Raw genomic sequence first — 91,319 nt, forward strand, 5'->3', positions numbered from 1 at the left:
CGGCGTAGGGGAAGAAGAAGTCCGGGTGCTGCGCGCAGGCGTCGAAGACCGGCTCGTTGCCCTGCCCGCCCCACCACCTGTTGGGTACCCGGGCGTCCGGCCGCGCCGACGTTCCCGAACCCTCATGGATCACCGCCAGCGTGCGGCACCTGCGGACACTTGTTACCGTCGTTGCCCACCACCGGGTGGCCTAAGGAGGCGGGCGTGTTGAACGGGTCGACGGCGTGGCTCGTGGCGGGACTCGGCTGCCTGCTCGGCGTCGCCGGCGTCGTCGTCGCCCTGTGGGCCGTGCAGTCCGCCAAACGGAAGGCCGCCCCACCGCCCGGTCCGGTCCGCGGCACCGACCCGTTCCGGTCCCACGACGACGACGCCGACGCGCTACGCGGCGACCCGCGCCGCCTCAGGCCCGGCGACATCGTCGAGATCCGCGGCACGTCGTACGGGGTCCGGGGCTCGCTGCGCTTCGACGAGGGCGGCTGGAGCTGGACCGAGCACCTGATCGACGACGCCAGCGGGGCCAAGCTGTGGCTCTCCGTCGAGGAGGATCCGGACCTCGAACTCGTGCTGTGGACCGTGGTGCCGTCCGCGACCGTCACCCCCGGCCTGCCGACCATCGACTTCGACGGCCGGCGCTACGTCTCCGACGAGTCCGGCCTGGCCCGCTACACCGCCACCGGCACGACCGGGCTCCAGCCGACCGGCGGCGTCCGCTACCACGACTACACCTCCCCCGACGGGGCCCTGCTGTCGTTCGAGTCGTACGGCGACAGCATGAAGTGGGAGGTTTCCCGGGGCGAGAAGCTGCACCGCGCCGAGGTGCTGGTCTATCCACAGGCCGGGCCACCCGCGAAGGCCGGGTGAGCCGTGCTGGTCACCCTCGCCACCCCGTACGCCGACACCATCGCAACCGACCTGAGCTTCGCCCTCGGCCTGCCCGAGCAGCCCGCCCTGCACGTGCTCGACCTCGCCCGTCTCGGCCTGCGGCTGCGCCTGCTCGGCGCCTCGCACCAGGTGGTCCTCGACACCCCGGCCGGCCCGCTGACCGAGACGGTGGCCTGCCTGCCCGGCCGCGCTCCGGCGCTGCCCGCGGCGGTGGCCGACGAGGCGGCCGGCTATTCGTTCACCTCCCGCGTGCACCGGCTCGACCGGGCCGGGATGTCGGAGCGGATCGGGCTGCTGCGCGGGCGGCTCGCCGACGACCCGTACGCGCTGGTCGGGGTGTTTCCGGGCGGGGCCGACGCGGTCACCGCCCTGCACGCCTTCTCCGCCGGGCCGACGGTCGGCTGGCACACGTGGCACGCGTACCCGCAGAGCGGTGAGCTGGTGGAGACCGAGACGGTGGTGACGGTGCGGTGAACAGGCGTGGCTGGCTCGTGGTCGGGGTGTCGATGGCGCTGGTCGGCGCGCTGGTGGCCGGGGCCGCGATCGTCTTCGGCACGTTCTCCGCCCGCGCCTGGGTCGAGGACCGCTACTCCCGCTCGGTGGCCGACGACATCGGCCGGGACGCGACCGCCTACCGGTCCGACCAGAGCCCCGCCCGGGTCGCCGACGAGATCACCGGCTCCTGGAACCCCGACGACCGCTACGTCGACGACAGCGGCGTCTACCTGCGCTACGACGACGACTCGGTGGTGATCCTGCCGCTGGCCGCCGGGTCGCTGATCCTGCTGGAACGGATGTCGACCGCCCATCCGCGTTACCACAGCACGGTCGGCACCGCGTGGGTCTGGGGACGCGACACGAACGTCCGGGGTGGCGGCCCCGGCGCCGGCAAGTAACCCCCTCCGTCCACCGCCTGCCCCCGGGAGCCGCAGAGATGTTGGAAGACCTGTTCACCGACCTGCTGGTCGTACTCGCCTACGGCGGGGTCGGCGTCGTGCTGATGGCGATCGGCTACGTCCTGGTCGACGTCGCCACGCCGGGCCGGCTGCGGGACCTCATCTGGACCGAGCGCAACCGCAACGCCGCCCTGCTGCTGGCGTCCAACCTGGCCGCCGTCGGCATCATCGTCATCGCCGCGATCACGGCCAGCGCCGACGACCCCGTCGACGGCCTGATCAGCGCCGGGGCGTACGGCCTGCTCGGTCTGGTCATCATGGCGGTGTCGTTCCTGCTGCTGGACGCGGTCACCCCGGGCAAGCTCGGCGAGCTGCTGGTCGACGCGCAGCCGCACCCGGCCGTCTGGGTCAACGCGGTCGTGCACCTGGTCACCGGCGGCGTGATCGCGGCGGCGATCCTGTGACACCGGCGGCGTCGCCGCCCGTCGCGCGGTGAGCGCGTCGGCGGACCCCGCCGCCACGACCGGCGCGGACCAGGCCGGTACGGACACCGACACCGGCACGGACCGGACGGACCAGGCCGGTAGGGACGGTGGTGCCGTCGGCGTGGCCGGGCACCGGTGGCGGCTCGCCCGCGCCGCCGTGCTGGCGGCCGTCTTCGTCTGCGCCGCCTGCGGCCTGGTCTACGAGCTGGCGCTGGTGGCGCTCGGCAGCTACCTGATCGGTGACACGGTCGGGCAGGCGTCCATCGTCCTGGGCGTCATGGTCTTCGCGATGGGGGTCGGCGCACTCGCCGCCAAACCGCTGCAGTCCCGCGCCGCCGCCGCCTTCGCCGCCGTCGAACTGCTGCTCGCCCTGCTCGGCGGGTTGTCGGTGCTGCTGCTCTACGCCGCCTTCGCCTGGCTGGACCTCTACGGACCCGCGCTCGTCGCGACCGCGTTCGTACTCGGCCTGCTGATCGGTGCCGAGATCCCGCTGCTGATGGTTCTCCTGCAACGCATCCGGGAGCAGTCGGCCGGCAGCGCGGTCGCCGACCTGTTCGCCGCCGACTACGTCGGCGCGCTGCTCGGCGGGCTGGCCTTCCCGTTCCTGCTGATCCCGGTTTTCGGCCAGTTGCGCGGTGCGCTGGTCGTCGGGGCGGTCAACGCGGTCGCCGGTCTCGCCCTGGTCTTCACCGTCTTCCGGCGCGACCTGGGGCCCCGGGCCAAGGCTGGGCTGACCGCCGGGGCCGTCGCGGTCACCCTCTGTCTCGGGTACGCCTATCTGGTCGCCGAGGACTTCGAGGTGACCGCCCGCCAGCAGCTCTACCGGGATCCGGTGGTGCACGCCGAGCGCAGCCGCTACCAGGAGATCGTGCTGACCCGGTCGGTGGCCCGTGGCGGCCAGCCCGACCTGCGCCTGTTTCTCAACGGCGACCTGCAGTTCAGCTCGCTCGACGAATACCGCTACCACGAGGCGCTGGTGCATCCGGCGCTCGCCGGCGCGCGCGGTTCGGTGCTGGTGCTGGGGGCCGGTGACGGGCTCGCCGTACGCGAGGTGCTGCGCTATCCCGACGTGTCGGCGGTGACCGTGGTCGAGCTGGACCCGGCGGTGGTGGCGCTGGCCCGTGCCGAGCCCGCGTTGCGGGCGCTGAACGGCGACGCGTTCGCCGACCCCCGGGTACGCCTGCTGCACACCGACGCCTTCGGCTGGCTGCGTACGGCGGCGGAACGGTTCGACGCGGTGATCGTCGACCTGCCCGACCCGGACGAGACGGCGACCGCGAAGCTGTACTCCGTCGAGTTCTACGCGCTGGTGCGGCAGGTGCTCGCCCCCGGGGCCCGCATCGTCGTGCAGGCCGGGTCGCCGTACTTCGCGCCGCGGTCGTACTGGTGCATCGAGGCGTCGATCCGGGCGGCCGGCTTCGCCGTGACGCCGTACCACGTGGACGTGCCGTCGTTCGGCGACTGGGGTTTCCTGCTCGCCGGGCCCGGCCCGGGGGCGCCGCCACTGGAGTTGCCGGCGGGGGCACCGCCGCTGCGGTTCCTCGACGCCAACACGCTGGCGCTGGCCGCGAACTTCCCGCCGGACCGGGCCCGGCTCGACGTACCGGCCTCGACGCTGCTGCAACCGAGGGTGCTGGAGTACGCCCGGGCGGAGTGGCGCGGCTACTGAACGCTTTCCGGAGCTGGGCGGCTGGTTGTTTTACGACTTTTGTCGACCAGGCGATTCTTCCGTCGCACGACGCGCGCGGGTTTGGTGAAACAACGGTGCAGGGTACCGCTACGGTGGTTTCTGGATCTAGGAAGGGAGAAACGTGTCGATTCCGACGAATCCCGGCCGGCCGGGCCCAGCCGCGCGCCCGAGCACGGTCACCATCTCCGGATATCTGCTCTACGCGGTGGCCGCCATTCTGGCGATCACCGGGCTTCTGTCGCTGGTCACGATCGGTCCGATCAGCGACGTATACAGCGAGTCGTACGCCGGTACGGAACTCGAGGGCACGGAGAGCTTCGTCGTGGTCGGCGTCATCGCCACCCTCGTCGTCAACATCCTGCTCGCCATCGGGCTCGCCGTCCTCGCCGTCCTCAACCTCAAAGGCAAGAACGTCGCCCGGATCATCACCTGGGTGGTCGGTGGCCTCGGTGTCTGCTGCCTCGGCTTCGGCCTGATCGGCTCGTCCGCCACCAGCAGTTTCGGGGCGCCGACGACCGGTGACCTGCCGGATCCCGCCGAGATCCAGGAACGGACGATGGAGGCCCTGCCGGGCTGGTACAACCCGCTGTCCATGACGCTGAGCGTCATCGCCCTGCTGGCCCTGCTCGCGGCCCTGATCCTGCTGGCCCTTCCGGCCTCCAACGAGTACTTCCGCCGGGCCGGCCACGGCGGCGGCGAACCGCCGCTGCCCGGAGGGTCCTACCCCGGCTACCCGCAGTCGCCGGGCGCCGAGCCGGGCTATCCGCAGGCGCCCGGGTCGGATCCCGGCTACCCGCCCGCGCCCGGGAGCAACCCGCCGCCCCGCTGACCCGACGACCACCCGCGATCCCCGTTCGGCTCAGCCGTTCGGGGATCGCGCGTTTGCAACCCCGGCCGGCCCGAACCCGACCCGAGCCCAGTGAGGACAGGAACGATGGCAGCACCCAAGGAGCACCGTCGCACCGCACTGATCACCGGCGCCACCGCCGGGATCGGAGCGGCCTTCGCCGAACGCCTCGCCGCCGACGGCTACGACCTCGTGCTGGTCGCCCGGGACGGGCAGCGTCTGGCGGTGTCCGCCGCCGACCTGTCCGAACGGCACCGGATACGCGCCACCGCGCTGCCGGCCGACCTGTCCACCGACGACGGCTGCGCGCTCGTGGAGGACCGGCTGCGGGCCGCCGACGAGCCGGTCGACCTGCTCGTCAACAACGCCGGGATCAGCCTGCACAAGCCGTTCCTGCGGTCCAGCGTCGCCGAGGAGACCCGCCTGTTGCGGCTGAACGTGCACGCGGTCATGCGGCTGACCCTCGCCGCCGTGGCCGGCATGACCGAACGGCGGCACGGGGCAGTGATAAATGTCTCTTCGGTCGCTGGGTTCGGTCCGGTCATGCCGGGATCGACGTACTCGGCCAGCAAGGCGTGGGTGACCAATTTCAGCGAGTCGATAGCCATGTCGGTGCGCCGGTTCAACGTACGGGTGATGGCGCTGTGCCCCGGATACACCCGAACCGAGTTCCACGACCGGGCCGGCATAGACATGTCGGGGCTGCCCGGTTGGCTCTGGTTGCGGGCCGAGAACGTGGTCGACGCCGCGCTGCGGGATCTCGGCCGGGGGCGTCTGGTGAGCGTGCCGGACTGGCGCTACAAGAGCGCTACGTTCGCGCTGCGTCACGCCCCGCGTGGACTGATCAACTCAGTGACGCGCGACACTCGCGGTCGGATTGGCCGCGCGGAGCGATGATCGCAACCGTCCAGAGTCACCAGCCAGCCGACTGGCCCACCTGCAGACTCATCTAACGAGTCAATCTTTGCCCCGGTGCCCGGGCCGACAGTTTGCTTCACAGAGTTGAGCAGTACCCTTGTGCGCCATGGGGGACCACGACGACCTGCGTAAATTCATCACTGAACTTGCCGTGGTGCACGGACGGGTGGTGCTGTCATCGGGGCGTGAAGCGGATTGGTACGTCGATCTGCGACGAGTCACGTTGCACCACGCGGCGGCCCCCCTGGTGGGTAGTGTGCTGCTAGACCTCACTGCGGACTGGCAGTTCGATGCGGTTGGCGGTCTGACGTTGGGTGCGGACCCGGTGGCTCTTTCGATGCTGCACGCCGCTTCGGCGAGGCAGCGGCGACTCGACGCCTTCGTGGTGCGCAAGACCGGCAAGGCACACGGATTGCAACGGCGGGTCGAAGGACCCGACGTGAAAGGCCGTCGGGTGCTGGCGGTTGAAGACACCTCGACCACGGGTAGCAGTGTGCTGACCGCGGTCGAGGCTCTGCAAGAGGCCGGGGCAGAGGTGGTCGGCGTGGCAGTGATCGTCGATCGCGGTGCGGGCGAAGCGGTGCGGGCCGCTGGTCTGCCGTACCGAGCGGCCTATTCGTTGGCTGACCTTGGCCTTGTGGCCTAAAAGTTTGCCGATTCGGACCGGCCGATATGCAGGCAGGTCAATGCTCTTGGTGGAAGGATGGATTACGTGGGAACTGCGTTGGCTGAAATGACAATGCCTCAGATCTCGCCGCTGGCCGGCGAGCCGATCGAACGTGCCGACGCCGAGCGACTCGCGGGAGTCCTCAAGGCGCTCGCCGATCCTGCCCGACTGCGGCTGCTCAGCCTCATTCAGTCGGCGCCGGAGGGCGAAGCCTGCGTCTGCGACCTGACCGCACCGCTCGGCCTCTCGCAGCCGACCGTGAGCCACCACTTGCGCATCCTCACCGAAGCCGGCTTGCTGGAGCGGGAGAAGCGCGGTGTGTGGGCTTACTACCGGCTGGTGCCGACCGCGATCGCTACGATCGCGGACCTGCTGACTCCGCCGCGTAAGCGGGCCACCAAGAAGGCTCGCTGAATCAGACAGTGGTCCTCGTCTGGCGTCCCTCCGCAGTGAGGTGACGCCAGACGGTTCCGCCGGCCGGTGACTTCCCGCAAGTCACCGGTTTTGCCCGGCTGCGCACAGACCCCGCCACCCTGGCGGACGCCGTGCGAGGCCGGGCTGACGTGTCCCTGGCCCCGGTCGCCGCTGGTTCGGCACCGGTGGGCCAAACACGGCTGCGGGCGAGGAATCCCCCCGCCCGCAGCCGTTTTGTGTCGGTAGCCGTGTTCAGCCGCGCTCGTATCGCTCGCGGGCCGTCTCCTGGGCGGCGTGGGCGATCGCGTCCCGCTCCGCCTCGGCCAGCGCCGCCTGGTCCGCCGGCTTCGGTTGCCGGCGTCCCGCCAGCCAGGCGCGGCCGAACTCGATGATGATCGGCAGCACCGACAGGAAGACGATCAGGATCAGGATGAACTCGATGTTGGCCTTCACGAACGGGATCTGGCCGAGGAAGTAGCCGAGCACCGTCACGCCGGTGCCCCACAGGATGCCGCCGACGATGTTGTAGATGACGAACGTGCGGTAGTTCATCTTGCTGACGCCGGCCACGATCGGCGTGAACGTCCGGACGATCGGCACGAAGCGGGCCAGCACGATCGAGCGGGGACCGTACTTCTCGAAGAACTCGTGCGCCTTCAGCAGGTTCTCCTGCTTGAACAGCCGCGAGTTCGGACGCCGGAACAGCGCCGGCCCCACCTTGCGGCCGAACATGTAGCCGACCTGGTCACCGGCGATCGCCGAGAGCGTGATTAGCAGACACACCAGCCACAGCGGGTACGGCAGGTACTGACCGTCCGCCACCAGCAGACCGGTGGTGAACAGCAGCGAGTCTCCCGGCAGGAAGAAGCCGATCAGCAGGCCGGACTCGGCGAAGACGATGACCAGGATGCCGATCAGCCCGAACGTCTGGATCAACCACTCCGGGTCGAGCCATTCCGGGCCGAGGGCGAGTGGCGTGGTTGGCGGCACGAGAGAGTCCTCCGAGTCTTGCCATCCGATTGGCCCGGCCCTTCCCGGGCGGGCGGCGACGACAGCAGTCTAGGCGTCCTGCCTGAGAGTCGGGTGGCTACCGTCACAGCCGGGGGTCCACCGGCTCCGACTCGCAGGCCAGGATCGCGAACACCAATTCGTGCCGGCGCCACAGCGGCGCCCCCTCGGTCAGGCGGTCCAGAGCCGCCAGCCCCAGCCCGTGCTCGCGTAGCGCCAGCCCGCGCTTGCGGCCCAGCGACCGCTGCCGCAACGCGGCCAACCGCTCCGGTGCCGTGTACTCCGGGCCGTAGATGATCCGCAGATAGTCGCGCCCCCGGCACTTCAGCCCCGGCTGCAACAGCCGTCCCCTGCCGTCCAGTGCGGCCGGCCCGGCGTACGGCTTGACGACCATGCCCTCGCCACCGGCGGCGGTCAGCTCCGACCACCAGTCGGTCGCCGCCGCGACCTGCGCCTCGTCGGCCAGGTCGACGACCGTACGCCGGGTCGGCGTGAACGTCTGCGGATCGGCGGCACACAGCCGGTCGGCCAGCGCCAGATGCCAGCCGTGGTCCCGGTCGGTGTACGCCGTACCCGCCCCGGCCAGCACCGCGAACGGCGCCAGCGTCACCCCGGTCAGCCCGTCCGTCGGCCGGACGTACGCCCGGTAGGCGTCGGTGTAGTGGGCCAGGTCGGCGGCCCGGCCGATGGTCCGCTCCCGCAACTCGTCGACGGCGAGCCCGCGCGCCGCCGCCCCGGCGAGCACGTCCAGTACGGCCGGCAGCGCCGCCCGTCCGGCCGCACCGACGCTGGCGTACTGCTCGCGGATCAGGCCGGTCGCCTTCGCCGACCACGGCAGCAACTCGCAGTCCAGCAGCAGCCAACCGGTGGCCAGTTCGTCCCACAGTCCGGCCGACGTCACCGCCGCCCGGACCCGGGCCAGCAGCGCCTCGTTCAACGCCGGGTCGGCGAAGAACGGCCGGCCCGTACGGGTGTAGACGACTCCGCCGCCCTCGCCGAAGCCGGCGGTCACCCCGCCCCCGTCTTCTCGGACGACGAGTACGACGCACCGCGACCCCATGTGCTTCTCCTCGCACACCACCCGGTCGACACCGGCCGCCCGGTAGTCGCCGAACGCCTGCGCCGGATGCTCCAGAAAGCCGTCGACCGTCGACGTCGACGACGGTGCCATCGTCGGCGGCAGCCACGGCAGCCAGCGCGGGTCGACCGCGAACCGGCTCATCACCTCCAGCGCGGCGGCGGCGTTCTCCGCCGCGATCGTCGTGGTGCCGTATCCGTAGTCGTGGTGCCGTCGCCCGGCCACGTCGGCGAGGTCGAGCACGCCCGGGTCGCGTACCGGCTCGACCGGAACCAGCGGGCGGACCGGCGGGTAGTGTTCCCGCTCCGCCGGCACCGAGACCAGGTCCCGCTCCGGATAGCGCAGCGCCGTCAACTGCCCGCCGAAGACACAACCGGTGTCGACACAGATCGTGTTGTTGACCCACTCGGGTGTCGGGGTCGGGGTGTGGCCGTACACGACCGTCGCCGACCCCCGGTAGTCACGCGCCCACGGATAGCGCACCGGTGCGCCGTACTCGTCGGTCTCGCCGGTCGTCTCGCCCCACAGCGCGAACGCCCGCACCCGGCCGGAAGCCCGCCCGTGGTATTCCTCCTTGAGCCCGGCGTGCGCGACCACCAGCCTGCCGCCGTCGAGCACGTAGTGGCTGACCAGGCCCTCGATGAACTCCTTCGCCTCGGCGACGAACGCGGGATCCTCGGCGTCGAGCTGCTCCAGCGTCTCGGCCAGCCCGTGCGTCACCCGTACCTGCTGGCCGCGCAGCTTGCGACGCAGCTTCTCCTCGTGGTTGCCCGGTACGCAGATCGCGTTGCCGGCCGCCACCATGCCCATCACCAGGCGCAGCACCCCGGGCGAGTCCGGGCCGCGGTCGACCAGGTCGCCGACGAAGACCGCGGTACGCCCCGCCGGATGCGTCGCGTCGACCGGCCGGCCCAGCCCGTCGCGGCGCAGCACCCAGCCCAGCTTCTCCAGCAGCGCCTCCAGTTCGGCCCGGCAGCCGTGCACGTCACCGACGATGTCGAACGGACCGGTCACCTCGCGACGGTCGTTGTACAGCCGCTCGTACCGGACCCGCGCCGCCTCGACCTCGTCGACGCCGCGCAGCACGTGCACCTTGCGGAACCCCTCCCGGCCCAGCTGGCCGAGCGAGCGCTTCAGGTCCCGCTGCATCCGGGCGAGCACGTGCCGGCCGAAGTCACGTTCCGGCCGGTCACGCGTACGCTCCCAGCACACCTGCTCCGGCACGTCGAGCACGATCGCCACCGGCAGCACGTCGTGTTCGCGGGCCACCTTCACCAGTCCGGCCCGGGCATGCGGCTGGAGGTTCGTCGCGTCGACCACGGTGAGCCGGCCGGCCCGCAGCCGCTTGCCGGCCACGTAGTGCAGCACGTCGAACGCGTCCGACGAGGCGGACTGGTCGTTCTCGTCGTCGGCGACCATCGCCCGGAACGTGTCCGACGACAGCACCTGGGTCGCCGCGAAGTGCCGCCGGGCGAACGTCGACTTGCCGGACCCGGACAACCCGACGAGCGCCACCAGCGCCAGCTCGGGGATCTCCAGCTCGCTCACGTCGTCACCTCGCTTCGCTCGGCGCCACCGTGTTCTCGGCTGAGCCCGATGGTTCGCTCGCTGCGCTCGCTCACTGGGCCTGTCCTTCCGTCGGTCGGGTGGTCTCGGCCCGGTTGAACAGGGCGAGCTGGGTCGGGGGGCCGACCTGCGGATCGTCGTCGCCGACGCCGGAGAACGCGACCGTGTAGTCGTACCGGTCGGCGACCTCGGTCGCCCACCGGGTGAACTCGGCCCGGGTCCACTCGAACCGGTGGTCGGGATGCCGCGTCGCGCCCGGCGCCAGCCCCTCGTAGCGCACGTTGTATTCGACGTTCGGAGTCGTCACCACCACCGTCCCCGGCCGGGCGTGGCCGAAGACCGCGTCCGCCAGCGCCGGCAGCCGCGGCGGGTCGACGTGCTCGATGACCTCCATCAGTACGGCCGCGTCGAACCCCCGCAACCGGTCGTCCCGGTACGTCAACGCCGACTGCCACAGCTTGATCCGGCCACGCTGCCGATCCGGCAGCCGGTCGAGCCGCAGCCGCCGCTCGACCATCTCCAGCAGCCGGGCCGATACGTCGACGCCGACGATCTCGGTGAACCGGCGGTCCCGGGCCAGGTCGCCGAGCAGCGCGCCGCCGCCGCAACCGAGGTCGAGCACCCGGGTGGCGCCGACCTCGGCGAGCGCTGCCAGCACCGCGGCCCGGCGCCGCACCGCCAGCGGCCGGCGGACCGTCTCGTCGGCGGCCGGGCCGGCGGCGTCCGGTTCCACCGTGTCCGGGTCCGGCGCGTCCTCGACCAGCCGCTGCTCGGCCAGCCGGGCCAGCGCCTGCCCGGCCAGCGCGCGGCGGTGTGCCAGGTAGCGCCGGGTGATCAACCCGTGCTCCGGGTGGTCGGCGAGCCAGCCGGTGCCGGCCCGCAACAGCTTGTCGATCTCGTCGGGAGCCACCCAGTAGTGCTTGGCGTCGTCGAGCACCGGCAGCAGCACGTACAGGTGGTTGAGGGCGTCGGACAGCTGTACGGTGCCGGCCAGGGTCAGGTCGACGTAGCGGCTGTCGCCCCACTGCGGATACCGCTCGTCGAGCGGGATCGCGGTCGCGGTGACCGTCCAGCCCAACGGGGCGAACAGCCGGCCGGCCAGTTCCGCACCGCCCCGGCAACGCAGCACCGGCACCCGCACCTCCAGCGGGATCGCGGTCGCCGCCAACTCCGGGCGGTCCTTCGAACTGCCCCGCAGCGCCGACCGGAACACCTTGGCCAGGGCGGCGGCGAGCAGGCTCGACGCGGCGTAGGACCGGTCGTTGACGTACCGGCCGAGGGTGAAGTCGTCCGGCATCGCCCCCGGCTGACCCTTGCCGCCCCTGCCCTTCGCACCCGACAGCCGCAGCGGATCGACGTCGAGCAGCAGCGCGGCCGTGCAGCGCTGCGGCGTCGCCTCCGGAAACAGCACGTGCGCGGTGCCGGTCGGCATCTCGAACGAATGTGCCCGGTCGGGATGCTTGACCAGCAGATAGCCCAGATCCGTCGCCGGTTGGTGGGTGGTGGACACGGTGATCAGCACACCGGCGATGATGGCAGCCGGAGGCCCTGCCCGGCGCCCCGGTTTTTCGGTGCCGGGTCTACTGCGGGTACGGCGTCTCCCCGCGCGCCAGCATCCCGACCAGGTTGGCGATCCGGCGTTGCCTGGTCGCGTCGGTCGCGGCGGTGGTGACCCGGTGCAGGACCGCGTACCGGTTCTGGCCGTTCAGCGTCGCGAACTTCGCCGCGGCGGCCGGGCTGTCGTCCAGCGCCCTCGCCAGATCCGGCGGCATCTCGATACCGGCCGGCCCCTGGTAGGCCCGCTCCCACCGGCCGTCAGCCTTGGCCCGCTCGACCTCGGCGACCCCGCGCGGGCGCATCCGCCGCTCGGCGGTCAGCCGGGCCACGTTCTGCACGTTGCGGGCCGACCACAGGCTGCGTTGGCGACGGGGCGTGAAGCGTTGCCGGTAGGTGCGCTCGTCGACCCGCTTGGCCTGCCCGTCGATCCAGCCGCTGCACAGGGCCTCGTCGAGTGCCTGCGCGTAGCTCAGCGACGTGGGATCGGTGACACCTTTGCGGGCCAGCAGCAGCCAGACACCGTCGGAACTGTCCTCGTTGGCGTCGAGCCAGGCCCGCCACGCCGCGCCGTCGGGGACGACCAGGACATCAGGATCGGTCATCCCGCCACTATCGTCCGCCGGGCGGTCCGGGTCTTGTACTTTCCCGACGTGTCCGCGGCCGTCTCCTGCCGGCGCTCCGGGCGTGGATCACCGAGCGGTACGACCTCACGGGCCTGCCGTACGCCGCGCAGCCCGTCGTGCCGCGTCACCTCGGTGGCGAGGGCGGACGGGGTGCTGGCCTGCGCCCGTAACGCGGCGTCGACCACGGCGAGTGCGTCGATCCGGGAACAGGTCCGGGCCAGGTCGACGACCACTCGTTCGGGTGCCGCGCAGGGCAGTCCGGCCATCTCGACCGGGATCAGGGGCAGCACGGCCTGGTGGCCGACGACGCCGTTGATCTGGGGGACGGGACGACCGGTCGGGCTGACGACGTGGATTCGGTCGGTCGGCACGACGTCGAAGCCGTACAACCGGGCGGCGGTGTGGAACCCGAAGACGGTGTCGGGTGGCAGCACCTGCCGAACCGCGTGCAGGCGGTTGGTGAAGGACGGCGGGCCGCCGGACACGTATGTTCCCCGCGAGATCCGGTGCAGGGCGCCGGCGCGTACCCGGTCCTGGATCTGGTTCGGGCTGAGGCCGCGCGCGAGCAGATCGGCGTACCGCCAGGTCGTCATGCCCGAGAGCGTGGCCATCGCCGGACCCGGCCCGCCACCCCGTACCCGGAACCTGTGGACAACCGGGTGCCCTGTGGATAACCGGCGGTCCGCCGCCGCCGTGCACGCCCACCCCGCCCTACGCGTTGATCGAGGAGTAATCGTGGGTCTTTCGTCCGTTCCTGCCCACGACTAGTCCTTGATCAACGGGAAACCCCGCCGGGCCGCGGGCTAGCGGTAGTCCTCGTCGAGGTTGACTATGCGGGACTGTTCGGCCGCGTCCCATTCGGTGACTTCCAGGCCGCGGTGCATCTCGGGTTCGTCCTCGGCCGGATCGGCGACGGTCGCCTGCTCGACGGCGTCGGCCTGCGGCGTTTCCGGGTCGCGCTCGTCGGGAGCAAGGTGGTCGCCGGGTGCGAAGTCCTCGTCTGGCCTGGTCATCGCCGCCTCCTCGCGGTTCGCGGTGCTGAACTCACCGTACGGGTTGACATCCGTGCCCGCCGGGCGCCGTCGTTAAACGAGTCATCCATTTCCGTGTCACGACTGGTCCTGCGGTGACACGATGGGACCGTGGGGATTCTGATCCGATTGGTGGTCAACGCCGTCGCGCTGTGGGTGACCACACTCGTGGTGCCGGGGATCGACGTGACCGGCGGGTCGGCCGGCCGTAACGTGCTGACACTGCTGGCGGTCGCCTTGATCTTCGGCATCGTCAACGCGGTGATCAAGCCGATCGTCAAGGTGGTCGGCTGCATCTTCTACATCCTGACCCTCGGTCTGATCGCCCTTGTCGTCAACGCCCTGTTGTTCCTGCTGACCGACTGGCTCGCCAGCGCGCTCAACCTTCCGTTCCACGTGGACGGCTTCTGGCCGGCGTTCTGGGGCGCGATCGTGATGGCCGTCGTCGGCTGGGCGATCAGCCTCGCGGTGCCCGACCGGTGGGAGGGCACCAGGGCCTGAGGCGGCCGGGGCCGATTCTCGGCCCGCGAAGCAACTACGGGATACTGCCGGGCGGAGGACAGCGCGGTCCGGCGCACACACCCAGGACACTGCGGCCCGTGGCCGTGAGCGGTCAGTAAGGAGCATTTGTCATGCCCATCGCTTCCCCCGAGGTCTACGCCGAGATGCTCGACCGCGCCAAGGCCGGCGCGTTCGCCTACCCCGCGATCAACGTGACGTCCTCGCAGACCCTCAACGCGGCCCTGCGCGGCTTCGCCGACGCGGGCAGCGACGGCATCATCCAGGTGTCGACCGGTGGCGCCGAATACCTGTCCGGCCCGACCGTGAAGGACATGGTCACCGGCTCGGTGGCGTTCGCGGCGTACGCGCACGAGGTGGCGAAGAACTACTCGGTGAACATCGCGCTGCACACCGACCACTGCCCGAAGAACAAGCTCGACGGGTTCGTCCGCCCGCTGCTCGCCATCTCGAAGGAGCGGGTCGCCAAGGGCGGCGAGCCGCTGTTCCAGTCGCACATGTGGGACGGCTCGGCGGTGCTGCTGGAGGAGAACCTCCAGATCGCCGAGGAACTGCTCGCCGAGGCCGCCGCCGCCAAGATCGTGCTGGAGATCGAGGTCGGCGTCGTCGGGGGCGAGGAGGACGGCGTCGTCGGCGCCATCGACAACAAGCTCTACACCACGGTCAGTGACGGCATGGCGATGGTCGACCGGCTCGGGCTGGGCGAGAAGGGCCGCTACATGGCGGCGCTGACGTTCGGCAACGTGCACGGCGTCTACAAGCCCGGCAACGTCAAGCTCCGCCCGGAGATCCTCAAGGAGATCCAGGACGCGGTCGGTGCCAAGTACGGCAAGGAGAAGCCGCTCAGCCTGGTCTTCCACGGCGGATCCGGCTCGCTGCTGTCGGAGATCCGTGAGGCGCTCGACTACGGCGTGGTCAAGATGAACATCGACACCGACACCCAGTACGCCTTCACCCGCCCGGTCGCGGACCACATGTACCGCAACTACGACGGCGTGCTCAAGGTGGACGGCGAGGTCGGCAACAAGAAGATGTACGACCCCCGGGTCTGGGGCAAGGAGGCCGAGGCCGGCCTGGCGCAGCGGGTCGTCGAGGCGTGCGAGCACCTGCGTTCGACGGGCACCTCGCTGAGCAAGTGATCTTTCAGCGTCACCGGACGGGCGTCACGATTTCGTGGCGCCCGTCGCCGTGTCCGCCGTCACCCCCGGTCACCGCCTAGAATTGTCCGATTCGGAGGTTGGCGTACGCCCCACGCCGGCCTGCCCCCGGACGGTGGAGGTCGGTCGTGCTCGGCATCGAGGGCTACGAGCCGCAGTGGACCCACAGTGCCCGTACCCTCGCCGCCGCCCACCGGGCCCGGTTCAGCCGGCTCGTCGGACGGCCGCTCGTCGGGGCCTGGCTGATGTGGGACGTCGACCAGCGGACCTGGTTCGCCGGCGGACCGGTGATCCTCGGCTTCGGCGACGTCAACGTCGAGGTGACCCACCGCAAGTTCGACGAGTGCGCGATCACCTGGAACCAGATCGACATGTCGATGCCGCTCGACTGGCCCGGCGTCACCCTGGACTGGCGGGCCGACGGACACGAGGCGCTGCGCGGTGCCCGGGGCCGCCGGCTGCTGGCGGTGAACGTGATCGAACGGATCATGCCGTCGCCCTGGCGGCCCCGGGTGCTGCACGCCGTCGAGTTCCTCTTCGACGGCGCCCGGCTGGCCGTCCACAACGCACTCGACGAGAACGGACTGACCGACTCGCCCGAGGTGGCCCTGCCGATCGGCTTCTGGCGCCGGGTCTCGGTCGCCTGAAGCGGACCGCGGGCACCCGGGCGACCCGCCGGTCAGGCTGTCAGCAGCCGTACGACGTCGTCGACATCGTCGGCCAGGTGGACGGTCTTGGACAGGTCGCCGTCGGGTGACAGCGCCAGCAGCGGTCGCAGCAGCGCCTCGACCGGCAGGGTCTCGGTCCAGAACGCCCGGTCGAGGAAGACGTACGGCCCGCTGTCGCCGTCGGTGCGGTAGAAGGTCTTCGTCGCCGCCTGGAAGACCTCCTGTACGGTGCCGGCCCGCCCGGCGGCGAAGACGATCCCGCCCCGGGCCAGCCGCAGGATGGTGTCCTCGCGGATGGCGTTGGAGAAGTACTTCGCGATCTGGCCGGCGAACAGGTTGGCCGGCTCGTGGCCGTAGAGCCAGGTCGGGATGGCGAGCCCGCCGCACCGGGCCCAGTCGTCCGGATCGGCCGGCCCGAACCGTTCACGTACGTCGAGTGCCGCGGCCGTGTACGGGTCGTGGTCGTGGAAGTCCGGTGCGCCGGCCAGCAGGTCGATCGCGGCCGCCAGTTCGTCGGCCGTCCGGCTGGCGAGGTAGGCGCCCAGGTTCGCCGCCTCCATCACCCCCGGGCCGCCACCGGTGACGACCAGCCGGTCGGCGCGGGCCAGCCGCCAGCCGATCGCGGCGGCGAGCCGGTACGTCGCCGTACCCCGGGGCACCGCGTGCCCACCCATCACCCCGACCACCGAGGCCGGGCCGTGGGTCGCCAGCCAGGCGTCGGTCACGTGGGCGAGGGCGTTGTCGATGGCGTGGTCGTGCAGCCGCTGCGCCAGCGCCTCACGGATCTCCGGCAGCGCCCCGCCGTGCGCCCGGAAGTGCTCGTAGACGGCGGTGTCGTACATGCCGGCGAACCCGGCGGCGCCGAAGCCGGCGGCCAGGTCCGGCGGGGTGTAGAGCCGGGACGGGTGGATCGCGTACGGCAGCGCCCGGAACGGCGGGACCACGTGGGCGCCGCGCAGCACCACCTCCGCCTCGACGGCGCGGGACGCGAAGCGGCACCCGATGAACAGGGTGTCGGTCAGGTCGACCGTGGCCAGGTCGGGAACCGGCTCCTCGTCGAGCCGCAGCCCTTGGACGGTCAGGCCGGCGAGGCTGCCGGCCCGCAGGTGCAGGTCGAGTTCGGCCCGCGACTCGATCTCGTCGGGCGAGTTGTCGTGGGGGAGCAGGACGTCGATCGGCGGTGGGGTGGACACGCCGCCATCCTGCCCGGTGCCGGCAACCGGGACGGACGCGTACCCCGCCCCTGGATCGGCCCGGTCCGGTGCGGCGGGTTGAATGGGTTCATGCAGAACCTGTTGCCCGAGCCGCCGCCGACCCTGCTGCCCGCCGACGACGACGCCGAGGCGGCGCTCGCCGCCGCCGAGAAGGAGGAGACCGACGAGGCGTACGCCTCGGTCGCCGCACGTTTCCCGACCCACAGCGGGGCCTGGGCCGCGCTCGGCGCCCGGGCGTTCGACGCCGACCAGGTCGTCGCGGCGTACGCCTACGCCCGTACCGGCTACCACCGGGGCCTCGACCAGCTGCGCCGCAGCGGGTGGAAGGGCCACGGCCCCGTGCCGTGGTCGCACTCGCCCAACCGCGGCTTCCTGCGCAGCCTGCACGTGCTGTCGAAGGCCGCCGGTCAGATCGGCGAATCCGACGAGGCGGCCCGGTGCGCCCAGTTCCTGCGCGACTGCGACCCGGCGGCCGGCGACGCGCTCGCGAGTTCCTGAGCCGCCGCCAGCCCGTCACAACCCGACGGCCACCGCCGCGGCGATCTTCAACCAGGCGTCGCGGGTGGCCGTCGACAACTGCCCGTAACGGACCGGCTCGCCACTGTCGATGAGCCGCTCGTACGGCGCCAACAGCACCGCCCGGGTACGCGCCGAGAAGTGGCGCTCGATCGCCGGCAGGTCGATCTCCTTGCGGGACGGTGGCATCGACACGACGGTGATCGCCTGGCGGACCAGCCGCTGCCGGCCGGTCTGCTCCAGATGGTCGAGCATCCGGGCGGCCGGTTCGGCCGAGTCGTTGCGGGCCGACATGGTCACCACGAGTTGGTCGGTGGCGTCGATGGCGGCCTGCCAGTTCTCCGCCCGTACGTTGTTGCCGGTGTCCACGAAGATCAACTTGTAGAACCGGCTGACCACCTCGCGGATGTCGCCGAACGCCATCCGGGTCAGCATCTCGCCCGCGGTCGCCGACTCGTCCGAGGCGAGCACGTCGAACATGCCCTCGCCCTGCGCGCGGACGTACTGCGACAGGTCGCCGACCCGGCCGTGCGTGCCCCGGAACTGGTCGAGGTCGCGCAGCAGGTCACGGACCGTACGCGAGTGGAAGTCCTGCTGCGCCCGCATGCCGAGGGTGCCCTGCGTCTCGTTGTTGTCCCAGGCCAGCACGTATCCGCCGCGCTTCTGGCCGAACGTCATCGCGAGCAGCAGGATCGCCACCGTCTTGCCGGCACCGCCCTTGGGGTTGACCACGGTCACCTGGCGCAGCCCGCCGAAGTTGCGGCGGACCATCTCGATGTCGTGCTTGATCTCCTGCTCGTAGCGGCCGGGACGCATCTTGACCAGCCCGAGCGTGGTCTTGTTGACCGCCGCCCGGACCCCCATCGTGGCGACCGGGTCGGGTGGCCGGACCGCCCGCCGCCGGGCGAACTCCTCGGCGGTCGGGATGACCGTTGGCGGCCGGCCGGGACTCGGGGGCCCGCCATACGGCCCGCCGGGCGCACCGGGCGCGGGCTGACCGGGCGCCGGGTGACCAGGTGCGGGGTGACCGGGTGCGGGGTGACCGGGGGCCGGGTGACCGGGCGGTGGCAGCGCGGGGCCGGGCTGGCCCGGCGGCATGCCAGGGGTGTAGACGGAACCCGGATGGCCGTACGGCGGGGCAGCGGGTCCGGCGGGCGATGGGGCGGCCGGCCCGGTGGGTGCGCCCCGTCCGGGCTGGCCGCCGTGTTCCACCGCCGGCGGTGCCGAACGGGGGACCCCGGTGGGAACCCCGGAATGGCCCACGACACCGGGATGGCCCCCGGTATCGGGATGGCCCGCGTTGCCGGAATGGTGCCCGGCACCGGGAGGGACGCTGGTCGGGGCGGGGTAGGTGCCGTCCGGCGGCGGGCCGGCGGGACGAGGCTCGGGACGGCCGGGCTCGTCGGGGTCGACCGCCGGGGGCACGTCGCGAAGCGGCATCTGGTGGATTCCGGTCGCCTTGTGCGGTTGGGGCGCCGCCACCCCGGGCGCCGCCGGGCCGGAAGGCGTCGGGCCGGAGGGCTCGGGACCGGAGGGCGTCACACCGGAAGGCATCGGGCCGGAAGGCATCGCGCTGGGTGCTGCCGGACCCGACGCTGGGCCGGGCCGTTCCTGCCAGGTCGGCGTGCCGGGTTGGGCCGTCGGCCCGTACGACCAGGGCGAGACCGGGCGTGGCCCCGGCGGCGGCCCGGGCTGCGCCGGCACCGGGGGCTGCGGTGGCACCGGGGACTGATGCTGATCCGGTGGCGGCGGCGCACCCCACGCCGGGGCGGCGGCCCAGGCCGGCCGCGCCACGGGCTCGGGGCGGGCCGGTGGCTCGGGCCGGACCGCCGGATCGGGCTGCTCCGTCGGGGCGGGGCCCGGTTCGGGCTGTGTGGTGGGCGCCGGACCCGGTGGCTGCGTCAGGCCGGCATCCGGTCCGGGCGGACCGTCGAGCGGGACCGGCTGGTCGAGGGAGGACGCCCCCGGGCCTTCGGGCGGCTCGGGGCTTCCGGCCGGCCGGGGCGCCTGATCGCGCCGGTCGCCGAGGATCGGGACCAGCTGGGTCCGCGACGCGACCGCGTGCGGGCGGCCGTGCACCGGCCCGCTCTCCGGTACCTCTCCGTCGGGCTCCTCCGGCGGCCAGTACGGCTCCTCGGACCAGGTCGGGCCGGTTCCGGCGGGCCCCGGCGGGGGCTCCGGACCGGTCCACCTCGGCTCGCTCGCGCCCGGCACGTACAGCCGGTCTGCATGATCGTTCGCCACGGCGGCCTCCCCTCGTCCCTACGAGGATAGGTAAGCCGGCCAGATCGCACCCGTTGCCGACATCAACCGGGGTAGACCGCCCAGGCACCCGGCTCGGTCCACCAGGACCGCTTCCGGCCCAGTTCGCCGGCCACCCCGTCGTCGAGGTACGGCACCTCACCGTCGCGCGGAACGACCGCGGTCGCCCGCCCCCGGGCGCGGCGTACCTCGAGGCGTACCCGTGATCTGCGCCACCGTGACCGGACGGTCACCGGGACCGCCACCGCGACCTCGACCAGGCCGTCGGCCGGGTCGGCGTGGGCCAGCAGGGTCACGTCGGACAGCGCGGCGTAGCCGCCGGCGTTGCCGATCGCGCAGGCGAGCAACGGTTCGTCGCCGTTGCTGAGCACCGTGTCGTCGACCTCGACCCGGCCCCGCCAGGCCAGCGGCCGGCCGGCCTCGTCGGCCCCACCGAGCAGGGCACCGTCGAGAGTGACCGAACCGCCGTCGTTGCGGAGCAGGTCGAGGCGGCGGACCCGGTCGCCGAGCACGGCCGCGGCGACCGCCGCCGGGTCGCGGGGCAGGCCGAGTTGGGCCGCCAGGTCGTGCTGGTCGGCGCCCCGGGCCGGGTCGAGCGGCAGGATGCCGATCGCCGGCAGGTCCGGCAGGGTGCGGTTGGCGGCGAGATCGGCGGGCCGGCGGCTGGGCGGCGGGGCGTACCGCCGGACCATGCGGCGCATCACGGCGCGTAACTGCCCGTCGCTGGCCGTAGCCACCACCAGCCGGGTCTTCGCGTCCTCGTCGGGCCAGTCGAGGCCGTCCGGCCGGGCCGGGCCGTCGAGCCGGGCCAGCACCGAGTCGATCTCGGCGTCGGAGTGCGCGGTCACCGTCGTCACCCGGGCGCCGGCCGCGGTGAGCGCGTCCGCGCAGTTCAGCACCGGTACGCGGGGTGTCTCGGCGCACTCGTCGCCGGCCGGTCCGGACGCGCCGCCGCAACAGCCGCCGCCGGTGCCGCAACCCGCCCCGCCGTCGTCGGCGGAGCCGAGCGTGAGCAACACCACGTCGTACACGCCGATGGCCTCCTGCCTCGAGATACAGCCCTTTGCCGGCCGTACCGTAACTTCTTGTTAGCCTGACACCTCGGGCTCGCCACGCGGTCGCCACCTGGCACCCGAGCCCTTCGGAGGCGGGATTTAGATGCCAGCGATCGTGCTCATCGGCGCTCAGTGGGGCGACGAGGGCAAGGGCAAGGTTACCGACCTGCTGGGCGAGCGGGTCGACTACGTGGTGCGCTACTCGGGCGGCAACAACGCCGGCCACACGGTGATCACCCCCGACGGCCAGAAGTACGCCCTGCACCTGATGCCCTCCGGGGCACTGTCACCCAACGCGATGATCGTCATCGGCAACGGTGTCGTGGTCGACCCGAAGGTGCTGCTCGCCGAGATCGACGGCCTCGCCGAGCGCGGTGTCGACGTGTCCCGGCTGCGGATCTCCGGTGACGCGCACCTGATCATGCCGCACCACCGGGCGATGGACCGGGTGGTCGAGCGCTACCTCGGCTCGTCGCGGATCGGCACCACCGGCCGGGGCATCGGCCCGGCCTACGGCGACAAGGTCGCCCGGATGGGCATCCGGCTTCAGGACCTGCTCGACCCGGGCATCCTGCGCAAGAAGCTGGAGCTGGTGCTGCGGGAGAAGAACCAGATCCTCTTCAAGGTCTACAACCGCAAGGGCCTGGAGGCCGACGCGGTCGCCGAGGAATACCTGGAGTACGCGGAGCGGCTGCGGCCGTACATCGCGGAGACCCGCACCATGCTCTGGGACGCCCTCGACCGGGGCGAGACCGTGCTGATGGAGGGTGCCCAGGCGACCATGCTCGACATGGACCACGGCACCTACCCCTTCGTGACGTCGTCCAACCCGACCGCCGGCGGGGCGTGCGTCGGCGCCGGAATCCCACCGACCGCCATCTCCAAGGTCATCGGCGTGACGAAGGCGTACACCACCCGCGTGGGGTCGGGGCCGTTCCCGACCGAGCTGTTCGACGACAACGGCATGCACCTGCGCAAGATCGGCGCCGAGTACGGCACCACCACCGGCCGGGAGCGCCGCTGCGGCTGGTTCGACGCGGTGGTGGCCCGCTACGCCACCCGCCTCAACGGCATCACCGACCTCGTGGTGACCAAGCTCGACGTACTGACCGGCCTGGAGAAGGTGCCGATCTGCGTCGGCTACGAGATCAACGGCGAGCGGTTCGACGACATGCCGATGACGCAGACCGACTTCCACCACGCCGTGCCCGTCTACGAGGAGCACGACGGCTGGTGGGAGGACATCTCCAAGGCCCGCACCGAGGCGGACCTGCCGGAGAACGCCCGCCGCTACATCGCCCGGATCGAGGAACTCTGCGGCACGAAGGTGTCCGTGGTCGGGGTCGGCCCCGGCCGTGAAGAGAACGTCGTCCGCCACCCGCTGCTGCCGTAGGACCTCCGTTCCCACTCTTCCCCCCAAGGAAATCCCACTCTTCCCCAAGGAAAACAGTGCGCGTACTTCTCATCGGTGGTGGCGGGCGGGAGCACGCCCTCGCGCTCGGGCTCGCCGCCGACCCGTCCGTCGACCACCTGATCGCCGCACCAGGCAACCCGGGTATCGCCGAGGTCGCCGAGCTGCGGACAGTCACCCCGACCGATCCCGACGCGGTCGCGGCGCTCGCCGTCGAGACCAACGCCGACCTGGTGGTGATCGGCCCGGAGGCGCCGCTGGTGGCCGGGGTCGCCGACGCCGTACGCGCCAAGGGGGTCGCCGTGTTCGGCCCGTCCGCCGCCGCCGCGCGGCTGGAGGGCTCGAAGACGTACGCGAAGGAGATCATGGCGGCGGCCGGGGTGCCGACCGCCCGCGCCCACACCTGCACCGACCCGGACGCGGCGGCTCGGGCGCTCGACGACTTCGGTGCCCCGTACGTGGTGAAGGACGACGGCCTCGCCGCCGGCAAGGGGGTCGTGGTCACCGACGACCGGGAGGCCGCGCTGCGGCACGCCGCCGAGTGCGGCCGGGTGGTGATCGAGGAGTACCTGTCCGGCCCCGAGGTCTCGCTCTTCGTGGTCACCGACGGCGAGGCGGCGGTGCCGCTGCTGCCGGCCCAGGACTTCAAGCGGGTCGGCGACGGCGACACCGGGCCGAACACCGGCGGCATGGGGGCGTACGCGCCGCTGCCGTGGGCGCCGCCCGGCCTGGTCGATGAAGTGATGGCCAAGGTCGTCCACCCGACCCTGGCGGAGCTGCGCCGGGCCGGGAACCCGTTCGCCGGCCTGCTTTACGTCGGCCTGGCGATCACCGCCGACGGTCCCCGGGTGATCGAGTTCAACGCCCGCTTCGGCGACCCGGAGACGCAGGTGGTGCTCGCCCTGCTGGAGACGCCGCTGGCCGGCCTGCTGCACGCGGCGGCGACCGGCACGCTGGCCGGGCACCCGCCGCTGCGCTGGCGCCCCGGTGCCGGGGTGACCGTGGTCGTCGCGTCGGACGGCTACCCGGCGGCGCCGCGCACCGGGGACGTGATCGCCGGCGCCGACCGGCCGGGCATCATCCACGCCGGCACCCGCCGGGCCGACGACGGCGCACTGCTGTCGGCCGGCGGCCGGGTGCTCTGCGCCACGGCGACCGGCGCCGACCTGGCCGCCGCCCGGGAGACCGCGTACGCCCTGGTCGACGGCGTACGGCTGGACGGCTCGCACCACCGCGGCGACATCGCGCTCGCCGCCGCCGAGGGCCGGGTGACGCTGCCCGGCTGACGCTGCCGGCACGAAAGCGGGATTCGCGGATGTCGCTGCGTTCCTAGCGTGGAACACATCACCGGTCGTGCGGCCGGGGTGATTCCCGCTAGGAGCGAATCATGAAGCTGTCCACCACGACCCGCCGGGTGACCGGGTCCGTCACCGGCCGGGCCGCACTCGTCTTCGCCGGGGGTGCGCTCGCCCTGCTGGCCACCGGCTGCAGTGTGCAGGTGACTCCGGCGCCGGGCACTCCAAGCGCCGCGCCGGTCGAGTCGACCGCACCGGCCCAGCCGACCGGTGAAGCCTCGCCCGTGGTCAGCGCCACGCCGGCCGGGCTACCCGGCGGGATGCCCGGCGGCCTGCCGACCAAGGGCGCTCCGGGGGGCGGCCACCCGACCCAGGGCGGCGGGCACCCGACGAAGCCGCCGGCCGGCGGCACGTCGATCGTCTACTTCAAGGTCGTCCAGAAGCCGACCTGCCCGAGCGGCACCGACCCGGGCCGGTCGCTGATCCTCGGGTGGAAGACCACCGGCGCGACGGCGGTCGCGCTGTCGGCCGACAACCCCGGCATGGTGGGCAGCTACGGCACCTACCACGGCAACGAGGGTTCGCAGGAGTTCTCGTTCTCGTGCGCGGACAAGGGCAACACCGAGACGCACACCTACACGATCCACACGATCGGCGACGGCCCGCAGCGGTCGAAGACCATCAACGTCTCGTTGCGGGTGCCGCAGAGCTGAACGACGACCGGGTCGGCGCCACCGGCGCCGACCCGACCGCCGCGCCCGGCTACGCCTTCGGGATGTCGAAGAGGTTCGGGATGCTGGCGGCCAGCGCCATGTCGCCCTTCGCCTTCACCTTGCCGGTCATGAAGAGCATGACCGGGTTGGCGCCGCCTGAGATGATCTTCAGGAACTCGACCGGGCCGACGGTCAGGGTCAGCTTCGGCTCGCGCTGCGGCGGCTTCGCGGTGGTGCAGGTGCCGTTCTCGATCACGACCTCGTACGTGTCGGAGCCGCCGTCCGGGGCGCCGGTGATGACCCAGTGCAGCACCGTGTTGGTGTTGGCGCCCTTGTCGGCGCGGAAGAGCGAAGGCATCCGGTTGAACACCTCGTCGAGGACCTTGCCGCGTACGTCGCTCTGCATCACCTGCGCGATCTGCGCGTCCGGGGTGGCCTTGACGAGCCTGGCGAACTCCTGGGGCTCTACCGAGGCGAACGTGGCCGGGTCGAAGTCGGTCATCGCTGATACCTTCCGCCGGTCGAGAAACTTACTGACAAGTAACCTTATGCAGGAGCAGGAACGGCGGCAAGCCGGCCACGCCGGCTAGCCGGGCGTGACGGTACCGGTCAGGTGCGGCCGGCCCGACCGCGCGTCGTGCAGCGCGAAACTCCAGGCCGGACTGGCGCTGAAGGCGACCGTCGCCGGCAGCAGGATCGGCAGCTTGAAGGCCGCCTCCACGGTGTAGGCGTCCGGCAGCCGGCCCTCCAACGCGGCCAGGCAGCGGGCCTTGCTCCACATGCCGTGCGCGATCGGGCGGGCGAAACCGAACAGCCGCGCCCCGATCCGGGACGTGTGAATCGGGTTGTGGTCGCCGGACAATCGCGCGTACTCCGTACCCACCCGGGGCTCGACCCGGAAGCGGCCGGAAGCGGCCGGCGGCGCGGGACGCTCACCCGGGCCGCGCCCGTCCCGGTCGCCGCTGGTGCGCTCCCGCCGCAGGTACGTCGACACGCCGCGCCACACCACCTCGCCGGCGACCGACGCGGTGGCGAGTACGTCGAACTGCCGGCCCCGTGGATGCGGCCGCAGGTCGGCGGCCCGGACCGACAGGTCGAGTGGCTCGTTCGCGTCGACCGGGCGTTCGACGGTGACCCGGTTGGCCACGTGCACGAGCCCGACCAGCGGAAACGGGAAGTCCGGCGCCGACATCAGCCGCATCGCCAGGGGAAAGGCGAGGACGTGCGGATAGGTGGCCGGCAGCGTGTCGGTGAGCCGGAACCCGCACACCCGGTCGTACGCGGCCAGGTGGCCGCGGTCGACGGTGACCCCGCGCAGCCGCAACTCCAGCCCGGGCAGGCTGTCGCCGCCGCGCCGGCCGCCGAGGCCGGGCACCAGCCCGATCGCCGCCTGCCGGTAGAGCGCGCCGACGGCGGGTGGACTGGTCAGCACCAGCGTGCCGGCGGGCCGGGGCGCGCCGTCCTTCGTACCGGCGGTGCCGTCGGCGGGGTCGGTCGTCGGGTCCTCGCTCATCACGCCCCCAGCAGGCTCTGGCCGCAGACCCGGACCACGTTGCCGGTCACCCCGCCCGAGCCCGGCGAGGCGTACCAGGCGATCGTCTCGGCCACGTCGACCGGCAGGCCGCCCTGGGCCATGCTGTTCATCCGCCGCCCGGCCTCGCGCAGCGCCAGCGGCATCTTCGCGGTCATCTTCGTCTCGATGAAGCCGGGAGCGACGGCGTTGACGGTCACGCCCCGCTCGGCCAGGACCGGCGCCATCGACTCGACCAGCCCGATCACCCCGGCCTTCGAGGTCGCGTAGTTGGTCTGCCCCCGGTTGCCGGCGATCCCGGCGATCGACGCCACCCCGATCAGCCGGCCACCCTCGGGCAGCAGGTCACGTTCCAGCAGTACGTCGTTGATTCGCTCCTGGCTGGACAGGTTGACGTCGAGTACGGCGTCCCAGCGGGCGGCGTCCATCCGGCCGAGCGTCTTGTCCCGGGTGATGCCGGCGTTGTGCACGACGACGTCGACCCGGCCGTGCCGGGCCGCGAGGTGGTCGGCGAGCCGGGCGGGCGCGTCGGGGACGGTCAGGTCGAGCTGCAACGCGGTGCCGCCGATCGAGTTCGCGACGTCGGCGAGCGCGTCACCGGCCGCCGGTACGTCGAGCGCCACGACATGGGCCCCGTCACGGGCCAGCACCCGGGCAATGGCCGCACCGATGCCCCGCGCCGCGCCGGTGACCAGGGCGACCTTGCCGTCCAGCGGCCGTTCCCAGTCGGCCGGCACCGTCCCGGCGCCACCGGTGCCGATCCGGACCACCTGGCCGGAGACGTACGCGGAACGCCCGGAGAGCAGGAACCGGACGGTGCTCTCCACCGCCGTCTCGGCGCCGGGGGCGACGTAGACGAGCTGGGCCGTGCTGCCCCGGCCGAACTCCTTGCCGATGCTGCGGGTCAGTCCCTCGAGGGCGCGCTGGGCGGTGGCCTCGCGCGGGGTGGCACAGAGCTCCGGCGGGGTGCCGAACACGATCACCCGCCCCGAGCCCTTCAACGCCCGGGCGTGCGGGTGGAAGAAGTCGTAGAGCCGGCGCAGGCCGGTCGAGTCGGTGATGCCGGTGGCGTCGTAGACCAGGGCGGCGTCCGTACGGCCGCCCGGCTGCGCGGTCGTGCCCGGGTCGCGTACGTCGACACCGGCGGCGGTGAGCAGCTTGGCGACCGGTTCGCGCAGCCGCCCGCCCGGCGCGGCGTCGAGCACCACCGGTCCGGTGACCAGCGGATCGCCGGGGCGGTAGCGGCGCAACCGGGGCGGGTCGGGCAGGCCGAGCCGCTTGACCAGCGCCTTGCCGGGGCCCGAGTTGGCGAAGCTCGCGTACCTGTCGCTCATGCGAATAGAGCGTACTGGCGGGTAGGTTGGCGGCAAGTCCAGAACGTGCAGGAGGCGGGATCGTGCAGACCATCCGGCGGGTCGCGGTGATCGGTGGCAACCGCATCCCCTTCGCCCGGTCCAACGGGCGCTACGCGACCGCCACCAACCAGGACATGCTCACCGCCGCCCTGGACGGGCTGGTGGCCCGGTTCGGGCTCGCCGGCCAGCGGCTCGGCGAGGTCGTCGCCGGTGCGGTGCTCAAGCACGCCCGCGACTTCAACCTCACCCGCGAGGTGGTGCTCGGCTCGAAGCTCGACCCGCGCACCCCGGCGTACGACATCCAGCAGGCGTGCGGCACCGGCCTGGAGGCCGCGATCCTGGTCGCCAACAAGATCGCCCTCGGGCAGATCGAGGTCGGTGTGGCCGGCGGTGTGGACACCACCTCCGACGCTCCCTTGCAGCTCAACGAGGAGATGCGGCGCACCCTGCTGGAGATCAACTCGGCGCGGACCCTCGGCGCCCGGCTGCGGGCCGCCAGCCGGCTGCGCCCGCACCAGCCGTTCCGGCCCGAGTTGCCGCGCAACGCCGAGCCGCGCACCGGACTGTCGATGGGCGAGCACGCGGCGATCACCGCCGTCAGGTGGGACATCGGCCGGGCCGAGCAGGACGCCCTCGCGCTGGAGTCGCACCAGCGGCTCGCGGCAGCGTACGACAAGGGCTTCTTCGACGATCTCGTCACGCCCTACCAGGGGCTGACCCGCGACCAGAACCTGCGGCCGGACACCTCGCTGGAGAAGCTCGGCAAGCTCAGGCCGGTCTTCGGCACCCGGGGGCCGGACGCCGACCGGGCCACCATGACCGCCGGCAACTCGTCGCCGCTGACCGACGGCGCGTCGACGGTCCTGCTCGCCTCCGAGGAGTGGGCCGCCGCGCACAAGCTGCCGGTGCTCGCCTACCTCGGCGCGTCCGAGGTGGCCGCCGTCGACTTCGTGCACGGCGACGAGGGGCTGCTGATGGCCCCGGCGTACGCCGTACCGCGGCTGCTGGCCCGGACCGGGCTGACGTTGCGGGACTTCGACTACTACGAGATCCACGAGGCGTTCGCGTCGCAGGTGCTGGCCACCCTGGCCGCCTGGGAGTCGCCGGAGTTCTGCAAGGACCGGCTCGGGCTCGACGCCCCGCTCGGCGCGATCGACCGGGATCGGCTCAACGTCAACGGTTCGTCGCTGGCCGCCGGACACCCGTTCGCCGCCACCGGCGGCCGGATCGTCGCCACCCTGGCGAAGCTGCTCGCCGAGAAGGGTTCCGGACGCGGCCTGATCTCCATCTGCGCGGCCGGCGGTCAGGGAGTCGTCGCGATCCTCGAACGCTGACCCTGATCGGCGGAACCGGGGTCGCCCGGCGTCCGGCCGAGCCCTAGGGTCTGTCCACGTGAACTGGTCACAGACGTTCGCTCCGCTGCGCAACCGGGCGTTCCGCTACCTGGTCGCCGGTCGCACGGTCAGCGTGCTGGGCAACGCCGTCGCACCGATCGCGCTCGCCTTCGCCGTGCTCGACCTGACCGGGTCGGCCCGCGACCTCGGGCTCGTCGTCGGCGCGCGGTCCCTGGCCAACGTCCTGTTCCTGCTGATCGGCGGGGTGATCGCCGACCGGTTGCCCCGACACCTGGTGATGGTCGGCGCCAACCTGCTCGCGGCCGGGACCCAGGCCGCCATCGCGGCGGCCGTGCTCACCGGCACCGCGACGATCCCGCTGCTGCTCGGCCTCTCCGCGGTCAACGGGATCACCGCGGCGCTGGCCCAGCCGGCCACCGCCGCGGTGATCGGCCAGATCGTGCCGCAGGAGTCCCGACAGCAGGCCAACGCGCTCAACCGGCTCGGGTTCGCCAGCGCGGCCATCTTCGGCGCCTCGCTCGGCGGTCTGCTCGTCGCCGCCATCGGCCCCGGCTGGGGACTGGCCGTCGACGCCGCCGCCTTCGCCGTCGCGGCCGGGCTCTTCGTGATGGTCCGGGTGCCCAGGGCCAGCGCCGCCGATCGGACCGGGCCGGCCCCGAACGTCTTCCGCGAACTGCGTGAGGGCTGGGTCGAGTTCAGTTCGCGGACCTGGCTCTGGGCGGTGGTGCTCGGCTTCTGCCTGCTCAACGCCGCCTACGTCGGTGGGGTCAACGTGCTCGGGCCGGTCATCGCCGACGAGAGCTTCGGCCGGGCCGGGTGGGGCCTGGTGCTGGCCACGCAGACCGTCGGCATGATCGTCGGTGCGCTGGTCGCCCTGCGGCTGCGGATCCGCCGTTTCCTGTTCTTCGGGGTGGCCTGCATGGCCGCACCGGCCCTGCTGCTCGGCGGCCTGGCGCTGGCGCCGTATCTGATCGTGCTGGTGGGCGCGGCGTTCCTGACCGGGCTCGCCATGGAGCAGTTCGGCATCGCCTGGGAGACGACGATGCAGGAGCACGTGCCCGGCGACAAACTCGCCCGGGTCTACTCCTACGACATGCTCGGCTCCTTCCTGGCCATCCCGATTGGTCAGGTCGCGGTCGGTCCGCTGGCCGAGGCCCTCGGCACCCGGGTCACCATGCTCGGGGCCGCCGCGCTGGTCCTGATAGCGGTGCTCGGCATGCTGGCCAGCCGCGACGTACGCCGGCTCGAACACCGCCTGGACCCACCCGCCGTCCCGGTGACCGCCGATCCGGTGGCCGGTGCCCCGGCCGCCGCCGCCGACCCGGGTGACCTGCTGACGAAGTCCTGACCAGGGCATCGACTGGATGGGTGTTGCTAGCATCCAGCGGCATGATTGTCGAGGTGTCGACGCATGACGTCTGAGCAGCCGTTCCCGGCCCCACCGGCACATCTGTCCGCCGATCCGGGCCGGTCCGCCGATCTGAACCGGGCCGCCGGTCCGAGCCGACCCGTCCGTACCGTCGTCGGGCTGCTCCTGCTGCTGCCCGCGCTCCTCGCCCTGCTGTGGTCCTACGTCCTGCCGTCGGTGTCCACACTGGTCAAGAGCTTCCAGCGGGATCCGCTGATCGGCACCGTCGAGCAGGTCGGCGGCGCCAACTACGAGCGGATCCTCGAGATGGGGTTCCTCGGGGCGTTCAGCTTCGCGCTGGGGCTCGCGCTGGTGCCGCTGCTGTGCGCACTCCTGGTCGCACCGCTGCTGGCTGTCGTCGCCGACCGTGCCGGTCGGGCCGCCCGCCTGGTCACCCGGGGCCTGCTCGCCCTGCCCCTGGCCGGATACGCCCCGGTGGCCGTCCTGGTGTTCTGGATGATGCACCGGTCCGACCCGCGGGCGCTGAGCGAGAGCCCTCGGCTCACCCTGATCTGGATCGTCGGCATCACGTCGTTCGGGCTGGTCGTCGGCGTCGCCGCGACGTTCTTCCTGAGTGCGTTGCGCGGCCGGCGGGCCGGTGGCCGTCCGGGGCCGGCGATGCTGGTCACCGGTGCCGTGCTCGCCCTCGGCGTCGTCGCGGCGGCCCTACAGACCTACACGGTGCCGGCGCTGCTCACCGGCGGCGGGCCGGCCCGCCGCACGGCGACGCCGGTGCTCGACGCGATGCAGAACAGCCTGATCCGGATGGACCTGGGGCCAGGTTCGGCGATCTCCACCATCCTGCTCGCGGTGCTCGGCGTGCTGGGCCTGATCACCGTCGGGCTGTTGCTGATCACCCGGGCGAGGATCGAGTGGGACGGCTGGCGCGACCGGCCCCCGTCCCCTGGAATCCCGCCGGCGCCGTCCGGAATCCCACCGGAGCGTGCCGGTCGCCCGCTCTTCCTGGTCCTGCTGGTGGTCGCGTTGGTCGGCTTCCTGGCGGTGACCGCCTACGCCGTCCTGTTCCCGTGGGTGCGGGCCGCCTTCAGCGACGGCGAGTTGCCGATGGGTGCCACCAGCGGCGGGATCTTCGTCAACACCTGGCTCCCGCCGCTGATCGGTGCGGTGGTCTCGGTCACCCTGGCCGCCGTCGGCGGCTTCGCGATCGGCGGCCTCCGCCCGCTCGGCCGGTGGAGCGAGATCCTGCTGCTGCTCTTCGCTCCGTGGCTCTTCGTCGGCACCGGTCCGCTGGCCATCGCCAACTACCTGCGCGCCCGCGACCTTGACCAGATCGACTCCCTGATCGGGCTGATCCCGCCCGGCTGGGTCTCGATTCCCGCGCTGGTCGCGTTCACGTTGCTGTTCCGTGGCCTGGAGCCGCGCTGGCGGGCGGGCGGCGGGTTCGCCCGTACGGTCCTGCTTCCGGCGCTGCCGTTGCTTCCGCTCGCGGTGGTGGTGTCGTGGCTGATCAGCGCGCAGCAGCTGCTCTGGCCGTGGCTGATCGGTCAGGGGCCCGGCAGCTGGACCGCCGGCCTGGTCGCCCAGCAGGCGCTGTACCGGCGGATCGCCACCGACGACGCCGCGCTGGCACTGGTGCTGCCGTTGCCGATGATGCTGCTGTTCCTCCTCGTCCTGGTGGCGGCGCAGATCACCTACCTGGATCGCCTGGCCATCCGCGTCGGCCGTCGCTGAGCCTCACCCCCGCGATCTTGCGGTTGTCGCCCTCCATTTCCGGCAAATGGGGGAGACAGCCGCAAGATCGCGGGAGGCTCGGTAGGAGCGGCTGAGCGGGACCGGGGGCGTGAAAGACTGCGGTACGTGACGAAACCGCAGGTGCCCAACGTTCTCGCCGGCCGCTACGCCTCTCCCGAACTCGTTCGACTCTGGTCGCCCGAGGAGAAGATCCGGATGGAGCGGCGGCTCTGGCTGGCCGTACTCCGGGCCCAGCGGGACCTCGGCATCGAGCTGCCCGACGGGGTGGTCGAGGCGTACGAGGCGGTCGTCGACGACGTCGACCTCGAGTCGATCGCGGCCCGCGAGCGGCTGACCCGGCACGACGTGAAGGCGCGGATCGAGGAGTTCAGCGCGCTGGCCGGGCACGAGCACATCCACAAGGGAATGACCTCCCGCGACCTGACCGAAAACGTCGAGCAGCTCCAGATCCGGGCCTCGCTGGAACTCGTACGCGACCGCGTCGTCGCCACCCTGGCCCGGCTGGCCCGGCTCGCGGTCGAGCATTCCGACCTGGTGCTCGCCGGGCGCTCGCACAACGTCGCGGCCCAGGCCACCACGCTCGGCAAGCGGTTCGCGTCCGCGGCCGAGGAACTCCTGATCGCCTACGAGCGGATCGAAGACCTGATCGGGCGCTACCCGTTGCGTGGCATCAAGGGGCCGGTCGGCACCGCCGCCGACCAGCTCGATCTCTTCGACGGCGACGCGGGGCGGGTGGCCGAGCTGGAGCGCCGGGTGGCCGCGCACCTCGGGTTCAGCCGGGTGCTCGACAGCGTCGGCCAGGTCTATCCGCGGTCGCTCGACTTCGACGTGGTCGCCGCGCTCGCGCAGACGGCCGCGGCGCCGTCGTCGCTGGCCCTCACCATCCGGCTGATGGTCGGTCAGGAGTTGGCGACCGAGGGCTTCAAGCCCGGCCAGGTCGGGTCCAGCGCCATGCCGCACAAGATGAACACCCGCTCCAGCGAGCGGGTCAACGGCTTCGCCGTGATCCTGCGGGGCTACCTGTCGATGGTCGGCGAGCTGGCCGGCGACCAGTGGAACGAGGGCGACGTCTCCTGCTCGGTGGTTCGCCGGGTGGCCCTGCCTGACGCGTTCTTCGCCGCCGACGGGCTCTTCCAGACCTTCCTGACCGTGCTCGACGAGTTCGGGGCCTACCCGGCGGTGATCGCCCGGGAACTCGACCGCTACCTTCCGTTCCTGGCCACGACCAGAATTCTGGTGGCGGCCGTACGTCGCGGGGTGGGTCGGGAGGTTGCCCACGAGGTGATCAAGGAGCACGCGGTGGCGGTGGCGCTGGCGATGCGGGAGAAGGGGATCGCCGAGAACGACCTCTTCGACCGGCTCGCCGCGGACGGCCGGCTCGGACTCGGCCGGGCCGAGATCGACGCGCTGGTGTCCGACCGGGGTGCCTTCGTCGGGGCGGCCGCCGCCCAGGTGCGGGCGGTCGCGGACCGGGTCGCGACGGTGGTCGCCGCGCACCCCGACGCGGCGGCGTACGACCCGGCACCGATCCTCTGACCGGTCCGGCCGTTCGGCGGGCCCGGTCGGGTCCGCCGGAGGGTCAGCCCTCGCGGACCGGCAGCCCCTCGATCGGCGCGGTGTCCTCCTCGTCGTCGTCCACGTCCGGTCCACGCCCCTCCCGTTCCCAGCGGTCGACCGGGCCGGAGTCGTGCGGTAGACGGGCGACGACGACGGCGGTGCCGTACGCGCACATCTCCATCCACATCAGGCCGACCTCGCGGTGTTCGAACCGCATCGCGAGTACGGCGTTGGCGCCCATGAGTTCGGCCGAGGCGCCGAGTTTCGTCAGCGCACTGACCCGCCAGCGCTGGAGGTGGTCCGATGCCCTGGGGTGGAGGAAGTTGCCACGAAGGGTCTTCACGCCTTCCGAGAACGGGTTTCGGGTACGCGGCACCGAGACGATCACCTGTCCGATGACGTGTCGTACCTCGTAACCGGGTAATGAATCCGTGGTAACCACCATCATGCTGCGATGCTAGGCATGTCGGATGTATCCCAATAGCGAGGTTCTGTTCAGCTGACCGCAGTCTGCGAAACGGTGCGGCGCGGACGCCCGGGTCATCCGAGCATCCGCGCCGCACGCGGGACAGGTCGTCAGACGCCGGCCACCGAGGTGATCCAGGCGCGGTTGTACGCGACGCTGCCGTAGTTCTGGATGTTGACGCCGTCGGCGGTCGAGGCGACACCGACCTGGGCACCGTTGTAGAACTGCGGGCCGCCGGAGTCACCGCGCCAGGCGTTGCCGTTGATCCGCGTGCTGCGGATCGCCCGGCCGCCGTACGCGTCGGTGACGCTGGTGCTGGTGACCCGGACCGAGGCGGTCTTGAGCACGGTCGACGCCGAGCAGCCGCTGTAGCAGGTCATGCCCCAGCCGTAGATGGTGTTGGTGGAGTTGACCGGCGGGTAGCTGTTGGACAGCGTGACGGCCCCGCTGGTGACCGGGCTGCTCAGGCGCAGCAGCGCGAGGTCGTACTGACCGTACGAGGCGGTGACGCTGCGGGTCACGCCGCCCGAGGTGCGGTTGACGCTGCCGATCCGCACCGACATGGTGCCGCTGACGCAGTGCCGGGCGGTGAGCACCCAGTTGGCCGCGATCACCGAGCCGGAGCAGGTGAACGAGCCGTTGCTGAAGACGGCGGCGGCCCACGGTGCGGACGAGACGGTGCCGCCGCCGATGATCGGGTCCGGGCCGGCGGGGGCGGCCGTGGCGACCGACGGGGCGGCCACCACGCCGACGAGGGCGGTGGCCAGCGTGGCCAGGGCGAGACGAGCGCGCATGGACGGGCTCCTTCCGAGGGGGTTTGCCCGGCGGGGGTCGGCCGGGTCGGGGTGAGCCGCCGTCGGTGGACTGGTCGTCCGCCGTACGGCTGTTTCGAAATGGATCAATGAACTCGGGGGTCTGATCCTTCCGACGGACACGCTAGGACGTCCGCCATTGATTCACAATGGTCGAATCGACATAACACGATGTTATGGCCCTGGTGGGCGGCGGCGCGGCGGTGGGATACGCTCGCCACCAGCGAAGGGGAGTAGCCCCCAATCACGCGGTCGACACACTGGCGCCCGGCGCCCGGCCACGTGGACCGCACCCGATCCGGTGCGGTGGGCGAGACCTTCGACCCAGGCCGTATGGCCGGGTCGAGGGCATCCCGCTCCCGGTCCGGCCGGGAAGGAATCCTCCGTTGGAATACGTTCTCGTCGCGCTGACCGCTTTCGTGCTCATCGCGCCGGTCGAACTGCCGGACAAGACGTTCGTCGCCACCCTGGTGCTCACCACCCGCTATCCGCCGCTGCCGGTGTGGCTCGGCGTGGTGGCCGCCTTCGGCGTGCAGTGCCTGGTCGCGGTGGCGGCCGGCAGCCTGCTCGCCCAGTTGCCGCAGGCGCCGGTGGCGCTGGTCTCGGCCGGACTCTTCGCGGTCGGCGCACTGCTGCTACTGCGTGGGGCACGGCGGGCCGACGCCGAGGGCGCCGAACAGGAGCAGGCCTTCGCGAGCAAGGTCGGCGAGGGGAAGCGGGGCTGGCGGGCCTTCGGCGCCAGCTTCCTCGTCCTGTTCACCGCCGAATGGGGCGACCTGTCGCAGTTGCTCGTCGCCGGCCTGGTGGCCAGCGGGCAGCCCGCCATTCCGGTCTTCTTCGGCTCCTGGGCGGCGCTGGCCACCGTGTCCGGACTCGCCGTCCTGCTCGGCCGCTGGCTGCTCAAGAAGATCCGGCTGTCGCTGGTGAGCTACGTCGCCTCCGGGGTGTGCGCCATCCTCGCCGTGGTGACCGCCGTCACCGCCATCAACTCGCTGATCTGAGGAAATCCCTGCTGCTGCCCCCGGCGGACGGTGATCCGCCGGGGCCGGCCGGGTGCCGGTCCGCCCCGGTGCGAACTATGTCCCGTCGTGCCTGCCCCGCCGCAGGCCACAGGCGACCTCCGCCGGCCCGTGTACGCCGCCGGGCGGTGCGTCGACCGGTCCATCTACCAGGTAGGCTGGCTCCGCTCGCCCCATTGGGGTCGGCACCCAACTGCGTACACAGTCAGGAGTGCCCAGTGGCTCGCGTCGTCGTCGACGTCATGCTCAAGCCGGAGATTCTCGATCCCCAGGGTCAGGCGGTCGTAAACGCCCTACCTCGCCTCGGGGTCGACGATGTCTCCTCCGTGCGCATCGGCCGGCGCATAGAGATCGAGTTCGCCGGTGAGGCGGACCTCGACCGGGCCCGTGAGATCGCCGACAAGCTGCTCGCCAACCCGGTGATCGAGGACTTCGAGGTCCGGCTGGCCGAGACCGAGGAAGTCCGACCGTGACAGCGCGCGTAGGCGTCGTCACCTTCCCGGGCTCCCTCGACGACGGTGACGCGGCCCGTGCCGTCCGTCTCGCCGGTGGCGAGGCCGTACGCCTCTGGCACGCCGACCCCGACCTGCACGGCGTCGACGCGGTGGTGCTGCCCGGCGGCTTCTCGTACGGCGACTACCTGCGGTGCGGCGCCATCGCCCGCTTCGCGCCGGTGATGGAGAGCATCGTCGCCGCCGCGGCCGGCGGCCTGCCGGTGCTCGGTATCTGCAACGGCTTCCAGATCCTCTGCGAGGCCCACCTGCTGCCCGGCGCGCTGACCCGCAACCAGCACCTGCACTTCCGCAACCGCGACCAGATCCTGCGGATCGAGTCGCCGGCCACCGCCTGGACCAACACCTTCGCCGCGGGGCAGGAGATCCTGATCCCGGTCAAGAACGGTGAGGGCTGCTACGTCGCCGACGAGCGCACCCTCGACGAACTCGAGGCGACCGGCCGGATCGTCGCCCGCTACGTGGGCGGCAACCCCAACGGCTCACTGCGTGACATCGCCGGCATCAGCAACGCGGCCGGCAACGTGGTCGGCCTCATGCCCCACCCGGAGCACGCGGTCGAGGCGCTGACCGGTCCGTCCCTCGACGGGCTGGGCTTCTTCACCTCGATCCTCAAGCACCTCGCGGGAGCACCTGCATGACCACCCAGTCAGACGTCCGGCCAGGCGCGGCACCGTCCGCCGAGGACCCGGACACCGTCGATGTGGCCGTGGCCACCCCCGAGGTGCCCCAGCCGTACGGCGAACTCGGCCTGCGCGACGACGAATACGACCGGATCCGGCAGATCCTGGGCCGCCGGCCGACCCAGTCCGAGCTGGCCATGTACTCGATCATGTGGAGCGAGCACTGCTCCTACAAGTCGAGCAAGGTCCACCTGCGCCAGTTCAGCGAGAAGGCGCCGCCGAGCGACCGGCTGCTCGCCGGCATCGGGGAGAACGCCGGCGTCATCCGGATCTCCGACAACCTCGCCGTGACCTTCAAGGTCGAGTCGCACAACCACCCGAGCTTCGTCGAGCCCTACCAGGGCGCGGCCACCGGGGTCGGCGGCATCGTCCGCGACATCCTGGCCATGGGCGCCCGCCCGGTCGCGGTCATGGACCCGCTGCGGTTCGGCGCGGCCGACCACGAGGACACCGCCCGGGTGCTGCCCGGCGTCGTCGCCGGGGTCGGCGGCTACGGCAACAGCCTCGGCCTGCCCAACATCGGCGGCGAGGTCGTCTTCGACCCCTGCTACCAGGGCAACCCGCTGGTCAACGCGCTCTGCCTGGGCGTGCTCCCGGCCGACCGTCTCCAGAACAAGGCGGCGGCCGGCGCCGGCAACGTGGTCGTCCTCATGGGCGCCAAGACCGGCCGGGACGGCATCGGCGGCGTGTCCGTGCTGGCCAGCGCCACCTTCGACGCCGGCAGCGCCAAGCGCCGCCCGTCGGTGCAGGTCGGTGACCCGTTCACCGAGAAGCTGCTCATCGAAGCCTGCCTGGAGCTCTACGACGCCCAACTCGTCGTCGGCATCCAGGACCTCGGCGGCGCCGGCCTGACCTGCGCGCTCACCGAGACCGCCGCCGCCGCCGGCACCGGCATGCGGGTCTGGCTGGAGCGGGTTCCGCTGCGCGAGCAGTCGATGGAGCCGCAGGAGATCCTGGCCAGCGAGTCCCAGGAGCGGATGCTACTCATCGTCGCCCCGGAGAAGCTCGAAGCGGTGCTCAAGACCGCCGACAAGTGGGGCGTCCTCGCCACCGCGATCGGCGAGGTTACCCCGGCGGCGCCGGACGGGCAGCCCGGCCGGCTGGTCATCACCTGGAACGGGCACACCGTCGTCGACGTACCGCCGGGTTCGCTCGCCGACGACGGCCCGGTCTACGCCCGGCCGATGCGCGAGCCGTCCGACCTGATCCTGATCCAGGCCGACCGCGCCGAGACGCTGCCGCGCCCGGCCAACCCCGACGCGCTGCGGGAGACCGTGCTGCGCATGATCGCGTCGCCCAACCTGTGCGACAAGACCTGGGTGACCGAGCAGTACGACCGCTACGTCCTCGGCAACACCGTGCTCGCCCAGCCCGAAGACTCCGGCGTCATCCGGATCGACGAGCAGTCCGGGCTCGGGGTGGCGCTCTCGGTCGACGGCAACGGCCGCTACGCCCGCCTCGACCCCTACCAGGGCGCCCGGCTCGCACTCGCCGAGTCCTACCGCAACGTGGCCGTCACCGGTGCCCGCCCGATCGCCGTCACCAACTGCCTCAACTTCGGCTCACCCGAGGACCCGGGTGTGATGTGGCAGTTCGCCGAGGCCGTACGCGGACTGGCCGACGGCTGCGCCGAGCTCGGCATCCCGGTCACCGGCGGCAACGTCAGCTTCTACAACCAGACCGGCTCGGTCGCCATCCACCCCACCCCGGTCGTCGGGGTGCTCGGGGTGCTCGACGACGTGACCCAGCGGGTGCCGATGGGCTTCTCCCGGCCCACCCACGCCGATGGCGACGTGATCTTCCTGCTCGGTGAGACCCGCCTGGAGCTGTCCGGCTCCGAGTGGGCCTGGGTGGCCCACGAGCACCTGGGCGGCGTACCGCCCCGGGTCGACCTGGCCCAGGAGAAGCTGCTCGCCGACCTCGTCGCCGAAGCCGCCCGGGTCGGGCACCTCAGCTCCGCGCACGACCTCTCCGACGGGGGCCTCGCGCAGGCCCTGGTCGAGTCGTCGCTGCGGCACGGGGTCGGCGCCCGGATCGCACTGCCCGAGGAGTTCGGCACCGGCTCGATGCCGTTCGTGTATCTCTTCAGCGAGTCGGCCGGCCGCGCCCTCGTCGCGGTGCCCCGGGGTCAAGAGAAGGCGTTCGCCGGCCTGTGCGTCGAATACGGCGTACCGGCGACGGCGCTCGGCGTGACCGATCCCAACCAGGACGGCATCGACATCCGGGACCAGTTCTCGATCGGCTTCGACGAGCTGCGCGCGGCGTTCACCTCGACCCTGCCCCGGCTCTTCGGCGGCACGACCGAGGCTGCCACGCCGGAGCCCGCCACCACGGACGGCGAGCCCGCCGCCGCCGATCCTGCCACCGGCGAACCCGTCGCAGCCGAGCCGCCCGCGCCCGCCGCGCCGGTGGCCGGCGGTCCCGCCGAGCCGGCCGTGTCCGGGGCGCCGCCCGCCGCGGCCGTGGTCGCCGGAACCGTCGAGACCACCGCACCCGCCGAAGTCGCCGAAACCGGCGATCCTGGCACCGCAGCCCCGGCCGGGCCTACCGACACGCCCTGACCTGGTGGTATTCGCCCAGCCGGGCAGCGGGGCACGCTTCGACTGGGGTCTCGCCGGCGCCGCCGAACTCGGGCGGGTCTGCGCGGCCCTGGTCGTCGTCGACGTCCTTTCGTTCACGACGTCGGTCGAGGTAGCGGTCTCCCGGGGGATGCGGGTGCACCCGTTCCCCTGGAACGACCAGGCCGCCGAATACGCCACCCGGATCGGCGCGGTCGTCGCCGTCGGGCGGGACTCGGTCGACGACGTCAACCCGTGGTCGCTGTCACCGGCGGCGCTGCGGCGTGCTCCTGCCGTACCCGACCTGGTCCTGCCGTCACCGAACGGCTCGGCCATCTGCGCCGCCGCCGCGACCACCGGTGTCCCGGTCGTCGCCGGCTGCCTGCGCAACGCACCCGCCGTCGGGCGCTGGCTCACCGAGCACGGGTACGGCTCGACCGACGCCCCGGTCGGGGTGATCGCCGCCGGCGAACGGTGGCCCGACCTGACGCTGCGCCCCGGCGTCGAGGATCAGCTCGGTGCGGCCGCGGTCCTCGACGCGCTGGCGACGGTGCCGGGCGGGCTCTCGGTCGAGGCGGCGGTGGCGCTGGCCGCGTTGGCCAGCGTGCCCGATGTGCCGGCGGCCGTACGCGGCTCCGTGTCAGGGCGCGAACTGCGGAGCCGCGGCTACGGCGCCGACGTCGAGATCGCCGTCGAAACGGGTGTCTCGTCGGTGGTGCCGGTGCTGCGCAACGGGGTCTTCACCGCCGCCTGACGAGGCGCCGGGCTCAGCCGTCCAGCCAGTCCAGCGAGCCACGATCCGGCCGGCCGGGCTGCTGCGGGCCGCCCCGCCGGGACTGGTCGCCCTGACCACCCCGGTCGGACGGGTAGTCGCCGGGCTGGTCGTAGCCGCCCCGGTCGTAGCCACCCCGCTGTTCCGGCGTTCGGTCGTATCCGCCACCGCGCTGGTCGTATCCACCGGGCTGCTGGTCGTAGCCGCCCCGGTCGTAACCGCCGCGCTGGTCGTAGCCGCCCCGGGGATCCTGGCCGCGCTGGTCGTAGCCGTCGCGGTCGTATCCACCGGTCTGCTCGTATCCGCCAGCCGCGCCGGAACGGTGGTCCTGCTGGCCGTAGCCGCCGCCGGTAGCGGGCGCGTCGTAGCGGTTCCCCCGCTCGTAGCCGCCGGTCGAGGGCTCGTAGCCACCGGTCGGCTGCTCGTGGTCGCCGCCACCCCGGCCGCCGTACTGCTGCCCGGACGGTTGCCGGTAGCCCTGGTCCTGGCCGCCGTAGCCACGGCCCTGCCCGTACGAGGAGGAATCCGAGTCGTACGGGTCGACGGCGGGGGCGTAGCCGCCCGCGACCGCGTTGCCGGTGTTGCCACCGGGCTCGTAGCGGCCGGTGGGCTCGTCGTAACGGTCGCCGTAGCCGCCGCCCGGCGCGGGCCGGTCCGCCGGGCTGCCGTAGTCGCGCCCGCCGTAACCGTCGCCCCGACCACCGCCCGCACCGTAGCCGGCACCCGAGCCGGGGGGGTCGCCGTAGCCGTAGCCGCTGCCGGAAGAGGGGGCATTGCCGTAGCCGGCACCCGATGCCGGGGCGGTCCCGTACCCGGCGCCCGAGGCCGGGGCGTTGCCGTAGCCCGCGCCGGAGGCCGGGGCGTTGCCGTAGCCGGCGCCCGAGGCGGGGGCGTTGCCGTAGCCGTAGCCTGCCTGGGTGGGCTGGCCGGCGTCGTAGTCGTTGCCCCAGCTCTGCTTGTCCTGGGCGGTTGGCAGCGGTGCGCCGTACGGGTCGGGGAACTCGTCGACGACCGGCCGGGCCTGAAGCATGGTCGGCTGGTCACCCAGTGCGGGGCGGCTGACCATGGTCGGGTCGGGTCCGGCGCCGGCCCGGGGCGTGATCCGCGTCGCGTCGTCCATCCCGCCGTATCCGCCGGCGGCAGCGGCGGCGGCGGCGGGACGGGCCGCCCGGCCCCCCCGCCCGGCCGCACCGTCCTCGGCGTCGTCGTCGGCCTCTTTGCGTCGTACGAGAAGCAGCACGATCGCGCCGACGCCCAGTGCGACGAGCAGGCCACCACCGAGGATCAGGGCCCACGAGCCGAAGCCGCCGGAACTGTCGTTGGCGGCCGGCTGGGTCGCTGCCCCGGGAGTGGGCTCGCCGCTTACCTCGCCCTCGCTCGGGGTCGGTTCGGCACTCGCCTCGTCGGACGGGCTGGCGCTGGGCGACGGCGACGGCTGGAGCGCGAGAGCGAGCCGCTGGTTGGTCACCGACTGGTTGGCCGCGCCGGTGATCGTGATGGTCTTGATCGCGCTGTCCTTGCTGGCACCGAGTTCGATGCTGCCCGGAGCGATCGGGTTCTGGGCCGTGCCGGCGAAGCGGAAGCGGCCGTTCTCGCCGGTGACGGTGTCGTAGCGGTTGTTCTGCGAGTCGGCGATCGCCACCGTCGCGCCGGCGACCGGGTTGCCGGTGGTCTGGTCGGTGACCGTGCCCGAGACCTCCCGGACCGTCGGCCGCGGCGGCGGCGCGGCCGCGGTGACCCGCAGCGAGAACGACGCGCTGTTCGAGTTCGAGGACGTCTGGACGGTGACGGTGACGTTGCTGTTGGCGGCAGCCGCGTTGGCGGCGGCCTTGAGCGTCAGCGGGTGGTTCTTGCGGCTCTCCGGCGTGACCGAAACCTCGCCACAGCCGGATGCGCAGTTCACGCCACTCGGTAGACCGGTCAGGCTTACGTTGACCGTGGTGTCCTCGGGCAGTTGGGTCGTGATCTGGACCGTGACGGAGGCGTCGCTGCCGGCCTGGAGGTTCACCGAACCGGGGGAAACGCCGACTTCGGGCGGGTCGGCCAGGGCCGGGGAGGCCGGTACGGTGATGAGGGCGCTGGTGGCCAGCGCCACGACCACACCCGCCCGCAGCATCCAGGCTCGTCGGTGTGTTGTCACGTCCACCGCCTTCCGGTCCGGCTCGCCCCGCACGAATACACCGTCGGCCACTATGCCTTGTCTGGCGGGATCAGCGCGACCCAGGGGCAGCATGATGTGCTCCGGCGAAAGGTCGTATCGTCCCGTCGTGTCCTCTGCGCACTTTAAGTCTGCCGCGGTGGCGGCGGCTCTGGCGGCCATCGAAGCCGGGCGACCGCTGGAGAAAGCGGTGCTCCGTGATGCCGTCCGTGCGCTGCTGTCCGAGCTTTCAAGATCCGCACCGGGCCGATCGGTGGAGGTGCGGGTCCCACCTTACGGCGCAGTTCAGTGCGGTGCGGGCCCCCGCCACACCCGGGGAACCCCACCGAACGTGGTCGAGACCGACCCGATCACCTGGGTCCGGCTGGCCACCGGTCGATTGGCGTGGTCCGATGCGACGGCGGACGGGAGTGTGCAGCTCAGCGGTAATCGAGCTGATATCTCCGGATACCTCCCGATCTGATCGGCGAGGCGACGCGAGGCATCGTAGCAGAACGGAGCTGATTCGTAGCCGTCTGTCATCACCGCTGGCTCGCGTACACTGTCTGGCGACGGTATCCCGGACACAGCTCACCAGAATTTCGAGAGGGAGCGGCAGGTGCCCCGAGGCGACGGCCGGTTGACTCAGGACCTCGACCCCCAAAAGCCCGGCCCGCAGGACGAGTGCGGAGTATTCGGGGTCTGGGCGCCGGGTGAGGAGATCGCCAAACTCACCTATTTCGGCCTTTATGCGCTGCAGCACCGCGGCCAGGAGGCGGCCGGCATGGCCGTCAGCGACGGCTCTGGGATCGTGGTCTACAAGGATCTCGGCCTGGTGGCCCAGGTGTTCGACGAGCCCACGCTGGCCAGCCTGCGCGGCCACCTTGCGATCGGACACACCCGCTACTCCACGACCGGCGGCTCCACCTGGGAAAACGCCCAGCCGACGATCCGGTCCAACGCCGCCGGCACCACGATCGCGCTGGCCCACAACGGCAATCTGGTCAACACCGCCCGGCTCGCCGTCGAGGCCGCCCAACGGGGCCTGGACTCCGACGGCTCGACCACCGACACCGCGCTGATGACGATGCTGCTGGCCAGCCGGCCGGACCTGTCGGTCGAGGCGGCCGCGCTGGAGGTGCTGCCGACCCTGCGTGGGGCTTTCAGCCTCGTCTTCATGGACGACAACACCCTCTACGCCGCCCGTGACCCGTACGGGGTCCGGCCGCTCGTGCTCGGCCGGATGGAGCGCGGCTGGGTGGTCGCCAGCGAGACCGCGGCGCTCGACATCGTGGGTGCGAGCGTGGTCCGCGAGGTCGAGCCCGGTGAGTTGATCGCGATCGACGAGCACGGCCTGCGGTCGGCCCGGTTCGCCGCCCCGGAGCCCAAGGGCTGCCTGTTCGAATACGTATACATCGCCCGGCCGGACACCACGATCGCCGGCCGCAACGTCTACTCCGCCCGGGTCGCGATCGGCCGTCAGTTGGCCAAGGAGCACCCGGTCGAGGCCGACCTGGTCATTCCGGTGCCCGAGTCGGGCACGCCTGCGGCGATCGGCTACGCCGAGGGTTCCGGCATCACCTACGGCGCCGGTCTGATGAAGAACCCGTACGTCGGGCGCACCTTCATCCAACCGTCCCAGACCCTGCGCCAGCTCGGTATCCGGCTGAAGCTCAACCCGCTGCGCGAAAACGTCCGGGGCAAGCGGGTGGTCGTGGTCGACGATTCGATCGTGCGGGGCAACACCCAGCGGGCCATCGTCCGGATGCTGCGCGAGGCAGGGGCGCTGGAGGTGCACGTACGCATCTCGTCGCCGCCGGTCAACTGGCCGTGCTTCTACGGCATCGACTTCGCCACGCGCGCCGAGCTGCTGGCCAACGGACTCGACAACGAGGGCATCCGGCGTTCGATCGGGGCCGACACGCTCGGCTACGTCTCGCTGTCCGGGCTGATCGCGGCGACCGAGCAGCCGAAGACCAGGCTGTGCCGGGCCTGCTTCGACGGTGAGTATCCGATCGAGCTGCCCGCGGGCAACCTGATCGGCAAGCACGTGCTCGAGGGTGTGGGCCGGCGGGTGTCCGGCGACGCCGGCCCGCGGCCGGGCACCGGAGCGCAACCCGAAGACCCCGGGACGGATCGTCCCGGCACACTGCCACTCGTCGCCGTGCCCGGCGGCGCTGAGGCACCGCAGCGTCCGTAGGACGTAGCCGGTCCGGTCAACTGCCGTCCGGGCCGGTGAGACACACAGTCGAGTGATCCTCGACAGGCACCCGACGCGGTTCGCCGCGAGAAGCACTGAGGGGAAGAACCGTGACGCACGTGACTGAGCGCGGCGGCGTAGAAAGCGGACCGAACGGTGGCGCCGACGGCGGCGACAAGCAGGTCTGGACCGCGGGAACCGGCCGCACCGGCCGCAAGCGCACCGTGACGTACGCGGACGCGGGGGTCTCGATCCACGCCGGGGACCGCGCCGTCGAGCTGCTGAAGTCGAAGGTCAAGCGCACGATGCGCCCCGAGGTGATGGGCGATCTCGGCGGGTTCGCTGGGCTCTTCCGGCTCAACACGCAGAAATACCAGAACCCGATCCTGGCGTCGTCGACCGACGGCGTCGGCACCAAGCTGGTCATCGCCCAGCAGCTCGACATCCACGACACCGTCGGCATCGACCTGGTCGCGATGGTCGTCGACGACCTGGTGGCCTGTGGGGCCGAGCCGCTGTTCCTGCTCGACTACATCGCCTGCGGCGAGGTCGTGCCGGACAAGGTGGCCGAGATCGGCGCGGGCATCGCCGACGGCTGCCGTTACGCGGGCTGCGCCCTGCTCGGTGGCGAGACCGCCGAGCACCCCGGGGTGCTGCGTCCCGACGAGTACGACGTGTCGGCGACCGGGGTCGGCGTGGTGGAGGAGAGTGAGATCCTCGGCCGGGACCGGGTCGAGGTCGGCGACGTGGTCATCGCCATGCGGTCGTCCGGTCTGCACTCCAACGGCTTCTCGCTGGTGCGCCACGTGCTGCTCGGGGCCGGGCGGATGCGGCTCGACACGGTGATCGACGACTTCGGCCCGCAGCGCACGCTGGGCGAGGAGCTTCTCACCCCGACCAAGATCTACGCGCAGGACTGCCTCAAGCTGATCGAGGAGTGCGAGGTGCGCGCCCTGGCCCACGTGACCGGCGGCGGCATTCCCGGCAACCTCGTACGCATCCTGCCCGAGCACGTCGACGCCGTGGTCAACCGGTCGACCTGGCGGCCGCAGCCGATCTTCGACCTGGTGCAGGCCAAGGGGCGCATCGAGGACCCGGAGATGGAGTCGACCTTCAACATGGGGATCGGCATGTTCGCCATCGTCTCGGCCGAGGACGCCGACCGGGCGCTGGCGCTGCTGGCCGGCCGTGGACTCGACGCATGGCAGGCCGGGGAGATCATCGAGGGCACCGGGACCGTGCAGATGATCGGTCACCACACCCGAGGCTGAGGCGATCATCGATCAATGGCCGGCTGGATAGCTGCCCAGGGGTTCACCTGGCCGGCCATCTCCACCTAGCCTGAGGTGCGCCTCAGGCGGGAGGAGGGATCTTGACCGGCCAACGGCAGGTGTTCACGGGGATGCGCGGCATCGCCACGGTTCCGACCTACGTGGTGATGCAGCCGACCACCCTGTGCAACCTCGACTGCGCCTACTGCTACCTGCCGTTCCGCGCCGACGACCGGAAGATGTCGCCGGCGGTCGCCGCCGCGGTCGCCGGCCCGGTCAACGAGTGGTCCCGCGATTCCCGGTTCTCCGTCGTCTGGCACGGCGGCGAGCCGCTCGCGGCCGGCCGCGAGCACCTCACGGAACTGCTGCGGCCGTTCGCCCCGGACGTCGAACACCATCTCCAGACCAACGCGACCCTGATCGACGACGCCTGGTGCGAGTTCTTCGCGGCCAACGACATCCGGGTCAGCGTGAGCGTCGACGGGCCACGGGCCCGCAACGCCGACCGGGTGACGCGGGGCGGCCGGCCGTCGTACGACCGGATCCGGCGCGGCATCGACGCGCTGCGCCGGCACGGCATCCCGTTCTCCGCGCTGTGTGTGGTCAACCGGCCCGCGCCGGGGCTGGCGACCGAACTGTACGACTACTTCCTCGACCTCGGCTGTGAGGTGCTCGGCATCAACATCGAGGAGACCGAGGGAGTGAATCTCCGTACGAACGATCATCCCGCGGCGGCGGTCCGTGCCTTCTGGGCCGAGCTGGTCGCCGCGTGGCGCCGCGATCCGCGGATCCACCTGCGCGAGGTCGAGTGGTCGCTGCGGTACGCGGCCGCGGTGCTCGACGGCACCGCCGACGCCGTCCTGCCGCGCCAGTTGGACCCGATTCCCACCATCGGGTACGACGGCTCGGTGGTGCTGCTCTCGCCCGAGCTGGCCGGGTTCTCCGACCCTCGCTACGGTGACTTCACCAGCGGAAACGTTCTGGCGACGCCGCTGCCGGAGATCCTGGCCACGGCGCACCGGCTCGGCTGGATCCGGGAGTTTCTCGACGGGGTGGAAGCCTGCCGGTCCAGTTGTCCCTATTTCGGGTTCTGCGGAGGCGCCCACGCTGCCAACCGTTTCTTCGAGCACGGGCGTTTCGACGGTACGCAGACCAACCACTGCCGCAACAGCAAGATCCGTCTACTGGAGGGAGTGTTGGACCATGCCCGAGACCACGAGCGTTCGGCAGCCTGATCACGTCGAGGACGAGGTTTTCGACCCGGTCGCCGAACGGGTGCACGGAACCCGGGCGGGACTCACCGCGCTGCTGCGCGAGGCGGAGGAGGCACGCGTCCGCCGTGCCGAGGTGACAGCACCGGGTGCTGCCGAGGGGTCCAGCGCGGTCTGTGCGTGGAACCACTTCGAGAACATCCCGACGTTCTACAACTGGAACAACCGGCCGCGCTGAGCTGGTTTGTCAGACACTTTCGGTGCAGCCGAACGAGGGCTTGTCACGGTCTGGGCGGGACGCCCACCGTGGCAAGCCCTCGATCACGTCGGAAACCGGGCTGGACGAAACCTGCTGTGCCCACGGACATACGTGAGCACGCGGGCGTTACCGCGTGCTCAGATGCGACCGGAGATCAGCGGGCCGGCGGCGACCAGTTACGGTCGTCGTCCGTGTCGTCCTCGTCATCGTCGTCGACATACTCTTTGTAGTCGTCGTCGAAGTCGCGGTCAGACTTCCCACTGCCCGCCAGTTCACGCTGCAGTGCAGTGAGGTCGGTGTTCGGGGAGTGGTACTTCAACTCCCGGGCCACCTTCGTCTGCTTGGCCTTAGCACGGCCGCGCCCCATGGCTCGACCCCCTCGCACAGAATTCGGGGCAGCCCGAAGGCGGGCCCCGATGACGTCAGGCATCTCTCGTGGCTCTTACGGTACATGGGGATGGCCAGGTTCGGCACCTCGGGTTACCTACCGGAGTCTCCGCGCGTCCTCGCAGATGGTCACGGTGCGCCTGATTTCGACCTGTAAGGAGCGGCATGGGAAGTCAGTCATGACCGGACGGGCTTCCGGCCGCTCCCACGACGGTCAGGACAGGTGGATCGTACGCAGCCTGCCAACCTCGGCCATCCGGCGCTCCGCGAGCCGGTCGGCGGCCGCCGCCGGCGGCACCCCCTCGGCGTCGGCCAGCCGGAGGATCTCCCGGGTGGTGTCGAAGATCCGGGTCGCCCGCAGTTTCGCCCGTTCGAAGTTGAACCCCTCGATCTCGTCGGCGACCTGGATCACTCCGCCCGCGTTCACCACGTAGTCCGGGGTGTAGAGGATGCCCCGGTCGGCGAGCAGCTTGTCGATCCCCGGGTGGGCGAGCTGGTTGTTCGCACCACCGGTGACCACCCTGGCCCGCAGGGTCGCCACGGTGTCGTCGTCGAGCGCACCGCCGAGCGCGCAGGGGGCGTACACGTCGATGTCGGCGGCGACCAGCGCCGCGGTGTCCGCGACCAGGTCGACCTGCGGGTACGTCTCGCGCGCCCAGCGCAGGGCGGATTCGCTGACGTCGGTCGCCACGACCGACGCGCCGTCGTCCAGGAGGTGGGCGGTCAGGTGCTTGCCGACCTTGCCCAGCCCGGCCACGCCGACCCGGCGGCCGGCCAGCGTCGGGCTGCCCCACACGTGCTCCGCGGCGGCCCGCATCCCCTGGAAGACACCCCAGGCGGTGAGGACCGACGAGTCGCCGGCGCCGCCGTGTTCGACACTGCGGCCGGTCACGAACCGGGTCTCGCGGGCGATCACGTCCATGTCGGCGACGTAGGTGCCGACGTCGCAGGCGGTGTAGTAGCGGCCGCCGAGCGACTGCACGAACCGACCGTACGCGCGCAGCAGCGCCTCGGACTTGTCCAGCTCGGGGTCGCCCCAGATGACGGCCTTGCCGCCGCCGAGGTCGAGGCCGGCGAGGGCGTTCTTGTACGCCATCCCGCGCGAGAGGTCGAGCACGTCGTTCAGTGCCGCGTCTTCGTTCGTATAGGGGTAGAAACGTGTGCCGCCCAGCGCGGGGCCGAGCGCGGTGGAGTAGATGCCGATGATCGCCTTGAGACCGGTGTGCCGATCCTGGCAGAAGACGACCTGCTCGTGCCCGGCCGGATCCTGGCCGCCGGTGCTGGTGAATACGCCCATGCTTGCTCCTGGTGACGGTGTGTGCCCTTGTGGGGCACGGACCTCGGGGTGGTGCCCGGCGGGGTGTTGCCGGTGCCGCCGAGCCTAGGCCCGGTCGGGAGGGCCCGCCAGGCGCCCTGGGCCATTCGAACCGATCGGTGGTGCTGTAAGCAGCGAAGTTCCGTTTCGTGGGAGGATCGCGCCGTGCCGTCGCTCTTCGCTTCGTATCTCCGGGTCTACGAGCCGCTGACCGCCTTCGATCGGGAGCGCCAGGTCTTCTGGCGCCGGTACGTCAGACAGGGGCGGGCGGTGGCGCCGCTGGACGGCCCGGTGCGACAGCGTACGGCGGTGATCGAGGCGCTCGGTGCCGGCTGGAGCAGGCTGCCCGACCTGCCCGAAGAGGCTTACGTGCTGGAGACCGACGACACCCTCCTGGTCTGCCCGTGGAACCTGCGGGTACGGGTGGCCGAGGCGGCGCTCAGTGCCCGGGACGGCGTCCCGTCGGTGCTGGCCGACGCGTTCGTCCCGCCGATCCTGGCCGGCCAGGCCAAGGCGGTGATCGACGACTGGCGCAGCGGTGCCCGGGTGCTGGAGCACGGGGTGCCCCGGGTGCACGAGCAGATCTCCACCTGGGGCGTGCCGCTGCGGTGGTTCGTCTTCGTCGACGCCGAGGAGCGGGAGTTGACGTTGCGGGCGGGCGGCCGGGCGCTGCGCTACCGCACCGAGATCTCGAAGGCTCGGCGGCGGGCGTCCCGGGGCCTGTCGGTGTTGCGCAAGTCGGTGGGCGACGCGCCGATCACCCAGGCGGTGGAGGAGGGGGCCCGGTGGCTGGAGGAGTTCCACCCGCGTTCGGTCGTCGAACTCGACTACGGCGGCCTCGTCGACCTGCTCGACGATGAGGCGCTGGAGGGTGACGACTCGCCCCAACTGGTGGCGGCCGGGCTCGCCGGGCTGTCCCGGGGCAACAGCGAGGCGGCCACGAAGGCTTACGAGACCCTGGTCGCGCGGTGGCGGGACGTCCAGCTCAGGGAGCGCCGCAACTAGTCCGAAAATGCCCCAATCGTCCGCGCTGAGAGCGCTCCCAAAGCGAGGATCGCTCGTAGTGGGTACGCTACCAACGGTGAGCAACTGTCCCAATAAGGCGGTTTCTGGTATATAAAATTTGGATAAATCGGTCATTGTTCGTCCGTCTATCCAGGGACCTTCGGCCGTTCGGCCCATGTCGGACATCGGGGACTAGCCGGACCATGGGATACGCGTCGGCCGGCGGGACCCCGGCCGATGTTCTTAGGTACCTGTGGAGGAGTGACCGATGGCGTCGCGTACGCATGAACCAGAGCCGCTACTCACACCGGCCGAGGTCGCGTCGATGTTCCGTGTCGACCCGAAGACCGTGACCCGGTGGGCGAAGGCGGGCAAGCTCAGCGCAATCCGCACGTTGGGCGGCCACCGTCGCTACCGCGAGTCGGAGGTTCGCGCCCTGCTGCAAGGCCAGATCCCCCAGCAACGCCAGGGCGACTGAAAAACTCGGTCGATCGATCGTCGGTAAGGGACGGAACCCGCACGGGGAAGATGCGGGTGCCGTCCCTTCTCCGTGTCGGATCACCGACCGGCCCCACGTCGCCAGCTCTCAGGGGACCAGCACGATCCGGATGCCGACCGTGCCGTGCGCGCCCCGGCGGATCCGGCTGCCGAGCATGACCAGCCGGCCGAAGACCCCGTACTTCTTCTTCAGCAGTCCACGCACCCGCTCGGTGCTGGCCGGGTCGATCAGACTCGCCCGCGCGGGCACCTGCGGGCCGTGTGGCTTCCCCCGGACGTCGCAGGCCGCGACGGTGGCCTCGCCGCTGCGCCGGATCCGCTTCACCTTGCCCGAGTCGGCGACCGTCCAGACGGCGAGGCTGTCGCCGTCCCGCACCGCCCACACCGGAGTCGCCACCGCCCGGCCGTCCTTGCGGAACGTGGTCAGCAGGACGTACTTCTCGTCGCCGAGGCTTTCGAGGTCGGTCACGACAGCAAGGGTACGTCCCATCGATCGCCCGTACCGTCGGTAGTGTCAAGCTGGTGAAGGGTGAGCCGACGATCGGCGACGCGTTCGGCGAAGTCGTCCGGGACGCGCTGGCGGTGGCCACCGGCATCGGGCCGCGCCCGCTGGTCGGCGGGCGGCTGCCCCGCCCCGTCATCGAGATCATCGAGCGCGACGACGGCCTGATCAGCGGCGCGCCGGCCGCCCACTACCTGGCCGGACCGGACGAGTGGCAGCCGTACGACCACCGGGCGGTCGACCGGGTCCACGGCGAGACGCTCGACATCGGGGTCGGCGCCGGCCGGATCGCCCTGCGGTTACAGGACCGCGGCGTCGCGGTCACCGGCCTGGACGTCTCCGCGGGGGCGCTGGCGGTGTGCCGGAAGCGGGGCGTACGCAGCCTGGTGCACGGCACCGTCGACCGGCACGCCTCGGACGGCCGCCGCTACGACACGTTCCTGCTGCTCGGCAACAACCTGGGCCTGCTGGAGGGGCGCGAACGGGCACCGGGGTTCCTCGCCGCGCTGGCGGCGATGGCCCGGCCCGGCGCGCAGGTGATCGCCCACGGCACGAATCCGTACGGCACCAGCGACCCGGTGCACACCTCCTACCACGAGGCCAACCGGGCCCGGGGCCGGCTGGGCGGGCAGTTGCGGCTGCGGGTGCGCTACCGGGAACTGAGCACGCCCTGGTTCGACTACCTGGTCTGCACCCCCGACGAGTTGGCCGGGATCGTGCACGGCACCGCGTGGCGGCTGGTCGACGTCGACACCACCGACGCCCCGTACTACCTGGCCACGCTGCGGTTGGGGAACTGAACCGGCGGCCGGCCGGCAGGTGCTGACAGGGCCGACAGGCGGTCAGCGTGGCGGTGGGGTGGCCGGGATGCCGGCGGTCAGGGCCGCGAACGCGGCCCGGCGGATTCTGGACGCCGGTCCGACCGGTCCGGCGTCGGTCGGCTCCGGCTCGGCGAGCCCGGCGCACAGCGCGACGTCCCACGAGGTGACGGCCGCCCCCGCCACCAGCAGCGGGTACGGATGGTGCGGTGGCAGGCCGGTGCGTTCGGCGACGAAGTCGACGACCACCTGCCGCAGGTCGTTCATCAGGGTGAGGTACATGCCGATCAGCGACGGCTGCTCGTCCATCAGCCGGATCCGCCGGGTGATCTGGCGCTGCTCGGCGGCGTCCAGGTCGAGGGCGTCGAGCACCACCGCGACGGCCTCCAGCGGCGGCTGGTCGACCGCGGTCGCGGCGAGTTCGGTACGCAGCCGGGCCAGCCGCTGGTGGGCGACGTCGCCGAAGAGCACGTGCTGCTTGGACGAGAAGTAACGGAAGAAGGTGCGTACGGCGACCCCGGCCGCCTCGGCGATCTCCTCGACCGTGGTCTGCTCGTAGCCCTTCGCCGCGAACAGGGCGAGGGCCGCCTCCTCCAGCGCCGTACGGGTCTCCTGTTTACGCCGCTCGCGACGGCTCGGCGGCAGGCCGGAGCCGGGAGACGTCGTCATGTCCACATGGTGGCACGGCCGATCATGATCAACTGAATCCGGACCGGCCGCCGCTGTCCGTGTCCCGGCCGATACTTTTCCTTCGTATCCTGGCGGACACTTTCCTCCGGATCGCGGCTGACAGGCGCTAGCGTCAATGTATGAAGGTGGCGCGGCGGCTACTGCGTAACCTCGCCGGCAGCCTGGGAATCCTGGGCGCGCTCGGCATCGTCACCGTGGGGCTGCCCGCGATCGACCGCGCCATTCCCGCCGTGCGTCCGGTCGCCGCCGGGGTGCCCTATCCGGTCGGCGCCGGTGTCACCGTCGTACCGCCGCCCGGTGCCATGGTCGACGTCACGCAGACCCGGCCCTCCGGGGAACGCGGCACCGTCCTGTTCCTCATCGGCCCGGTCCGCTACGCGATCGTCGTCACCCCCTTCGACGGCGATCTCGCCGCGGCGGCCGCCCGGCTCGAACGGAAGATCACCGAAGTACGCGGCTACCAGATCACCGGCACCCAGCTCGGTGTCTCCACCGTCGGCGGGCTGCACGGCATCCAGGGCGGCTACATGGCGCCCGGCCGAGGCGGTCGCTACGCCGTCTTCCTCACCGGCGGACTCTCCATCGAGGTGACGGTCGCCGGCAGCCATCCCGAGTTCGGCGGCCTGGCCGCCGCCGTCGAGGCCAGCACCCGGTCGATCACCGTCGTGGAGGCCGCGTGACCCTCGGACCGCCACCGCCCCGCGCCGTCCAGTCCGTCCACCCCGCACCGTCCGGTTTCGACCTCCGGCAGGCCTTACCGCTGCCCGCCTTCTGGCTGTTGGTCGTCCTGCTGCTGGCCGGCCTGGTCCGGATCGGCACCCTGCTGTGGGCGGCGTTCACCGAACATCCCGTCGCGACCTCGGTCGCCGTCGGGCTGTTCGCCCTCTACGCCGTACCGTTCTGGATCTGCGTACGAGCCCTGGACTACTTCGAACGCGAACCGCCGGTGCTGCTCGTCGCGGCGTTCGCGTGGGGCGGCCTGGTGGCGACCAGCGCGGCCATCCCCGGCAGCGCCGCCCTGCACAACCTGCTGGCCAAGCTGCACTCCACCGAGTTCACCGCCGCCTGGGGAGCGGCGGTGGCCGGCCCGACCGTCGAGGAACTGGTCAAGACCCTCGGCGTCGTCGCGATCGTGCTCGTGGCTCGTACCCAGGTCAACAGCGTTCTCGACGGGGTCGTCTACGGCGCCCTGGTCGGGCTCGGTTTCCAGGTCGTCGAAGACGTCATCTACGCCGTGAACGCGGTCGTCATCGCCGGCCGCGGCGACGAGGTGACCCCGGTGGTGGCCACCTTCTTCGTCCGCGGCTTCCTCGCCGGACTGTGGAGCCACACACTGTTCGGTGCCCTGGCCGGCGCCGGCATCGGCTACGCCGTCGTCCGGCGGGACCGCTCCCGCCCGGCCCGCTGCGCGATGGCCGGGCTGGCCCTGGCCGGCGCGTGGGCCTGCCACTTCCTGTGGAACTCGCCGCTGCTCGCCGACGGGCCGGGCACCGGCGGCTTCGGGCTTCTGCTGGTGCTGCTCGCCAAGGGCGTGCCGTCGCTGGTCCTGATCCTGCTGCTGGTCCGGGTGGCCCGGCACCGCGAGGCCGACTACTACACGGCGCAGCTCGCCGCGCTCGACGATCCACGGATCGCCACGCCCGGCGAGCTGCGCGCGCTGGCGCTGGGACACCTGCGCGCCGACGCCCGACGGCACGCGCAGCAGCGGGCGGGCCATCCGGCCCGCACGGCCGTACGGCGGCTACAGCACGCCCAGGCCCGGCTGGCGGTCGAACTCAGCCGGGCCGGCGCGGCCGTGGCCCGGACGCCCGACGTAGCGGCGCCGGACCCGGCCGGGCTGCCGGCCGCCGTCGACCGGTGGCGCGCAGAGGTGCTGACCCAGCGTGATCAGCTCCGGGAGTTGGGCCACCCGGAGGCGGTGGCACCCGGACCGGCCCAGGGACCCGGCCGGCGGATCGGTGCGGCGGTCGGGCTGGCGGTGCTCGTCCTGGCCGTGGCATGGGCGGCCCTCAGCTGGCTCGGCGCCGCCTGACGCCTGCCCGCCCCCTGACGCCGACCCGGCCCCGCCGGTGCCGCCTGCCCGGCCCCGCCTGGTGCCCGGCCCGGCGGGCGACGCCTGTCGCGGTCGTCAGACCGTCACCGGGGGATGACCGCCGTCGCCGTCGACCACCTCCTCGGGCGTGCCGTCCTCGTCGATGTCGACCATGGTGATGTCGACCTTGCCGTCACCGTCGGTGTCGAACTGGAAGAGGTCCGCCTTGCCGTCACCGTCGGTGTCCACCACCCAGACGTCGGCCTTGCCGTCGTTGTTGGTGTCCGCCGCCAACAGTTCGATGCGCTCGTCGCCGCGCGTCTCGACGGTTTCCTGCGGTTCGCTCATCAACGGACCTCCATCAGACGATCTTTCTCGGTACGGATACCCATTCACGCTAGGGCCCCGTCCTGGCGTACGCGACCCGGGCTGCATAGGGTCGCTGGCATGAACGATCGTTTTGTCGTCGTCGGCGCCGGCACCATGGGGCTCGGCATCGCCTACGTCGCCGCCGGCGCCGGCTTCCACGTCGAACTCGTCGAGGTCGACCGGGACCGGGCCGATGCGGCCATGGCGAAGCTGGGCGGGCTGTGGCAGCGGGCGGTCGAGCGCGGCAAGCTCACGGCGGCGCAGGCGGACGCCGGCCGTACCCGGGTGGTGCCGCGCGGCGACCTCGCCGAGGTGGCCGACGGGCCCGACGTGGTCGTCGAGGCCGTGCCCGAACGCCTCGACCTCAAGCGGTCGGTGCTCGCCGCCGCCGAGGCCCGGCAGCCCGCGCTGCTCGCCAGCAACACGTCCAGCATCTCCATCGGCAGCCTCGCCGAGGGGCTGGCCCGGCCCGAACGCTTCGCCGGGCTGCACTTCTTCAACCCGGTCTGGGCGATGACACTGCTGGAGATCGTGGTCGGCCCGGCCACCGCCGACGGGACCACCGCGGCTGCCGTCGCGCTCGCCGGCCGGCTCGGCAAGGACCCCGTCGTCGTACGCGACCTGCCCGGCTTCGCCACCTCCCGGCTCGGCGTCGCCCTCGGGCTGGAGGCGATCCGGATGGTCGCCGACGGGGTCGCCAGCCCGGCCGACATCGACAAGGCGATGGTGCTCGGCTACCGGCACCCGGTCGGCCCCCTCGAACTCACCGACCTCGTCGGGCTCGACGTACGGCTGGACATCGCACGCACCCTCCAGCGGGCGTACGGCGACCGGTTCGCCCCGCCCCCGCTGCTCGTCGAGATGGTCGCCGCCGGCCGGCTGGGCAAGAAGACCGGACAGGGCTTCTACGACTGGGAGAACAGGAGGCGGGCATGAGCATCGCCGTCGAGGAACGCGCCGACCGGGTCGTGGTCACCCTGGACCGGCCGGAGAAGCGCAACGCTATCGACGCCGACATGGTCGACGCGCTGCACGGCGTCTGCGCCCGGCTGGAACGGGAGCCGAAACCGCTGCTGCTCACCGGCGGCGCCGACGGCGTCTTCGCCGGTGGGGCCGACATCGCGCAACTGCGCGAACGGGGCCGGCTGGACGCGCTCGCGGCGATCAACGCCGGTGTCTTCGCCCGCATCCGGGCACTGCCCCTGCCGACCGTCGCCGCCGTCGACGGGCCGGCGCTGGGCGGCGGCGCCGAGCTGGCGTACGCCTGTGACCTGCGGGTCTGCACGGCCCGGGCGTTCTTCGGCCAGCCCGAGGTACGGCTGGGAATCATGGCCGGCGCCGGGGCGACCCACCGGCTGCCGGCCCTGGTCGGTGAGGCCCGGGCCAAGGAGATGCTCTTCACCGGCCGGCGGGTGGGTGCCGAGGAGGCGGCCCGGATCGGGCTGGTCAACCTCGTCGTCGACGAGCCCGGCGAGCTGCTTGCCGCGGCCCACGGCCTGCTCGACGAGATCGTGAAAGGCTCGCCGCTGGCGTTGCGGCTGACCAAGCTCGCCGTCGACGCGCCGCCGGCCGCCCACCCGCACGTCGACCTGGTCGGTCAGGCGGTGCTCTTCGAAGACGAGGACAAGCGCCGCCGGATGACCGACTTCCTGGAACGGAAAAGCCGGTGAGCCAAAGCTGGCCCACCGGCTTTCCACCGCGTCGTTACGCCGGTCAGCTGGCCGCGTACGGGTTGGTGGTCGGGTCGATGTAGTTGACCTGGTCGGCGACACCGTCGAAGTTGGTGTCGCGGATGACCTGGTCGGTCACACCGTTCTCGTTGGTGTCGGTGGCGACCACGTCGACCCGGCCGTCGAAGTTGGTGTCCTGCACGACCATGTCCGGCGTGCCGTTGAAGTTGGTGTCGGCGACCACGTGGTCGACGTAGCCGTCGGCGTTGGTGTCGGTGCCGACGATGTCGATCATGCCGTCGGCGTTGCTGTCGATACCGACCGCGTCGACCGTGCCGTTGTCGTCGTAGTCACGCAGGATCGTGTCCAGGTGGCCGTCACCGTCGGTGTCGACCAGGACCGCGTCGGCGTTCCCGTCGCCGTCGAAGTCCTGGGTCACCATGTCGGCGACGCCGTCGCCGTCGGTGTCGGTGATGGTCTCGGTCGAACCGTCGACGTTCTGGATCACGATGGAGTTGGGCTCGTAGGACAGCGGCTCCTGCCCCGCGTCGGTCTCCGAGCCGAAGCCCTCGGTGTCGGTGGTCGGCTCTTCGAGGTCGAGGCCCGGGTCGCTGTACTCGCTCATTGTCTTGCCCTTTCGATCATCATCTCTCGCGGTGTTGATGAAACCGTACGGTGCCCGGACCAGCCGAGGAATCACGGAAACGTGCCACTACCGGGTGGCCGTCAGTGCCGCAGCGGTACGTCCGCTGCGGCAAGCGCCTTGATGACTTCGGCTGACTCCGCGAACCCGATGACCAGGGCGGCCTCCGGCGCGAATTCCTTGATCTCCTGTGCCCCGGCGGAGAAATCCACCGGTGGTCCGTCGGCACCCGCGGGCGGATCGTAGGTCAGCAGCCGGATCCGGTCCGGCGCCACTCCGGTCCGCTCCAGTTCGGCCCGGACGTTCTCCTGCAACCCCTGGCCGTACGAGTCCTTGCGGGCCACGATCACGATCCGGTTCGGGCCGTCCCGCAGGATGACGTCGGCCAGCGCCCGCCCCTGGAGGATGTCCGAAGGCGCGGTACGGAAGTAGAGGCCCTTGTCGTCCACGGTGCTCAGGCCGGCGTCGGTGTTGCACGGCGAGAAGAGAATCAGGCCGGCGGCGACGACGTCGGGCAGTACGGCCCGTGAGATTCCGGAGGCACCGGCGCCGATGATGACATGGGCACCCTTGGCGACATGCCCCCGAACGGTCTGCCGGGCCTTGTCGACGTTGGTGCCGTCGTCGCCGTCGAGCCACTCCACGTCCGTGCCGAGCACCCCGTCGGCGGCGTTGATCTCACGGATCGCCAGGGCCGCGCCGGCGGCCAGTGGCGGATAGGCGAGGGCCAGGTCACCGGTGCGCGGCAGCAGGCCGCCGATCTTCAGCGGAGCGCCGGCCCGCTGGTTCCCGCCGGAGCTTTCCCGCTTCGGCGGCGGCGGCGCGACAGTGCTGGTGGTGGTTTCGTCGCCGGCACCGATGAACTCCGTCTTGCCGTCGTCGAGTTCGTTGTCCGAACCGAAGTGCACGGTGGCGTAGCTCGCGGTCGACGGCTCCCCGGCGTCGGTGAATCCGCCCCGCTTCAGCGATACGCCCCTGTACTGGATGTCGGTGCCGGCCCGGGCGAGCTTCAGGCACTCGGCGACGGTGTCGCAGATCTCGCCGCCGGTGGTGACCCCGTTGATCTGCTTGGCGATCTCGGCCGGGGCGGTCGTGCCGGCGAGCTGGGTGGCGAGCGCACTGATCACGACCGCGTCGTACGTCTCACCGGAGTAGATGTAGTCGTCGAGGTCGGGGTCGACGGATGCGAGTCGTTCGATGAAGTCGGCGGACAGCGGCGTGAGGGGCTTGGTCCCCTTCATGCCGGCCAGGATTCCCGGCTGTCCCTCGAATTCCGTGGCGAACGAATTGATCATATTGCCGTCGGAGCCGTATAGCCTGACCAGGGATTCCGTCGTTTCCTCGGGCTCGGCCGTACCACAGCCGGTGGCGCCCAACAGGAACGCGGCGCAGACGGCCAGGGCGCCACTGCGCCTGCCGCGTGACACGGGCATCGGATCGTCCTCCCCTCGGCGAAGCTCCGTGGGCACACTAGCGTGCCAGCGGCCGGAACTGTGACCGTGGTCGCAGGTCAGCGCTTTACCTGCGGGTAACCTTCCGGCGTGGACGCCGACAGTCAACTCGCGGCCGAACTCGCCGCCGCGCCCGGCGCACTCGCCGAGCGGATGGGCATCACGCTGGTCGAACTGACCCCGGAGCGGGTCGTCGGCTCGATGCCGGTCGAGGGGAACACCCAGCCGATGGGTCTGCTGCACGGCGGGGCGTCGTGCGTCCTCGCCGAGACCCTCGGATCGGTGGGAGCCGCACTGCACGGCGCCACCATCGGCCGGCCCGCCGTCGTCGGTGTCGACATCAACGCCACCCACCACCGGGCGGTCAGCGCCGGTACGGTCACCGGCGTCGCCGTCCCGCTCCGCCGTGGCCGCACCGTCTCGACGTACGAGGTGGTCATCAGCGACGACAAGGGGAACCGGGTCTGCACCGCCCGGCTGACCTGTCTCCACGTTTCGGCCTGAGGCTCACCGTCCGGGAGTGCCGCCTTGACGGTGCGTCATACCCTTCCGCATGTGACTGAGCACGGGCGAAGTCATCGCCCGAGGTGCCGGAGAGCGGCATCAGCGCGGGCGGGGCAGGTCGAAATCGCCGCTCACGGCGTCGGACATGAAGCGAGGTGACGGCGTGACGGAAGTACCCCAGGAGGCGCTCGACGACGCCGCCAAGGTGCTGCACCTTGCCCTGGACGGCGACACCGACGCCGTCGTCGGCACGCTCGACGCGGTCGTCGACCGGGCCGGCGTGGTCGGTGCCTACGACGTCGCGTGGTGCCTGGCGGCCTCGATGGTCGGCGACGACCTTCGGCTCGGCCGGTGGACGCTGGAGTTCCCCGACATCGACGAGGCGGCGTACGACGCCCGCTGGGTCGCCCGTTTCCTCAGCGCGTACGCCAACGGCGACGTCTCGACGGGCGAGGCGCTCTTCGGCGCCGCCCTGGCCGACGGCCAACTGCCGGACTGTCTGCTCACCCTGGCCGGCTCGGCGGTCGCCACGCTGCGCAAGCGGGTGGCCTGACGGCGGCCACCCGCGATCGCGCGGCGGTGGATCAGAACGCGACCTGAACCTCCAGCGGGGTGTACTGGTAGAAGTTGTTCGAGAGCCGCACCCGGAACGGCACCCCGTCACGCACGTTGGTCGCGACCGTGAACCAGCCCGACTTGGCCGGGATGTAGGTCCAGTAGTTGCACCCGCTCGTCGTGTTCACGAAGATCACGCAGGCGTTGGTGCCGTACGTGCTGAAGTTGCGGATGTTGACGTCGACACAGCGGTTGGTGGTCCGGTAGGTGCCCACCTCGCCACCCCAGGCGCCGATCGAGAACTTCGAGCGGACCGCGCCGCCGTAGCAGGTGGCCAGCAGCGAGGCCTCGCCGGCTGTGCGGGGGATCGGCTCGGCGTACGCCGGTGGGCTGCCGAGCCCGACCGCGGTGAGAACTGACAGCGTCACGCAGGCGAGCAGGTGCTTGACCTTCTTGGGCATCCACGTCTCCGGGGTCGAGGGTCACCGTCTGTCATGGACAGACTTCCTGTGGCGACGATCGTAGTTACCGCGGTCCATGTCCGCTGCCCCGTCGCATGCCCCGGACCCGGCCCGGACGCACCGGCCGGGCGTGGTGCCGACGATGCTCACCCCGGACCGGCGGCCCGGGCCTGTGGTAGCTGTTGTGCATGTCCGACGCGATCCTCGCCAAGGTGCGCAAACTGCTGGCCAAGGCCGAAGACCCGGCCTGTACGGCCGCCGAGGCGGAGGCGTTCACCGCCAAGGCCACCGAGTTGATTGCGCGGTACGGCGTCGACCGGGCCCTGCTCGCCGCCCGTGACCCCGCCACCGACCCGGTCGGCGACCGGGTGCTCGACCTGCTCGCCCCGTACGCCCTCGACAAGGCCGGCCTGCTCGCCGCGGTCGCCACCGCGCTGCGCTGCCGGTGCGTACGCCGCCGGGTCGGCAGCGGGTTTGCCATGCACCTCTTCGGCTTCGGCAGCGACCTCGAACGCGTCGACCTGCTCTTCACCTCGCTGCTGGTGCAGGCCGCCCACGGGCTGGCCGCCGCCGACGTACCGGCCGGGGAGCAGCCGGCGGCGTTCCGGCGGTCGTGGCTCGCGGGGTTCGCCGCCGTGGTAGCCGAGCGGCTGCGCGACGCCGAGGCCGCCGCGGCCGCGTCGACGGTCACCGACTCCGGCCCGTCGGTGGCGCTCGTGCTCGCCGACCGCTCCGACCGGGTGGACCGGCGGATCGCCGAGGTCTATCCCAGGCTGCGGACCGCCGGCCGGCGCCGTCTTGCCGGCAGCGGCATGAGTCAGGGCGCCGCCGCCGGCCGGGCCGCCGACCTGGGTGGCACCCGGCTGGACCGGGGCCGGCCGGCACCGCTCGCGGGCCGGCGGCGCGGTTGAGACGTCAGCGCTGCGGCAGAGCCGTCAGCGGAGCATGCCCATGTTGTGCCGGGTGACCCCGCGGGCCGCCGTCAGCGGGCCGACGACCATGTAGACGACCCAGGTCAGGGGCAGCGTCACGAGGCCGATCACGATGCCGATGAGGAAGATGTTGATCCAGAAGAAGACCCAGTAGGACACCATCAACGCGATCCCCAGCCCGATCTGCCGGGCGTAGAGGTTGCCCACCCCGAAGATGCCGAAGATGCCGAGCACGAGTTCGAGCGCGACGGCGGCGCCGGCCGACTTGGCGGCGATCGGGACGACCGGGATCACGCCGTACGGCAACGTGGGCGGCGCGGAGTTCGGCGGCGACCAGTGCGGCGGTTGGGGGATGGGCAGGTTGGCTGGGGGCGCGGAGTACTGCGGCTGCTCGGGGAACTGCTGGTACGTCATCGCGACGGCCTCGCTACCGGATGTCAGGACGGGGTCCCGATTGTCGCACCCGCCGGCACCTCCGATGTCCATCGCAGCGGCAGGGGCAACGGACCGTCCAGCTGAAAATCGGAAGGTTTACGGTGCTGACAAAGCAAAGCGCCGACCGGCGTTTCCGCTGGTCGGCGTTGCTGTAGCCCGGCGAAAGGCTATGTGGCCAGAGGCGGGGTCGAACCGCCGACCTTCCGATTTTCAGTCGGACGCTCGTACCAACTGAGCTATCTGGCCGTGTTGCTCGGTTCATGGTACCCGTTTCGTGGTGTGACCGCGCGGCGGGTGCCAGTCTCCGAAACGCAGAACGCCGCGCGTAGACACGCGCGGCGAGCGGCGCTGGCGGTCCTGACGGGACTTGAACCCGCGACCTCCGCCTTGACAGGGCGGCGAGCACTCCAACTGCTCCACAGGACCTTGCTGCTCCGGCTAGGCCGGAATGTGCCCCCAACGGGATTCGAACCCGTGCTACCGCCTTGAAAGGGCGGCGTCCTGGGCCGCTAGACGATGAGGGCGGCCCCGCCATCATCGCACATCGCGACTCCAGCGGTAGAGCTCCCATCCGGCGGCGCCGGAGGCTTGGAAAGCATACGTGATGCCCCGCCCCAGAACCAAACCGATACCGCTCATCTCGCGATCATGTCGCTGACCTGCGAAAACACCGTGATCAAGTGTCGAGCAGGATGATCTCGTACCGGTCCTGGAGTTTGCCGATCAGCCCGGCACAGGCGTCCAGCGTCGCCGCCCGGTCGCCACCCCCGTCGTGCAGCAGCACGATGGAGCCGGGCCGGGCCTTCTTGAGCACCCGTTCGGTGATCTCGGATGCTCTGGTCTTCTTCTCCCAGTCCCGTGGGTCGACGTCCCAGTCGATGGAGGCCATCCCCAACTCCTCGGCGACCGAGATCGCCGCCTCGGTCCACCGGCCACCCGGGTGCCGGAAGAAGGGGATCCGGGCGTCCGGTACCGCCCGCCGGATCTCCCGGTTGGTGCGCTCCAGGTTGGCCCGGATCTCCGCCGGTGGGCGGTTGCCGAGGTCGAGTTCGTGATGCCAGGTGTGGTTGCACAGGGTGTGCCCCTCGCGGACGATCCGGGCGACAAGAGCGGGGTGGCGGTGTACCTGTGAGCCGACGACGCAGAACGTCGCCTTGACCCGGGCCGCCCGCAGCCGGTCGAGCACCTTCGGTGTCCAGACCGGGTGCGGCCCGTCGTCGAACGTCAGCGCCACTCCCTTACGTCCGGTCGTGCGCCGTACCGGCAGTGGCGCCGGAGCCGTGCTCGTGGTCGCGGTCGGTCCGGGCGTGGCCGCCGCCGACCGGGTGGCGGCCGGCGTACCGGTCGGCGGTGCACTCGACGGTGTCGCCGGCCGGGACGGTGTGCCGTCGGGCGCCGGGATTCCGGTCGCCGGTGGCGCCGTCCGGAAGGTGGGGTGGCTGGTCGGGCGGGAGGCTATCCAGCCCGCGCCGAGCAGCAGCGCGAGTACGACCACGCCGGACCCGAGGGCGGCACGTTGCTTCATCGTCGGCTCCCGAGGGGGAATTCGGGCAGGACGTCGGGGTCACGCTAGCCCACCGCCGACGGCGTGCGATACCGGATAGACGACTCCGATCAGCCGGTTACCGGGTGACCCGGCACGGCCACCGCGCCGGCGAGAACGACCGCCTCGGTGAGGTCTGCCGGGGACCGCACCCCGGCGGGAAGCGGGCCGGCCGCCCAACCGGGACCGGCCGCCATCACCAGCAGCGGGCGGCGGGGCACGGACAGTACGGCCGCCAGTTGCTCGGTACGCGCGGTGGCGGGGGCGTGCGACCACACGACGACCACCGCCGGCCCGGTCCGGTCCACGGCGTCCACCAGGGCGACGGTCGGCACCCGTGCGCCGAGCAGCCGGCAGCCGACGCCGGCCTGCGCCAGCGCGGCGGCGAGCGCCTCCAGCGGCAGGCTGTGCTGCTCCTCGTCGGCACAGGACAGCAGGATGCGGGCTGCTTCGGCCGGCCGGCGTACGGCGCCGAGGACCTCCGACACGCAGCGGGACAGCAGGTGCTCGACCTCGATCAGGCGGGACGTGGTCGCGTACCGCTCGCCGATCCCGACCAGGACGGGCCGCAGCATCTCGTCCCAGGTCCGGACGACGCCGTGGGCGGCCACCTGCCGTTCGATGAGCTCCCGCATGGCGGTCGAGTCGAGCCGCATGGCGGCGCGGGCCAGGCCGCGGGCGGCCGGACCGGCCCGGCCGACCGGGATGGCGAAGCCACCGCCGGCCCGGCCGGCGGCCCCCTGGCGGGGGGCCGCGTTGCGAGGGGTGTCGGGCCTGGGCGCGACCGTGGTACGGCGCGCCCAGCCGGCCGCCTCGGCCGGCGTGACACCCTCGGCGGTCAGCCGCCGCATGACCTCCAGCCGGGCGAGGTCCTCGGCGGTGTAGCGCCGGTGGTGCCCGGGCACGTGCTGGCTCGGCCCCAGGCCGTACCGCTGGTGCCAGGTGCGTAGCGTCGTCACGGCGACGCCGAGCCGGCGCGCGACGGCGCCCGCGCTCAGGGCGTCATCGCCCACCTGACCGCTCCGGCGCTTCGTCGATGGTGGCGCCGGAACCCGGTACGACGATGCCGTCCGCTCCCGCCCGCCCGGGGCTGAAGAGCCGGTCGGTGACGCCGGCGAGCCACGGCGCGTGCTGCCGCGGCTGTTCGGCGAGCCCGGTCAGCAACTCCTCGCGGGTCACCCAACGCACGTCGGCCACCTCTTCGGGAGCCGGGGCCAGGGTCGTGCCGGGGGGAAGTTCGGCCCGCAGCACGTGGTCGTACTCGAACTCGACCCGGCCGGTGGCGGGGTCCTCGGCGTAGTAGACGTAGACGCCGACCTCGGTGAGGTCGACCGGCGGTATGCCCAGTTCCTCGCCGAGCCGCCGGTTGGCGGCCTCGGCCAACGACTGGCCCGGCGCCGGGTGCCCGCAGCAGCTGTTGGCCCAGCGCAGCGGAAACCTGGTCTTGACGGCGGCCCGCTGCTGGAGCAGGACCCGGCCGGTCGGGTCGACCAGGAACACCGAGAACGCCCGGTGCAGCCGGCCCGGCGGACGGTGGGCGTCGTCGACGGTGCACTCGCCGATCGGGTTGCCGGTGTCGTTGACCAACTCGACCAGGTGTGCCTCGCGGGAGAGGGTCACCGGGTGCCTCCCGTCACTCGGCCGGCGGCGAGCTTGCCGGAGATCAGCACCATCGGCACGCCCACACCGGGTTGTGTCCCAGATCCTACGAAGACCACGTTGGACAGCGTGGGGTGCAGGTTGTTCGGGCGGAAGGGGCCGGTCTGGAAGAGGCTGTGCGCGGCGGCGAACGGGGTGCCCGCCGCCATGCCCTGGTCGGCCCAGTCGGCGGGGGTGACCACCCGGGACACCTCGACGCCGGCCCGGAAGTCGCGGTAGCCGCGCGCCTCGAGCGTACGCATCAACTCGTCCGCGTAGCGCGTGGGCAGGTCGCCGCGCCAGTCGAGCCGGCCCCGGTCGAGGTTCGGCACCGGCGCCAGCACGTAGTAGGTCTGCCGCCCGGCGGGCGCGACCGACGGGTCGGCCCGGCTCGGGTTGGTGACCAGCAGTGACGGGTCGGACATCAGCTCGCCCCGCTTGATGATCTCGTCGAAGGTGCCCTTCCACGGCCGGCCGAAGTGGATGTTGTGGTGGGCGATCTTCGAGTAGGGCTGCCGGGAACCGATGTGCAGCACCACGCAGGACGGCGAGTGGCGCAGCCGCCGGTAGCGGGCGGCCGGCAGTAGGTCGCGGTAGGCGACCGGCAGGTCGGGGTTGAGTACGACGACGTCGGCGGGGACCCGCTCGCCGTCGGCGGTGATCACCGCGCTGGCCCGGCCGGCCGAGGTCTCCACCCGGGTGACCGTGGTGCCGTAGCGGATCTGTACGCCGTGCTTCTCCGCCGCCCCGGCCAGGGCCCGGGGTACGGCGTGCATCCCGCCACGCGGGTAGTAGACCCCGGCGACCGAGTCGAGGTAGGCGATCACCGCGTAGATGGCGAGCGCGTCGTGCGGGGCCAGGCCGGCGTACATGGCCTGGAACGAGAAGATCCGCCGGGTCCGGGGATCGGTGAAGAACTGGTTGATCTTGGTTTGCAGCCGGCGGAACGCGCCGGTCGAAAGCAGCCGGAGCAGGTTGGCGGTCAGCAGGTCGCGGGGGCTGTCGAAGTTGCGGTCGATGAAGTCGGTCCGCTCCAGCTGCCACAGGTCGCGGGCGAAATCGACGAACCGCAGGTAGCCGTCGGCCTCCCGGGGACCGCACACCCGCGAGATCTCGGCCGCCATCCGGGCGGTGTCGGTGATCACGTCGAGGGTGGAGCCGTCGGGGTAGTAGGCCCGGTAGGCGGGGTCGACCGGGGCGAGGTCGAGCCAGTCGGCCAGCTCCTCGCCGACGGCGGCGAGCGGCTCGGCGATCAGGTCGGGCATGGTCAGCACGGTCGGCCCGGTGTCGAACTCGTAGCCGTCGACGCTGAGCCGGCCGGCCCGCCCGCCGGGCACCGGCTCCCGCTCCAGGACGGTGACCTGGCGGCCGCTGCCGGCCAGGTGCAGGGCCGCGGCGAGGCCGCCGAGCCCGGCACCGACGACGACCACCCGATCGGTCGGTCCGCTCACCTTGCGCATTGGGCCACCCCTCTCCGGGCCTCCATCATGCCCGCCGATCCGTGGCCCGTACGGCGAGGTCGGCCAGTGCCCGACGGGCGACCGGGTCGATCGGCGCGGTTCCGATCGAGTCGAGCGCGTCGGTGACCCGCGCCTCGATCATCTGCTCGACCCGGGCGGTGGCGCCGGTGGCGGTGACCACCTCGGCGAGCCTGCCGACCCCGACCGTGCCCGCCCGCCCCCGGGCCAGCTCGACCCGTTGCGCGGCGGTGGCGAGCTGGTCGGCGAGCAGCAGCAGCACCGTCGGCTTGCCGGTACGCAGGTCGTCGCCGGCCGGCTTGCCGGTGCGCCGCGGGTCGCCGTACACGCCGAGGAGGTCGTCGCGGAGCTGGAACGCCTCGCCGACGGCGATTCCGTACCGGCTGTAGGCGGCGGTGACCGGCCCGGCCGGCCCGGCGGCACCGCCGGCGAGCGCCGCGCCGAACAGCAGCGGACGCTGCACGGTGTAGCTGGCGGTCTTGTGCCGGGCCACCCGCAGCGCCCGGTCGACCGACCAGTTGGCGGCGTCGGTGTCGCCGAGGATGTCGAGGTACTGCCCGGCGATCGCCTCGATCCGCATCTGGTCGTAGCAGCGGCGGGCGGCCAGCACCGAGGCGGCCGGCAGGCCGGTCCCGGCGAGCAGCCGGTCGGCCCACACCAGGCAGAGGTCGCCGACGAGCACGGCGCCGGCCGTGCCGAAGTGGTCCGGGTCGCCGGTGCGCCCGGCCGCGACGTGCTGGTCGGCGAGCACCCGGTGCGCGGTGGGCCGGCCGCGCCGGGTGGCGGAGCGGTCCATGACGTCGTCGTGCACGAGGGCGAACGCGTGCAGCAGCTCCAGCGCGGCCAGCGCCGGAAGGGTGGACGCGACCGGCTGGTGCGCGCGGACCCCGCGCCAGCCCCAGTGGGCGAAGACCGGGCGCAGCCGCTTGCCGCCGGCGAGTACGCAGTCGCGGGCGGTGCGGGCGAGGTCGCCGAGGGCGGGGTCGATCTCCTCGATCGCGGCCACCTCGGAGTCCAGGAAGTCGATCAGGGTCTGCTCGATCAGCCCGATCAGCTCGCTGGGAGACGGAGCGGGCGGGGGCGCAACGGGGCGGGCATCACCCGGGAACGTCGGGAGTGTGTCGTTGGCCACGACGCCGAGCGTACCCTAGAGTTGCGAGTTGCGTCGATTGCTGCGTCGATCTATCCGAGGAGGTCCCATGGAGACAGATCTTGCCGCGGCCTATGAACGCTGCCGTGAGCTGCACAAACGGCACGGACGCACCTACTATCTCGCGACCCGGCTGCTGCCGGCCTGGAAACGTCGGCATGTCCATGCGCTGTACGGGTTCACCCGCTACGCCGACGAGATCGTCGACCGGACCGGCGACGCGTCGGTCGCCGAGCGGACCGCCCGGCTCGACGCCTGGTCCGCCCGGTTCCTCGCCGGCCTGCACGGCGAGCCCGTCGACGACCCGCTGCTGCCCGCCGTGCTGCACACCATCGCGGTCTTCCAGCTCGACCGGGCCGACTTCGCGTCGTTCCTGCGCAGCATGGCGATGGACCTCACCATCACCTCGTACGCCAGCTATGACGACCTGCTCGACTACATGGAGGGGTCGGCGGCCGTGATCGGCACGATGATGCTGCCGATCCTCGGCGCGGCCGACCCCGCCGCCGCCCGCGAGCCGGCCCGCCAGCTCGGCTTCGCCTTCCAGCTCACCAACTTCATCCGCGACGTCGGCGAGGACCTGGCCCGCGGCCGCACCTACCTGCCCGACGAGGACCTCGACAAGTTCGGGGTCGGCCGCGCCGACCTGGTCACCGCCGCCCGCGACGGCCGCGGCACCGCCCGGACCAGGGAGCTGATCGAGTACGCCGTCACCCGCGCCCAGGCGCACTACGCCGCCGCCGCCCCCGGGGTGGCGATGCTGGCCCCCGCCTCCCAGGCGTGCGTGCGCACCGCGTTCGCTCTCTACGGGGGCATCCTCGACGAGATCGCCGCCGCCGGTTACGACCCCTTCGTCCGCCGGGCGACCGTTCCGGGCCGCCGTCGGGCCGCCGTCGCCGCCCGGTCGCTGCTGGCCCGGCCGGGCACCCCGGTCGCCGTACCCGGTCCGTCACCGCGGTGAGGTCGATGCGTACGGCGATCGTCCTTTTCACCCGCGACCTCCGGGTCCACGACCAACCGGCGCTGGCCGACGCCTGCGCCAACGCCGAGCGGGTGGTGCCGCTCTTCGTGCTCGACCCGACCCTCGCCGGCCGCTCGCCCAACCGGGACCGGTTCCTCGCGCAGAGCCTCGCCGACCTGCGCGGCTCGCTGCGCGAGCGGGGCGGCGACCTGGTCCTGCGGCACGGTGACCCGGTCGCCGAGACGATCCGGCTGGCCGCCGAGACCGGCGCCGAGGGCATCGCCGTCTCCGCCGACGTCAGCCGCTGTGCCCGGCGCCGGGAGAGCCGGCTGCGCGCCGAGGCCGAGCGGCACCGGCTGTCGCTGCGGCTCTTCCCCGGACTGACCGTCGTCGACCCCGGGGCGGTCACCCCGGCCGGCGGCGACCACTACAAGGTCTTCACGCCGTACTTCCGCGCCTGGGCGGCCAGCCGGTGGCGCGACGAGGTGGCCACGCCGGCGACGGTGCCGCTCCCGTCCGGGGTCGCGGTCGGTCGGCTGCCCGCCCTGCCCGCCGGGGAGTCGCCGCTGGGTCCCCGAGCTGGGCCCCCCAAGATCCGCGTGATCAGGGACTGAATCGCGCGGGTCGCCGGCGTGTCGGCCGCCAAACTCCCTGATCACGCGGATCTTGCGGTGGTCACAGGCAGCCGATCACCGCCTCGGCCAGGGCGTCGACCCGGTCGAAGTCGGCCAGGTGGCGGGTGACGTAGGCGAAGGCGAACCCGTGCCCCGGATCGGCGAAGCCGACACTCCCGCCGACACCACCCATGCCCCACTCGCCGTCGTCGACCTGCATCCCCAGCGACCAGCGCACCGGCCGGCCGAGCAGCAGGTCCGGACCGTCGTACTGGACCCGGAGCAGCTCCGCGACGGTGTCCGGGCCGAACAGCCGTACGCCGTTCAGCGTGCCGCCGGCCAGCAGCCCGGCGTAGCACCGGGCGACCCCCGCCGCCGTCGCGTGCAGGTTGACCGCCGGCACCTCGGCGGCCCGCCACAGTGGACTGTTCACCACCCCCGGATCGAGGGCGCCGGCCGGGTTGCCCAACCCGAGCCGCCGCAGCGAACCCGGCGCACCGAGCACCGTCGCCGCCCAGTCCGGCCGGCCGTACCCGACGTCGGCGCACCGCCGCTGGTCGGTCGGGGACAGGCCGAAGGCCAGGTCGAGCCGCCACGGCCCGGCGATCTCGTCGGCCAGGAACCGGCCGACCGACCGGCCGTCGACGCGACGTACCAGCTCACCGACCAGATGCCCGTACGTCAACGCGTGCTCGGCCGCGGCCGTACCCGGAACCCAGCGGGGCTCGGCGGCGGCCAGGTCGGCGGTGAGCAGCGCCCAGTCGGCGTACGCCTCCGCCGGCCTGGGCACCGGGAACGCCGGCAGGCCGGCGGTGTGCGCGAGCACGTGCCGGACGGTCGCCCCGGCGGTGAACTCCGACCAGTGCCGGGCGACCGGGTCGTCGAGCCCGACCAGCCCTCGGTCGACGAGCAGCAGCAGGCAGAGCGCGGCGAACGGCTTGCTGACCGAATAGACGTTGACCAGGGTGTCGGCGGTCCAGGGCTGCCCGCGCCCGGGGTCGCGCCAGCCGCCGGTGAGGTCGACCACCAGCCGGCCGTCGTGCCACACGGCGACGCCGGCACCCGTTTCCGCGCCCGATTCGAGCAGGCCGGCGAACACGTCCCGCACCGCGGCGAACCGCTGATCCACCCGTCCGTCCATCCGGCAGACGCTACGACCGGACGTACCGGCCGGCCACGCCATTTCCCCGCCGGCCGGGACCGCCGCCCCCGGGCGCCGGTCCGCGTCGCAAGATCGTGGTGATCAGGGAGTACGGACCACGACCCGCCGACGACACGCGCGACATGATCCCTGATCACGGGGATCTTGGCGGGGTGGGATGCTGGCCGGATGGGTGAACCGGCAGTCGTGGACGTCGTTGTACTCGGGCTCGGTGTCGGTGGCGAGGAAGTGGCCGGCCGGCTGGCCGGGGCCGGGCTGTCCGTCGTCGGCGTCGAAAGCCGGCTCGTCGGCGGGGAGTGTCCCTACTGGGGCTGCGTGCCGAGCAAGATGATGATCCGGGCCGCCAACGCGCTCGCCGAGGCGCGGCGGGTCGACGACCTGGCCGGCCGGGCGACAGTGACCCCCGACTGGGCGCCGGTGGCCCGGCGGATCCGCGAGGACGCGACCGACCACTGGAACGACGCGGCGGCCGCCGACCGGCTGACCGGCAAGGGCGTACGGCTGGTCCGTGGCCGGGGCACGCTGACCGGTCCCGGCCAGGTGACGGTCGGCGACGACGTCTTCCGGGCCACCCGGGGAATCGTGATCGCCACCGGCACCGCCGCCTCGGTGCCGCCGATCGAAGGGCTTCGGGACACGCCGTACTGGACCAACCGGGAGGCGATCGAGGTCGAGCGGCTGCCGGGCTCGCTGATCGTGCTCGGCGGCGGGGCGATCGGGCTGGAACTCGCCCAGGTCTTCGCCCGGTTCGGCGTACGGGTCACCGTGGTCGAGGCGAACCCGCGGCTGCTCGCGGTGGAGGAGCCGGAGTCGTCGGAACTCCTGGCGGACGCGTTGCGGCGCGACGGCGTCGAGATGCGCACCGGGGTACGCGTCGAGCGGGTCGGTCACGGCGCCGACGGGTTCACCGTGCACCTGGCCGGGGCGGAGCCGGTGACCGGGGAGAGGTTGCTGGTGGCGACGGGCCGCCAGGCGCGACTGGGCGAACTGGGGCTGCCCGCGGTGGGGCTCGACCCGGACGCGCGCTTCCTGACCGTCGACGACCGGATGCGGGTTGGCGAGGGCATCTGGGCGGTCGGCGATGTCGCCGGCCACGGGGCGTTCACCCACATGGCGATGTACGGGGCGGGGATCGCGATCCGCGACATCCTCGGCCAGGACGGCCCGCCGGCCGACTACCGGGCGCTGCCCCGGGTCACGTTCACCGACCCGGAGGTCGGCGCGGTCGGTCTCACCGAGGCGCAGGCCCGCGAGCGGGGGATCGACGTACGGGTGGGGTTCAATCCGCTGTCGAACTCGACGCGCGGCTGGATCAACCGGTCGGACGGCTTCGTCAAGCTGGTCGCCGACGCGGAGCGGGGGGTGCTGGTCGGCGGCACGTCCGCCGGCCCGTCGGGTGGTGAGGTGCTCAGCGGGCTGCTCGTGGCCGTGCACGGCGAGGTGCCGGTGGAGCGGCTGCGCAGCATGATCTACACCTATCCGACCTTCCATCGGGCCATCGAGGGGGCGCTGCCGGACCTCGGTCGGTGACGGGGACTGCGCGGATTTGTCGCTTGCGCGTCGCTTCTTGCGCAGCTCGACAACGCCCGGTGCAATTTTTGCAAAAGATTGACGTACGATTGCGGCCGTGACGAGACGACTCACCGAGGTTGCCAAGAAAGCCCGGGTCAGCGAGGCGACGGTGAGCCGTGTGCTCAACGGTCGCGAGGGCGTGTCCGACGCCACCCGTACGGCGGTGCTGACCGCGCTGGACGTCCTCGGCTACGAACGGCCGACCAAGCTGCGCGGCGAGCGCGCCCGGCTGGTCGGCCTGGTACTGCCCGAGCTGCAGAACCCGATCTTCCCGGCGCTGGCCGAGGTGGTGACCGGCTCGCTGGCCCAGCGCGGCTTCACCCCGGCGCTCTGCGCCCGCACCATCGGCGGCGTGTCCGAGATGGACTATGTCGAGATGCTGCTGGACCACCAGGTGTCCGGGGTGATCTTCGCCGGTGGTCTCTACGCGCTGGCCGACGCGAAACACGACCACTACCGCCGGCTGACCGACCGTGGCCTGCCGGTGGTGCTGGTCAATGCCGGGGTCGACGAACTGGGCTTCCCGACCGTCTCGACCGACGACGCGGTCGCGGTCGAGCAGGCGTACGGGCACCTGCGCTCGCTCGGGCACGAGCGGGTGGGTCTCGTCCTCGGTCCCGAGGACCACGTGCCGTCCCGGCGCAAGCTCGCCGCGATGGTCGCGGCGGCCGGCTGGGCCGGGCAGCCGGAGGAGACCGAGAACGTGGCCCGGTCGAGCTTCTCGATGGAGGGGGCCCGGGTCGCCGCGTCGAAACTCATCGACCGTGGGGTGACCGGAATCGTCTGTGCCAGTGACGTGCTGGCACTCGGCACGATCCGCGCCGCGCGCCGGATGGGCCGCCGGGTGCCGGAGGACGTCTCGGTGGTCGGGTTCGACGACTCGGCGTTCATGACCTGCACCGACCCGCCGCTGACCACCGTGCGCCAGCCGATCGAGACGATGGGGCAGGCCGCGGTGGACCTGCTCGTCACCCAGATCGAGGGGGTCGGGGTGACCACCGACGAGCTGCTGTTCGAGCCGGAACTGGTGGTACGCGGCTCGACCGCGCCGGTGCCCGGCCGGTGAGGTTGCCGCAGGACTGAATATCTGGACGAAGAGGGGCGGACCGCTACGGTCCGCCCCTCTTTGCGTGCCTGGGCCGACGCTCCCAAGATCAGTCGCAGATTTTCTGAACACAGTCGACTTCTTGCGCTAGCGAGTACGCCTTTGTATCGTCATCGCCACGAAACACGGCACTTCCGAGAGCCGCGTCACACCCACCACCGATTCCGCATGCCCAACCCCAGGAAGGGTGTCCGTCCATGAACAGATCCAGGCTGCGCAGCGCCGTCGGGCTGCTGCTCGTCGCCGGGGTCGGACTGTCCGCCGCGGCCTGCGGCGGCGACGACGACAAGCCGGCCGACGGCAAGGTCACCATCACGGTCAACGGCCTGCCCCCGGCCACCGAAGCCGCCAACCACGCCCGGTTCCTCGAAATGGTCGCCGAGTTCGAGAAGCAGAACCCCGACATCGACATCGACGCCCGCGAGGGCAAGATGGACCCGCAGACGTTCTCCGCGAAGCTCGCCGGCGGCCAGCTCGAAGACGTCTTCTACGTCTACTTCACCGACCCGGCCAACCTGATCGCCAAGCGCCAGGTCGCCGACATCTCGAAGTACACCGGGGAGTTCCCGGCCGTCGCCCAGATCAAGCCCGAGCTGATGAAGATCTTCTCGGACGCGGACGGCAAGGTCTACGGACTGCCCTACAAGAACTATTCGCTGGGCCTGCTCTACAACCGGGCTCTGTTCACCAAGGCCGGCCTCGACCCCGACAACCCGCCGAAGACCTGGGCCGAGGTCCGCACCGCCGCCCAGAAGATCGCCGCCCTCGGCGACGGGCACGTCGGCTACGGCGACTACAGCAAGAGCAACACCGGCGGCTGGCACTTCACCGCCGAGATCTACTCCGTCGGCGGTGACGTCGCCGTCAACGAGGGCGGCACCTGGAAGGCCGCGTTCAACAACGACCAGGGGCGGCAGGTTCTCCAGCAGCTCAAGGACATGCGCTGGGCCGACAAGAGCATGGGCGAGCGGCAGCTTCTGGAATGGGCCGACCTGCTCCAGATGATGGGCGCCGGCAAGCTCGGCATGTACGTCGCGACCGCCGACAACATCCCCACGATCGTCAACCAGTACAAGGGCAACTTCGCCGACTACGGCCTCGGCCCGATCCCGGACGGGAAGGGCACCCTCGGCGGTGGCGAAGGCTACATGTTCAACGCCAAGGCCACCCCGGAGAAGATCCGCGCCGGCCTGAAGTGGCTGACCTTCTGGTTCAACAACCCCGACCGGATCGCGGCGGAGAACCAGTGGGCCGCGGAGAACAAGAACGTCGTCGGCCTGCCCGAGCCGGCGATCTGGACCGGCGCCGCCGCCCAGAAGCAGGCCGAGGCCGACAAGCAGTACGCCAACGTCCCGCAGGAGAACTACGCGCCGTTCATCAGCGCCGCGCCGGGCGTCCCGGTCAAGCTCGAACCGCCGAACGCGCAGCAGATCTACGCGGTGCTCGACGTCGCGATGCAGAAGGTCCTCACCGACGCCAACGCCGACATCAACGCGCTGCTCACCGACGCCGAGAAGCAGGTCAACACGATTCTCGCCACGGTCCAGTAGGCCCCGGGCCGCCGCCACGCACCGCCGTGGCGGCGGCCCCACCGGCGAACCGACGGCACCGACAATCAACGAAAGGTCGTCCGATGGCGGTCATCGAGGCCGGACTCCGCGACTCGCGACGCGCCCGGCTCCGCCGGAAGGTCCAGGACAACCTCCTGGCGTACGCCTTCATGGCGGCCGGCATCGCCTGCTTCGCGCTCTTCTCGTGGTACCCGCTGGTACGGGGCGTGGTGCTCAGCTTCCAGCAGGTCAACTTCGTCACCGACCCGTACTGGGTGGGGCTGGACAACTTCGAGGCCCTGTTCGCCGACCCGCTCTTCTGGACGGCCTGGAAGAACACCATCGTCTTCACCGGCCTGGCGCTGGTCTTCGGGTATCTCGTACCGCTGGCGATCGCGGTGCTGCTCAACGAGTTGCGGCACTTCAAAGGCTTCTTCCGGGTGGCCGTCTACCTCCCGGTGATGCTGCCGCCGATCGTCGTCGTACTGCTCTTCAAGTACTTCTACGACCCCGGCAACGGCCTGTTCAACACCATCCTGCGCGGCGTCGGCCTGCCCGAATCGCAGTGGACCCAGTCGTCGAGCACCGCCATGATCTCGCTGGTCCTGGTGTCGACCTGGGCCAACCTGGGCGGCGCCACGCTGATGTACCTCGCCGCGCTACAGGGCATCCCCGGCGAACTCTACGAGGCCGCCGAACTCGATGGCGCCACCATCTGGCAGCGGCTGCGCCACATCACCATCCCGCAGTTGCGGTTCATCATGCTCGTCCTGCTGCTGATGCAGATCATCGCGACGATGCAGGTCTTCATCGAACCGTTCCAGCTCACCGGCACCACCAACCCCGACACCGTCACGGTGATGGTGCTGATCTACCGCTACGCCTTCACCGTCAACAACGACTTCGGGCTGGCCGCGGCCATGAGCGTGCTGCTCTTCGTCGTACTGGGCGCCTTCTCCGCGCTCTACCTCCGGCTCACCCGTACCGCGGAATGAGGGGCCCGCCATGACGATCACCGCTCCGTCCCGGCCACCGCTGCCGAAGCTCGCCGGCCCGGCGCCGGGCCGGCGACCGTCCCGCCCGGCCGGCGACCGCGGCGCAGGCCGGACCCTGATCTCCGACACCGAGCTGCGCCGGACGCGCGGCAAGGTCGTCTACTTCAGCGTCCTGACCGTCGTCACCATCCTGTTCAGCCTGGTCTTCCTGTTCCCGCTCTACTGGATGGTCACCGGGGCGGTGAAGGAACCGGCCGAGTTCGCCCTCACCCCGCCCACGTTCGTCCCCGAGACGTTCGAGCCGCAGAACTACGCGCTGGCGTGGGACCGGATGAACATCGCCCGCTACTTCGGCAACACCGTCTTCTACGCCGTCGGCGGCTGGCTGATCCAGCTCGTCGTCGACGTCGGCGTGGCGTACGCGCTGTCGAAGCTGCGGCCGATCTTCGGCAAGCTGGTGCTCGGGCTGATGCTGGCCAGCCTGATGCTGCCGGCGGCGGCGCTGCTCATCCCCGCCTACCTGACCGTCACCGACGTGCCGATCTTCGGGGTCAACCTGCTCAACACCCCGTGGGCGCTCTGGCTGCCGGCGGCCGCGAACGCGTTCAACATCTACGTACTCAAGCGGTTCTTCGACCAGATCCCGAACGACCTGCTCGACTCGGCCAGCCTCGACGGCGCCGGCCGGCTACGGGTGCTGTGGCACATCGTGCTGCCGCTGTCCCGACCGGTGCTCGGGGTCGTGTCGATCTTCGCGATCATCGGCATCTGGAAGGACTTCCTCTGGCCGCTGCTGGTCCTGCAGGACACCGAGGTCCAGACCATCAGCGTCGCGCTCAGCCGGCTGTCCAACACCAGCCAGGTGCCGCCCACCGAGATGATGGCCGGCCTGGTGATCGCCAGCATCCCGATGATCGTCATCTTCCTGATCTTCCAGCGCAGCATCATCGGCGGACTCTCCGCCGGATCGATGAAGGGCTGAGCAAGACCCCCATCCGTGGCGGTCGCCGACGACCGCCTGGCCGACCGTGCTCGGACGAGCCCGGCGACCGTACCGCCGAACTGAGAAAGCAGGTGCCCGTGTCCACAGCAGACGGCGACCCGTGGTGGCGCGGCGCGGTGATCTACCAGGTCTATCCGCGCAGCTTCGCCGATGGCGGTGGCGACGGTGTCGGCGACATCGCCGGCATCCGTGCCCACCTGGACCACCTGTCCGCGCTCGGCGTCGACGCGATCTGGCTGAGCCCGTGGTATCCGTCACCGATGGCCGACGCCGGCTACGACGTGTCGGACTACCGCGACATCGACCCGATCTTCGGCACCCTGGCCGAGGCCGAGGCGCTCATCGAGGAAGCACACGCCGCGAACATCCGGATCATCGTCGACGTGGTGCCCAACCACTGCTCCGACGCGCACCCGTGGTTCCAGGCGGCGCTCGCCGGCGGGCCGGACGCACCCGAGCGCGACCTCTTCTGGTTCCGGCCAGGGCGCGGCCCGAACGGCGACGAGCCGCCCAACAACTGGCGCTCGGAGTTCGGCGGCGGCACCTGGACCCGCACCACCGACCCCGACGGCAGCCCCGGCGACTGGTACCTGCACCTCTTCAGCCCCGAACAGCCGGACCTCAACTGGGACCACCCGAAGGTCCGCGCCGAATTCGAGAGCATCCTGCGCTTCTGGCTCGACCGCGGGGTCGACGGCGTCCGGATCGACTCGGCCGCCCTGCTGCTCAAGGACCCGGCCCTGCCCGACCACCACGCCGACCGACCCAGCCCGTACGTCGACCTCGACGAGGTCCACGACGTCTACCGGTCCTGGCGGCGGATCACCGACGAGTACCCCGGCGACCGGATCCTGATCGGCGAGGTGTGGCTGCCCGACACCCGCCGGTTCGCCAACTACCTGCGCCCCGACGAACTGCACACCGCGTTCAACTTCGAGTTCCTCGGCTGCGCCTGGGACCCGGACCTCCTGCGTGCCTGTGTCGACGCCACCCTGGACGCGCACGCCCTGGTCGGCGCGCCCGCCACCTGGGTGCTGTCCAACCACGACGTGACCAGGCACGTCACCCGTTACGGCCGGGAGGACACCACGTTCAGCTTCGCCACCAAACGCCACGGCGTGGTCACCGACCTCGAACTCGGCACCCGCCGGGCCCGCGCCGGCGCGCTGCTGACCCTGTCGCTGCCCGGCGCCACCTACGTCTACCAGGGCGAGGAGTTGGGGCTGTGGGAGGTCGAGGACATTCCGGAGGCGCTGCGCCAGGACCCGATGTGGGCCCGGTCCGGGCACGGGCGCGACGGCTGCCGGGTGCCGCTGCCGTGGTCCGGCGACGCCGCGCCGTTCGGGTTCAGCCCGGCCGGCGCCACCAGTCCGCCCTGGCTGCCGCAACCGGCGGACTGGAAGGACCGCACCGTACAGGCCCAGACCGGCGACCCGCACTCGATGCTGGAGCTCTACCGCGACGCGATCCGGATCCGGCGCGCCGAGCCCAGCCTCGGTGACGGCGGCCTGCGCTGGCTGCCGTCGCCCGATGGCGTGCTCGCCTTCGCCCGCGACCCCGGATTCGCCTGCGTGGTCAACCTATCCACCGGCTCGGTCGTGCTGCCCGAGCACCGCTCGTGCCTGCTGGCCAGCGGTCCGCTGGACGGCGAACTGCTGCCACCGGACACGGCCGTCTGGCTGCGGATCGACTGAGCCGGCCGCGCCGGCCGCAGACCCGTCGCCGCCGGGGGCGACGAGCCGTGGTCGGCGGCACTCGCCGAAGGGACCCGGTCAGGTGCCGCCGACCACGGCAGACCCGCAAGGTCCCCGTGATCAGGGATCAAGTCGGGCGTGTCGTCGGTGTGTCTTGCGACAAGTCCCCTGATCACGGGGATCTTGCGGCCAGCGGGCTGCGGCCAGCGGGCTTTGGTCACGGGGCTTCGGTCACGCCGGGTTGCCGTGGCCGGGCAGCCCCGTCGCCAGCCGCCGGCCCGCCGGCCGCAGCGCGGCGCTCGGCATACCCGCACCCGACGCCATCCCCGCCAGCAACTCGCGCAACGTCGCCCGCGCGTCGTGCCGCGGCGTCCAGCCCAGCAGGTCGCCGGCCCGGGAACAGTCCATCAGCGGCGCCCCGGCGGCCAGGTCGATCCAACCCGGCTCGGTCGGCTGCAACCGGGCGTACCAGGTCAGCGCGGCCGCCGTACGCAGCACCGGCAGCGGCACCGGCACCGTACGGGCGCCCATCTCCGCGGCGAGCACCTCGCCGTCGAGCGGCGGCTCACCCGCGATGTTGAACGCCCCGGTCACCTCCCGGCGAAGAGCCATCAGGTACGCCTGCGCGGCGTCGTCGGCATGCACCGTCTGCGCGCGCAGGCGGCCGTTACGGGGTACGACCGGCACCCGCCCCGGGCGCAGCAGCCCCCGTGGCACCAGCGGCCCGACGAAGAACCGGCCGATCTCCGGGCCGGCCTCGCCCTGGAAGACCAGTGCGGTACGCATCCGTACCACCCGCAGCCGCGACCGTTCCCGCTCGAACTGGTCGAGCATCCGTTCGACCGCCACCTTGTCGGTGCTGTACGACGACCGGCGCACCCCGGTGGTCGGCCACGTCTCGTCGACACCACGGTCCTTCGGACCCGGCGCGTAGGCGCCGACCGACGACGCGTACACCAGCTTCGTCACCCCCGCGCGCAGCATCGCCTCCACCACGTGCCGGCTGCCGGTGATGTTCGTACGCCGCAACCGCCGCCGGTCGTGGCTCGGCTGGATCTGCCAGGCCAGGTGTACGACCGCGTCCACCCCCTCCAGCCACGGGGCGAGCCGGTCCGCGGCCGAGCTGTCGCCGAGGTCCACGGCGTGCCAGTCGACACCGTCGTACGGCGTACCCGATCCCGGCTTCGGTGGGCGGCGGGCCAGGCCGACGACCTCGATGTCCGGTTCTGCCGCCAGGCGGCGCAAGAGAGCGGTTCCGACGTTTCCGGTGGCTCCGGTGATCGCGACTCGCATGTCCGTCACGTACCCCGGCGGCCCCTCGCCATGCCGGGACTCTCCGGGCGCGGGCCGGTCGGCCAGGGGTTTGGGCTGGTCGGCGAGGGGAAGCCGCCACCTGTGCGAGAACTCTTGACCAGAATCGAGCGGGCGTCCCGGCTGGACCGGCTGGCCGACCCCATCCAGCAGCGGGTCCTGTCGATCCTGCAGCCCCGCCGCCTGCGCGACGCGCTACACGGGGTCTGGCTCGGCCACCCTCTGCACCCGGCCCTGGTCCAGGTGCCGATCGGGGCGTGGACGAGTGTTGCCGTACTCGATCTGCTGCGGGGCCAGCGCCGCGCCGCCACCATCCTGACCGGGGTCGGCGTCGGCGGCGCGCTGCCGGCCGTGGTCACCGGGCTCAACGACTGGGCCTCCCTGTCACCCGAACAGCGCCGGGTCGGCCTGGTCCACGCGGTCGCCAACCAGATCGCCCTGGTGCTCTACGCGGGTTCGTTCGCGGCCCGGCTCACCGGCCGGCACAACGTCGGCCGGGCCCTGGCATACCTCGGGTTCGCCTCCGCCAGTGGCGGCGCGTACCTCGGCGGGCACCTGGCCTACAAGCAGGCGGCCGGGGTCAACCAGGCGGTTCCGCAGCTGCACCTGATCAGCGACGGCTGGCATCCGGTCGCCGACCTTTCGTCGCTGCCCGAGGACCAGTTGGTCAGCCGGCTCATCGACGACGTACGGGTGCTCGTCTACCGCGACGGCGACGACATCACCGTCATGCTCGAACACTGCCCGCACCAGAACGGGCCGCTCAGCGAGGGCAGCCTGACCCGGATCGAGGGGCGGGCCTGCGTCGTCTGCCCCTGGCACGGCAGCACCTTCGAACTCGCCAACGGCGAGGCCGTGCACGGGCCGGCCGCGACCGACCAGCAGGTGCTGCGCTCCCGGGTGGTCGACGGCAGGGTCGAGGCGCAACTGCCCTGACCATCCCGGCCCCGTCCGGGCGGTCAGTCGCGGCGATGCCGTCCGCTGTCCGTCGAGTGGGCCTTGGCGGGCCGGCGGCGTAGCCCCATCAGCATGCCGATCTGGGCGCCGACGATGCTGGCCGCGGCGATCACCGCGGTCACCGCGAGCGGCCTGTTCGCCGTGTCCAGCCCACCCGGGCGGCCCGCCGCGCCACCCGCGAAGCTGGTGGTCGGCCGCTTCGTCGGGTTTTCGGCCGCTGGCGGCTGCTCGGATTCGGCCTGCTCCGGCGCTGGCGGTGACGCCGGGGTCGGGGCGGCGGCCGGGGGCGGCGTCGCCGGAACGGCCACCGCTCCGGTCGCATGCGTACGGGCCCCCCGGTCGACGGCGTGGTCCGGCAGCCGCAGCGTCTGGCCGGGCCGGATCCGGTCCGGGTCGCGGACATCGTTGAGCGCCGCGATCTCCCGGTAGTCGGCGAAATCGCCGAGGTAGCGGTCGGCGATGTGCCCCAGGTAGTCGCCGCGCTCCACCCGGTAGACCGCGGCCGACCGGTCGTTTCCGGCCGTCTCGACCACTGCCGGGCCGGGCGTGGTGACCGGCGGCGGGACCATCCACTGTGGAGCGGCGGTGGTCACCGCGGCGCTGGTGGTCGTGGGGCCGACGGTCGCCGCCGTCGCCGCAGGTGCGGCCACGACGACCATGGCCACCGAGCCGACCAGCGCGGCGGCGATCCGCTGCTGCCGCCGCATGCCGGGCAACCTGGGCGCGGGCCGGCGCAACGCCCGGGCCGGCAGTTCGACGAGCACGGACAGGGCGAAGGTCGCCCACCCCAGCCAGCCCACCACCGCCAGCGCCCGCAGGAACAACTGGCCGTCGTCGCGGCTGGTGAGGGCGTTGGAAGCCTCGGCGAACGTCGGCAGATGGTCGGGCAGCGGGTTGCCGGCGACGGCGATCAGCGCCGCCGGTGCCCCGAAGAGTAAGGCGATCAGGACGACGAACGCCCCCAGGCCGGTCACCACCTGGCCGATCCGACGCGGCGCGGAGACTCGGCGGCCGCTCATGGAATCTTCTCGCTGCGCTCGGTCACGGTACTGCCTCCCTACGGTTCCTCGGTCAGAAGCACGGCGGTGGCCTGGCCGGTGACCGTCCCCACGTCGGCGCCGAGGAAGGTGAGCATCACCGGCTGGTAGGTGAGCGTCACGGTCACCCGCAGCCGGGTGCCGTCACCCGCCACCGGCTCCGCCGTCCCGGTGGCGGTGATGTTGTCGGGCAGGACGAACCCGTCGACGTACGCCTCGGCGGCCGCGACGGCCTCGTCGACGTCGACGACCTTGGCACCGCCGCCCACCGCCGCCGCCCGGTCGATCTGCTGCCCACCGGTGCGGGCCGCCTCGGCGGCGATGTTGTCGGCGAGCTGCTGGGTCCGGAGCCGGCCGACGCCGTCGACGACGAGGCCCACGATCAGCAGCACGGCACCGATGGCGACGGCGACGAACACGCTCACCCGCCCGCTGTCGGCCCGCATCCCCCTCATCCGCGCCCCCGGTAACGGTCCACGGCGGAGGTGAAGGTCGCCTCGACCACCCGCGATCCGGGTACGTCGGCGGGCCGGGCCAGGTCGGCGAACGTCACCTCGCACGAGATCCGTACGGTCACCGACGCCGCCTCGCCGACGGTCTCCTCGTCGAACACCTCGGCGAACCCGACCGTGCCCCGGCCGGCGATCCAACCCGACAGCTGCACGTCGGGCTGGCCCACGCAGCGCAGTCCTTCCCAGTTCATCCGCTGCAGAACCGCGTCCCGGGACCGGTCGGCGGCCACCCCGGCGGTCCGCGAGATCGACGCCGCCCGCGCCGCGTCGTGCGCCGCCATCTGCAGGGTGCTCTGTGCGACGGCGGTCCGCCCGGCGATCGCGGCCAACACCATGAGCAGCAGAAAGGCCGGAGTGAGGATGGCGACCTCGACCGAGACCGATCCGCGGTCCGGTCTGCGGCGGGCGGGCCGTACGGGCGTCATTCGTCGGTGAACCGTTCGACGGTGCCGTGGGCGGTCTCCACGACAGTCAGATCGAGCCACGGCACGAGCGAGAGCGCCCGTCCCCGTACGGTGAACTCCACCCCGGCCGGGTCGCCGTCGTCGTACGTGATCACCGGCGGCTCGATGACCGCGTCCACCAGCCACTCACCGGACGGCTGGGCCAGGAACTGGGCGGCACGTTCCTGGCCGGCGCCCGGTTCGGCGTCGAGCATGCGCTGCGCGGTGACCGCCTGCTGGGCGGCGGCCAGCGCCGCCGACCGGGCGAGGAAGATCGCCGCCACCTGGATCGAGGCGAAGAGCAGTACGAGGATCGCCGGCACCAGGATGGCCAGCTCGATGGGGCTGGCACCCCGGTCGCCGCCCGAGTCCGTCAGCCGCTGCCGAAGCCGACTCCAGGCCCGGTTTCGGTCTCGCCCCGTGGCCGGACGCCGGATCGGCATCCCGGTCCGGTGCCGGGGCGTGGCGGGTCCGCGCCGAGGCGTGGTGGCGCCCCGGCGCGGACCGCTGCGTGACGGTGGAAGCACGGCTCAGGCGCCGTCTCCGACACCGGGGACGCCCGGCATGTTGGGGACATCGGTTTCCATGTACTGCTGGACCAGGCCGGTGGCCCAGATGAGTACCGCGACGCCGAGCACCGCGAGTCCGGCGATGATGATCGCGGTCGGCACCGGTCCGTCACCCCGGTCGCTTTCCTCGGGGCGGCGCAGCTCGGCCAGCCGCTGGGCGAGCCTGGCCTGCAGGTAGTAGAGGACGGCCATCGTCTTCCTCCAGTTTCGAGTTCGGGGGTTCGAGGGTTTCGGGGCAGTGGTCAGATCCGGGTGATGAACGGGTAGAGGACGAATCCGATGAGGACGAAGACCAGCAGCGCGCCAGGGATGTCGAGCTGGCTGGTGACCGCCTCGGCCCGGGCGAGGTTGTCGGTGCGGATCTGGTCACGCAGCGAGTCGGCCCGCTGCCGGAGAGTCTCGTGCACCTGGGCGCCCTCGGCGCCGGACATCTGCATGATCGAGCCGACATCGCCGAGTTCCGGTACGCCGATCTCGTCGGCGAGGTCGCGCAACTCCTCCCACGGCGAGTGCATCTGGAGCTGGGCCATCCGTAGCGCTTCGCGGATCCGTTCGAAGACCCAGCCGTCACAGACCGCCGCCGCCTGTTCCAGGGCCTGCACCGGCCCGTGGGCGGCGGACAGTTGCAACGCGACCAGGTCGAGATAGGTGCAGACCGCCCGGCTGAATTCCCGCCGCGCCCGTTCCGCCTTGGCGAGCACGTCCCGGTGGGCGATCAGCGCCATCGCACCGGCGACGCCGAGGCTCGCCAGGACCGGGACGGTGACCGGCAGTTCGACCCCGCCGGCGGTCAGCAGCACCGCGCCGAGCGCCGGGGTGGCCAGCCCGATGAGGGCGGAGAGCAGCAGCGACAGGGTGTACTGCTCGGGCGTACGGCCGAGCAGGGCCAGATCCCGGACCGGCGGTCGGACCCAACGGGTCAGCCCGCCGAGCCATTCCAGGTCACGGCCGCCCTTCACCGACTGCCGGCCGCCGGTCGCCGGCTGATGCAGCCGGCGCAGAGCCGGGGCGAGCGCGGGAGTGGCCGGCAGCGCTTCGCGGATCACCAGGAAGATGCCGAGACCGACGAGGGCGCCCCCGACGACCGCGATCGTGAGGTGCAGGTTGAGGATCATCGCAACACCTCGTCGACACTCGGGGCGGCGAGGAACCGGGCCGGCTTCGGCGGTAGGCTCATCGACCGCACCCAGGCGAGCAGCGCGACGAACAGCCCGCCCAGGACGACCATGACGAGCTGTCCACCCGCTGTGCCGTACGGCTGCATGTATTCGGGGTTGAGCAGGCCGTAGCCGAGCACCAGCAGCGTCATCCCGGTCAGGAAGCGCACCGCGAACCGCGGCTGGGTACGTTTCGCCTCCACCTCGCGGCGCGTCGCCACCTCGGCGGCCGCCGCCGAGGCGATCGAGCCGAGTACGTCGCCGAGCCGCTCGCCCCGGTCGGTCAGGTGCAGGATCAGCGCCGCGACCACCTGGTCACCGACCGGGTCGCCGATGTCGTCGGCGAAGGCCAGCAACGCGGTACGCCCCAACCAGCCGGCCTGGAGGCGGGCGGCGAGCAGCCGCACCTCCTCCTCGATCTCCTCCGGCGCGCTGGTGACCGTGCCGACGATCGCCTGCTGGAGTCCTTGGCCGGTGCTGGAGACGTCCTTGAGCCGGCGGGTCCATTCGCCGACGGCCTCGATCCGGGCGATGGTTCGCTGTTCCGCCTTCCCCACGGTGAACAGCCACGGGGCACCCGGCACCGCGATCGCGACCAGCACACCGACGATCGGCAGGCCGGTCAGCAGGAACGCGACCGCGCCGGCGATCAGCGCGCCGGCCAGCAGTGCCTGGTGACGGCGCTGGTCACGGCGGTTGTTGCTCGAACCGAGCCAGAGCCGGTGCAGCCACTCGTTGCCGGACCGGGGAGCCGCCGGCCGGCTGGTGCCGATCAGCGCGACCACGGCCAGCACCAGGCCACCGGCGCAGGCCGCACCGGAGATCACCGCGATCAGTTCGATGTTGGCGGGCAGCGTCACGACGACCGCCTCACCCTGGTGTGCCGGGGCCGCCGCCAGGCCCCCGTGCCGGCCTCGATGTAACGGCTCAGCATCCGTGCGTCGTAGCCGATTCGCAGCAACTGCTCACGGATCCGCTCCGGCAGGTGCTGCGGGACGGCACGCCCGTCCGGGCCGGGACCGAAGACTCTGGTCGTGCTGATCCGGCTCCCCTCGGCAGCGCCGATGACCTCTTCGACGTGCGATACGAAGCGGTGCTTGCGCCCACCGATCGCGGTCTCGTCCTCGACGGTGACGTAGACGATCAGGTCGAGGGCGTTGCCCGCCATCCGCCGGGCCTGGTCGACCGTCATCTCCCGGCCGTGCGCGAGCGCCAGCTCGACGATCCGCTCGCTCACCCCGGCCGGCGTACGGGCGTGGATGGTGCACATCGACCCCCGGCTGGTGGTCATCGCCTGGAGCATCGGCACGATCTCCCGCGACCGGACCTCGCCGACGACGATCCGCAGCACACCCATCCGCAACGCCACCGGGATCAGGTCGGCGATCGTGACCTCGCCGGCCGGCCGCCCGTCCAGTCCGCGTTCGCCGTGCCCCTCCCGGGACTCGAAGCTCATCACCGCCCGGTGCTTGGCCAGCCGCCGGGCCGGCAGCAACTCCCGGCTCTCCTCCAGCAGCACGTACGGCTCGTCCGGCGGGATCTCGTTCATCAGAGCCCGGACAACCGTCGTCTTCCCCGCCCCGGCCAACCCGGCGACCATGATGTTCAGCCCGGCCCGCATCGACGCCCGCAGGAAGTCGCGGACCAGTACGTCGACCATCTCGTCCAGGTCGGACCGGCCGCCGGCGAGGTCGTCGAGGGACACGTCCAGGGTGTTGTGCTTCCGGATCACCGCGTAGGGGCGGTGGCTGACCAGGTAGACCGCGGCCAGCCGACTGCCGTCCGGGAGTTGCAGGTCGAGGGTCGGCTTCGACGTCGACAGCGACCGCTCGGTGGCTCCCGCCCGCCGCGCCGCGGCCTGCAGGATCTCCACCATCTCGTCGTCGCTGTCGGCGATCGGGTCACCCCAGTCGACGCCACCGCCCCGCCGGGTGATCCGCACCTGGTCGCAGCCGAGGATGTGCACCTCCTCGATGGAGTCGTCGACGAGCAACGTCTGCAACCGGCCCAGCCCGACGAGTTCCGCGGTGACCTGGTCGAGCAGCACCCGCTCCTCGGCGGCCGGCATCGGGGTGCCGGCCCGCCGGACGGCGTCGGCGTACTCGGCGACGACCGCCACCGCCAACCGGGCCCGCTCGACATCCTCCTCGTCGACGGTGAACTCGCGTCCGCGCTGCCACAGGGTGAGCCGTTCGCTCAGCTCGCGACGCAGCTCACGCACCACGGCGAAGTCCAGTCGCGGCCGGGGCGGCGGCGCCGCGACGGGCGGTGGCGAGGGCAGGACGGGCGCTATCGGTGACGGCGGGTGGTGCCGTCCGTTCGCAACCGGCGGCACCGTCGAGGTCGCACCGTGCGAGCCGTTGCGTGGATCATGTGAAACCGGCTCAAACCGCATGCGGTGCCTCCCCGATGGCCGCCGGCCAGGACAGCCGGGCCCGCCGCCGGTCCAGCAACGCCCGTACCGGGACCTCCAGTGCCCCGGCCGCGCGCATCAGCGGTCGTCCGGCCCGCACCGTGCCGCCGTGGCTGAGCACCTCCGCGGTACGCGGATCACGCGGCAGCTCCCCGATGACCGGCAACTGCAACGCCTTGCTGATCTCGCCCCGGCTGTGCCCGGCGCCGACCAGCAGCAGCCGCAGCGAACCGGGCGGCACCCGATGCTCGGCGAAGTCACGCTGGATCGCCTTCACCGTGGCGCGGGCGCTGGACAGCTCAGGCAGGTGTGCCCCGGTGACGACCATGACCACCGTGGCGGCCCGCAACACCGGCCACGGCGGCCCGACGACCTGCAACCGCCCACAGTCCACGATCACGTCGTACGCCGGATCGCCCTTCTCCAGATCCGTGAAGAAGTCGGCGAACCGCTGCCACAGCGGGATGACACTGCCCGCCTGGGCCGGATCGACGACCCCGGGCAGCAGCAGCCGCTCCCGGCGGGGCGCGTCCAGGTCGATGAGCTGCGACCAGAAGTCGGTCTCCAGGTTGCCGTCACGAAGCTCGGCGACGGCGAGTTCGCCGATACCCCGGGGTCCCTCGACGGCGCCGGCCAGGTAACCCGCCATGATCGAGCCGCCGGCCGGGTCACATTCGGCGAGGACCATCCGGCGATGCCACGACAGCGCGCAGGCGAGCGCGGCCGTCGTCACGCCGGGCGACCCCTTGGCCGAGACGAGGGCGATGACAGCCATGCTCAGGCTGCCCCGGTCAGTACGACCGCGATCCGGTCGCTGGCGTCGAGCGCCACCACGGCGGCCACGTCACGGTTCGCCAGCGCGATGTAGAGCACCACGTTGTTCCGGTCGGCGGCCATGTCGATCACAGTCGCCTCGAAGCGGGTGCTCGGGGCGTTTCCCTCGCTGTTCTTCGCCGGCGTGCTCACCAGCAGCAGCCGGTCGCCGGGGTTCAGCTTCCGGGCCGGCACCTCACTCGCGGCGAGGCCCAGCGCGATCTGCTGCTGGTCGGGACCGAGCATCGGCTGATCCGTGAGCTGCGACATGGTGAGCAGCGTGCCGGCGGCCAGACCCACGACAGCCCGCTTGCCGATCACGTCGTCGATCCGGCCGGCCGGCACCGGAACGAGGCCCTGGCCGCCCGCCACCTGCACGGTGACCAGATCGTCGGCACTGAGCGCCGATCCGACCGTGACCGGCCGCGCGATGGCGAGGTAGGAGCCGGTCGCGCGTACCGACGTCACGGCGAAGGCCGAGCCGAGGCCGCCGAGCGCGACCAGGAGCACCGCCAGGCCGAGCAGGCCGGGCCGCATCCGGCGCTGGCGAACCACCCGGGGTGGTGCGATCGGGGCGTCGAGCGGTTCGTTGCGCGTCGTCGTGAGCGTCATCCGGTGACCACCTGCAACTCGTCGATCTGGATGTTGACCGAGTTCGTACGTTCCTGGTCCTCGAAGGTGTCCGTCATGGTGCCGCTCCACCACTGCACGTCCCAGTACGTCGTCGCGGTTACTGTGAACCGGCCGCCAGGCTGGTTGCGACTCGACTTCTGGTAACCGGACAAGCGGCCGCAGGGAGGCCGTTGCGATGCCTTGGCCGGGGTGTAGCGCTCACCGGGGTTCGTGCAGACGACCGGATCGCTGCCGTCACCAAGGTCCCAAACTATTTTGTGCGCCTTTGTTTCGAGCCTGACGTATACGCCCTGTTCTTCAGCTTCTGCGACGATCGGTCCCCAGTAGGCCTGCCCAGGATCAATCCAGAGCCAGACCGGCAGACCGACCAAGCCCGCGCCGGTGGCGCTGGGGGCGGTGGAAATGACCGGACGCTTCATCTCAATGGTCGTGAGCAGTCGTCGGGCGACGTCGCCCGGCGACGGCGGAGCCTCGAAGCCGGCTGGCGGCGAGTCGCGTAGCACCGGCTCGAAGCTGCCCATGCCACCGCCGGCACAACTGCGCCAGTAGCGAGTCTTGCCTGCCGGCACATCCGACCCCTGCGGCTCGGCAAGCTTGTAGCGGCAGCCGTCCGACGGGTTCCACCAGCCGAGGACGTCGTCGTAGCAGGGAATCTCCCGCCCCTGGTCGTAACACTTCCGGTTGCCACCGCCACCGCTGTTGCCGCCGCCGGTGTTCCCGCCGCCACCCGGATTTCCCGGGGTGCCCGGACCTCCGCCCCACGCGTGGCAGGTGGTCTGGCCGGGTGGGCATTCCGCACCACCGTTCGGGTTCGCCGCGAGCACCGGCGTGCCGACCAGTAGCAGGGCGAGGCCCGCCCCGATCGCGAGCAACCGCCGGGTCAGCACGGCTGGTCCGGGTGTGCGGCACCGGTGCTGATCAGCCAGCGTCCGTCGGGGTAGAGGTTGGCGGTCGCGGTGGCGACGTATCGCCCGCTCGCGGTGCCCGGAACCTCCTTGCGGTTCTTGGCGTACACCAGCTTGTAGCCGGTGCCGTCCAGACAGTCCTGGATGGACACGGTCGGGGGTACCGCGTCCAGGTCGACGAAGGTCACTGTGGGATCGGAGACAAGAGAGCCGGTTCGCATGGCACCGTTGTCCTTCACGTCGCGAATGGCAAGCCGTACCCGGGTCAGCAACGGATCGGCCAGATACTTTCTCAGGTCGGGGTGTTGGTAATCGGGCACCGACTCGGCCGCCTTCGAGGCGGCGAGATAACCGGCGTACGCGGTCAGGGCGGATTCAGCGGCCTGCTCTTTACGCGGGTCCGTAGTAGGCGCGGCGCCGGTGTCGCCACGGGTTTCCGGAGTATCGGCAGATTCGCCGGCCGACCCGCAAGAGGCAAGCGTGAAGACGGCGACGACAGCGGTGAGACCGACTCGAAGCCGACCCACATGCGGTCTACGCAAAGGCCTTTCCCTCCTCTGAACCATCGCCGGTCGGACAGCTCGGATGAGCCGTCCGGCCCGGATAAGGGCTGGCCAGAGACGTATCGTCGACTCAGTGGGTACGGCGGAAGTCGCCTTCCGGCCAGCTCGGGGGCCAAGGCGTCTCCGCGTTGCACATTTGTCGGCTTGGATTACCTGTTACGCGTTACGGACGATAGCCCGAATCGCGTGCCGCCGCCCTCCACGCGGCGCACGTTCCCCCACCCTTTTCGCGCTAACGCCGGGTTCGGCAGATGTTTCCCGGCGGTAGCTCATCACCCAAGGGGGCAGCATAGGCTGGTCGACGCTTGTGCAGAAGAGGTCACAAACGAGGAATACGTACTGTGACGATCATGAAAAGTTGTGCTGAATCCGCCGGGTATTACCCACGGTCACTTTTTCATGATCTTCGAGATTCGCAAAGCGGCCACTCTGCCGGTGGTGACGGTGGGATATGCAAGGGAGAGTCATGATGTGGCCGTTTTCCGAAGATGAGCCAGGGGTTGCGGGCGGCGGTCCCGTGGTGCCGCAGGAGCGCAATGGGCCAACTACTGATGGTGATCGTTCCGTACGTCGATCGAGGACTGTTCCGCAGGTGGGGCCACCTCCGGAACGCACCGAGGTGTCCGAGGCCGGCCCCCTCGACGCGCTCCGCTGGTCCGTACGTCTGCTCCGGATCCTCACCCTGACACCGCTGCTCCGGGCCGTGGTGGCCACCGAATCCGTACCGCCAGGTCAGCCACGACGCCAGGACTGCCCGAGCTGCGCCGCGCCGGTCGGCCTGGACGGCGGGACCGGTGTACTCCTGCCGAGAGGTCGATGCGACCGCTGCGGAACGAGGGTGGGCGCACCTGCCCTGCTGGTCGAGCTGGCTGTCGTCGTCGCGGGGGTGGGCCTCGTCCTCGCCGGGCAACCGATCCTGACCACGCTCGCCTTCGCCTGGTGGGCGGGCTGCGCCGTAGCACTCACCTTCGTCGACGTCGCCGTGCACCGGCTGCCGGACCGGCTCACCTGGACCGCCACCGCGGGAACCTGGGCCCTGCTGGCCCTTGCCGCGCTCCTGGGGGAGGAGCCGACCCGATGGGTGCGAGCACTGATAGCGGGTACGGCCCTAGCGGCGCTGTTCGCCGCGTCCACTCTCCTTCTCGGCCGACGCGGATTCGGACTTGGGGACGCGAAGCTCGTCCTGAGCAGCGGGGCGGTGCTCGGCTGGCTCGGCTGGGGTGTTCTCGTCGGTGGTCTTCTGCTCACGTTCGTGGCGTCGGCCGTATGCGCGCTGGCCATGATGGCGGCCGGCAGGGTGCGTTGGTCGGGACACCTGCCCTTCGGACCGTTCATCGTGCTCGGGACCTTCGCGGCGATCGTCGTGCACGGCGGGGTCGGATGAGCCTTCTGGGCAAGGTCGCGGCCTCCAGCCGGACCTATGTGGACTGTTGGCCCGCCGACGGTCACCCCCCGATTTTGTGATCACGTGGGCCTTCGGTAATGTTCTGCGGGCCGGCAGGGAGCCGGGCGGGAACACCGCGAAAGTGGTGGTCCGGCCGGTTCTGCAGGTTCCCCGTAGTGAGGAGCACCGGAATTACCGGTGGGAGCCACTGTGGGGAGGGTCAGATGGAGTCGAAGAAGGCCAGAAAGTCAGGGCTTGACGCGGCAACAGAGGCCAGGTAGCGTAGCGGGGCCGGCAGCGAGCCGGACGGAGAAAACGCGAAAGCGATCTTCGGCCGGGCTGCAGGATCCTCCTTCGACTCGAAACGAGCGCCAAGTCATGGCGAGCGTGAGCGTGGGGTCCGTCAAGCAAACCTTTGATCAACTTGAAACACTGAGTTGACGCGGGCAAGTGCGACGGGTAGCGTAGAGGAGTTGCCCCGGGTTCGGGTCCTGCTTGTTGGTGGGGTTCGGGTTTGGTGTGTGTTTGTTCTTTGAGAACTCAACAGGGTGCTTGTAAGCCAGTGCCAAGAATGATTATTTCCCGGGCCTGGTCTGCTT

92 protein-coding genes, 3 tRNA genes and 1 pseudogene are annotated in these 91,319 nt (G+C 71.7%); 50 read left to right on the forward strand and 46 right to left on the reverse strand.

Features of this window, described 5'->3' with window-relative positions:
* The first annotated feature begins 207 nt into the window (after positions 1-207).
* From AB0M79_RS31280 to AB0M79_RS31320, 9 genes are all read left to right on the forward strand, one after another.
* The gene (locus AB0M79_RS31280) at positions 208-861 is read left to right on the forward strand and encodes a DUF4178 domain-containing protein (protein WP_364220964.1); all 654 of its coding nucleotides are present in this window, start codon (positions 208-210) and stop codon (positions 859-861) included.
* A 3-nt stretch (positions 862-864) separates the two neighbouring features.
* Positions 865-1,356 carry a DUF2617 family protein gene (locus AB0M79_RS31285; protein ID WP_364220762.1) on the forward strand — a complete coding sequence of 164 codons (492 nt, stop codon included), beginning with the start codon at positions 865-867 and terminating at the stop codon, positions 1,354-1,356.
* On the forward strand, positions 1,353-1,778 hold the full coding sequence (locus AB0M79_RS31290; protein WP_357542180.1) for a DUF4247 domain-containing protein: 426 nt from the start codon (positions 1,353-1,355) through the stop codon (positions 1,776-1,778). Before AB0M79_RS31285 ends, AB0M79_RS31290 begins: the two co-directional genes overlap by 4 nt.
* Before the next feature lie 38 nt (positions 1,779-1,816).
* Positions 1,817-2,242: a DUF350 domain-containing protein gene (locus tag AB0M79_RS31295; protein WP_364220765.1), complete on the forward strand. Its 426-nt coding sequence runs from the start codon at positions 1,817-1,819 to the stop codon at positions 2,240-2,242.
* A gap of 142 nt (positions 2,243-2,384) precedes the next feature.
* Positions 2,385-3,932: a polyamine aminopropyltransferase gene (locus tag AB0M79_RS31300; RefSeq protein WP_364220967.1), complete on the forward strand. Its 1,548-nt coding sequence runs from the start codon at positions 2,385-2,387 to the stop codon at positions 3,930-3,932.
* 142 nt (positions 3,933-4,074) lie between these two features.
* Entirely contained in the window at positions 4,075-4,782 is a 708-nt protein-coding gene (locus tag AB0M79_RS31305) for a hypothetical protein (protein WP_364220768.1), read from the forward strand.
* Between the two features lie 105 nt (positions 4,783-4,887).
* Positions 4,888-5,697 (forward strand): SDR family oxidoreductase, encoded by an 810-nt coding sequence (locus tag AB0M79_RS31310; protein ID WP_364220771.1) that lies wholly within the window; start codon positions 4,888-4,890, stop codon positions 5,695-5,697.
* 127 nt (positions 5,698-5,824) lie between these two features.
* The gene (pyrE, locus tag AB0M79_RS31315) at positions 5,825-6,364 is read left to right on the forward strand and encodes an orotate phosphoribosyltransferase (RefSeq protein ID WP_357542188.1); all 540 of its coding nucleotides are present in this window, start codon (positions 5,825-5,827) and stop codon (positions 6,362-6,364) included.
* 57 nt (positions 6,365-6,421) lie between these two features.
* Positions 6,422-6,799 (forward strand): metalloregulator ArsR/SmtB family transcription factor, encoded by a 378-nt coding sequence (locus AB0M79_RS31320; protein ID WP_212824755.1) that lies wholly within the window; start codon positions 6,422-6,424, stop codon positions 6,797-6,799.
* Between the two features lie 252 nt (positions 6,800-7,051).
* Here the strand turns inward: AB0M79_RS31320 and AB0M79_RS31325 are convergent, their stop codons facing one another.
* From AB0M79_RS31325 to AB0M79_RS31350, 6 genes are all read right to left on the reverse strand, one after another.
* Entirely contained in the window at positions 7,052-7,819 is a 768-nt protein-coding gene (locus AB0M79_RS31325) for a VTT domain-containing protein (RefSeq protein ID WP_364220970.1), read from the reverse strand.
* A gap of 73 nt (positions 7,820-7,892) precedes the next feature.
* Entirely contained in the window at positions 7,893-10,433 is a 2,541-nt protein-coding gene (locus tag AB0M79_RS31330) for a polynucleotide kinase-phosphatase (protein WP_364220776.1), read from the reverse strand.
* A 70-nt stretch (positions 10,434-10,503) separates the two neighbouring features.
* Positions 10,504-11,973: a 3' terminal RNA ribose 2'-O-methyltransferase Hen1 gene (locus AB0M79_RS31335; protein ID WP_364220779.1), complete on the reverse strand. Its 1,470-nt coding sequence runs from the start codon at positions 11,971-11,973 to the stop codon at positions 10,504-10,506.
* A gap of 58 nt (positions 11,974-12,031) precedes the next feature.
* Positions 12,032-12,610, reverse strand: a complete 579-nt coding sequence (locus AB0M79_RS31340) for a YdeI/OmpD-associated family protein (RefSeq protein ID WP_364220782.1) — start codon at positions 12,608-12,610, stop codon at positions 12,032-12,034.
* Positions 12,607-13,224, reverse strand: coding sequence for a type IV toxin-antitoxin system AbiEi family antitoxin domain-containing protein (locus AB0M79_RS31345; protein WP_364220785.1), 618 nt, complete (start codon positions 13,222-13,224; stop codon positions 12,607-12,609). Before AB0M79_RS31345 ends, AB0M79_RS31340 begins: the two co-directional genes overlap by 4 nt.
* 210 nt (positions 13,225-13,434) lie before the next feature.
* On the reverse strand, positions 13,435-13,644 hold the full coding sequence (locus AB0M79_RS31350; protein WP_357542201.1) for a hypothetical protein: 210 nt from the start codon (positions 13,642-13,644) through the stop codon (positions 13,435-13,437).
* Between the two features lie 129 nt (positions 13,645-13,773).
* Between AB0M79_RS31350 and AB0M79_RS31355 the strand changes: the two genes are divergently transcribed.
* From AB0M79_RS31355 to AB0M79_RS31365, 3 genes are all read left to right on the forward strand, one after another.
* Positions 13,774-14,163, forward strand: coding sequence for a phage holin family protein (locus AB0M79_RS31355; protein WP_364220788.1), 390 nt, complete (start codon positions 13,774-13,776; stop codon positions 14,161-14,163).
* A 131-nt stretch (positions 14,164-14,294) separates the two neighbouring features.
* Entirely contained in the window at positions 14,295-15,320 is a 1,026-nt protein-coding gene (gene fbaA, locus AB0M79_RS31360) for a class II fructose-bisphosphate aldolase (protein WP_364220791.1), read from the forward strand.
* 146 nt (positions 15,321-15,466) lie between these two features.
* Positions 15,467-15,985 carry a hypothetical protein gene (locus AB0M79_RS31365; RefSeq protein ID WP_357542207.1) on the forward strand — a complete coding sequence of 173 codons (519 nt, stop codon included), beginning with the start codon at positions 15,467-15,469 and terminating at the stop codon, positions 15,983-15,985.
* A 32-nt stretch (positions 15,986-16,017) separates the two neighbouring features.
* Here AB0M79_RS31365 and AB0M79_RS31370 read toward each other — a convergent pair whose 3' ends face one another.
* Complete coding sequence (locus AB0M79_RS31370) at positions 16,018-17,199, reverse strand: hypothetical protein (RefSeq protein ID WP_364220794.1); 1,182 nt, start codon at positions 17,197-17,199, stop codon at positions 16,018-16,020.
* 90 nt (positions 17,200-17,289) lie between these two features.
* Between AB0M79_RS31370 and AB0M79_RS31375 the strand changes: the two genes are divergently transcribed.
* Complete coding sequence (locus AB0M79_RS31375) at positions 17,290-17,718, forward strand: DUF3151 domain-containing protein (protein WP_357542211.1); 429 nt, start codon at positions 17,290-17,292, stop codon at positions 17,716-17,718.
* Between the two features lie 15 nt (positions 17,719-17,733).
* On the opposite strand, the gene AB0M79_RS31380 is transcribed toward AB0M79_RS31375, so the two are convergent.
* Both AB0M79_RS31380 and AB0M79_RS31385 read right to left on the reverse strand, forming a co-directional pair.
* Entirely contained in the window at positions 17,734-19,530 is a 1,797-nt protein-coding gene (locus AB0M79_RS31380; protein WP_364220973.1) for a chromosome partitioning protein, read from the reverse strand.
* 512 nt (positions 19,531-20,042) lie between these two features.
* Positions 20,043-21,029, reverse strand: a complete 987-nt coding sequence (locus AB0M79_RS31385; RefSeq protein WP_364220797.1) for a hypothetical protein — start codon at positions 21,027-21,029, stop codon at positions 20,043-20,045.
* Between the two features lie 127 nt (positions 21,030-21,156).
* On the opposite strand from AB0M79_RS31385, the gene AB0M79_RS31390 reads away from it, so the two are divergent.
* From AB0M79_RS31390 to AB0M79_RS31400, 3 genes are all read left to right on the forward strand, one after another.
* Complete coding sequence (locus AB0M79_RS31390; protein ID WP_364220800.1) at positions 21,157-22,446, forward strand: adenylosuccinate synthase; 1,290 nt, start codon at positions 21,157-21,159, stop codon at positions 22,444-22,446.
* A 56-nt stretch (positions 22,447-22,502) separates the two neighbouring features.
* Positions 22,503-23,750 (forward strand): phosphoribosylamine--glycine ligase, encoded by a 1,248-nt coding sequence (purD, locus tag AB0M79_RS31395; RefSeq protein WP_364220803.1) that lies wholly within the window; start codon positions 22,503-22,505, stop codon positions 23,748-23,750.
* A gap of 101 nt (positions 23,751-23,851) precedes the next feature.
* Positions 23,852-24,472, forward strand: a complete 621-nt coding sequence (locus tag AB0M79_RS31400; protein WP_364220806.1) for a hypothetical protein — start codon at positions 23,852-23,854, stop codon at positions 24,470-24,472.
* A 49-nt stretch (positions 24,473-24,521) separates the two neighbouring features.
* On the opposite strand, the gene AB0M79_RS31405 is transcribed toward AB0M79_RS31400, so the two are convergent.
* From AB0M79_RS31405 to AB0M79_RS31415, 3 genes are all read right to left on the reverse strand, one after another.
* A complete protein-coding gene (locus AB0M79_RS31405; protein ID WP_364220809.1) occupies positions 24,522-24,974 on the reverse strand; it encodes an SCP2 sterol-binding domain-containing protein in 453 nt (150 codons plus the stop codon).
* An 84-nt stretch (positions 24,975-25,058) separates the two neighbouring features.
* Positions 25,059-25,985, reverse strand: coding sequence for a MaoC/PaaZ C-terminal domain-containing protein (locus tag AB0M79_RS31410; protein ID WP_364220812.1), 927 nt, complete (start codon positions 25,983-25,985; stop codon positions 25,059-25,061).
* Positions 25,985-27,337, reverse strand: a complete 1,353-nt coding sequence (locus AB0M79_RS31415; RefSeq protein ID WP_364220815.1) for a 3-oxoacyl-ACP reductase — start codon at positions 27,335-27,337, stop codon at positions 25,985-25,987. The genes AB0M79_RS31410 and AB0M79_RS31415 overlap by 1 nt, the downstream gene beginning before the upstream one ends.
* A 62-nt stretch (positions 27,338-27,399) precedes the next feature.
* Between AB0M79_RS31415 and AB0M79_RS31420 the strand changes: the two genes are divergently transcribed.
* The 4 genes from AB0M79_RS31420 to purB all read left to right on the forward strand — a co-directional run bounded on the left by AB0M79_RS31420 (position 27,400) and on the right by purB (position 33,370).
* Positions 27,400-28,692 carry an acetyl-CoA C-acetyltransferase gene (locus tag AB0M79_RS31420; RefSeq protein WP_364220818.1) on the forward strand — a complete coding sequence of 431 codons (1,293 nt, stop codon included), beginning with the start codon at positions 27,400-27,402 and terminating at the stop codon, positions 28,690-28,692.
* Positions 28,693-28,750: 58 nt separating this feature from the next.
* The gene (locus AB0M79_RS31425) at positions 28,751-30,061 is read left to right on the forward strand and encodes an MFS transporter (RefSeq protein WP_364220821.1); all 1,311 of its coding nucleotides are present in this window, start codon (positions 28,751-28,753) and stop codon (positions 30,059-30,061) included.
* A gap of 63 nt (positions 30,062-30,124) precedes the next feature.
* Positions 30,125-31,813, forward strand: a complete 1,689-nt coding sequence (locus tag AB0M79_RS31430; RefSeq protein ID WP_364220824.1) for a sugar ABC transporter permease — start codon at positions 30,125-30,127, stop codon at positions 31,811-31,813.
* 126 nt (positions 31,814-31,939) lie between these two features.
* The gene (gene purB, locus AB0M79_RS31435; RefSeq protein ID WP_364220827.1) at positions 31,940-33,370 is read left to right on the forward strand and encodes an adenylosuccinate lyase; all 1,431 of its coding nucleotides are present in this window, start codon (positions 31,940-31,942) and stop codon (positions 33,368-33,370) included.
* A gap of 43 nt (positions 33,371-33,413) precedes the next feature.
* On the opposite strand, the gene AB0M79_RS31440 is transcribed toward purB, so the two are convergent.
* Positions 33,414-33,839: a heavy metal-binding domain-containing protein gene (locus AB0M79_RS31440; protein ID WP_364220830.1), complete on the reverse strand. Its 426-nt coding sequence runs from the start codon at positions 33,837-33,839 to the stop codon at positions 33,414-33,416.
* Positions 33,840-33,967: 128 nt separating this feature from the next.
* Positions 33,968-34,651: a DUF1986 domain-containing protein gene (locus AB0M79_RS31445; protein ID WP_364220833.1), complete on the reverse strand. Its 684-nt coding sequence runs from the start codon at positions 34,649-34,651 to the stop codon at positions 33,968-33,970.
* A 404-nt stretch (positions 34,652-35,055) separates the two neighbouring features.
* On the opposite strand from AB0M79_RS31445, the gene AB0M79_RS31450 reads away from it, so the two are divergent.
* The 5 genes from AB0M79_RS31450 (at position 35,056) to AB0M79_RS31470 (ending at position 40,195) form a co-directional block, all read left to right on the forward strand.
* A complete protein-coding gene (locus AB0M79_RS31450) occupies positions 35,056-35,670 on the forward strand; it encodes a TMEM165/GDT1 family protein (protein WP_364220836.1) in 615 nt (204 codons plus the stop codon).
* Between the two features lie 236 nt (positions 35,671-35,906).
* The gene (gene purS, locus AB0M79_RS31455) at positions 35,907-36,161 is read left to right on the forward strand and encodes a phosphoribosylformylglycinamidine synthase subunit PurS (protein WP_357542243.1); all 255 of its coding nucleotides are present in this window, start codon (positions 35,907-35,909) and stop codon (positions 36,159-36,161) included.
* Positions 36,158-36,841 (forward strand): phosphoribosylformylglycinamidine synthase subunit PurQ, encoded by a 684-nt coding sequence (gene purQ / locus AB0M79_RS31460; protein WP_364220840.1) that lies wholly within the window; start codon positions 36,158-36,160, stop codon positions 36,839-36,841. Before purS ends, purQ begins: the two co-directional genes overlap by 4 nt.
* Positions 36,838-39,444: a phosphoribosylformylglycinamidine synthase subunit PurL gene (purL, locus tag AB0M79_RS31465; protein ID WP_364220843.1), complete on the forward strand. Its 2,607-nt coding sequence runs from the start codon at positions 36,838-36,840 to the stop codon at positions 39,442-39,444. Before purQ ends, purL begins: the two co-directional genes overlap by 4 nt.
* A 1-nt stretch (position 39,445) precedes the next feature.
* Positions 39,446-40,195 (forward strand): 2-phosphosulfolactate phosphatase, encoded by a 750-nt coding sequence (locus AB0M79_RS31470; protein WP_357542338.1) that lies wholly within the window; start codon positions 39,446-39,448, stop codon positions 40,193-40,195.
* A 13-nt stretch (positions 40,196-40,208) separates the two neighbouring features.
* Here the strand turns inward: AB0M79_RS31470 and AB0M79_RS31475 are convergent, their stop codons facing one another.
* On the reverse strand, positions 40,209-42,353 hold the full coding sequence (locus AB0M79_RS31475) for a carboxypeptidase regulatory-like domain-containing protein (protein WP_364220846.1): 2,145 nt from the start codon (positions 42,351-42,353) through the stop codon (positions 40,209-40,211).
* Positions 42,354-42,480: 127 nt separating this feature from the next.
* Here AB0M79_RS31475 and AB0M79_RS31480 point away from each other — a divergent pair, with 127 nt between their 5' ends.
* The 5 genes from AB0M79_RS31480 (at position 42,481) to amcA (ending at position 47,270) form a co-directional block, all read left to right on the forward strand.
* Positions 42,481-42,834 (forward strand): sterol carrier family protein, encoded by a 354-nt coding sequence (locus AB0M79_RS31480; RefSeq protein ID WP_364220849.1) that lies wholly within the window; start codon positions 42,481-42,483, stop codon positions 42,832-42,834.
* Between the two features lie 135 nt (positions 42,835-42,969).
* Positions 42,970-44,550, forward strand: a complete 1,581-nt coding sequence (gene purF, locus AB0M79_RS31485; protein ID WP_364220852.1) for an amidophosphoribosyltransferase — start codon at positions 42,970-42,972, stop codon at positions 44,548-44,550.
* A 110-nt stretch (positions 44,551-44,660) separates the two neighbouring features.
* Positions 44,661-45,821: a phosphoribosylformylglycinamidine cyclo-ligase gene (purM, locus tag AB0M79_RS31490; RefSeq protein ID WP_357542255.1), complete on the forward strand. Its 1,161-nt coding sequence runs from the start codon at positions 44,661-44,663 to the stop codon at positions 45,819-45,821.
* Between the two features lie 131 nt (positions 45,822-45,952).
* The gene (gene amcB, locus AB0M79_RS31495; RefSeq protein WP_364220976.1) at positions 45,953-47,056 is read left to right on the forward strand and encodes a cyclophane-forming radical SAM peptide maturase AmcB; all 1,104 of its coding nucleotides are present in this window, start codon (positions 45,953-45,955) and stop codon (positions 47,054-47,056) included.
* Entirely contained in the window at positions 47,025-47,270 is a 246-nt protein-coding gene (gene amcA / locus AB0M79_RS31500) for a multiple cyclophane-containing RiPP AmcA (protein ID WP_364220855.1), read from the forward strand. The genes amcB and amcA overlap by 32 nt, the downstream gene beginning before the upstream one ends.
* A 175-nt stretch (positions 47,271-47,445) precedes the next feature.
* Here the strand turns inward: amcA and AB0M79_RS31505 are convergent, their stop codons facing one another.
* Together AB0M79_RS31505 and AB0M79_RS31510 are read right to left on the reverse strand one after the other, a co-directional pair.
* Positions 47,446-47,658, reverse strand: coding sequence for a DUF3073 domain-containing protein (locus AB0M79_RS31505; protein ID WP_212824688.1), 213 nt, complete (start codon positions 47,656-47,658; stop codon positions 47,446-47,448).
* A 234-nt stretch (positions 47,659-47,892) separates the two neighbouring features.
* Positions 47,893-48,975 (reverse strand): Glu/Leu/Phe/Val dehydrogenase dimerization domain-containing protein, encoded by a 1,083-nt coding sequence (locus AB0M79_RS31510; protein ID WP_357542261.1) that lies wholly within the window; start codon positions 48,973-48,975, stop codon positions 47,893-47,895.
* 183 nt (positions 48,976-49,158) lie between these two features.
* Between AB0M79_RS31510 and AB0M79_RS31515 the strand changes: the two genes are divergently transcribed.
* Both AB0M79_RS31515 and AB0M79_RS31520 read left to right on the forward strand, forming a co-directional pair.
* Positions 49,159-49,998: a hypothetical protein gene (locus AB0M79_RS31515; protein WP_364220859.1), complete on the forward strand. Its 840-nt coding sequence runs from the start codon at positions 49,159-49,161 to the stop codon at positions 49,996-49,998.
* Positions 49,999-50,266: 268 nt separating this feature from the next.
* Positions 50,267-50,476 carry a BldC family transcriptional regulator gene (locus AB0M79_RS31520; RefSeq protein WP_007073996.1) on the forward strand — a complete coding sequence of 70 codons (210 nt, stop codon included), beginning with the start codon at positions 50,267-50,269 and terminating at the stop codon, positions 50,474-50,476.
* A 108-nt stretch (positions 50,477-50,584) separates the two neighbouring features.
* Here the strand turns inward: AB0M79_RS31520 and AB0M79_RS31525 are convergent, their stop codons facing one another.
* Positions 50,585-50,965, reverse strand: a complete 381-nt coding sequence (locus tag AB0M79_RS31525) for a PPOX class F420-dependent oxidoreductase (protein WP_364220863.1) — start codon at positions 50,963-50,965, stop codon at positions 50,585-50,587.
* A 53-nt stretch (positions 50,966-51,018) separates the two neighbouring features.
* Here AB0M79_RS31525 and AB0M79_RS31530 point away from each other — a divergent pair, with 53 nt between their 5' ends.
* Positions 51,019-51,798, forward strand: a complete 780-nt coding sequence (locus AB0M79_RS31530; RefSeq protein WP_364220866.1) for a class I SAM-dependent methyltransferase — start codon at positions 51,019-51,021, stop codon at positions 51,796-51,798.
* Positions 51,799-51,840: 42 nt separating this feature from the next.
* On the opposite strand, the gene AB0M79_RS31535 is transcribed toward AB0M79_RS31530, so the two are convergent.
* Positions 51,841-52,485: a TetR family transcriptional regulator gene (locus AB0M79_RS31535; RefSeq protein WP_364220868.1), complete on the reverse strand. Its 645-nt coding sequence runs from the start codon at positions 52,483-52,485 to the stop codon at positions 51,841-51,843.
* 140 nt (positions 52,486-52,625) lie between these two features.
* Between AB0M79_RS31535 and AB0M79_RS31540 the strand changes: the two genes are divergently transcribed.
* Both AB0M79_RS31540 and AB0M79_RS31545 read left to right on the forward strand, forming a co-directional pair.
* Complete coding sequence (locus tag AB0M79_RS31540; protein ID WP_364220871.1) at positions 52,626-53,186, forward strand: hypothetical protein; 561 nt, start codon at positions 52,626-52,628, stop codon at positions 53,184-53,186.
* Positions 53,183-54,538: a PrsW family intramembrane metalloprotease gene (locus AB0M79_RS31545; protein ID WP_364220874.1), complete on the forward strand. Its 1,356-nt coding sequence runs from the start codon at positions 53,183-53,185 to the stop codon at positions 54,536-54,538. Before AB0M79_RS31540 ends, AB0M79_RS31545 begins: the two co-directional genes overlap by 4 nt.
* A gap of 96 nt (positions 54,539-54,634) precedes the next feature.
* Here the strand turns inward: AB0M79_RS31545 and AB0M79_RS31550 are convergent, their stop codons facing one another.
* Positions 54,635-54,886: a hypothetical protein gene (locus AB0M79_RS31550; RefSeq protein WP_357542275.1), complete on the reverse strand. Its 252-nt coding sequence runs from the start codon at positions 54,884-54,886 to the stop codon at positions 54,635-54,637.
* 99 nt (positions 54,887-54,985) lie between these two features.
* On the opposite strand from AB0M79_RS31550, the gene AB0M79_RS31555 reads away from it, so the two are divergent.
* Positions 54,986-55,843, forward strand: a complete 858-nt coding sequence (locus tag AB0M79_RS31555; protein ID WP_364220877.1) for a 3-hydroxyacyl-CoA dehydrogenase family protein — start codon at positions 54,986-54,988, stop codon at positions 55,841-55,843.
* On the forward strand, positions 55,840-56,577 hold the full coding sequence (locus AB0M79_RS31560; RefSeq protein ID WP_364220880.1) for an enoyl-CoA hydratase/isomerase family protein: 738 nt from the start codon (positions 55,840-55,842) through the stop codon (positions 56,575-56,577). The genes AB0M79_RS31555 and AB0M79_RS31560 overlap by 4 nt, the downstream gene beginning before the upstream one ends.
* Positions 56,578-56,620: 43 nt before the next feature.
* On the opposite strand, the gene AB0M79_RS31565 is transcribed toward AB0M79_RS31560, so the two are convergent.
* Positions 56,621-57,202 carry a hypothetical protein gene (locus AB0M79_RS31565; RefSeq protein WP_364220883.1) on the reverse strand — a complete coding sequence of 194 codons (582 nt, stop codon included), beginning with the start codon at positions 57,200-57,202 and terminating at the stop codon, positions 56,621-56,623.
* Positions 57,203-57,303: 101 nt separating this feature from the next.
* Complete coding sequence (locus AB0M79_RS31570; protein WP_364220886.1) at positions 57,304-58,653, reverse strand: ABC transporter substrate-binding protein; 1,350 nt, start codon at positions 58,651-58,653, stop codon at positions 57,304-57,306.
* A 108-nt stretch (positions 58,654-58,761) separates the two neighbouring features.
* Between AB0M79_RS31570 and AB0M79_RS31575 the strand changes: the two genes are divergently transcribed.
* Both AB0M79_RS31575 and AB0M79_RS31580 read left to right on the forward strand, forming a co-directional pair.
* Positions 58,762-59,175, forward strand: a complete 414-nt coding sequence (locus AB0M79_RS31575; RefSeq protein WP_364220889.1) for a hotdog fold thioesterase — start codon at positions 58,762-58,764, stop codon at positions 59,173-59,175.
* A gap of 163 nt (positions 59,176-59,338) precedes the next feature.
* Positions 59,339-59,728: a hypothetical protein gene (locus AB0M79_RS31580; RefSeq protein ID WP_357542287.1), complete on the forward strand. Its 390-nt coding sequence runs from the start codon at positions 59,339-59,341 to the stop codon at positions 59,726-59,728.
* A 31-nt stretch (positions 59,729-59,759) separates the two neighbouring features.
* Here the strand turns inward: AB0M79_RS31580 and AB0M79_RS31585 are convergent, their stop codons facing one another.
* Positions 59,760-60,191, reverse strand: a complete 432-nt coding sequence (locus AB0M79_RS31585; RefSeq protein WP_364220892.1) for a hypothetical protein — start codon at positions 60,189-60,191, stop codon at positions 59,760-59,762.
* Positions 60,192-60,379: 188 nt separating this feature from the next.
* Between AB0M79_RS31585 and AB0M79_RS31590 the strand changes: the two genes are divergently transcribed.
* A complete protein-coding gene (locus AB0M79_RS31590; RefSeq protein ID WP_364220895.1) occupies positions 60,380-61,102 on the forward strand; it encodes a DUF2786 domain-containing protein in 723 nt (240 codons plus the stop codon).
* Between the two features lie 24 nt (positions 61,103-61,126).
* Here AB0M79_RS31590 and AB0M79_RS31595 read toward each other — a convergent pair whose 3' ends face one another.
* From AB0M79_RS31595 to AB0M79_RS31635, 9 genes are all read right to left on the reverse strand, one after another.
* A complete protein-coding gene (locus AB0M79_RS31595; protein WP_364220898.1) occupies positions 61,127-61,537 on the reverse strand; it encodes a hypothetical protein in 411 nt (136 codons plus the stop codon).
* Positions 61,538-61,730: 193 nt separating this feature from the next.
* Positions 61,731-61,804 (reverse strand) — tRNA-Phe (locus AB0M79_RS31600).
* Between the two features lie 103 nt (positions 61,805-61,907).
* A tRNA-Asp gene (locus AB0M79_RS31605) sits at positions 61,908-61,984 on the reverse strand.
* A gap of 25 nt (positions 61,985-62,009) precedes the next feature.
* Positions 62,010-62,082, reverse strand: a tRNA-Glu gene (locus tag AB0M79_RS31610).
* Positions 62,083-62,234: 152 nt separating this feature from the next.
* Positions 62,235-63,083 (reverse strand): polysaccharide deacetylase family protein, encoded by an 849-nt coding sequence (locus AB0M79_RS31615; protein WP_364220901.1) that lies wholly within the window; start codon positions 63,081-63,083, stop codon positions 62,235-62,237.
* An 89-nt stretch (positions 63,084-63,172) separates the two neighbouring features.
* The gene (locus AB0M79_RS31620; RefSeq protein WP_364220903.1) at positions 63,173-64,114 is read right to left on the reverse strand and encodes a MerR family transcriptional regulator; all 942 of its coding nucleotides are present in this window, start codon (positions 64,112-64,114) and stop codon (positions 63,173-63,175) included.
* Positions 64,104-64,721 carry an isopentenyl-diphosphate Delta-isomerase gene (gene idi, locus AB0M79_RS31625; protein ID WP_357542299.1) on the reverse strand — a complete coding sequence of 206 codons (618 nt, stop codon included), beginning with the start codon at positions 64,719-64,721 and terminating at the stop codon, positions 64,104-64,106. Before idi ends, AB0M79_RS31620 begins: the two co-directional genes overlap by 11 nt.
* A complete protein-coding gene (gene crtI, locus AB0M79_RS31630; RefSeq protein WP_364220906.1) occupies positions 64,718-66,199 on the reverse strand; it encodes a phytoene desaturase family protein in 1,482 nt (493 codons plus the stop codon). Before crtI ends, idi begins: the two co-directional genes overlap by 4 nt.
* Positions 66,200-66,224: 25 nt before the next feature.
* A complete protein-coding gene (locus tag AB0M79_RS31635; protein WP_364220909.1) occupies positions 66,225-67,349 on the reverse strand; it encodes a polyprenyl synthetase family protein in 1,125 nt (374 codons plus the stop codon).
* Positions 67,350-67,416: 67 nt separating this feature from the next.
* On the opposite strand from AB0M79_RS31635, the gene AB0M79_RS31640 reads away from it, so the two are divergent.
* A complete protein-coding gene (locus AB0M79_RS31640; RefSeq protein ID WP_364220912.1) occupies positions 67,417-68,328 on the forward strand; it encodes a phytoene/squalene synthase family protein in 912 nt (303 codons plus the stop codon).
* Positions 68,329-68,333: 5 nt separating this feature from the next.
* A pseudogene (locus AB0M79_RS31645) lies at positions 68,334-68,894 on the forward strand (deoxyribodipyrimidine photo-lyase); the annotation flags it as partial.
* 109 nt (positions 68,895-69,003) lie between these two features.
* Here AB0M79_RS31645 and AB0M79_RS31650 read toward each other — a convergent pair.
* Positions 69,004-70,083: a serine hydrolase domain-containing protein gene (locus AB0M79_RS31650; protein ID WP_364220915.1), complete on the reverse strand. Its 1,080-nt coding sequence runs from the start codon at positions 70,081-70,083 to the stop codon at positions 69,004-69,006.
* A gap of 189 nt (positions 70,084-70,272) precedes the next feature.
* On the opposite strand from AB0M79_RS31650, the gene AB0M79_RS31655 reads away from it, so the two are divergent.
* The 6 genes from AB0M79_RS31655 (at position 70,273) to AB0M79_RS31680 (ending at position 78,023) form a co-directional block, all read left to right on the forward strand.
* A complete protein-coding gene (locus AB0M79_RS31655; protein ID WP_364220918.1) occupies positions 70,273-71,634 on the forward strand; it encodes an NAD(P)/FAD-dependent oxidoreductase in 1,362 nt (453 codons plus the stop codon).
* 97 nt (positions 71,635-71,731) lie between these two features.
* Entirely contained in the window at positions 71,732-72,742 is a 1,011-nt protein-coding gene (locus tag AB0M79_RS31660) for a LacI family DNA-binding transcriptional regulator (RefSeq protein ID WP_212824650.1), read from the forward strand.
* Between the two features lie 236 nt (positions 72,743-72,978).
* Positions 72,979-74,331, forward strand: coding sequence for an extracellular solute-binding protein (locus AB0M79_RS31665; protein ID WP_364220922.1), 1,353 nt, complete (start codon positions 72,979-72,981; stop codon positions 74,329-74,331).
* Positions 74,332-74,414: 83 nt separating this feature from the next.
* Positions 74,415-75,326 carry a sugar ABC transporter permease gene (locus AB0M79_RS31670; protein ID WP_357542313.1) on the forward strand — a complete coding sequence of 304 codons (912 nt, stop codon included), beginning with the start codon at positions 74,415-74,417 and terminating at the stop codon, positions 75,324-75,326.
* Positions 75,327-75,336: 10 nt separating this feature from the next.
* Positions 75,337-76,308: a carbohydrate ABC transporter permease gene (locus AB0M79_RS31675; protein WP_364220925.1), complete on the forward strand. Its 972-nt coding sequence runs from the start codon at positions 75,337-75,339 to the stop codon at positions 76,306-76,308.
* A 98-nt stretch (positions 76,309-76,406) separates the two neighbouring features.
* Positions 76,407-78,023, forward strand: a complete 1,617-nt coding sequence (locus AB0M79_RS31680) for an alpha-amylase family glycosyl hydrolase (protein ID WP_364220928.1) — start codon at positions 76,407-76,409, stop codon at positions 78,021-78,023.
* A gap of 231 nt (positions 78,024-78,254) precedes the next feature.
* On the opposite strand, the gene AB0M79_RS31685 is transcribed toward AB0M79_RS31680, so the two are convergent.
* Positions 78,255-79,316, reverse strand: a complete 1,062-nt coding sequence (locus tag AB0M79_RS31685; protein ID WP_364220931.1) for an NAD-dependent epimerase/dehydratase family protein — start codon at positions 79,314-79,316, stop codon at positions 78,255-78,257.
* Positions 79,317-79,418: 102 nt separating this feature from the next.
* On the opposite strand from AB0M79_RS31685, the gene AB0M79_RS31690 reads away from it, so the two are divergent.
* Positions 79,419-80,270 carry a Rieske 2Fe-2S domain-containing protein gene (locus AB0M79_RS31690; protein WP_364220934.1) on the forward strand — a complete coding sequence of 284 codons (852 nt, stop codon included), beginning with the start codon at positions 79,419-79,421 and terminating at the stop codon, positions 80,268-80,270.
* 23 nt (positions 80,271-80,293) lie between these two features.
* On the opposite strand, the gene AB0M79_RS31695 is transcribed toward AB0M79_RS31690, so the two are convergent.
* From AB0M79_RS31695 to AB0M79_RS31750, 12 genes are all read right to left on the reverse strand, one after another.
* Positions 80,294-81,310, reverse strand: coding sequence for a LysM domain-containing protein (locus AB0M79_RS31695; RefSeq protein WP_364220937.1), 1,017 nt, complete (start codon positions 81,308-81,310; stop codon positions 80,294-80,296).
* A 38-nt stretch (positions 81,311-81,348) separates the two neighbouring features.
* A complete protein-coding gene (locus AB0M79_RS31700; RefSeq protein ID WP_364220940.1) occupies positions 81,349-81,774 on the reverse strand; it encodes a hypothetical protein in 426 nt (141 codons plus the stop codon).
* Positions 81,775-81,779: 5 nt separating this feature from the next.
* Complete coding sequence (locus tag AB0M79_RS31705; protein ID WP_364220943.1) at positions 81,780-82,265, reverse strand: TadE/TadG family type IV pilus assembly protein; 486 nt, start codon at positions 82,263-82,265, stop codon at positions 81,780-81,782.
* Complete coding sequence (locus AB0M79_RS31710; RefSeq protein WP_364220946.1) at positions 82,262-82,726, reverse strand: TadE/TadG family type IV pilus assembly protein; 465 nt, start codon at positions 82,724-82,726, stop codon at positions 82,262-82,264. The genes AB0M79_RS31705 and AB0M79_RS31710 overlap by 4 nt, the downstream gene beginning before the upstream one ends.
* 87 nt (positions 82,727-82,813) lie before the next feature.
* Positions 82,814-83,044: a hypothetical protein gene (locus tag AB0M79_RS31715; protein WP_364220949.1), complete on the reverse strand. Its 231-nt coding sequence runs from the start codon at positions 83,042-83,044 to the stop codon at positions 82,814-82,816.
* Between the two features lie 50 nt (positions 83,045-83,094).
* On the reverse strand, positions 83,095-83,964 hold the full coding sequence (locus AB0M79_RS31720) for a type II secretion system F family protein (protein ID WP_357544429.1): 870 nt from the start codon (positions 83,962-83,964) through the stop codon (positions 83,095-83,097).
* Positions 83,964-84,863 carry a type II secretion system F family protein gene (locus AB0M79_RS31725; protein ID WP_364220979.1) on the reverse strand — a complete coding sequence of 300 codons (900 nt, stop codon included), beginning with the start codon at positions 84,861-84,863 and terminating at the stop codon, positions 83,964-83,966. Before AB0M79_RS31725 ends, AB0M79_RS31720 begins: the two co-directional genes overlap by 1 nt.
* Before the next feature lie 2 nt (positions 84,864-84,865).
* Positions 84,866-86,404 (reverse strand): ATPase, T2SS/T4P/T4SS family, encoded by a 1,539-nt coding sequence (locus AB0M79_RS31730; protein ID WP_364220952.1) that lies wholly within the window; start codon positions 86,402-86,404, stop codon positions 84,866-84,868.
* Positions 86,394-87,197 (reverse strand): ParA family protein, encoded by an 804-nt coding sequence (locus tag AB0M79_RS31735; protein WP_357544425.1) that lies wholly within the window; start codon positions 87,195-87,197, stop codon positions 86,394-86,396. The genes AB0M79_RS31730 and AB0M79_RS31735 overlap by 11 nt, the downstream gene beginning before the upstream one ends.
* Positions 87,198-87,199: 2 nt before the next feature.
* A complete protein-coding gene (locus AB0M79_RS31740; RefSeq protein ID WP_357544426.1) occupies positions 87,200-87,847 on the reverse strand; it encodes an SAF domain-containing protein in 648 nt (215 codons plus the stop codon).
* Positions 87,844-88,755, reverse strand: coding sequence for a hypothetical protein (locus AB0M79_RS31745; RefSeq protein WP_364220955.1), 912 nt, complete (start codon positions 88,753-88,755; stop codon positions 87,844-87,846). The genes AB0M79_RS31740 and AB0M79_RS31745 overlap by 4 nt, the downstream gene beginning before the upstream one ends.
* Complete coding sequence (locus AB0M79_RS31750) at positions 88,749-89,339, reverse strand: hypothetical protein (RefSeq protein ID WP_364220958.1); 591 nt, start codon at positions 89,337-89,339, stop codon at positions 88,749-88,751. The genes AB0M79_RS31745 and AB0M79_RS31750 overlap by 7 nt, the downstream gene beginning before the upstream one ends.
* A gap of 835 nt (positions 89,340-90,174) precedes the next feature.
* Here AB0M79_RS31750 and AB0M79_RS31755 point away from each other — a divergent pair.
* Positions 90,175-90,720, forward strand: a complete 546-nt coding sequence (locus tag AB0M79_RS31755) for an A24 family peptidase (RefSeq protein ID WP_364220961.1) — start codon at positions 90,175-90,177, stop codon at positions 90,718-90,720.
* The last annotated feature ends 599 nt before the right edge of the window (positions 90,721-91,319 follow it).

Origin of the sequence: Polymorphospora sp. NPDC051019, assembly GCF_040683055.1 — a bacterium.
Lineage (GTDB): Bacteria > Actinomycetota > Actinomycetes > Mycobacteriales > Micromonosporaceae > Polymorphospora > Polymorphospora lycopeni.

What these genes read in the sequence shown, in the direction of transcription:
- AB0M79_RS31295 (WP_364220765.1), top strand. Translation starts at nt 1,817, where the DNA reads ATGTTGGAAGACCTGTTCACCGACCTGCTGGTCGTACTCGCCTACGGC.
- AB0M79_RS31310 (WP_364220771.1), top strand. Translation starts at nt 4,888, where the DNA reads ATGGCAGCACCCAAGGAGCACCGTCGCACCGCACTGATCACCGGCGCC.
- pyrE (WP_357542188.1), top strand. Translation starts at nt 5,825, where the DNA reads ATGGGGGACCACGACGACCTGCGTAAATTCATCACTGAACTTGCCGTG.
- AB0M79_RS31320 (WP_212824755.1), top strand. Translation starts at nt 6,422, where the DNA reads ATGGATTACGTGGGAACTGCGTTGGCTGAAATGACAATGCCTCAGATC.
- AB0M79_RS31340 (WP_364220782.1), bottom strand. Translation starts at nt 12,610, where the DNA reads ATGACCGATCCTGATGTCCTGGTCGTCCCCGACGGCGCGGCGTGGCGG.
- AB0M79_RS31345 (WP_364220785.1), bottom strand. Translation starts at nt 13,224, where the DNA reads ATGACGACCTGGCGGTACGCCGATCTGCTCGCGCGCGGCCTCAGCCCG.
- AB0M79_RS31350 (WP_357542201.1), bottom strand. Translation starts at nt 13,644, where the DNA reads ATGACCAGGCCAGACGAGGACTTCGCACCCGGCGACCACCTTGCTCCC.
- fbaA (WP_364220791.1), top strand. Translation starts at nt 14,295, where the DNA reads ATGCCCATCGCTTCCCCCGAGGTCTACGCCGAGATGCTCGACCGCGCC.
- AB0M79_RS31375 (WP_357542211.1), top strand. Translation starts at nt 17,290, where the DNA reads ATGCAGAACCTGTTGCCCGAGCCGCCGCCGACCCTGCTGCCCGCCGAC.
- AB0M79_RS31390 (WP_364220800.1), top strand. Translation starts at nt 21,157, where the DNA reads ATGCCAGCGATCGTGCTCATCGGCGCTCAGTGGGGCGACGAGGGCAAG.
- AB0M79_RS31400 (WP_364220806.1), top strand. Translation starts at nt 23,852, where the DNA reads ATGAAGCTGTCCACCACGACCCGCCGGGTGACCGGGTCCGTCACCGGC.
- AB0M79_RS31405 (WP_364220809.1), bottom strand. Translation starts at nt 24,974, where the DNA reads ATGACCGACTTCGACCCGGCCACGTTCGCCTCGGTAGAGCCCCAGGAG.
- AB0M79_RS31410 (WP_364220812.1), bottom strand. Translation starts at nt 25,985, where the DNA reads ATGAGCGAGGACCCGACGACCGACCCCGCCGACGGCACCGCCGGTACG.
- AB0M79_RS31415 (WP_364220815.1), bottom strand. Translation starts at nt 27,337, where the DNA reads ATGAGCGACAGGTACGCGAGCTTCGCCAACTCGGGCCCCGGCAAGGCG.
- AB0M79_RS31430 (WP_364220824.1), top strand. Translation starts at nt 30,125, where the DNA reads ATGACGTCTGAGCAGCCGTTCCCGGCCCCACCGGCACATCTGTCCGCC.
- AB0M79_RS31440 (WP_364220830.1), bottom strand. Translation starts at nt 33,839, where the DNA reads ATGATGGTGGTTACCACGGATTCATTACCCGGTTACGAGGTACGACAC.
- AB0M79_RS31445 (WP_364220833.1), bottom strand. Translation starts at nt 34,651, where the DNA reads ATGCGCGCTCGTCTCGCCCTGGCCACGCTGGCCACCGCCCTCGTCGGC.
- purL (WP_364220843.1), top strand. Translation starts at nt 36,838, where the DNA reads ATGACCACCCAGTCAGACGTCCGGCCAGGCGCGGCACCGTCCGCCGAG.
- amcB (WP_364220976.1), top strand. Translation starts at nt 45,953, where the DNA reads ATGCGCGGCATCGCCACGGTTCCGACCTACGTGGTGATGCAGCCGACC.
- amcA (WP_364220855.1), top strand. Translation starts at nt 47,025, where the DNA reads ATGCCCGAGACCACGAGCGTTCGGCAGCCTGATCACGTCGAGGACGAG.
- AB0M79_RS31505 (WP_212824688.1), bottom strand. Translation starts at nt 47,658, where the DNA reads ATGGGGCGCGGCCGTGCTAAGGCCAAGCAGACGAAGGTGGCCCGGGAG.
- AB0M79_RS31510 (WP_357542261.1), bottom strand. Translation starts at nt 48,975, where the DNA reads ATGGGCGTATTCACCAGCACCGGCGGCCAGGATCCGGCCGGGCACGAG.
- AB0M79_RS31520 (WP_007073996.1), top strand. Translation starts at nt 50,267, where the DNA reads ATGGCGTCGCGTACGCATGAACCAGAGCCGCTACTCACACCGGCCGAG.
- AB0M79_RS31535 (WP_364220868.1), bottom strand. Translation starts at nt 52,485, where the DNA reads ATGACGACGTCTCCCGGCTCCGGCCTGCCGCCGAGCCGTCGCGAGCGG.
- AB0M79_RS31540 (WP_364220871.1), top strand. Translation starts at nt 52,626, where the DNA reads ATGAAGGTGGCGCGGCGGCTACTGCGTAACCTCGCCGGCAGCCTGGGA.
- AB0M79_RS31550 (WP_357542275.1), bottom strand. Translation starts at nt 54,886, where the DNA reads ATGAGCGAACCGCAGGAAACCGTCGAGACGCGCGGCGACGAGCGCATC.
- AB0M79_RS31555 (WP_364220877.1), top strand. Translation starts at nt 54,986, where the DNA reads ATGAACGATCGTTTTGTCGTCGTCGGCGCCGGCACCATGGGGCTCGGC.
- AB0M79_RS31560 (WP_364220880.1), top strand. Translation starts at nt 55,840, where the DNA reads ATGAGCATCGCCGTCGAGGAACGCGCCGACCGGGTCGTGGTCACCCTG.
- AB0M79_RS31565 (WP_364220883.1), bottom strand. Translation starts at nt 57,202, where the DNA reads ATGAGCGAGTACAGCGACCCGGGCCTCGACCTCGAAGAGCCGACCACC.
- AB0M79_RS31570 (WP_364220886.1), bottom strand. Translation starts at nt 58,653, where the DNA reads ATGCCCGTGTCACGCGGCAGGCGCAGTGGCGCCCTGGCCGTCTGCGCC.
- AB0M79_RS31585 (WP_364220892.1), bottom strand. Translation starts at nt 60,191, where the DNA reads ATGCCCAAGAAGGTCAAGCACCTGCTCGCCTGCGTGACGCTGTCAGTT.
- AB0M79_RS31590 (WP_364220895.1), top strand. Translation starts at nt 60,380, where the DNA reads ATGTCCGACGCGATCCTCGCCAAGGTGCGCAAACTGCTGGCCAAGGCC.
- AB0M79_RS31595 (WP_364220898.1), bottom strand. Translation starts at nt 61,537, where the DNA reads ATGACGTACCAGCAGTTCCCCGAGCAGCCGCAGTACTCCGCGCCCCCA.
- AB0M79_RS31615 (WP_364220901.1), bottom strand. Translation starts at nt 63,083, where the DNA reads ATGAAGCAACGTGCCGCCCTCGGGTCCGGCGTGGTCGTACTCGCGCTG.
- crtI (WP_364220906.1), bottom strand. Translation starts at nt 66,199, where the DNA reads ATGCGCAAGGTGAGCGGACCGACCGATCGGGTGGTCGTCGTCGGTGCC.
- AB0M79_RS31640 (WP_364220912.1), top strand. Translation starts at nt 67,417, where the DNA reads ATGGAGACAGATCTTGCCGCGGCCTATGAACGCTGCCGTGAGCTGCAC.
- AB0M79_RS31650 (WP_364220915.1), bottom strand. Translation starts at nt 70,083, where the DNA reads ATGGACGGACGGGTGGATCAGCGGTTCGCCGCGGTGCGGGACGTGTTC.
- AB0M79_RS31655 (WP_364220918.1), top strand. Translation starts at nt 70,273, where the DNA reads ATGGGTGAACCGGCAGTCGTGGACGTCGTTGTACTCGGGCTCGGTGTC.
- AB0M79_RS31665 (WP_364220922.1), top strand. Translation starts at nt 72,979, where the DNA reads ATGAACAGATCCAGGCTGCGCAGCGCCGTCGGGCTGCTGCTCGTCGCC.
- AB0M79_RS31670 (WP_357542313.1), top strand. Translation starts at nt 74,415, where the DNA reads ATGGCGGTCATCGAGGCCGGACTCCGCGACTCGCGACGCGCCCGGCTC.
- AB0M79_RS31675 (WP_364220925.1), top strand. Translation starts at nt 75,337, where the DNA reads ATGACGATCACCGCTCCGTCCCGGCCACCGCTGCCGAAGCTCGCCGGC.
- AB0M79_RS31685 (WP_364220931.1), bottom strand. Translation starts at nt 79,316, where the DNA reads ATGCGAGTCGCGATCACCGGAGCCACCGGAAACGTCGGAACCGCTCTC.
- AB0M79_RS31695 (WP_364220937.1), bottom strand. Translation starts at nt 81,310, where the DNA reads ATGAGCGGCCGCCGAGTCTCCGCGCCGCGTCGGATCGGCCAGGTGGTG.
- AB0M79_RS31700 (WP_364220940.1), bottom strand. Translation starts at nt 81,774, where the DNA reads ATGCGGGCCGACAGCGGGCGGGTGAGCGTGTTCGTCGCCGTCGCCATC.
- AB0M79_RS31705 (WP_364220943.1), bottom strand. Translation starts at nt 82,265, where the DNA reads ATGACGCCCGTACGGCCCGCCCGCCGCAGACCGGACCGCGGATCGGTC.
- AB0M79_RS31710 (WP_364220946.1), bottom strand. Translation starts at nt 82,726, where the DNA reads ATGCCGATCCGGCGTCCGGCCACGGGGCGAGACCGAAACCGGGCCTGG.
- AB0M79_RS31715 (WP_364220949.1), bottom strand. Translation starts at nt 83,044, where the DNA reads ATGGCCGTCCTCTACTACCTGCAGGCCAGGCTCGCCCAGCGGCTGGCC.
- AB0M79_RS31730 (WP_364220952.1), bottom strand. Translation starts at nt 86,404, where the DNA reads ATGCGGTTTGAGCCGGTTTCACATGATCCACGCAACGGCTCGCACGGT.
- AB0M79_RS31735 (WP_357544425.1), bottom strand. Translation starts at nt 87,197, where the DNA reads ATGGCTGTCATCGCCCTCGTCTCGGCCAAGGGGTCGCCCGGCGTGACG.
- AB0M79_RS31740 (WP_357544426.1), bottom strand. Translation starts at nt 87,847, where the DNA reads ATGACGCTCACGACGACGCGCAACGAACCGCTCGACGCCCCGATCGCA.
- AB0M79_RS31750 (WP_364220958.1), bottom strand. Translation starts at nt 89,339, where the DNA reads ATGGTTCAGAGGAGGGAAAGGCCTTTGCGTAGACCGCATGTGGGTCGG.